A 109,118-nucleotide genomic window follows, 5' to 3' on the forward strand; every position below is an offset into this window, starting at 1 on the left:
GGCTTCAGCGACTTGTTCGGCGGTGCCCACCAGTGAGGTGGAGTTGCCTTGGGCGCCGAGCAGCCCGGCAACTGCGGTCCACAACCGCTTATCCAGCCGCGAGCCTTGCGCCGCGGCTGCCAGCAACCGGCGTGAGCCTTCGTTCGGCGGTTCCCGTCGCACGAATCCGTTCTTCTCAGCCAGCGCCGTGGCCTGTTGCAAGATCGTCTCGGCGCGCGCCCACGCCAGTTCCTCGGTCTCGGCGAGGATCGGGCGCAACGACAAACTGAAGCGGATCGTGCGCCCATGCTTGGCCGCTTCGGCACGCACCTGAGTCACTACTTCTCGCACTTGCTCATAGGTTTCACCCCACAGCGCATACACGTCGGCATGTTTGCCCGCCACCGCAATCGCTGCCGCGGAGGAGCCACCGAAATACAGCGGAATATGCGGCTGCTGCGGTGACTTCACCGTCGAGTGCGCGCCTTCCACCTGGTAGTACGTACCCGCGAAATCGAAGGGCTGCTCGCTTGTCCATTCCTGGCGCACCACGCTGAGGTACTCGTCGGTGCGTGCGTAGCGTTCGTCCTTGCCGATGTGGCTGCCATCGGCGCGCAGTTCGCGGTCATCGCCACCGGTGATGATGTGCACGGCGGTGCGCCCGCCGTTGAAAACATCCAGGGTGCTGAACTGGCGCGCAGCCAGCGTCGGCTGGGCAAAGCCTGGGCGGTGGGCGATTAGAAACTGCAGTTTTTTGGTCACGCTGGCGGCATGCGCGGCGATCAACGTGCTGTCCGGGCTGCTGGAATGGAAGGCCACCAGGGCGCGGTCGAAGCCTGCCTCTTCGTGGGCGCGGGCCACGGTTTCGACGTAGTCCGGTTGCAGGGTGGGGCCGCTGCGCGGGTGGATCTCAGAGGCGTGATGGCCGCCGATATAGCCGATGAATTCAATGCTCATGGTTAGTCCTTGTCAGGTACGGGATCAACACCTCCTCCGGGCGTGGGGTCGGTCACTCGGCTCAAAAGTAAGGGCAGGCGCCGGGTCTGTAAAATGCCTGTTGGTTCTAACCTAAGTATTAAAATATGGAATTATCATTCGATTTATTTATTAGCAACACGCATTAAAAGGCGAGCTACAAGCTCAGCCGAATCTGCGCGCACAGCCCACCGCCCGCGCGATTGCTCAAGGTCAGTGAGCCACCGATCGCCACCGCCAGTTGCTGCGCAATCGCCAGGCCCAGACCGGTGCCGCCGGTGCCGCGATTGCGTGAGCTTTCTACCCGATAAAATGGCTGCATGACGCGCACCAGTTCGTCCTCGGCAATCCCGGGTCCGCGGTCCAATACGCTGATCGACAGCTGCCCGGTTGGCGTCGAGCCGACTGCCAGTTCTGCGCTGCCGGCGAATTTCAGCGCGTTGTCCAGCAGGTTCACCAACACCCGCCGCAAGGCGTGAGGGCGGGTGTCGAGCACCAGCGCACTTTTACCGGTGATGCTGACCTGCTTGTGCATGTCCTGATAATCAAACACCAGGCTGTCCAGAAACGCGTCGAGGTTGATGCGATGGCTGGCTTCGGTAGCACCGTGCACGCTGCGCGCGTAGGCCACGCCTTCACGCACCAGGTGTTCCATTTCCCCCAGGTCACTCCAGAGTTTGTCGCGGTCGGCAGACTCTTCCATGAACTCGGCGCGCAGTTTCATGCGGGTAATCGGCGTTTGAAGGTCGTGGGAAATGGCCGCGAGGATCTGCATGCGTTCCTTGAGGTATTCAGCGATGCGTTGTTGCATCTGGTTGAACGCCGCCGCCGCATGCGCCACTTCGGTCGGGCCGTGTTCGTCCAGCGGCGTCGGATGGGCGTTGGGGTCGAGGGTTTCTACCGCGCGGGCCAGGCGCGTCAGCGGGCGAATCGCCAGGCGAACGGCCAACCAGGTGCAGCCGAGCAACAGCGCCAATTGCAGGATCAGCACCACCGGCAACCAATATGCCACGGGCAGGGCCGCCGGGCGCACGTCGAGGGTGATCGGGTTGCCGTCGGTCAGGGTCAGGTGCGCCTGGAAGTGCTTCTGCAAGCCGGGAATGGTGCGAAAGGTCAACGCGTACTGCTCGCCCAGCGCATCCGCAATCGAGGTGGCGGCCATCGGCACGTCGTCACTGCTCATCGGCTCACCGGTCTCGCCGGCATTGAGCAGGTAATGGTAGTTCTGGCGGTCGATACGCGGCAGCCAACTGGCGCGCTCGTTGGCGGGCAGGCGGTCGAGGATTGCCACCGAGGTCGACACATCGTTCTCCAGGTTGCCGAGCATCGCGGTGCGCGCGCTGATATAGCGCTCGTAGAATTGCGCGCTGAACGACAACCCATGGGCGCACACCAGGCTGATCAGGAAGATCAGTGACAACTGCGACGCCAGCGTGCGCGGCCAACCCAACCGCCATTTCATTGCGTGGCTCCAAGGATTTCCACCGCCAGGGAAAACACATAACCCTCGCTGCGCACGGTCTTGATATACGCCGGTTCACGTGCGTCATCCAACAAGCGTTGGCGCAGGCGGCTGACCAGCAGGTCGATGGAGCGGTCGAACAGATCCGCGTCACGACCCTGGGTCAGGTTGAGCAGTTGGTCGCGGTTGAGCACGCGCTGCGGGTGATCGAGGAACACCCGCAGCAGGCGGTATTCGGCGCCGCTCAAGGCCACCAGTGTGTCGTCTTCGTCGAGCAAATGGCGGGCGGTGGTGTCCAGGCGCCAGCGCCCGAAGCGGATCAGCCGTCCGGTTTCACTCACCACCAGGTTCGGCGGCAGCATGCGTGTGCGGCGCAACACGGCGTTGATCCGTGCCAGCAGTTCGCGGGCGGAAAAGGGTTTGACCAGGTAATCGTCGGCGCCCATTTCCAGCCCGATGATGCGGTCGGTTTCATCGTTGCGCGCGGTGAGCATCAGCACCGGCGTGGCTTTGTGCTTGCCCACCCGCAGCTCGCGGCACAGCTGCAAACCGTCGTCGCCGGGCATCATGATGTCCAGCACGATCAGGTCAACCGGGGTGGTGTCGAGGAAGCTGCGCATCTGACGGCCATCGGCGACCACCGTGGTGCGCATGCCGTTTTTCTTCAGGTAATTGCCCACCAGTTCGCGGATCTCGCGGTCGTCATCGACGATCAGGATATGGTCGACATGGTCCATGCTGCGTTCCTCGTTAAATGCTCATGGGCCGCAGTCTAGCCATCGCCGCAGGCTTTGCCTTGTGCCCTTTGTATTGCAGTGTATCTGGCGATAACGAGATACACAGCGAGGCAAAAAAACCGATAGGCTAGCCTCCGGCGTCGTTCACCCGCTCGCCTAAGCTAATGCTAAAAAGGTATTTATTAAGGTTTTTTAAGATCGTTTAGCTTGGTTGCTCCAACCCAAGACGCTTATGGAGTGAGCCGCCGATGCTGCAATCAATCACCACCTTGCCGCTGCTGGATCTGTCGCAGCTTGACGGCACGCCTGAGCAACGCGGCGACTTTCTCGATGCATTGCGCTCTGCTGCACGGCAGGTCGGTTTTTTCTACCTGACCGGTCACGGCATCGACCCGGCGCTGCTGGCTCAGGTGCAGCAGCAGGCGCGCGCATTTTTTGCCTTGCCCGAGGCCGACAAACTGGCGGTCGGCATGCTCAACTCCGCGCACTTTCGCGGCTACAACCGCGCCGCGTCGGAGATCACTCGCGGCCAGCCAGACCTGCGCGAACAGTTTGACGTCGGCGCCGAACGCGAGCCGTTGAGTGAGGCTGAGCACCCGGCCGCGTGGGCCCGTCTGCAAGGCCCGAACCAATGGCCTGTGGCCTTACCCGAACTCAAACCCTTGGTGCTGGCCTGGCAGCAGGCAATGACGCACATGTCGTTGCGCTTGCTACGCGCCTTCGCCCAGGCCCTGTCGCTGCCCGAGCACGCGTTTGACGCACTGTACTGCGACCAACCCAACGAACACATCAAGCTGATTCGCTACCCCGGCCGCCACGCGCAACAAAGCCGCCAGGGCGTGGGCGCACACAAGGACTCCGGCTTTTTGAGCTTCCTGCTGCAGGACGAGCAGGCCGGTTTGCAGGTGGAAGTGGAGGAGGGCCGTTGGATTGATGCGTCGCCACGCCCCGCAACCTTGGTGGTGAATATCGGCGAACTGCTTGAGCTGGCCAGCAACGGTTACTTGCGCGCCACCGTACACCGCGTGGTGTCGCCGCCGCTGGGTAGCGAGCGCCTGTCCCTGGCGTTCTTCCTCGGCGCGCAGCTGGATGCGGTGGTGCCGGTGTATGACCTGGCCCCCGAACTGCTGCGTGATGCCCACGGCCCCACCAGTGACCCGCGCAACCCGTTGCTGCGCGATGTCGGCTGGAATTACCTCAAGGGCCGCCTGCGCTCGCACCCGGATGTCGCCCAACGTTTTTACGCCGACGCCACACTTCCCCACGCACTGTCCGCCTGATCAGGAGATCACCATGTTGAAGAAAACCGCACTGACGTTGGCGGCGTTGCTGGCCTCATTGAGTGTGTCGGCCGCCGATGCGTTGCGTGTCGCCGCCGACCCGATTCCCCACGCGCAGATCCTCGAGTATGTGCAGAAAATCGACCCGAGCCTGAACCTGAAAATCATCGAGATCCCCAGCGGCGTGAACTCCAACGAGCTGCTGGCGCACGGTGATGTCGACGCCAATTACTTCCAGCACCTGCCATTCCTTAACGCCCAGGAACAGGCCCTCGGCCAGAAGTTTGCCGTGGCCGCCACCGTGCATATCGAGCCGTTGGGCATCTATTCGCATCGCCACACACGTTTCGCTCAGGTGCCGGACAAAGGCACGGTGGCGGTGCCGAATAACGTCACCAACCTCAGCCGCGCCTTGTACCTGTTGCAAGCGAACGGCCTGATCACGCTCAAGCCGGGCTTCAATGACGCGTCCAAGGAGCAGGCCACGCCCAAGGACATCGCCGAGAACCCCAAGCACTTGAAGATTCTGGAGATTGAATCGCCGCAAATTCCGCGGGCGCTGGACGATGTGGACCTGGCGGTGATCAATGGCAACTTCGCTCTGGAAGCCGGGTTGGTGCCGGCCAAAGACGCCTTGGGCCTGGAGAAAGCCGAGGGCAACCCGTACGCGAATATCCTGGTGACCACACCAAAACTGGTCGATGACCCGCGCATCAAGCAGCTCGCCAAGGACCTGCGCTCGCCGGAGGTGGCCACGTTCATCAGCGAAAAATACGCGGGCTCCGTGATTCCGGTGGCGGCCAAATGATCGTCGTCGAGGGCGTCAGCAAAACCTACGCCGACGGCCAGCCGGCGGCGCTGGATAACGTGTCGTTGCAGATAAACGACGGCTCGATTTTTGGCATCGTCGGCCGCAGCGGGGCGGGTAAAAGTACCTTGTTGCGCTGCCTTAACCTGCTGGAGCGGCCCACCTGCGGGCGCATCCTTTTGGATGGCCAGGACCTGACCCAACTGAGCGACAAGCAACTGCGCGAGCAACGCCAGCGCATCGGCATGATCTTCCAGGGCTTCAACCTGCTGCATTCACGCACGGTGGCGGGCAACGTCGCGGTGCCGCTGGAAATCGCCCAGGTGCCCAAGGTCGAGCGCGCGGCGCGGGTGGCCGAGTTGCTGGCGTTGGTGGGTTTGAGTGACAAGGCTGGGGCGTTTCCTTCGCAGCTTTCCGGTGGGCAGAAACAACGTGTGGGCATTGCCCGGGCATTGGCGGCGCGTCCGGCCTATTTGTTATCGGATGAGGCCACCAGCGCGCTGGACCCGCAAACCACCGCGTCGATTCTTGAGTTGTTGCGCGACATCAATCGGCAGTTGGGCGTGACCATCGTGTTGATCACCCATGAACTCGACGTGGTCAAGACCATCTGTGACAGCGCAGTGTCGCTGGCCGATGGCCGCGTGGTGGAAAGCGGCACGCTGCTGCAGTTGCAAGCCGACCCGACATCGCGCCTGGGCCGTTCGCTGGCGCCAACCCTGCCCGTGGTGAGGGCCGTATGAAAACCGACTGGAACGAGATTGTTCAACTGCTGCTCAACGCCACCGGCGAAACCCTGTACATGGTGCTGCTGGCGGGCCTGTTCACGCTGTTGATCGGCTTGCCGCTGGGCGTGGTGCTGTTTGTCAGCCGACGCGGCGGTTTACTGCCTTTGCCACGGCTCAACCGGGTGTTGGGCGCCGTGATCAACCTGGGGCGATCATTGCCGTTTGTGGTGATGCTGATCGCGTTGATCCCGCTGACGCGCCTGATCGTCGGCACCACATTGGGCAGTACGGCGGCCGTGGTGCCGATTACGATTGGCGCTTTTCCTTTTTTTGCGCGCATTGTCGAGACCGCCCTGGATGAAGTGGACAAGGGGCGCATAGAAGCCATCGTCGCCATGGGCGGTGACGTGCGCCATGTGATCCTCAAAGTGCTGCTGCCGGAAGCCTTGCCCGCGCTGGTGGCCGGGGTCACGCTGACGCTGGTGATGCTGATCGGCTTTTCCTCCATGGCTGGCGTGATCGGTGGCGGCGGGCTGGGCGACCTGGCGATTCGTTATGGTTATCAGCGGTTCAACAACCAGATCATGGTGGTCACGGTCATCGTGCTGGTGGTGCTGGTGCAGGGCGTGCAAAGCCTGGGGGATCGCTGTGTGAGGTCGCTGGCGCACCGCCGATAAACGGTTATGTACTAATGAATTTTTAATATTTCTAGTTATATGCGCGGCTGGGTAAAGTCACCTTCACTTCTTTATCTCGCCGCCGGGAAATTGTTCATGAACCGTCCCCACGGGCAGCCCACGCCGATCCTGACCTTGCCCCAGGGCGAAAAAGACCCGCTGTCGATCCGTGCCAAGGCGCTGGTGTTTTCCGACCCGCGCTCGTTGCAACTGCTCGATTATTTGAAACGCGTCGGCCCCAGCGAAGCGCCGGTGTTGATCAATGGCGAAACCGGCACCGGCAAGGAGCTGGTGGCGCGCTACATCCACAGCGCCAGCGGCCGCACTGGCGCGTTTGTGCCGGTGAACTGCGGCGCGATCAGCGAGAACCTGGCCGAAAGCGAGTTTTTCGGGCATGAAGCCGGCTCGTTTTCCGGTGCTTCCGGGCGGCGGATCGGTTGGTTTGAAGAGGCCGATGGCGGCACCCTGTTCCTGGATGAAATCGGCGACCTGCCACTGCCTCTGCAGGTCAAGTTGCTGCGTGTGCTGCAGGAACAGGAGGTGGTGCGGGTCGGCTCGCGCAAGCCGGTCAAGATCAATATCCGCCTGGTGACCGCCACCAACATCGACCTGGAACAGGCGGTGGAGGCCGGCAATTTTCGTCTGGACCTGTTTTACCGCATCAACGTTGCGCAGGTGCAGGTGCTGCCGCTGCGCGAGCGGCCGCTGGACATCTTGCCGCTGGTGGAGCACTTTCGCCGGTTGTACAGCGCCAAGCTCAAGATCGCCGAGCCGATGCTCTCCGAATCCGCCACCCAGGCGCTGCTGGAGTACCCGTGGCCGGGCAATATCCGCGAGCTGGAAAACGTCGTGCACCTGGCGCTGCTGGTGGCCGGCGACAAGCCGATCATGCCCAGCCACCTGAAGTTCTCCGCCGGGCTCAGCGCGCTCCACGCGAGCGCCAATAGTGGTGCGCCGCGGATCCCGCAGGAGGTGATGCGCGAGCAGCTGTTGAGGTTGTTCGAGGTGCCGGGAGACACCTTGCTGCACGATATCGAGGACCTGATCGTGCGCGAGGCGTTTGCGTTTTGTGGCTTCAACCAACTGCGCACCGCGGACTTGCTGGGGATCACCCGCAACGCGATGCGCACCTTGCTGGTCAACCACGGCATGCTCAAGGGGCGCGCACGGCCTTGAGCAGCAGTGTCTCGAATAGCTGCTGCGCGCGCGGTTCATCACTGTGGGCGACATTAAAACGCATCGCATTGAGGTGCGCCGGGTCATAACCGAACAAGGCGCCCGGCGCCAGAACCATGCTGTGTTTCAACGCGTGCTGGGCCAGCAGTTCGCCGTCCACCGCCTGCGGCAGCCGCGCCCAGATAAACATCCCGCCCTCATACGCCATCGGCAGCTCGCACCCGCAACGCTTAAGCCATTGCTCGACGCGTCCGCCGGACTCCATCAACCGTTGCACCATGCGCTTGCGATGCCTGGCGTAGCTGCCTTCGCTGAGCATGCGATAGACCAGTTGCTCGAACAGCTCTGAGGTCACGCCACCGCTCATCAACTTCATGTTGGTCAGGTTCGCCGCCAGTTGCGGCGCGGCCACCACATAGCTGACGCGGGTGTTGGCGCTCAGAATCTTGGAGAAACCAGACAGGTACGTGACCTGGTCCAGCCCGGCGAGAGCCGCCAGGCGCGGGGGCGGGCTGGGGTGCAGGTCGCCGTAGAGGTCATCCTCGACGATATGGCAATGGTATTGCTGAGTCAGTTGCAGCAGGCGAAACGCCTGGCTGGGGCTGAAGGAATGGCCGGTGGGGTTATGCAGCACGCTGGTGGTCAGGTACAGACTGGGGCGGTGTTCGGCCAGCAGTGCTTCAAGGGCGGCGAAGTCAAAGCCGTCGGGGCGGCGCTCGATGGTCACTACGTTGACGCCGTGCAAGGCCAGGTTGGCGTGGAAGTTGAAGTAGCACGGCGCGTCCAGCAGCACGGTGTCGCCGGGGCGGGCGAGCAGGCGCATGAGCATGTCCAGGCCTTGCACGGTGTTGGGCGTGGTGATGATTTGTTCCACCGGCACTGACAGGCCTTCAGCGTGCAGCTTTTGTTGCAGCGCCTGGCGCAGCGGCAACAGCCCGGCCGGCGCGCCCAGCCCGGCGATGCGCAACGACGGCGCGCGCACCACACTGCGCAGGGCGTGGCGGATGGCGTCGTTGTTCAGCCAGCTCTCCGGCAAGTGCCCGCTGCCGGGACGCAGCTCGCCGCCGGCGGTGACCAAAGGGCGGCGCAACACGCTGAGCAGGTCTTGGGGCAACAGGTCGACCCAGGTCATCGAGGCGGGGCGGGCGCTGTCCATCGCCACGAAGTAGCCGCGGCCCTGGCTGGAGGTCAGCAGGTTACGTCCGCGCAGGCGGTCCAGCGCTTCATTGAGGGTGAATTTGCCCACGCCCAGGGTCTGGGTCAATTCACGCACCGACGGCAATTTGCTGCCCGGCGCCCAGTCACCGTGCTCGATGGCCTGGCTGAACGCGTCGACAATCTGCTGAACCTTGGGTGTGCCGTCAACAAAGGCGATGGCGGGTACAAACATAAACCTTCCTGGTATTTGCCGGTTATTTTACCGGTGATTGTTACCGGTAAAGTTCGGCCGGATTAGGCATTACTTTACCTGCCCTGTGCAAGGCTGCCGCTCTAGACTGCGGGCCATCAATGACAGGGATTACGTGATGGACAGCCAACTGATCAACCCCGGCGCGCCGTTCTGCCTGGGGGTGGCCCAGCATAAATACCTGGGGGCCGAAAAGGGCCTGCAAAGCGCCATGGAAGGGGGCTACAGCCACTGGTACATCGACGCCAGCCTGTTAGGCGAAAGGGTCGAGGACTGGACTGATGCGCGCATCGCCAGCCTGCAGGAGAAGATCGCCGCCAGCGGTGTTCAGCCAATATTCCACAGTAACTTCAAGGCGCCGCTGGGCAGCGATGTCGGCGCTTTTCGTGCGGCGGCGGTGGAGTACGTGGAAAGAGAGGTCGATGTTGCCAGCCGTCTGGGCGCGCCGTTGATCATCCACGGCGGCTGCATCGTGGGTCCGCAAAGGGTGCTGGAGGCCAAGGACATCGCCCTTGAGCATTACCTCAAATCGGTCAAGGAGCTGGCGCAGTACGCCGAGGCCAAGGGCACGGATATCTACCTGGAGAGTCTGTCCAACTACGTCAACTACCGGATTTTCACCCACCCAGCGCAATTCGCCTTTGTGTTCGAGCACCTGCAAGCGCACAGCAATGTGTACTGCTTGCTCGACGCCGGCCACACACACATCGACAGCCGCTTGCCCGCGCAAGTGATGCGCAAGTACCCCGCGCTGATCAAGGGTATTTCCTTCAGCAACCACAAGGAGGGGCACGACGTCGACAACTGCGCGTACGCCGAGGTGCTGCGAGCTATCGTCGAGACGAACTGGAAAGGCCTGGTGGCCTTTGAAACCTGTCACCACAGTGCGCAGGCCGCCCTGGCCGACCTGGCGCGCACCTTCGCCGTTGTTTCTGCCAACCCGGGTCTGGGCTCATGACCAGTACGTTGACGCTTTCTTCGTTTCTCTATTTTCTGCTGTTTTGCGCCACCATGACCTTCAGCCCCGGCCCGATGACCCTGCTGCTGTTAAGCCTGGGGTTGAAGGACGGCCTGCGCAGCTCGATCCCGGCGCAGATCGGCGCCAGTGTGTCGTACCTGATTTCGATCCTGATCTTTGCCGTAGGCTTCTCGCAATTGATCAAAGGCAACCTTGCCATCACCCAGACCCTCCAGTGTGTGGGTGTGGCCTACATCCTCTACCTGGCCTACCGGCAGTGGACCAGCAGCGGCGTATCGATCAACCGGGACGGTGCCGCGCAGGGCGCGCGCAGCCTGTTCGGCAAGGGCTTGCTGACCGGGTTTTCCAACCCCAAGACGCTCATCATGTTCAGCGCTGTGTTCCCACAGTTTGCCGGGGCGGGAGGGCACAGCCGCGCGGCAGATATCGCCATCCTCGGGCTGACGTTCCTGTTGCTGCAGTTTGCCAGCGGCTGCCTGTATTGCTATTTCGGCCAACGCATCAAACACGTGCTGGAAACCCCCAGGCGGCGGGTGTTGCTGCAACGGGTCACGGCGGTGCTGTTGCTGGGTGTGGCGCTGATGCTGGCGCGCGGTTTTTCGCACTGAGGGCGCGATTAGCAGGTTTATGAGCGGTAGTGGCGATTTGACGTTGCCCTGATAGACTCCAGGCATTCATCCAGGATCACACCAAGCCATGTCAACCGCCGGAGGAAATGGACTTCCGCTCGCTTCACGGTTGTATAAGTCGCGCACGCTGGGGCTGACGCTCGGTTTTGTGTGCGTGGTGTTTGGCATGTACCCCCTGCATCCCCCGCTGTGGGTGTGGGCGTGGATGCTGATCAACGCCTTTGTCTGGCCGCACATTGCCTATCAATGGTCGCGCCGCGCCAGCAACTCACTGCGCAGCGAACGCCGTAACCTGTTGTTTGATTCCTTTTGCGGCGGGTTCTGGGTCGGCGCCATGCACTTCAACCCGTTGCCCAGTGTCACCACGCTGTCGATGATGACCATGAACAACGTCGCCATTGGCGGGCCGCGCTTCATGCTGGCGGGCTGGGTGGCGCAGGCCTTGGGTGTCGGCGCGTCGTTGCTGGTGTTCGCCCCGTCGTTCATTGCCGTTACCACTGAAACCCAGCTTTACGCCTGCTTGCCGATTCTGATGGTGTACCCGCTGGTTCTGGGCTGGATCTGCTATCGCCAGGCCGTGACCCTCGCCCGGCACAAACGCGAGTTGCTGGCGCTGAGCCGCACCGACAGCCTGTCCGGCCTGCTTAACCACGGTGCCTGGAAGGACCACCTGGAGATCGAATTCCAACGCTGTCGCAGAGAGCAGGTGGGCGCGGCCATTGCGCTGATCGACATCGACCATTTCAAGACTATCAACGACACCTACGGCCACGTTACCGGCGATATCGTGCTGCGCCAACTGAGCAAAGTGCTGCGACAGAACCTGCGCACCACCGACCTTGCCGGGCGCTATGGCGGCGATGAGTTCTGCGTGATCCTGCCGGACATGCCCCTGCACCGCGCCACCGAAGTGATGGACGCCTTGCGCGACCGCTTCAACGCATTGGCGTACACCCAAGACCCGACACTGCGCGCCAGCCTGAGCATTGGCCTGGCGCCGTATCAACCTGCGCACGCGGATTCGACCAGTTGGCTCAACGACGCCGACCAGGCGTTGTATGAGGCCAAGAGCAGCGGGCGCAACCGTGTGAGTTCAGTGCAAGGGAGTTGGTTGCGATCGGTCTAGTGGGGTAGGGTGTTGGCGCACCCCCCAACAAAAAAACAAGGATCGGTCCATGCTCTTCACCTTCTCCCGTACCCTCCTGGCCGCGACCCTGGCCATGTCCTTCGCCGTGCCGGCCTACAGCGCCGAACCTTACAAGCAGATCCAGGCCGGCGCCGAACAATACAAGGCCCCAGCGCTGAAGCTGCTTGAGCGTCTGGTGAATATCGATTCGGGCTCCGGCTACGAGCCCGGCCTGACCCAAGTGCGCGACATCGCCGTAGAAGAATTGAAGCAGCTCGGTTTCAGCATCGAGCTGGTGCCGGACAAAGCGGCCAACAACAGTCACGTGATCGCCACCCTCAAAGGCACCGGCAAAGCCAAGATTTTGCTGATGGCCCACATGGACACGGTGTTCAAGGAAGGTTCGGCCGCCGAACGCCCGTTCCACATCAAGGACGGCCGCGCCTATGGCCCCGGTGTGATGGACGACAAAGGCGGCATCGTCGCTGGCATCTATGCGCTGAAGGTGCTGAAAGATCAGGGTTTCAAGGACTACGCACAGATCACCTTCCTGCTCGATGCCAGCGAAGAAACCGGCTCCGACGCTGCCTCCGAACTGATTCGCACCACCGCCAAGGGCCACGACGTCACCCTCAACCTCGAGCCCGGCCGCCCAGCCGACGGCCTGGTGGTATGGCGCAAAGGCAGCGCCACCGCCGTGGTTGAAGTCAAAGGCAAAGCTGCCCACGCCGGCGTCGCCCCGGAACTGGGGCGCAACGCCGCGATGGAAGCGGCGCACCAGATCCTGCAACTGGGCAAACTGGGCGACGAAGAGAAGAAAACCACCATCAACTTCACCGTGCTCAAGGCCGGCGACCGCGTCAACGTCATCCCCGACCAGGCGACGGCCAAGGCGGACGTACGCGCGGCATTGCCGGAAGAGTTCGACCGGATCGAGAAGGACCTGGCCCGTGTTTCGGCGAATAAGTTGATTGCGGACACCGAAGTGAAAACCAGTTTGCTGCGCGGTTTACCGCCAATGCCGCAGACGCCGGAGTCGGACAAGCTGGTCGCAATCGCCCAGGGGATTTACGGGGAGTTGGGGCGTAAGTTGACCATCGAAGGCAGCGGCGGGGCAGCGGATGCCAGTTTGTCTGCCGGGGTCGGGACACCGACGCTGGATGGGTTCGGGATTGTCGGTGGCAACATACATACCCCAGAGGAATATGCGGAAGTGGAGAGTGTAGCGCCGCGAATTTACTTGCTTAGCCGGATGATTATGGAGCTTTCGAAGCGTTGATTGGGGCGCTGGGTTCACTCATTTTTTGAGGGTGAACCTCGCTATCCGGTGAGTAGGCCTGTTGTGACTAGCGGTTTTATTGTGGCGAGCAGGCTTGCCCTGCGTTGGGCTGCGCAGCAGGCCCGAAACTGGCGACGCGGTTTTGGCTTTAGAAGCGCGTCGCCCTTGTTGGGGCTTGAGTCCCACGCAGGGCAAGCCTGCTCGCCACAGTATTTCAAGGCGCATCAGTGATGCCGGTGGCATTCACCATGTGGATTGGTCTTCGAGGCTGGCTTTTTGGAGGTCGTCTTTCCAGGCCTCGTTGACTAATTGGTAGATGTCGGTGAATTACTCACGAGGATCTATTATTTCGACTTGCTGGGAGGTGCATCAGCCGACACGAACATTTACCCATTAGTTTCTATTCACAAATAGTTGCGAAGTCAATATAGCCTTCAAATGAAAGGCATGCGATCCACGTCATCGGTTCCGGCACGATGTAGGTGTGCTGAGGAAATTCAGAGAGGATTTTCACCACCTGACTCAGGTCTCTATGATCGACTAAATAACCGTCCGAGCATACGTCGCCGACGAAGTACAGGTTTTCGTTGGTTACTTTGTTGAACTCTTCGATCAGTAGCGATATAGCCAGATCTGAGGCTTGAAGTCCAAAGTTAATGCTATTTGTTAACTTGCTCCAGGCAATTTGGCTTCCGGAGAAAGGCATTGTCATCATTGATGCTATCGACTATTGCTTCATGCTTAGCTTCAGAGAGAACGGTAAAATTTATATTGAAGCTTTTAAACTCTTTAATGAGTTCTTCATCAAAATAGTTTATTTGTTTCAAACCTTTTGGCCAGCTTTATTACCATTTTTTGGTTTGCATCGAAAAGATAATGCGGCCCTTTTTTCTTGGCAGACCAGACGTTTATATGAGCGCCACTTCTATCGTCGTGTTCAATGCGGAAGCCAGTTTTACGTGATGAGCGGGCTTGCCCACCGTTGGGCTGCGTAGCAGCCCCAAAACTGGACGCTTATCGGCCGGTTAAATCGCGTCGCCCCTCTTTTGGCTGCCGGACGACCCAGCGCGGTCAAGCTCGCCAAAGGGGCCAAAGATTGATTGGTTTATAAGTTTGTTTTCTTTATTTTTTATTTGAGGCTTTACTACTTTCCAATGCTGAAGCAACGTGCCTCAACCACGTTCGGGCGCTCTCCCATTCGTTAAGGTAATAGTAGTAGCATCCAATATCAGCGAATAAATAATCTTGGAGCTCTTGTTCGGTTTTTTGGGTTGTTATCAATCTATGTAATTCTGATTGCACTTTGAATAATGTGTCTGCAGAGACGTCAGAGATAAAGAAGTCAATTACATCGCTCGCGCTCTTGTGGTCTTCCATCCAATCCTGATTGAAATACCCTGCAAGGAATTGCTGTAGCTCGGGATAGTCTTGGTTCATGGGTTTGGAAATCCAGTATGAATTCGGTAACCATTATGCATGTTTTCATCTCTGCGAATGATAAGGTGGATTTCTGTTCCCGGAACGGCTGCTGTCGTGTTCTTTTTAAAGCTAGTACCTATAGGTTCTTCAGTTTTTTGAATAATGACGATCTGATTGTTTTGCCCTGCAAGGAAGTTATTTATTTGGGTTTTGTTGTCATCTAGTACATTTGATACTGCGAACTCTGCTGTGGCGCGATCATGAAAAGTAGAAGCCGCTGGGATATTTGGTTCCTGCTGTAATCGATCCAGCAATTGTCTATCAGTTCGACCGATATGCTTTTGCATTAGATGCCCTCCTGCCCGCTCGTGCGCGGCTAAACCTCCTCCTGGAACTATTTTGCTGTACGGACCTTCAGGACAGTTCGTGTTCTTACAACTCAGTCCCAACGGATCTACCCACCCCGTCGGGTTAGGTACGTACTGGTACGCATTGATCCCACCCGCCAGCTTCACCGGGTCCGGTGTCAGGTAACGACCAATGTCTGGATTGTAGTAGCGATGGCGGTTGTAGTGCAGGCCGCTTTCTTCGTCGAGGTATTGGCCTTGGAAGCGCAGCGGGTTGTCGACTTTGTTTATGTCGAGGCGACTGATCTGGCCATAGGCACGGTAGTGCGCGGACCAGACGATTTCGCCGTCGGGGGCGGTGAGTTCTTGCGGTGTGCCGAGGTGGTCCAGTTGATAGTGGAAGGGCTGGGTGTCTTTCGGGCCGAAACCTTCCAGCAGTGCTAAGGGCCGAAAGCTGTCCGGTTCGTAGATATAACTGCGATGCCTGTCCGCGTGATGCTCCGCAACCAGCTTGTCGCCTTGCCAGAAAAACTCCGTGGTTAGGTCGTCGACGGTTTTGCTGATACGCCGACCAAACGGGTCATAGTGATAACTGGCGGTTTGCCCGTTGGGCTGGGTGATACCAATCAGCCGATGCTGGCAGTCGTAGCGATACTCGGTGACGAGTTGGTGGTCTTTACCGCGTCTTTGGCGGGTCAGGTTGCCAAACGCGTCATAGTCATAATGATGATCGCCCTGAATCATCAACCGATTCCCCGCCACGATGTCCGGCCCGGGGCGGTATTGCATCAGCAGGTTGCCGGCCGGGTCGTGGCCGAAGCGCTCTTGCTGGTCTTGCGAGTGATCCGCTCGAGTCAGGCGGGCGAGGGGATCGTAGTGGTAGTGGTGTTCGCCTTTGCGGGTGTCGAGCAGGCGGGTGAGGTTGCCGGTTTTGTCGTAGTCGTAGTGGCGGCGGTAGAGCTTGTGTTCCTCTTGCCTCACCGCGTGGGCGTGGAGACGGTTTTGGTCGTCATAGTCGTAGTGGCTGAGGAGCTGGCCTTGTTGGCGTTGGCGTTCTTTTCCGGTTTTAAACAGGTGAGAGGTGAGGGTTTTGCCGTTCAGCTCGACGGTGGCGAGGTGGCCGCTTTTGTCGTGGTTGAAGGTGAGGCGGTTGTTATCCGGCAGGCGCAGGTTTTTCAGCTGGCCGCAGGCGCCGCTGCATCTCCCTGCGGGTTCTTCGCAGCGGCCGGCACATCATCCACATGTTCCTGGCGCACCAACGCCGTCCGCTGCGTCTTGCTGCGAACCGCAGGCACCGGGTTGGATACCAACTGATCCCCAGCCTTTAACGGCGCAACCGGCACCGTCTTGATCGGCGTCGCCGCACTACTCAGCAGCAACGGCTTAACCACCTCGGCATGTGACTCCAACCGGGGCATCACCAGCTTTTTAGCCAGCAACTCCAGCAGATCCCGCCCGCGTCCAGACTTCATGTGCCCCAGCACCTGCGTACCCAGACGCACCGCCACGCCCATACCCGCCGTCGCCCAGATCAGCAGCAGGTTGATCAACACCTCGCCAGTGATTTGCCCCATCAGCTCATTCATTTCTTGCGGTGGCAGCATGCGCATCCAGCTGACCATCGCCGACACATAAATGAACAACAGCGGCTCATCGCTGAGCACCAGCAGGCCGATGGCGATCGCGTCGTTGCCGAGCTTCAGCAGCTCATCGAGTTCGGTTTGGGAGATGTAGTGCAGCAACTTTTCGCTGTTAGGCTTGATGTCCGCCAACATGTCGTACAGCTGCGTTATGTTGTCCCACAGGCTGTAAAGCGCTTTGCCCATGCCATTGAGAAAGGCTGCCTCCAGCAGCCGACGCCGGTCCAGCGGAGTAGCGTCCGTATAGGTTTTCCACTGCGCCTGAAACGTGCCGTTCCACTCGTCGCGCAGACGCACGTCCAGATCTCCGATCACCGACTGATAAGACGCATACAGCGCCTTGACGTGATCCTTGGAAACGTTGGGATAGAAATTGATTCGGTACTGCTGGTTGCGATCACACTCGGTGATTTCGAGAATGCCGCTGGGGCCGATGGTCTTGTGGATCGGCTCGCCCAGGGGGCCACCGTTGGGGTCGATGCGTTGCAACACCACGGGCGTGTTGCCAATGGGCACGAACTGAGTACTCTGGAACATGTGCACCAGGGTCAACGTGCCGTTGGCCTGGCAGGTGGCGACGGTGCTGCTGGGAATGATCGAGCGGTTGATGGGGGCGACCAGCGCCACTTCCTCCCCGACTTTAAACACCTGCTCGACATCCAGCGCCGAAAAGCTCCAGAAGCTGGACGCCCATTCATCAAAGGTGTTCAGGCATTCCCGAAAGTCACGCAAGACGGTTTCAACATCGACCGTCTTTGCATCCATTGGGGCCAGGGCCAGCCTGCCGATGGCCGTGTTCAAGCGACAGCCCCATGAACCGAGGCTTTAACCAAAGAAACCATCTGCAATCCCTCGCACTGTGTGATCAGGCGAAGGACTTTGCAGAGGTTTTCAGGCGATATCTGTAGAGCTTATCCGGCGGTTACGTGGGATGTTCGGTAGTCTTCGTCCTCTCCCGCCCAAGCACCAAGCTGCACAGCGCCGGCAGGAACAACAGCGTCAACACCGTGCCCACCAGTACCCCGCCAATCAGCACGTAAGCCAGGGACGACCAGAACACCGACAGAGTGAGCGGGATAAATGCCAGGGCCGCCGCCAGTGCCGTCAAAATCACCGGCCGTGCGCGGCGCACGGTGGCTTCGATAATCGCCTCGCGAATCGCCATGCCGTGCTCCTGGTTCTGGCGGATCTGATCGGTAAAGATCAGCGTGTTGCGCATCAGGATGCCGCCAATCCCGATCAGGCCCAGAATCGCGTTAAACCCGAACGGCTGGTTGAACAGCAATAAGGTCGGCACCGCGCCGATCAGGCCCAGGGGCGCGGTGGCGAAGACCATGAACATCACGCCGAACGAGCGCACCTGGAACATGATCACGGTGAGCGTCAGCAAAATCATGATCGGGAACAGTGCGGCCAGCGCGACGTTGGCCTTGGCGCTTTCTTCCACCGGGCCGCCGATGTCGATCTGGTAACCGGCAGGCAGCTTTGCGATCAGCGGTTGCAGGTCTTTGTACACGGCCATTTCCACGTCGGGCGGTTGTACGCCGTCGATGATGTCGGCGCGCACTTCCACCGTGCTCGCGCGGTTGCGGCGCTTGAGGATCGGTTCTTCCATGACCGCTTGGAAGTGCCCGACCTGGGCCAGCGGCACTGAAGTGCCGGCGTTGTTGGTCAGGGTCATGTTGTTGAGGTTGCCGAGGTCTTCGCGCTGGTCGCCCTGGGCGCGGGCGACCACGGAGACGGTGCGATTGCCTTCGCGCACCTCGGTGATCGGGTTGCCGCTGAGCAAGGCATTGAGCTGCGATTTGACCTCATTGGGCGTGAAGCCCAGCAGGCGCAGGCGGTCCTGATCAAGCACCAGGCGATAGCCGCTGGTGCGCTCGCCCCAATCGAGAAAGGCGTCTTTGGTCAGCTTGTTGGCGGCGACAATGCGACGCACCTCTTCGGACACGCCGCGCAGTACATCCACGTTTGGCCCGGACACACGAAACACCACCGGAAACGGCACGGGCGGGCCGAACAGCAATTGCGTTACACGCACACGCGCAGCCGGGAATTCACCGGCCGCTATGCGCTCACGCATGCGCAGTTTCAGCGCATCGCGGGCATGCGAGTCCGGGGTTTGCACAATCAGCTTGGCAAACGCCGGGTCGGGCAACTCGGGGTTCAGCGACAGGAAGAAGCGCGGCGCGCCGCCGCCCACATAGGTATCGACCAGGCGGGTCTGTGGCTCTTGCAGCAGGGCTTTCTCCAACTGCGCCGCCACCGCCTCGGTGCTTTTGAACGCGCTGCCGGGCGGCATGTACACCTCAAGGATCAGTTCGGAACGGTCAGAGTTGGGGAAGAACTGCTTCTTCACCACGCCCATCCCCAAGCCGCACAGCACAAAGGCCGCCACCACCAAGCCCGTCACCCACCAGCGCCCGCGCACACAGGCTTGGACCACATCACGCAGTTTCTGGTAGTAACGGCCGGCGTAGATGGCGTCGTGGCCGCCCGGCACCGGTTTGATCTGCGGCAGCAATTTCACGCCCAGGTACGGCGTGAACACCACCGCCACCAGCCACGACGAAATCAACGCAAAGCCGACGATCCAGAAGATATTGCCGGCATATTCCCCGGCGCCCGAGCGCGCAAAACCCACCGGCAGAAAGCCGATGATCGTCACCAGCGTGCCGGTCAGCATCGGCGCGGCGGTGGAGCTCCAGGCAAACGTGGCGGCGTGAATCCGGTCAACGCCTTCCTCCAGTTTCACTACCATCATCTCGATGGCGATAATCGCGTCGTCCACCAGCAAACCCAGGGAAATAATCAGCGCGCCCAGGGTAATACGGTCGAATTCACGCCCGGTCAGCAGCATGATCACAAACACCACGGACAAGGTCAGCGGGACTGCGGCGGCCACCACCAGGCCCACGCGAAAGCCCAGCGCCAGCAGGCTGATGACCATCACCACGGCCAGGGCGACGAAGAATTTGAGCATGAATTCATTCACCGCCAGACTGATGTTTTTCGCCTGGTCGGAGACCTTGGCGAAGTTCACGCCCAGCGGCAGATCGGCCTGGATTTTGGCTTCCTGGGCCTTGAGGCTTTTGTCCAGCTCCAGGCCGTTCCAGTGCTTTTCCATGATCACGCCGAGCATCAGCGCCGGGTCGCCCTGATGGCGAATCCGGTAGCTGGGCGGGTCTTCATAGCCACGGCTGACGGTGGCCACATCGGCAATGCGCAGCACACGGCCGTTGACTTCCAGCGGCACGTTTTCGATCAGCGCGAGGCTGTCGAAGGCGCCGTCGATACGGATATAGGCGCGGGCGCCGGCGGTTTCGACGAAACCCGATGGCGCTACGGCGTTCTGCGCGGCGAGGGCGGCGAAGATCTGATCGGGCTTGATGCCCAGGGTTGCCAGGCGCTCGTAGGAAAACTCCACAAAGATCCGCTGGGCCTGCTCGCCGAGGATGTTGACCTTTTTCACGCCCGGCAGGTTGAGCAAACCCTGGCGCAGTTCTTCGGCCATTTGCACTTGCTGGCGATGCGGCAAGTGCTCGGCTTCCAGTGCGTAAAGGGCGAAATACACGTCGGAATATTCATCGTTGAAGAACGGCCCGATCACGCCTTTGGGCAGTTTCGACGCTTCATCGCTGAGTTTTTTGCGGGTCTGGTAGAACAGATCCTGGATTTCACTGGGGCGCGTGGACTCTTTGTAGGTCATGCGCATCGACACAAAACCCGGCTGGGCGATGGTCTCGACGCGGTCGTAGTAGTCCAGTTCCTGCAGGCGTTTTTCCAGGCGGTCGGCGACTTGCTCCTGCATTTCCTGGGCGGTTGCGCCGGGCCAGGCGGCGGTGATGGTCATGACCTTGACGGTAAATGATGGGTCTTCGGCGCGCCCCAGTTGGCCGAACGAGAAGATGCCGGCGGCGAGGATCGCGATGATCAGAAACAGCGTGACTGCGCGGTGTTTCACCGCCAGTTCGGAGAGGTTGATGCCGCGCATGCTCAGTGGTCCTGTTTACGGTTGAGGGCCAGTGCTTGTGCGGGCAGCAGGCGCACCGCGTCGCCGCTGTGCAGCAGGTGCGCGCCGAGGGCGACGATGGTCTGGCCGGGTGTGAGGCCGCTGTCGAGCAGGGCATCCTCCTGGCCGAGACTGGCGACCTTGACGGGGGCGAAGCTGACGGTGTCGTCTGCGCCAATCAGCCACACGCCGGTGCCTTGCCCGGCGTCTTGCAACGCGCCGATGGGCACGCGGGTTTGCTGGGCCTGGCCGTTGCCTTGCAGGCGGACGGTGATGGTCGAGCCAAGGGCGAAACGGTCAACGGCGCCGTGCAATACGTAGCGCGCGCGGTAGGTGCGGGTGGTCGGGTCGGCGCTGGCGGACAGCTCGCGCAGGGTGGCAGTCACGGCCTGGTCCGGCGCGCCGAAGGGGAACGCCAAGGCTTTTTGTGAGGCGTGGTCGCGTTGGTTTTCGGGCAGGTTGACGATGGCTTCGCGAGCGCCGTCATGGGCCAGGCGCGCGACGATCTGCCCTTCGGCGACGACTTGGCCGCGGTCCACGCGCACATCGGTGATGATGCCGTCGCCGTCGGCCTTGAGCACCGAGTAGGTGCGGCGGTTTTCGATCTGGCTGGCGTCCGATTGCGCCGAAGCCAGCTCAGCCTCGGCGACGCGCAGGTTGGTCGCCGACTGGTCGAAAATCTGCCGCGACACGGCGCCGGTGCTGGCCAGGCGTTGGTAGCGGTTTTCATCATCGCGGCGCTGGCGCACTTGCGCCTGGGCCGCGTTCACGCGGTTCTTGGCCGAGCGCAGTGCCAGCTCGAAGTCGCCGATGTCCAGCACCAGCAGGGTGTCGCCACGGGAGACATGTTGGCCGGGGTCGACCTTGCGGCCTATGACCTTGCCACTGACCCTGAAGCCCAGGTCGCTTTCTGTGCGCGCAGCCACTACGCCGGTGTACGCGCTTTGCTGGGTGCCGGCGGCTTCGACTTTGGCCGCGAGCACGGGGCGGGGCAGCGGCACTTCGGCGGCGGTGTCGGCCTTGCTGTTGCAGCCGCCGAGGAGGATCAACAGGGCTAAAGGCGTGAGAAGACGCAGGGGAAGAGGGATCATGACGGGCTCCGGGCTAACCAGTGAATAAAAAATTATGGACATAATTTTTTACGCATATTATGGTCGAAATATAAATTAATCCAGCCCCCGGATATTCCCCATGGCAAACGCCCCGGCCCCCTCGCAAAGCATGTTGTTTTTCCTGGTGGCCCTTACGGCGCTGGGTGAAGTGTCGACTCAATTGATCATCCCAGGCCTTGGCGCTATCGAGCAGGCGCTGGCGGCGCCAGCCGGTTCGGCGCTGATGGCGTTGTCGGCGTTTGTTGCTGCATTCGGCCTCGGGCAGTTGCTGTTCGGGCCGTTGTCGGACCGTATCGGCCGTCGTCCGGTGCTGATCGGCGGCCTGGTGCTGTATGTGCTGGCGACTTTCTCGATGCTGCTGGTCAACGACATTGGCCAATTCATTGCCGCCCGCGTGTTGCAAGGCCTCGGCGCCTGCGCCGCGCTGGTGTTGGCGCGTACCGTGGTGCGTGACGTGTGGCAAGCCGAAGCCGGGCCGGCCCTGGCGCTGACCATGATCGGCATGCTTTACGCCATTGTCGTCGCGCCGATGATTGGCGGGCTGCTGATCAAGCTGCTGGGCTGGCACGCGCCGGTTGTTGTGGCCCTGATCATTGGCAGTGTGGTGCTGGTGTTGGCTGTGCTGTTCTTTCGCGAGAGCAATCACTGCCTCGATCCCACGGCCGGCCATTGGCGTACCCTCGGCGGGCACTACCTGGATTTGCTCAAGGGCCGTCAATACCGGGCGTACGCCGTGGCATTGGCCTGTACCTATGGCGCGATGTTCTCGGTGATTGCGGGTTCGTCGGCGGTGTTTATCAACCTGCTGGGTTTCAGCAGCCTTGAATACGGCATTAATTTTGGCGTGATTGTGTCGATGCTGATCGTCGGTTCCACCTACACCCGGCGCAACATCATGCGCCTGGGACCGCAGCGGATTGTGGCGATGGGCGTGACACTGGTGGCCATCGGCGGCCTATCGGCGGTGCTGATTTACGAGCTGTTCGGCCTGTCGGTGCTGGGCCTGGACATTCCGGTGGCGCTGGTGACCCTGGGCGGTGGCCTGGTGCTCCCCGGCTCGGTCACGGGCGCGGTGATGCCCAACGCTCACCGCGCGGGCCTGGCCGCTGGCCTGATGGGGTTTTCGCAGATGTTTGGTGCGACCTGCAGCGGCCTGTTCCTGAGCCATTTGCGCGATGGCAGTGCCACGCCGATGATCCTCATTGAGGCCAGCTTTGCAGTGTCGGCGTTTGTCGCGTTCCACTTGTTGCGCCAACGTCCGGTCAAGGGACTGTCCTATACGTAGGACGATCAGGGCTGCTTTTGCCGGCTAGTGTTCAGAGGCCGACGGACTTAGGGTGTAGGCACTTTGGAGGAACACCATGAAAAAAATCATCGGCATCTACACCAGCCCCCGCGCCCATTGGGTCGGTGACGGCTTTCCGGTGCGCACGCTGTTTTCCTACGACGCGATGGGCAAGCACATCAGCCCATTCCTGTTGCTGGACCACGCCGGCCCGGCCGATTTCACCCCCACCGAACAACGTCGCGGTGTAGGCCAGCACCCGCATCGCGGCTTTGAAACCGTGACCATCGTGTATGACGGCGAAGTCGAGCACCGTGATTCCACCGGCGCCGGTGGCACGATCGGACCCGGCGATGTGCAGTGGATGACCGCCGCGCGAGGCATCATTCATGAAGAATTCCATTCCGAAGCCTTTGCCCGTAGCGGCGGGGCGCTGGAAATGGTGCAGCTGTGGGTCAACTTGCCGGCCAAGGACAAAATGGCCGACGCCGGTTACCAGACCCTCGTCGACGGCGATATTCCGGTGCTGCCGTTGGCCAACGACGCCGGGCAATTGCGCCTGATCGCCGGTGAATTTTCCGGTACTCAAGGGCCGGCGCGTACGTTCACGCCGATAGACGTGTGGGACTTGCGGCTGAACGCCGGTAAAGCGGTCACGCTGGACCTGCACGCCGGGCGCAATACTGCGCTGGTGATCCTGCGTGGCACCGTGCTGGTCAATGGCGAGGAAGTGGCACGCCAGGGGCAACTGGCGTTGTTCGAGCGCGACGGTGATCAACTCACCCTGGAGTCCAATGACGACGCCAAGGTGCTGCTGCTCAGCGGTGAACCGATTGATGAACCCATCGTCGGCCACGGCCCGTTCGTGATGAACACCGAGCAGGAAATCCACCAGGCATTTGCCGACTACCAGTCCGGTCGTTTCGGACAGATGCAGGCTTGACGGTCGAGCGCAAACCCCTGTGGGAGCTGGCTTGTCGGCGATAACAACTCGGAGCAACTGATAAACCGAGGTGTCTGCATCGCAGGCAAGCCAGCTCCCACATTTTGTTTTCCAGCGTTCCCGATTCATGCGATCTTCTGAGCATTCGCCCTGGAGTCGCCTGGATGCCCTCATTTATTGCTGATCACCCGATGTTGTGCGCCGTGGCGCTGATCTTTATCGACATTGCCGTGTGGCGGCTTATTTCCGTCAACCTCGCCAACTGGAAGCTGGCGGCGCGGTTGGCGATCTTTGCCGTGTACAGCGCCGTGCTGTTCAACGACGGCATGAACCCCATGCAGCTCGCACCGTACACCGACAACACCGCCTTGCACCTGTCGGCTACTGCCTTGCAGATCGGCTGGTGGCTGTTCGCCGCACGAACCCTGACGGTATTGCTCGGTGCGGTAATGATGCAACGGGTCGGCCATGGCGGGCGCTTGCTGCAGGATTTGATGGGCGCGGTGATTTTCCTGATCGCGATCATCGCCGCCATGGCCTACGTGCTCGACCTGCCGGTCAAGGGCGTGCTCGCCACCTCCGGCGCGGTGGCGATCATTGTCGGCCTGGCGTTGCAAAGCACTTTGAGCGACGTGTTTTCCGGGATCGTGCTCAACACCACCAAGCCGTATCAGCTGGATGACTGGATCTCCATCGACGGCACCGAAGGCCGCGTCACCGATATCGACTGGCGTGCCACGCGCCTGCAGACCTCCCAGGGCAGCATGGCGGTGATCCCCAATTCTCTGGCGGCCAAGGCCAAGATCATCAACTTCTCACGCCCCGCCGACATGTTCGGCCTGGCCGTCAGCCTGCAAGTCAGCCCGCATGCGCGTCCGCAAATCGTGATCGAGGCGCTCGAGCGCGCCATGCAAGGGTGCCGACCGCTGCTGGCCAACCCCGCGCCGAGCGTGGCGTTCAAGACCTCTGGCAGTGGCGGCGTCGAGTATGAAATCAGCGGCTTTGTGCCGGCCATGACCCTCAAGCGCGAAGTGCGCAACCAGCTTTACGATTTGGCTTTCAGGCACCTGCAGGCGGCGGGTGTGGGGTTGCTGTCTGCCACCGAAAGCGGCGCGCCGCCGGCGCTGTCCGGCGCACGCGCATTGCTGGAGCGCTCGTCGATTTTCTCCACGCTGCGCCAGGAGGAGAAAGACACCTTCAGCCAGAACATGACGCTGCACACTTACCGTGCTGGCGAAATGATCCTGCCGGCGGGGGAGGTCAGCGATCATTTGTTTATCGTCGAGTCCGGTGTGGTCTCGGTGATGCTGATCAAGGGCGGTCACAAATTCGAAGCCGGTCGCATGGGGCCGGGTGAAGTGATTGGCGAGGCGGGGATTCTGTCCGACCAGGCGGCGCTGGCGGACTTTTCCGCCAAGACCTTCTGCACCCTGTACCGCATCGAGAAGGAATACCTCAAACCCTGCCTGGACGCGCGGCATGACATCAGCGAAGCGATGAAGGCGCTGCTGGATTTTCGCGTGCACGCAGCGCAGGCCATGACCCAGGAAGCGCCGGTAGTACCGGTCAAAAAAGGCTTTTTGCAGTGGTTGCGCAGTCGCGGATTGTAAGCGCTCAGGGCGCCATCGCGACGCGGTAGCGCTGGTCAAAATCATCCGCCAACTGCGCCAGCGTTACATCGCCCAAGCGCGCCATCAATAGCGCCTGCGCCTGGTCGAATGCGTCCGTGAGGGCCGCGTTTACGGCCTGTTCCACCAGGCATTGCGGGTGGTCGGTGGACAGGCCAATGGCGAAAATCGACGGCGTGCCCAGCGCGTTGTGAATATCCAGCAAGGTGATGTCGCTCAAGGGTTTGCCCAGCGTCCAGCCGCCCTGATGGCCTTTTTCCGAGCGCACATAGCCCTTTTCCTTGAGCAACCCCAGGGTGCGTCGCACCACCACCGGGTTGGTGCCTAGCATCTGCGCGATGGTTTCCGAGGTGGCGCGCTCCTCATGGCGGCCCATATGGATCAGCACATGCAGCATGCGCGAGAGGCGGGTGTCGTTTCTCATCAAATAATCCCCAGTCGAGTCGGCGCAAAGTATCGTTCGTAACCTGAAAAGTTGCGAGACGCTTGACGCGGTATTTTTACGTAACTTATGGTGTGTCGTGAAAGCGCACGGATAACCGTGCGCGCAACACACGAGGTCACGTTCATGGTGCACGACGTCATTGTTGTGGGCGGCAGCTATGCCGGCCTGTCTGCGGGCCTGCAATTGGCGCGGGCGCGGCGCAAGGTGTTGATGATCGATGCCGGTCAGCTGCGCAATCGCTTTGCCGCCACCTCCCATGGTTTTCTCGGTCAGGACGGCCAATCACCCAATGTCATCGCCGCCGAGGGCCGCAGCCAACTGATGGAGTATCCGACGGTAACCTGGGTGCAGGACAGCGTGATCACAGCCGTCGTGCAGCAGGGCGGTTTCAGTGTGCGCACCCAGTGCAATGGCGAGTTCAAGGCCAGACGCCTGATCCTCGCCACCGGTGTGGTCGACGAATTACCCGCCATCGAAGGCCTGCAGGAACGCTGGGGCACACGCGTGTTTCATTGCCCTTACTGCCACGGCTATGAACTCGATCAAGGCCGCATCGGCGTATTGGCCACCTCAGCGCTGGCGATGCACCACGCGCTGATGCTGCCCGACTGGGGCACCACCACCTTGTTCACCAATGGCGTGTTCACGCCGGATGCCGAACAGCAGGCGCAGTTGGATCGACGGGGAGTTTCAGTGGAAAGCACAACCGTCACGCGCATCAGCGGCGAACGCGCCGACCTGGAATTGGCAGATGGCCGCGTCATTGCGCTGGACGGTGTCTTCACCCTGTCGCGCACCCGCATCAGCCCGTTGGCTGCGCAATTGGGGTGTGAATTGGCCGACGGCCCCACGGGCGCCTATGTGCACACCCATGAAACGCGCCAGACCTCCGTGACCGGTGTGTTTGCCTGTGGCGATACCTCACTTGCCGCCGGCTCCGTGGCGCTGGCGGTTGGCGAGGGCGTGCGCGCCGGGGTGGGCGCGCACTTTTCGTTGATCAACGGGTGAGGTAGACCGGGCTGGCGGTGGACAACGAAGCTTTCACCGCGTGGGTCATGTCAGTGATCAATGCTTCTTCACGGTCTTCGCTCAGGGCTTGCAAGGTGATCGCGACCACTTCCTGGGGCGTGCTTTTCGGTGCCTGGACATCGGCCACCATGTCGGTGTCGATATAGGCCGGGTGCACGCCGATCACCAGGGTATTTTGCTCGCGCAGTTCACCGCGCAGGCCGTTGGTCAGGCCCCACTGGGCGGATTTCGACGTGCTGTAGCCGCCGGAGCCGGGCGGGCTCAGCCAGCTCAATACCGAGAGGATATTGATCAGCGCGCCGCCGCCTTGCTTGGCCAGGATTGGCGCAAATGCGCGGCTCAGGCGCAGGGTGCCGAAGGTGTTCACGTCAAAGTGCTGCTGCAGGTTCTCGACACTGTCGTCGGCGAGCAACGAGCCGTACTTCAGAAAGCCCGCGTTGTTGATCAACACGCTGACGTCGGTGCACTGCTCGGCGGCGCGCTGCACGCTGGCCGGGTCGGTGATGTCCAGAGCAATCGGCGTGCTGCCGGGAATGTTCACGCTGGCCGGGTCGCGCGCCGCTGCATACACCTTGGCCGCGCCCGCTGCCAACAGCGCGGTCACAAAGGCTTTGCCCAGGCCACGGTTGGCGCCGGTGACCAACACCACTTTTCCACGAATATCCATGATCAGCTCCCGCGATAAATTAGGTTTAATAATGAAACCGTTTTTATCCTGAGCCTGTTGGTCCTATAATGCAACCGAATATTTCTGATTGCTGGAGGCCCGACGATGAAACGCAAATGCCTGGAAGGCGACGGCTGCCCGGTCGCCCGTGCGTTGGATGTGGTGGGGGATTGGTGGACGCTGTTGATCATCCGCGACGCGTTTGCCGGGGTGACACGCTTCGGCGATTTTCAGAAACACCTGGGCGTAGCGAAAAACATCCTCGCCACCCGCCTCAAGGACATGGTCGAGCAAGGTCTGCTGCACACCAGTGAGGTCGGCGCGCGCAATGAATACCAACTGACCGACAAAGGCCGCGCGCTGATGCCGGTGCTGGTCACGCTGGCTCAATGGGGCGAGGCGCACACCGAGCCTGAGCATGTCAGTGCGCGCGTGCTGGATGCGCGTTCGCTCAAGCCGCTGCGCAAGGTCGAGATCGTGTCTGAGGATGGCCGGGTGCTGGGCCTGGAAGACATCGTTACGCAAGCGCCGGTGGCTTGATGCGGCGTAGCCGCTGAACTGTACAGGACCGCCTCCCAGTGGTGAGCGAGCTAACGCCCCGTCCGGTGTACGGAGGTCTTCCAGGAGAGGAGACACGCCATGATCACCGACTTTGAAAGCAAGACCAGCTCCCAGGGGCTGACCTTCAAGCTGTACCGCGGCGAGGGCGCTGCGCTGCTGGCGTTCGACCTCGCGCAAGACCTGGCGACGCCCGCCTTCGCGGGCTTCAGCATCGAAGTGCGCTGCCCCGGCGCCAACCACTGGGGCGCAGGTCACGCGCCTGCATTTTTCCAGCCAGCAGCACAACAAAGTGCTGATTGTGCGGCGCGCGGGCAAGGCCATACGTGTGCTCAGCGGCTCCACCAGTCTCGCCCTGCGCGGCCTGTATATTCAGGCCAACAACGTGCTGCTGTTCGACGATGAAAACGTGGCCGGCAAGTGTACCGAGGTATTCGACGCCTACTGGACCGCGCCCGCGACCTTGCGCAAGCATCCGCTTTCACCGCAGTGCTGGGAGGTGCGCGATCAGCCCGGCTCAAAAGTCTCACTGTGCTTTACGCCCCACGCCGACGGCGCGCTGTCCCTGAACCCTATCGCCACCAGCATCGGGCAAACAGCAGTTCGGTGTTGTATTCCATCGTGTTCCTCAGCCAGATCAACGGCAAAGTGCGTGACGCCCAAGATCGCCGTGGCGCACGCCTTGCGCCTGGCCAAACCGCCGGCTGCGGGGAGAAACCCTGGTTCGATGCCTGCCATCGCCCCGGCCATGTGAAGGCGCGGGACCGGAATTGTTCGTGAAGTAGCCAGGTTCAGCCGTCCACCAGTTGCTGAAACAGCGGCGTCAGCAAGTCGATCAACACCTGCGGGTCGGCCTTGGCCAGCGCCGACAGTTCGAGCATCTGGCGCATCACTTGAAAGCCTGACGCCAGCGCCATCACCAGCGCTGCGCGCTCTTCGCGATGCGCGCCCTGGAGCGCGGCGGCCATGGTCGCCTGGTGGCCTTTTTCGACGTGCTCGCGGCCAATCGCCGTCGCGCGCTTGCTCGACGCCGAGTGCAGCATGATCAGGAAGCCATCCAGCGGCGTACTGCCCGCTTCGGTAATGCTGACCAACGCGGTGGCGAGGGTGCGGCCGAGGGTTGCCGCGCTGAGGTTGCCTTGCGTCAGGGCGCGCGGGCTGGCCAGCGCCTCGGCGATCACCTCGGCAAACAGCTGCTCCTTGGAGACGAAGTAGCGGTTGACCAGCATTACGGTCACCCCCGCGCCTGCGGCGATTTCTCCTAGCCCAGTGTCATCGTAGCCTGATCGGGAAAACGCCTTGCGCGCAGACGACACGATGGCTTCGCGGGTGACGGCGGCATCGCGCCGGCGAGGAATGGGGTTGGGCATTGGCGTCCTGACGTGGCTGGAAACTGTGGGCGCGCAACCGGTGCGCGCCGACAGGGTACAGGGTCTATTTACTGTCGAGGAAGTCCAACAGCGCGGCATTGAACAACGCCGGGTCTTGCAGGAAGGCGAAGTGGCTGGTGTTCGGCAGAATCAGCAGGCCGGCACCCGGAATGGTCGCGGCGATGTACTCGGTGTGTTCGCGCTTGATCGCTTCGTCATGGTCGCCATCCACCACCAGAATCGGGGTCTTGATGCTCGCCAGTTGCGCGTCGGTCCAGTTCGGTTGGCTGGCCCACATATGGCTGATCTGCTCGACAAACGCGTCGTACTCTTTGGGCGTCGGCGACAGCTTGGCGTACTCCTTGCCAGCGCGTTCGATGAAGGCGGCGAAGGTCGGGTTTTTCTCGACCGCGTCTTTGACGCCGGACGTCTGGGTGTTGGCGGCGAAGGCGAATACTTTGCCGATGCGGTCCGGGTGGCGCAGCGCCAGGTCAATGCCGATGATCGCGCCGTCGCTCCAGCCGACGATATCGGCACGCGGGATTTTCAGGCTGTCGAGCACAGCCACTACATCATCCGCCATCAAGTCGTAGCCGTAGGGTTTGTCATCCCGCGAACTGCGCCCGTGGCCACGGCTGTCGATACTGATCACCGTGTGCTTGGCCGCCAGGGCCTTGACCTGGTTGCCCCAGTAATCCGAATTGGACAAGCCACCGTGCAGCAACACCACCGGCGAGCCGTGGCCGGTGCGTGTGTAATAGACCTTGATGCCATTGACGGCGGCGTAACCGGTTTTGGCACCGGCCACCGGTGCTGGGGTGGGCGGCAGGGTTTCCCAGCGTTCGGCAGCGTGGACCGCAGAGAAAGACAGCATCAGGCAGGCAACTGCCAGCAGGCGACGTGACATGGCGAATCCTTTTTTGCAGTGAGAAGGCGCTGAACTCTAGCATCGGCGTCGGTGTTGAAAATATGCATTTTTGCCTATCGAAACTCACCGAATGAGAGAAAAAATGCAGTTATATCAATGGAATAAAACCGTCTAAGTGCTCAGGGTGATTTTCTTCAATACCACGCACGTTCAGCGCTTTACCGTGGTGCCATCGTCGCTTGGCACAACAAAAAGGAATCGCAATGAGCTTGATCCTCTCCATGGCCGCCTTCGCCCTGGCCACTTCCATCACACCGGGCCCCGTCAACGTGGTCGCGCTCAGCGCCGGCGCGCGCTTCGGCTTTGCCGCCAGCCAGAAACACGTGTTTGGCGCCGCCGTCGGCTTCACCTTGCTGCTGGTGCTGATCGGCCTGGGCCTGCATGAAGTGTTGGTGCGCTGGCCGATCCTGACCCAGTTGATCCAGTGGGGCGGTGTCGCGTTTTTGCTGTACATGGCCTGGAAGCTGGCGGTGGACGATGGCCGGCTCGACGCTGATGGCACCGCCACCGCGCCGTCGATGCTTTACGGCGCGATCATGCAATGGCTCAACCCCAAAGCCTGGCTGGCCTGTGTGGCAGGGATGGGGTTGTTTGTGGCGGACGGCGATGCGGGCCAAGTGTGGCTGTTTGCGGCGCTCTACCTGGTGATCTGCTACCTGTCGGTGGCGTGCTGGGCATACGCCGGGACGTTCTTGCGACGCTACCTGAGCAACCCGCAAGGCGTACGCCTGTTCAACCGCTCAATGGCCGCGTTGCTGGTGGCCAGTGTGGGTTATTTGCTGATGGCTTGAGCAAGTCGCGGTATTGCCCCGGCGTAGCGGCGAAATGCTGTTTGAACGCGCGCTGAAAATGCGCCTGGTCGGCAAACCCTGCCGCCAGCGCCACGTCAGCGATCAACTCGCCGTTGCGCAATTGCGTTCGGGCAAACTGGATACGCCGGTTGACCAGAAAGGCATGCGGCGTCAGCCCGTAATACTGTTTGAACGCACGGATCAGATACGACGGCGACAGCTCGGCCGCCAGGCAAATCTCCTCGAGCTTCAACGCCTCGGTGCAGTGCGCGCGGATGTACTCGGCGGCGCGCTCCAGCTTGTGGTTGACCTCCCGCACTGGCGTCAACGAAGGGTTCAAACGCTGTTGCACCTCGGTGAAAAAACTCACCAGCGCGCTCTGTTTTTGCAGCAGTTCGGCGTGCTCATCCAGCAGCATTGCGTACAGCTCGATCAAACCGTTGAACAGCACCGGATCGCGGGTGTAAGGCGTGTTGAACGGCCGATAACCCTGATCGGTACTGAATCCCAGCTGGTATTGCAGGTCGGTCAGCCAAGGCGTGTCGAGGTAAATCATGTGATACGACCAAGACTGGTCGTAGATCGGATTGCACGCATGCACATCGCCGGGGTTCATCAACACCACCGTGCCGGCGCTGATCTCAAACGTCTGCGCGCCGTAGTGGTAATAACTGCGCCCGGTGGTGATTGCACCGATGGAAAAATGCTCGTGGGCGTGACGGGTATAAGTGACCTTGCGCCCATCGGCAATGGTCCGCGCTTCGATGAACGGCATGCGCGCATCACGCCAGAAGCGCGGCGCTTGTGCGGGGTCAGCGGTGTTCAGCGACATGGCGGTGGCTCCATCCCTTGAGGAACGAAGGGCGATCATTACACAGACCGCCAGGGCCGTCAGCAACACTGAGCTATACACACAGCCGTCGGCATCGCGAGTGTGTTGGTAGGTGTAGCCGGCTGGCAGGTGCCAGCCGTCGAGTACTCCACCCGACAGTTCAGCCTCAGAACCCTTGTGCGCAAAATGGGAGTGGCTTGCGGGTGGAATACGCCGGCCAAGGTCCATTTATGCTAAAAACCCTGCTCACGCCGTTTTCAGCCCTAGAGCCGCACATGACATCGTCTTCGTCCATCCAGATTCGCGCCGCCAGCCCCCAGGATGCCTTATGCATCGGCGTGCTGGGCATGCAGGTATTTCTCGACACCTACGCTACCGAAGGCATTCGCAGCGCCATCGCCACCGAAGCGCTGCAAGCCTTTGCGCCGGCTACCATCTCGCAGCTGATGACCGAACCCGGCAGCGCTCTGGTGGTGGCAGAAACCAACGGCCACCTCGTCGGTTTTGCTCAAATCAAACTGCGCGCCGGGCACGCGATGCTTCCATCCTCCAACGTTGCCGAGCTACAACGCCTGTACATCCAGGAGCGCTTTACCGGCCGGGGTATCGGCTACCAACTGCTGCAAGCGGCCGAGCAACACGCAGCGCTGGCCGGGGCTTCACTGTTGTGGGCCACGGTGTGGGTCGGCAATGAACGGGCACTGGGTTTTTACCCGCGCCGCGGCTACGAACTGCTGGGCTCGCCGACCTATACGTTCCAGGGCGAAACCCACGAGAACCGGTTGTTTGGTAAAACCCTGAGCGCCGGCGGGTGAATGATGAGCGAGGATGGCGCAGCCTTTGGTGTAACCGTCGCCTACCTCAGGGGCGCCTTGGACGTCGGCGTTATCGATGTGGCCGCGGTCATTCAATGGGCGGATACGACACTGGCGACACTGCAGCATCCTCCCTATGCGCTGATAGAACTCGCGCTCATGAGCAGGTCGAGTCGCGAGGAGGTCATGTGGCAGCTACTGCAAGTCGCCGCGCCGGCCATGGCCGAAGACGAAATGCTGCCTTATGTGCTGTCGGTTGCGCACAGCCGACTTCTTGGTGACCCCGCCTTCGGGCGACGCCTGGCCGAGGGCATCTACCGTCTATGGACCCGGTCAGGCTACGACTTACCCGGCACCCTGCAGGCGTGCGGGTATTTTGATGATGCGTACAGCCTGGCGGATAGCGGGGTGCATGGGCATGCCGAAGTCATCGACCGCGAGCTATTCGAATTCACGCAACACTTTGCCGGCCTCGACTGGCAAACCCTCAAAGCGCCTTAGACAAAAACACCCGGCTGCTGCCCGCAGGCAAGCACGGCACCTCACCAAACCGCACCCACCCCTGCTTCTGGTAAAACTCCGGTGCCTGAAAACTGAGGGTGTACAGCACCGCGCTCAAGCAACCCCGGCGCCGGGCTTCGTCTTCGAAGGCTTGCAGCAATTGGCTGCCCAGGCCCGAGCCGCGCAGGGCATCGGGCAAGTGGAACAGGTCGAGGAAGGCCATGCCCAAAGAGGTTTTGCCGGTGATGCCGCCGAGGATCTGCCGAGTGCCCGGATCTCTGACTAGCACCGTCAGTGGCTGGCGGTCGTTGGCACCGGTAATGGCTTCATTGAACGCGGCGAGACCGTTGCCGAGCAGGCGCTCGGCGTCGGGGTTGGGTTGGTCGCTGATTTCAATGCGCAAAGCAGTCATCACCGCAAACTCCCTTGGTTAGAGCGCCATCACCATCTCATGCCACGCCATCCCGCCATGGTCAGAAGGCGAAGGCTGCACATAGCTGTAACCCATGCGCGTGTACAACGGCACATGCTGCTCCTTGCACATCAAGTGAATCGTCTGCTTGCCCATGGCCTGCATGCGTTGCACAAACTCGGTCATCAACCGCTTGGAATAGCCCTTGCCCTGCTGCGCCGGGTCAACCACCACCGACATGATCACCACATTCGGCGCCTCGGCCGAATGCCCCACCAACTCCTTGAACGCCTCGTCCGACATCACCACCTGATGGGCGCAGCCAGAGTTGATAAAACCCACCATCTCGCCATCCGCCTCCAGAATCAAAAAGCCTTCGGGGTACTGCGCAATGCGCGTAGCGATTTTCTCCAGGGTCGCGGCCTCATCGCCTTCGTAAGCGCTGATTTCGATTTCAAAGCAGCGCGCGGCATCGGCGGGGAGGGCGTTACGGAAGGTGAGGGCGGGCATGGGTATTTCCTGGGACGTTTAGCGAAAGGCCACATCATAAAGAAACATCAAGGGCCTGACACGGATTGTGGCGAGCGGGCTTGCCCCGCGATGGGCTGCGAAGCAGCCCCAGTCAAAACAAACGCGGTACGCCAGGCAAATTGAGGGACTGGTTTCGGGGCTGCTGCGCAACCCAACGCGGGGCAAGCCCGCTCACCACAAAAAAGGTGGGCTTGAACCGACCGCCGAAAACCAGAAAACCCGCCGAAGCGGGTTTTCTCACAACTCACCTTTCATCAAGCCACAGCAGGCACATCAAACCCGCGCTTCTCAATCACCGAAAACACATCTGCCACATCCTGCACCATGATCCTGGCGGTATTGGCGACGGTATTGATGTCGTGCTCGGCATAGTCGGACACATTGGAGCAGGCCATCAGGTGCAGGTAGGCGAGGGCGGCGTTGAGTCGTTCGCTGGCGCAAGCGTGGAGCTCGCTGAGCGGGGCGTCGCTGTCGATGAGGAGGACAGGGTATTCGGTTGCGGTTTGGGACATGGGGGTGAAGCGGCGGGGCGGGTGTTGAGTCGTCATAAGGTTCGATTCTATTTGGGTAAAAAGAACTGCCACCTTGCTGCTGCGAAACAGTCTGGGTGGCAACTGTGCGCGGGTTCGCAGACCAGGAAGAATCACCCCCGGCAGACCCGAAGGTCTCCCACGCACAGCCGCCATAAACAAGACGCAGGCGGGCTCCGCCTGAGGGTCTGATGACTGTGCAGGTTGATTCTATTTAGGTAGGGCTGCGAAACCCGATCGCTGACCGAGGTCGGCGACGGGGCGAACTATAAGGTGCTGTTGGCCAGGGTGCAACCGAGAGGATGTAACACACCTCGAGCCATCAATTTCACCCATCCATCATTTAGGAGATCTTGGCTGGATCACGAACGTGATCATCCATTTGCGTTCTATTTGGTCTGTCGTTTTCTTCGACGTTTGTCAGCAAGATTGCGCACATTATTGGCGGAATGTGGCTGGTTGATTCCTGGCACAATCGGGCGCAAATAGCCGAGGGTTCGTCAACGTTAACGGCCGCAAACGGCCATTAGCGGACGTTGTCACTGCAGCGAGCGTCTAGTAAAACGTCAATCCAAACTCCAATGCTGAGCGAATTTATGATTAATGGCTATGGTCAAAGGGCTTGCAGCAACTGCTTTCCTCTCATAGATTCAGTTCTTTCGAAGGTACGAAGTAGTTGAGGGAAGCGTGAAAAAAATTATATTTCAATCCTATATACTCATATTTAATATAAGTATATAGGATAAGCTAAAAACCGACTTATGCAGCGAGATGATTCTGAAGATAGATGACGATTTTGCTTAGTTCTTGATCCTGCGTATTCGCAAGATGCTCAACAACCATTTCGATTATATCAGCCCTTGATTTTCCTCGATTCTTTAATTCACTCTCAATTAGTTTGTACAGCTTCTTTCCGTTGCTATCTTTTGAGGTATCTATCTCATTCCGGTATTTTTCAATTAATTCTGAAAGACTTACTTTTTGAAAAATGAAATCGTTCAATGCTCGAAACAGCTTATGATCTATACTGTCATGAAGTTTGCTTTTTAGATATTTTTCGAGACTTTCAATAGGTAGAAAATTCATTGGTATATTATTGTTTATGTTCCGAGAAGCAATATATTTTTGAGCATCTAATTTTATGTCACCGTCTAGAATCATAGAGATGCTTGATGCTCTTCCCAATAAATTGCTGTTGACCACCTCTCTCGCGAGCTCAATGACATTTGTGTATCCGCCGCAAGGAAGAACATGCACTAGCTTACTAGATAAGAGACCATTCACCTTTAGTAGTCTCGTAATAATTTCTTTAGCAAGGTCATCTTCAACCAAGAAAACATAGCGAGAATAGGGGTCAGACCACGTTTTCAATAATGGTAGTCTGACCCCTATTTCCGCTCTAGTGCTATGAGACGAATTGTTCTCATCAATTTAATATGCATGGGAAAAATTTACGGGTGTTCTGGTTGCCCTGAGAGCCTAACGCCGCCATAAGTTGCGAAAAAGGCTTGGCTAAAATTAGCGGCGAAGGAGCGTAAGCCAAGCTTTTGCGTCCGCTCTTGATGGCTTTGTTATATTCAAAATCTCGAAATTATCTATTAGAAAAATTCTGAATTATTACTGCATCAGACTTGTGATCATTAGTGTCGATTGAGTAGCAAAAGCTTATTGATTGATCTGCACTGAACTCTTGGTATAAAGTAGGTCTTAGAAGTCTAGTTTTATTGTCATTGAACGGTGTTCTTGCTCGCCCATCTTGATTTCTCCTAACACCATAACAGTAGCGCTTTTTAGGATCTTGGCTATCACTCTTTGATAGAGATGCAATCATTGCTTCCTCAATCCGTGGTGGTTTACCTAAAGTTATTTGAGTTGGAATAAATTGAGCAAAGTATTCATTAAACTGACTCAATATATCTCCAAGGTTTTCACCGTACTCTATATTAAAAAACTCTCTCAATAGTTTCGGTTCAATAAGAAAACCATTTGCGTTAACAGCTGAAATCAGTCGTTCATTAATATTTTGACTCTTCAATATCTCTATTTTTAGCAGGGCGTATTTCGGCTTTATTTCTCCTTTCTCGTACAATTTTGCTAAGACGATGTAGTCAAGGCCTTTGTAATTGAAAGGGAAACCTTCTATAGCCCAACCGTTTGCAATCATGTCCGCTTTTAACAACTTGAAGCTTTCAAATACACTCATCTTTTTACTCTTATTGATCAGTCATGCCTATTCTATTGAATAGAATGCAACTATTGGGAGGCACGATTCCTATGGAATATAACGGTTGAGTTGGTCGACGGCTTTATGATTGCATATTAGTGACTTCTTCATAACAATACCTCGCCCCGTCGATTCAGTACTTAAATTCTCTCTATAAAACAATTGGTTATCTGTTGCTGCTGCATACAACCTGTATTCGTTTAACTTTTTCTTTTTGTGCAATCAAAAATACAGCATGAATGCGATATAGACAAGACACGCCTGCGAGAGCAGTTTCGTAACGTTATTGGGGTGAATCACTACAGCATTCCCACCGAGAAGACCTACTGGTACTGGATACGCTATTTCCCGCGCTACCACCGGATGCGCCACCCTCTGAAGATGGGACCAGCGGAGTTAGCGAGTTTCTTACATGGCTGGCCCTCAGTCTTCACCCGTTTCATCTTGGAGCTGGGAGCAAGGAGCTATTGAATAGTACCTTGCTTCCAAACGGCTTCAAGTCATCCGTAAACGTCCACTCTCGGCCAACAGCGGACAAAAGCAGCCGGGTTCAAGTGAGCTCAAAACCGGAGCGATCCACTTGGTCTAAAGTTTGAGTTCAACCCCATATAGCTATTCACGGTAGGACTATGGCAGAAGAAACGGCGGAGACGAATAAAACGGGGTCAGACCCCCTTTAATATTATTCCTTTCATCATAGTGGTCTGACCCAATTCTTCTCTTTCGGCAGCACCGAATGCCTGTCCGAAATGTGCCTCAAACATGTTTTTTTTCGACTGCTGCCCCGAAGTGTCGATGGAGAAACTCGACCTGCGTGCGTAACACGTCGGCGAAACCTGCCCCGCCTTCGTAGACGTCATAGTGACCACCAGCGCTGCGGAACAATTCAGCCCGTGGCGCCTTGCGTGCAACCTTGAGCGCAGCCGGCACTGGCGCGATCGAGTCTGACTCCGGAACGACGAGCAGGAAGGGAACGCGCACTGACGCGGCGCGGCGCACGGGGCGGCGCCACAAGAAACTCATCAATGACCGCGCGGAAACCCGGTTATGCCATGGCGTCCCATCCTTCGGCGTCATGAGCCTTTCCCCGAACACGCCGTCAGGTGTGGCACCGATGGACAGTTCCCCGGGTTTGCCGTGACCGGGAATGTAGATCGGCTGGTGGCCCACCAGGGCGCCGAGTACATCGAGCAGCGCCAACCCGAACAGCCGAACGCCAAGTCTGGGCGGGGCCATGATTGCTGCCGCCAAGCCGTCCGTGAGTGGCGCCTGAGTGATTGCACCTGCCAGGCGAGTGTCCGAAGCAGCCAGTTCGACGACATGCATACCGGCAAACGATGTGCCCCAGATAATGACCTTGCGCGGATCGATGTAGGGCTGGTCGGCGGCCCAGCCGATGACCGTTGCATAATCCTCGCGCTGGCGCGGAACAGAGAGTACTTCCCGCGGCTGCCCATCGGAGCCACCGAAGTTGCGGTAGTCGAAGGCGATGGCGACGAATCCCTCCTCGCGAAAACGCTCGGCGAACGGGGCCAGCCCGCATGCCTTGATCGCGCCGATGCCGTGGGCCATTACCACCACGGGATGAGGGCCAGTGCCTCCTGGCAGGTAGACCCACGCCTCGATCTCGTCACCCGACGCGGTCGGAATTCGGACAGTGATGCGCTCGGGGGCGTTGTGGGTGAGGCTTGTCATGATCGTTACCTTCCAGTCATTACGATTGGCGCCAACTGTGCTGCAACAGCACGCGACGCTGCGCCTGCTTCGATATGGCTACTCTCTCGTCATCCTGGTGACGCCGGGAGGTCTTTACACACCGTTTCGCGATACTTGCCGCCACTACGGCGTGCCAATTGCAAGAGCAGCACCACGAGGCCCAGGGCCGAAACCAATGCGCCCGCGAGGCCGGTGTACGAAATACCCAGCGTGGCGAGCGTCGCGCCGCCTACCCACGAGCCCAGCGCGATACCGCAGTTGAACCCCGCGATGTTCAGCCCGGCGGCTACACCGTGGGCGTGCGGCGCATGCAACTCGGCAACGCCGATCAGGCGGGCTTGCAGGGCCGGCACTGCGGCGAAGGTAAACATGCCTAGCAGCCCGACAAGGATGCCCATCGCAATCGTCGAGGACGCGAAACCCCACATCCCCAAAGTGATCAACGCAATGCCGGCGATCAAGGCTACGCTTGTGCGGTTTACCCCGAACCGATCGCTCAGTGCGCCACCAATCACGTTGCCGGTTGCGGCGAGCACGCCATAGACGAGCATGAAAACGCCGACGGTGTGGCTGCTGACCTGTGTCACTTGGGTGAGTAACGGGGCGATGTAGGTATAGGCAGTGAACGAGCCAGCATAGCCGAGTACGGTCACAAGGGCCGCGAACAGCAGAACTGGGTTAAAGATCGCTTTAAAGGCTTGACCCACGTCGCCGGCTCCTTCCCGACCCTGAGCCTCCGTTGGCTCTTTCATGCCCAGCAGCAGCCCAAGGAAGCCCAATGCACCGAATGCCCCGATTGCGCCCAGCACCGGGCGCCAGGAGATCACACCACCCAGGTACGTGCTGACGGGTACACCTATCGCCATGGCAAGGGTGAAGCCGCCAAACACCACCGCCACCGCGCTGCCTGCCTTCTTCGGACCGGCAAGGCGCGCCGCCGTGCTGGAAGCCACCGCCAGGAACAGGCCGTGCCCCATGCCTGCCACAAAGCGCGCAATCAGCAGAGTAGAAAGGTTCGTCGCAAAGGCAGCAGCCACGCTACCGACGGTGAAGACCAGCGCAGTCATCAGCATGACCCGCTTTCGCGACCACCCTGCCGTCAGGGCCGTCAGGAACGGGGCGGCGAAAGTTGCACCCAGTGCATAGGCGGTCACAGCGCTACCGACCTGATTGACATCGATATTCAGGTTGTGGGCCATGACGTCAGTCAGGCCGATGGGGACGAATTCGGCAAGGCCCAGTGCGAATGCGCTGAGTGAAAAGATGTAAACAACAAATGGCATGACGTATCTCTCGAACGGCAGGTGGTCGGAGCAGGTCCGACGGATACGAAATCCTAGAGAATTGCCTGAAATTGAAAAAATTATTATTCTTTGGCCTTCGGATAAATATTTTTATGGCTAGAGTCGACGCTATTCTCTGTCGTGAGAGCGTGACAGCCAGGACGCGATGACCTCATGAGCCATCTGGATCACCTTCGTACGTTCATTGAGGCCTATCGGCTGCAGTCGTTTACCCGCGCCGCAGAGGCGCTGGGTATTACTCAGCCGGCGGCATCCCAGCACATCCAGGCACTGGAGGCGTTTGTCGGCAAGCCCCTGTTCGTGCGGCGCGCCCGAGGCGTTACAGCGACAGAGGCGGCCGATGAATTGGCGCGCGCGATCGGGCCGATGCTCGACGGCCTGCAAATGCGGTTGGCCTCCTACCGCCTGGGGAGCGAGGGAGGCGGCACCGTGCATATCGCCGGGCCCTCCGACTTCATCAACGCGAAGGTCGCTGCGGGGCTAGCGCCATTGATGGCTCAAGGTTTCCGGATCCGCCTGCACACCGGCAACCGGGAGCGTATCTACAGCCTGCTTCATGCCTCGACGGCCGACCTGGCGATCACCGCTTCCATGCCAGATGAGCATTCGCACGGATTCGCCAGGCTGCTCACCGAGCGGTTTCTGCTGGTGCTCGCGCCGCAGATTGCCAGCGTGCTTGGCAAACGCCCGACCGCGGAACAGTTGGCGAGTGTTCCGCTCATCGCTTATGACGAGGACCTGCCGTTGATCCGGCCGGTGTGGACAGCCATGTTCCAGTTTGCGCCCACGCTGCAGGCGGCGCTGACCGTCCCGGATCTTCGCATCATCCAGGACCTGGTCATCAAGGGACATGGCTGGAGCGTGCTGCCTGACTACCAATGCAACGAGGCGCGGGAGTCGGGACGACTGGTTTCGATCACCCCGGTGAAGACCGCGCCCACCAACAATCTGTACCTGGTGTGGAACAAGGCCTCGATGCGCAATCCGCGCATCGTGCATATACGCGATTTCATCCTTGGGCTTTTCAACGAGAGCGCCAGTGCGCAGGCTTCTGACGGGGCGTTTTCAGGCTAGCTATTCGACCCTGGCAGCAGAAGTCGCGAGGCTCCTGCCTGATTAACTCAAGCCGGCTACCCATAGGCATTCCTGAACAGGATTACGTCATCGTGCAGGGCTCGCGAGAACCCATGTTCACGCGTTATATCGCTTGGCAAATAATTGAAATCTGGCTGTGTAGCAATGTCTGCCTCTAGCCGGTAGCTACCAGCCGCAAACGGCAGCTATAGCCAAAACCCAACCTGTCAGGTGAGTCGCAAAAAGGAAGGTTTACATCGCCATGGACATTCAACTGATCAAGCAACGCCTGGCCCGCCCTGCAGTGAAGTTCGTTGCTGGCGGCTTTCGTCCCTCTGGCACCGATGAAGAAAGCTGGCTGGGGAATGTCTTTGTGTTCCGACCTGATGAAGGCGTGCCGACTAATCAGGCGGGGCAGCCATTGCTTCCCTATGCGCAATTTTTTCTGCCCGCCATGCCCTTCAGCAGCCCGCTGCTGGAAGGGGTTCGTGTGCTGACGGTGTTTATTTCAAATCCGCTTCCCGAGCCCTTTGAGCCGATGGGGAACAACTGGGTTGTCCGCGAATATGCGGCGGATGATGTATTGGTTCGCAAGGCGCTGCCGGTGGACGGTTCGTTTCTCAAACCCTTCCCGCTCAAAGCGCAAGCGGTGCCGGAGGACTTTCCACTGTGGGATGGCGGCGGTGTGCCGGCCGACCTTGAGCAAGCCATACTTACGCTGGAGCGCGCGGGCGAGATACCCAGCTATTACGACCTGGTTACTCACACCTACGAACACAAGATCGGCGGTTACCCCTCGTTCTGCCAGTCGGGTGTTGATCCGGGTGAAGGCTTCGAGTTTGTGTTCCAGATTTCGTCCGACGCAAAGATCAATCTGAACGTGGTCCACAGCGGGAGCCTGATGTTCTGGAAGCACATCGAAACCGGTGAATGGGCACTTTATTATGATTTTTACTAAGGTTTTGCGAGCGCTCAATGACTGACTACCGTGGATTGATGCTCGACGACACCCGCGAAGGCGCCTCCGAGCAGGCCATCTCGCAACTGGAGGCGCTGCTCGGTGCCCGCCTGCCGGACGATTACCGGCAGTTCCTCAAGGTGTGCAACGGCGGCACCGTGGATTACGACGTGCTGGCCACTATGAGTAATGGCGATAATGAGTTGCTGAGCTTTTCGCTGTATGGGCTGCAGCCCGGCGAAGGCTATGAATCCAACCCTTATGAACTGGAGCAACTGCGCAAGCAACCTGACTTCCCCACTACGGGGGTGTTGCCGATCGGCCGCGATGGCGGTGCGAGCCTGTTGCTGCTTGACCTGCGCGAGGGCCGTCAGGACGTGGGCGCGATGGTCGCAGGTTTACCCGCATGGACGGGGCGTCGCCAGCAAGGCGATGAGTATGTGGTGTTGGCGGACAGCTTCAATGCCTACCTGGACATGCTGCACCTGTCGCAGGAGCGGATTGCCGAGCATATCAATCACTTTGTCATCAGCGCGGATACGATCGAGGCGACAGTGGCGTGGCTGGATCAAGGCAGCCCGGGTTGGCGCGAGCGCTATCGGGCCCTCTGGAATGCACGGGTTGTGGACAGGCCGATCTGATACAAGCGTGCGGGCGCTTTGAATCCTCTATCAAAGCGCTGCGCATGGAGCTTATTGAAGAAAGTCTCTCAGCGCGGCCTGATGATTGCCGGTATCGATCAGGGAAAATGGAAGTACTGTGATGGGTGAAAATGTCGTCGAGCTAATTGAACAGGTTTGTTACCTGCAGATGCCCTGATGATCGATGAGTGTGAAGTCAAACTTGAACAGTGCGGGCGCGGTTCACACCCTGAACGCACGGGGTTGCTATCGAGCGCCAACATTATCGGACGGGCCAGCTATTTTTCTGGCCATCACGGACATCTATAACAGTGGGACGGTATGAATAATCAACTCGCCATTTTGATCAGCGACTACCAGGCAAGTGTCGGCGTCGCGGTGGCCATGATGCAGCGGTCTGGCATCCCGCTGCCCGCGACGAATGTGGATTGGGTGGTAAATGACATTCCTCAGCACGGCGAGCTTGAAGGCGGCGTTCGTTACTTCAAGCACGGCTACGGCTGCGCGGTCAGACTCCCCACAGGCACGGTGGACTTCGACTTTGGGGCCCACGGTGAGATCGATGGTTTCGACGTGTGGCGACTTGCTGATTTTGCCGGTGACAAGTTGTCGGCGTACGGTTTTGCTGATGAGGATGCACTCAAAAAGTGTTTTGAGGCAGAGGTAGCAGCCGGTGCTCTTACGTATTGCGGGTACATCCTTTACTACTTGGCGGATGCCACCTGACAACTCATGTCGACACAGTCCGTTCGAAGTTCTCAGACCAAGCGCCGGTCGACGCAAGGCAGGCTTCACCTGGCCCGCCGCGGGTGGTTCTACGCCGCTCATAACCTTGCAGTGCGAGGGGTCAGCTTCAGTTAAAGGCCACGGGGCGGGCAAATACGTTCAATTACCCACCCGCCTCATGCCTCAGAGGACAACAGCTTCCTGACCTCGGCAATGATCAAATCGATATTGAAGGGCTTTGGCAGCACAACATCAAACAAGTCCGATCGCTGCATGCCAATGTGCGCCTGAGCGCCGCTCATCAAAATGATCGGTAAATGATTGCCTGCGGGAAGGGCGCGGACAGCGGTGGCGAACTCCTGGCCGTCCATGATCGGCATCATGAAGTCGGTGATGATCAGGGCAGGGCGTTCTCTGTCCAGCACCTCGAGTGCTTTTCGACCATTGCTGGCCGTTACCACCATGAACCCCTCATCCTCCAGCGCGAAGCTGAGAATATCAGCGATCAAATACTCGTCGTCGACGACCAGAATGGTGGTCATGTTAGTTCAACCCACTCGAAAGCTTAAGAAATTGAACCAGGTGATGACTCAGTGACGACTGAAGGTTCATGACTTGAAGCCTTTCTCAGAAAAACATTTTGATCTTGGATGACGACCTCGAATCGAGAGGGGTCATAAGCGCTATCTCGTACCTTAAGAATGGATAACGTCCTGCTTAGTTCATCGCGATTCTCAGAGAACCGCATCAGCATCAGGTTATCGACGATGCTGGACAGGTCGGAACTGGGTGCGCTGACCTCGGAGCCAAACAAATCGCGCATTTCCCAGGATGCAAAAACCGTAACGCCCCTGGACCGCAACTCGTTCATCAGCGCACTGAAGAAGTCGGTAATGCGCGCCGGGTTGGTCGAGACTCGCGTCATGCCACTGAGGCTGTCGATGAACAGGCGCTTGATGCCCTTTTCCTCAACGATGCTCAGCAGTCGTGCTCCCAGCCCATCCAGCAGGCCTTCGGTGGTTGGCTGCCAGGCAATGCTCAGCGCGCCGCTGTCTTCCATGGCTTTGATATCGATACCCAGTGACTGACCTTTGAGCCGCAACCGTTGTGGGCTCTCGTAGAAGCCAAAATGCAGCCCTGGCATATCCACCGTCGACTCGGACAGAAATTTCAGACCCAGGGTCGTTTTACCAATCCCGGAGGGCCCTATGACCAGAGACACACTGGAACTGTAAAGGCCTCCGCCCAATATGCCGTCCAGTGATCCGACGCCACTGGCAATGCGCGTCATGTCGGCGCTGTCCGGGGCGGACGGGTGGCTGTAAAGACTTTCGAGGCGAGGGTAAACCACCAAGCCATGGTCGGTGATTTCGCACTCATGAAGACCGGTCATCGCTCCGCTGCCGCGGGTTTTACGCAGTTGGATGCGACGTGCCGAGCGAGTGCCATACAGCTCTTCGCCCATCTCGATGACGCCATCTACCATGGTGTGCTCAGGGCTTCCGTCATCAAGTCGGGAGCTGGTAAGAAACAGCACCGTGCAACCGGCGAAAGCGGCGTGCCCTTGCAATTCTGAAATGAATTTTTTCGTGTCTATGGGCGAATCGGCTTTAGAACGCGCGTTGAGCAGCCCGTCTACTACCATCACGGTGGCTTTTTGGCGGCTTATCTCACGCCGAAGCAGCTTGACTACTTCATCCAGCCCGTCGTTTTCCAGCGTGTCAAAGGCGCTGACAAATTGAATTTCGGCACCGACTTTGGATGAATCAAAAAAGCTCAACGTAGAAAGAAATTGAAAAAGACGGTCATGTGACTCTGCCAGCAGCGTGGCGACCAGAACCCGGCCCCCATTATTCGCATGATGGAACCCCAGCTGGTTGGCAAGGATCGTTTTTCCAGACCCTGGGCGTCCTTGAATAATATATGAAGCACCCTCGACCAATCCGCCCTTGAGCAGAGCATCGAGCCCTTCTATTCCGCTTTGAAGGCGTTTTAGCTTTTCCACAATGCGACCCTGATCCGAAAAACAATCTGTTTAAACCAAGCTACTGGGTGGAATGCTACTCCATTTCGGCTCGGGAGCCATTAGGGTTAAATGGAAAGTTGTCGCGCAAGTCGCCGTTGTTATGTCGCAAGAACCCCTCACGAGTGGCAACTTATGGCCCAAAGCAGACTAAGCAGCGCGCTACGTTTCAGCGGCTTTGTCAGACTAAGCCAGCCCTCGAATCGAACTTGGGTCATTATTGGCCACAACACGTCAACGGGCTGATCAAACGCCACGCACGTGCGCGCGTGCACAGCCTTCACGCGCGTAACCGCAGCCCAAACGAAAAAAACCACCCATACCGCAGCTGCAAAGCCACGATAGGGATGGTTCCACCCATTACTCTAAGAACACTTCAGCCTTTTACCTCAAAGGCCACCCACCAACTTGCCCCCGTCCATGCGTCGCTTATACGCACTGTCGCGACTTGCCAACCAGAAATACAACGGCGACGTCACCACCAACCCCACCACCCAGGACAAATCCGCGCCATTGATGTGTTCGGAAATCGGCCCTACATACAGCGGCGTATTCATAAACGGAATCTGCACTGCAATCCCGATGGCATACGCCAGCAGCGCCTGTGGGTTGTACTTGCCGTAAATCCCGCCATCCACGCGGAAGATCGAGGCAATGTCGTATTTGCCTTTGTGAATCGCATAGAAGTCGATCAGGTTGATCGCCGTCCACGGCACCAGCACCACCAGCAACACCAGCACCATGTCGACAAAGTGGCCAATAAAGTCTTTGGAGGCGAACACCGCCGCAATCGCGCAGGCGGCGAGGACGAGAATCGAGATCACCGCACGACTTTTGGCGGTAGGAATCCAGCGATACGCAAAGGTCTGCACCAAGGTGATGATCGACAGCACCGCGCCGTAGAGGTTAAGGGCGTTGTGGCTGATCACGCTGAGCAAAAACAGCACCAGCATCAGTGGGCCGATGGCGCCGGTGGCGAGTTTGACGGCGTCCATGGTGTCCATGCCGACCGGGGTGGCGAGCACGGCGACGGCGCCGAAGATGAAGGCCAGGCTGGAGCCAAGGACAGAGCCCAGGTAGGTGGTCCAGAACGTCGACGCCACGCGGACGTCGGCTGGCAGGTAGCGCGAATAATCCGACACGTAAGGTGCGAAGGCGATTTGCCACAGCGCCGCGAGGGACACGGTGGCCAGCCAGCCGGAAATGTTGAAGCTGCCGCGGGTCAGAAAATCCGTGGTCTGCACATGGGTGAAGATATAGCCGAAGCCCAGCACGATGCCGGCGCCGAGCACCCAGGTGCCGATGCGGTTGAGCACGTGGATGAAGCGGTAGCCGATGATGCCGATGATTCCGGAACCGATGGCGCCGATGACGATGCCGACCGGCACGGGCACGCTGTCGACCACGCCGTGCAGGGATTTGCCGGCCAGCACGATGTTGGAGGCGAAGAAACCGATGTACATGACGCCGGCGATGACCACCACCAGCAGGGCGCCGAGCGAGCCGAACTGGGCGCGGCTCTGGATCATTTGCGGGATGCCCATTTGCGGGCCTTGGGCTGAGTGCAACGCCATCAGCACGCCGCCGACCAGGTGGCCGACGAGGATGGCGACGATGCCCCACACCAGGTTCAAGTGGAACAGTTGCACACCCAACGCGCCGGTGACGATGGGCAGCGGTGCGATGTTGCCGCCGAACCACAGGGTGAACAGGTCTCTTACCTTTCCGTGGCGATCTTCCGGGGGCACGTATCCAATCGTGTGTTTTTCGATAAGCGGGGCGGAGGATGTTGCAGTGGTAACCATGACGAGCTCCAAGGCAAGGTGAGTACGTTTACGTACTTCGCTGTGCGACGCGTGGGCGACGCTTTGTTGTTGGAGTGATCATCTGCAATGGGCGCAGGGAGGTAAATTAGTAAGTTTGTTGCTATAGACCTTAAAAAAAGTATCTCGCCGGATTTTTTGCTCCGGTATGTTGCAGGGGCTTGAATCAGTGTGAAAAAGCCGATTTTCGCGCACTTGTTTGGGGCGAAGTCCCACGTTTCCGGAGGTCCCGATGGCTGCCTATAACCTGCGCCAGCTCAGATATTTTGTTACCACGGCCGAGTGCGGCAGCGTCGCCGAGGCCTCGCGCAAGCTGTATATCGCGCAGCCGTCGGTCTCCACCGCGATCAAGCAACTGGAAGACAGCTTTGGCGTGCAGTTGTTTATCCGCCATCACGCTCAGGGCGTTTCACTCACGCCCAGCGGCGCACGGTTTTATCGCAAGGCGCTGGAGCTGTTGCGGGTGGCCCATGAGTTCGAGCAGAACGCCTTGGCCGACAATGATGTGGTGGCGGGGCAGATCGATATTGGCTGCTTTGAAACGGTGGCGCCGTTGTACCTGCCGCGTTTGATCGCGGGCTTCAAGGCGCTGTGGCCGGGAGTGGAAATCCGTATTCGTGATGGCGAGCAGCAAGAACTGGTGCAGGCGCTGACGGCGGGCAGTATCGATGTGGCGATGCTGTTCGAGCATGACCTGGGCGGCACGATTGAAACCACGCCGCTGATGCCGCCGCAACAGCCGTATGCCTTGCTGCCGGCGGATCACCGTTTTGCGCAGCAGGCCAGGGTATCGCTGGCGGACTTGGTGCTGGAGCCCATGATCTTGCTGGATGTGCTGCCGAGCCGCACCTACTTCGTGAGCATCTTTGAAGAGCGCGGGCTGACACCCAATATCGTGTTCAGCTCGCCGTCGATCGAGATGGTGCGGGGCATGGTGGGCAGGGGGTTCGGGTTTTCGATCCTGGTGACCAAGCCGTTTACCGAATACACCTACGATGGCCAGAAGGTGGTGTGTGTACCGTTGGCAGAGACGGTGACCGGCTCAGGGCTATCGGCAGTCTGGCTGCGTCGCGCGCCGCTGACCAAGCCGGTGCAACTGTTCGTCGACTACTGCCGCGAAGAGCTCGCGCGGCTGCTGGGTTAGCACGGCGACATTTCTGCGCCCAGGCGCGCGACCAATTGTGCCAGGGTCGGCGCGCCCCGGTGGCCGCCAAACACTTCGCATTTGATCGCGGCGGCAACGCTCGCGGCGCGCACGCGCTCGGCCAGCGTCCAGCCATGCGCCAGGCCGTACGCATAGGTGCCATGCCAGACATCCCCGGCGTTGAGCGTGTCGATTGCGCGAATGTGGGGTGTCGTGAAGTGTTGCACCGCAGTGCTCGCCGCTTCGCGCTGCCAGATCAGCGAGCCGCGTTCGCCCAGGGTGACGCCGATCACCTTGGCTTCGCAGCGCGACGCCAGGGCCAACAACGCCTCTTCGGGCGGGACGTTGCCAGCCAGCAACTGCAAGGCCGGTTCGGAAAACAGCACATGATCTGCCAGGGGGATCAGTGCGTTAAGGTCTTGCACGGCGGCCACGTCGGCATCCAGCAGCGTCGGCACGCCCAGCCGCCGGGCGGCGCTGAAAGCTGCGTGAGCCCCCTGCAGCCAGCGCATGTCGGCCATTACCGCCGCCGCGCCAGCGATGTCGTCGAGGGGCAGCCAGGCGGCGTCGGCTTCCAGTGTGGGGTCGATGAACGGCACGACGAGCCGCTCGCCGTCACGGTCCACCAGGATGGTCGAGAACGGCGTGCGCCCGCCAGGCACCTGGCGAATCCATGCGGTGCAGACGCCGGACTGGCTCAGGTCATCGAGGAGCATTGTGCCGGTGGCGTCGTCGCCGATACGCGCCCACAGGGCAACCGGGCCACCCAGGCGCGCAATGCTTACCGCTGCGGCGGTGGCCATGCCTGACGCGGCCTGGACCGCCTGGCGGGGGAGAATCTTGGTGCCGCGCGACGGGATGTGATCCACGCTGAAGATGGTGTCCCACAGCGCGCAACCCACGCAGATGACACGGTTATCCGCCATGGCGCGGTTCTCCCGCCAGTGTCGCCTGCAGGGTATCGAGCGCGCGGATTCTGGCGCGAAAGTGTTCGGTACCCGCGACGATTTTATCGAGCACGGCGTCCAGGGCCCAATGGCGTTCGCGCACGTCGTAGTCGATCACCCGGCAACGTATGGACGCGAAGGTGCCGATTCGCTGGTGGTAGATTTTTGCCAGGGCCGGGTAGCCCATGCCTTCTGTGGTGGCCGCCAGCACCAGAAAGGTCGCGAGCTCTTGCGCCAGTGGCGGGTGTTGTGCGCCATGCAGGCGCAGCCACTGATACAGGTCGGGGTGGAAGTTGGTAAACACACCATTGAAGCCTGCGGCCCCGGCTTGCAGGGCGTCCCAGGCGATCGCCGCATTGGCGTTGAGAATGCGCAGCGACGAGCCCTGCGCCAAGGCAACGCGCCGCTTGACCACTTGCAGGTCGCAGCTCACGTCCTTGAGCATGATAAAGCGCTGGCTGTCGATGCAGGCCTGCAGCTCCTCGTCACTGAGCAAACGCCGATAGGGCGCCGGGCACTCGTAGAGGCCCAAGGGCACGTCAACGGGCAGGCGTTCGAGCAGGGTGTGCAGGTTATCGAGAAACACCTTGCTGCCCTGGCGTTGCGGGTCAAGGTGGTTGGTCACCAGCACCACGGCGTCGGCGCCACTGGCGGCCATCGCATTAAGCTCGTGCATTTGGATCTCGAGGCAGTCGCTGATATGGCCGGACACCGCCACCGGCACCCGCCCGGCCACTCGCTCAACCACATGCCGGGCAAGTTGCGTGCGCTCGTCGAGGCTCAGCCATTGCATCTCACTGGACTGCGCCACTGCGAACAACGCGTCGCAGCCAAGGCCCAGGTACCACTCGATCAAGCGGTCGACGCCGGGGAAGTCGATGTGGCCAGTCTCGTCAAAGGGCGTGAGCATCACCGGCACAATGCCTTCGATGACAGGTTGGGCAGGGCGGGGCATAGCGGCGTCCTCTGGATGAATGTTCATGGGTGAGCCGCCACGGCGGTGACCGCGCAGGCGGGCGGGGTGTCGGGGATGGGGTGGCGTACCAGGAACAGGTACGACAGGGCGCCGATCATGGCGATGGCGGCGCCGGTCAGCAGTGCGGGCACGAACGACCAGGTCTGGGCGATGTAGCCGGTCATGATCGGCGCGAGTGCGCCGCCCAGGAAGCCGCCGAAGTTCTGGATCGCCCCTAGTGAGGCCACGCGATTGGCCGGCGCGACGGCGGTGGCCAAAGACCAGGCGCACGCCGAGGACGCGTTGGCCAAAAAGATCACCACGCAAATGCAGGCCACGGCGATGACATTGCTCTCTACCAGCGCGGCCGGGATGGTGAAAATCACCATGCCCACCATCGCGACGACCATCGCGTTGCGGCGTCCCAGCACCGCGGTTTCGCTGCGCCTGGTAATGCGGTCGGACACCCAGCCGGCGACCAGCGCGCCGATAAACCCACAGAGGAACGGAATCGCAGCAGCCACGCCGCTCATCTCCAGGCTCATGTGCCGGGCGCTGCGCAGGTAGCCGGGCAGCCAGGTCAGGTAAACCCAGTTCAAGTACACCGAACCCATGAAGCCGAGCATCATGCCCCAGGTTGTCGCGTGGCAGAACAGTGCGCGCCAGTCAGCGAACGTGACCTTGGGAGTGGTGACGTGGGGTTCATCGCTGTACAGGTAGCGACGTTCTTCCTCGGTGAGCGTGTCCTTGACCGGGTCGCGATAGACCACCAGCCAGACCACCGCGACCAACAGCCCGGCGGCACCGGTGAGGTAGAACGCCCAACGCCAGTCGAGTGCCGCGATCAGCGCCGAGAGGCACAGCGGGGCCAGCGCGATACCCAGCGGCGAGGCTGAATTGAAGATGCCGGTGGGCGTGCCGCGTGAGCGCAGTGGAAACCAGTTGCTCACCACCCGCGCGGCAGACGGGAATTGCGGCGACTCGCCGATCCCCAGTAGCACGCGGGCGAGCAAGAACCAGCCAAAGCTCGACATCAGGCCGCCAGCCGCCTGGGCCAGGGACCACAGCACCAGGCCGCCGCCCAGCAACCAGCGTGGCCCGATGCGGTCGACCAGGGCGCCGACGGGCAGTTGGCAAAGCGCATAGCTCCAGGAAAAAGCCGAGAGCAGGATGCCCATTTCGCCCAGCGACAGATCAAGGTCGGCGCGCACGAATTCATTGGCAACGGCCAGCGTGCCGCGGTCCAGGTAGTTGATGATGCCGCTGAGCACCAGCAGGCTGAGGGCAAGGGTTTGCTGGCGCCGAATGCGCGGTGGCGCAATCGGGTGTGCAGGTGTCTGACTCATGATGGATGTCTCTTTTTATTGTTTTTGACAGCGTGCGCTGACCCGGCACGTTGGCCCGGCTTCCCGGCTGACGTGGCAGCACATGGCATTATGTAATCGTTTGTCATCCAGACAAAAATCGTCCCTGGTTGCACGAACCTTTAACGCAGAGTGCCCAATATAAACAGCATATGTTGAAAATGTTTATTTTTGTCTAGCGCTTACATCCTAGATTTTCAGTTTGCTGGCTGTCAACGATTCATTGACTGCACCGAGGTGCCCGCTTAGGTTGTGCGTAACGCTTACTTTTTGACATGAAGCCACCTATGCCCGCTGCAATCACCACGCCCCGCGACACGCCTCATGCGCCCATTACCCAGGAACCGGTGCTCGCCGATGTCGCCCGGATCGCCAATGTGTCGACCGCAACGGTTTCGCGCTATTTGAATGAGCCGCAACGCGTCAGTGAGAAAACCCGCGCCAAGGTACGCGCGGCCATCGACCAACTGGACTGGGTGCCCAACGCGGCGGCGCGTTCGTTGGTTTCCAGGCGCTCGTACACCATCGGCGTGATCGTGCCGACCCTGGAACACGAGAAATTTCACCAGCAGTTGCAGGCGTTCCAGAACCGTTTGGGCGCCCAGGGGCTGGCGGTGTTTGTCGCCTGTTCGGCGTATGACCCGGGCGAAGGTTATCGTCAGGCCAGAGGTATGCTGGCGCGTGGCGTCGATGCGCTGGCACTGCTTGGGGATGATTACCCCGATGCGTTATTTGATCAGCTGGATGCAAAAGGCACGCCGTATGTGGTCACCTTTGGCAAGCGCGCCGGTGCGCGGCACCCCTGCGCCGGGTTTGACCATGGGCAGGCCTACGCAATGATTACCCGGCGCCTGCTGGCGCTGGGGCATCAGCGTTTTGGCATCATTTTCCAGTCGGTCACCGACAACGGCCGCATCCAGGCCCGACTGCAGGCCGTGCACGCCACCCTGGCCGAGCAAGGGCTGGCCCTGCGGCCTCAGCATCAGGCCATTCGCGCCCAGAGTCTGAACGAGGGGCGCGTCGCTTTTGCCCGCGCCAGCCTCCAACACATCATGAGCCAACAACCGGCGCCCACTGCGATCATTTGCGGTAACGACATGCTTGCCATCGGCGCATTGCTGGAAGCCCAGGCGCTGGGCATTGCGGTGCCCGACCAATTGTCCATTTGCGGGTTCGACGACATCGAGATCGCGGCCCACAGTCGGCCTGCCTTGACCACCGTTCAGGTGCCCGACCGGCAGATCGGCGAACTGGCCGCGCAGTACCTGATTGATCGTCTCGCCGGGCTTGCCTGTGAGGCGCCGCCGATGCTGGAGGTGCAACTCATTGAGCGCGAGTCGACGGGCGCGGCGCCACGCCAGGATTGAACACACCCTTGACGGTGAGAGGGGATTTGTTCCCCCTCACCGTTGCTGTGCGGGTTTGACAGCCTGGCGGCTCAGGCGCGAATCGAGTCCAGCATCCGTTGCAACATGGCATCGCAGCCTTGCAACTGCGCCACACTGACAAACTCATCCGGCTTGTGCCCCTGGTCCATGCTCCCGGGCCCGCACACCACCGTGGGAATACCCACCGCATCAAACAACCCGCCCTCGGTGCCGAACGCCACGGTGCCGAAATCCCGCGAACCGCTGAACGCTGCGATCAGCTGCGCTGCCTGGCTGCGCTCATCGGTCACCAGCCCCGGATACGCCGACAACTCGGTAAACCGAATCGCACTCTGCGCGCTCACCGCCTGCATGCGCGGCAGCACCTGCTGTTCGGCGTAGGCCCGCAGCGCTGACGCCACGTCGCCTGGGTCCTGCGACGGCAAGGCGCGAATCTCAAAATCAAACCGACAGTCTGCCGGTACGATATTCAGCGCCTTGCCGCCCGAGATCATTCCGGTCTGCACCGTGCTGAATGGCGGATCAAAGCGCGGGTCCTGTTGCTCGCGCAGTCGCTGGCCGATCCGCCCCAGCTCACCGATCAACTCGGCGGCATGCTCAATCGCATTCACGCCAGACGGCGCATACGCCGAATGGCAGGCCTCGCCATGTACATCGCAGCGCATCGCCAATTTGCCCTTGTGGCCGAGCACCGGTTTGAGTTCGGTCGGCTCGCCGATGATGCACAGCATCGGCTTCACTGGCCTCTGCTCCAGCACCGCCAGCAAGGAGCGCACGCCCAGGCAGCCGACTTCCTCGTCGTAAGACAGGGCGATATGCACCGGCAGGCGCAAGTCGGCTTCCACCAACGCCGGCACCAGCGCCAGCACACAGGCGATGTACCCCTTCATATCCGCCGTGCCGCGACCAAACAGCTTGCCGTCGCGCTCGGTCAACTCAAACGCCGGCACGGTCCACGGCTGGCCATCCACCGGCACGACATCGGTGTGCCCCGACAGCACAATGCCCGGCACCTGCGTCGGGCCGACACTGGCAAATAGGTTGGCCTTGCTGCGCTGCGCGTTGTAGACCAGCTCGCTGGTCACGCCGAATTCGGCCAGGTAGTCGCGCACGAACGCGATCAACTGCAAGTTGGATTCGCGGCTCGTGGTGTCGAAACCCACCAGCGTCTGTAGCAATTGGCGGCTGGTGGTCATCGCTCGTCCCCGGCCACGCCGTAGCCGGGCGAGCGGTCGGGGGCGAGCGCGCGGTCGATGTAGTCCTGTACTTGTGGGCGGTAGGCGTCCCACAGTTTTTGCAGTTCGCCGATCGGCTGTTCATCGGCCCAGTCCACCCGCAAGTTGATGATCGGCCACGTCAGTTCGCCCACCACCACCAAGGCGGCAGAGTGCACCGGGCCGGCTTCGCCACCGGCGGCGATGGCCGCGTGCATGGCGGCCAGCAGGCGGTCTGCGAGTTGGCCTTCGCCTTGCTCGAAGGCCGTGACCATCGCCTCGATCACCGCGCGGTCAGCGAGCATATTGCCCGCCGCCACGCATTGTTCGCCCGACACCGCGTGGTGCGTACCGAGGGTTTCGCTGCCGCTGAAATGCACGCTGCGGCCCAGGTGATCAATCGCCGTGAGTTGCCGGTACTGGCTGTAGCCGTTGCGGGTCAGGGCCTTGTCGACGGCCTCGGCCGGCGCGAGGCCGTGTTCGAGCAAGTCGAGCACGTCCGGGCCCAGGGCCGGCAGCGTGATGTTCTGGGTCGAGACCGCGCCCACACCGGGCCGCAGCCACGGGCAGCGCGCACCCACGGCGATACTCGATGAGCTGATGGCGATGCCCAGCTGGCCGGTGTCCGCGCAGCGCGCGACGATTGAAAAGGTCATGTGCGGCTCCTTATTCGGGGATGACGGCGATCACGTCAATTTCCATCAGCCACTGCGGCTGGCCCAGGGCCGACACCACCAACCCGGTGGAAATCGGGAACACGCCTTTGAGCCACTTGCCGACTTCCTGGTACACCGGCTCGCGGTAGCGCGGGTCGATCAGGTAGGTGGTGGTTTTGACGATGTGGCTCAGGTCGGAACCGGCTTCTTCAAGCAGTTGCTTGACGTTGCGCATGGCTTGCTCCGCTTGCGCGCGCGGGTCGCCGAGGCCAACCAGGTTGCCGTCAAAATCAGTGCCCACCTGGCCGCGCACATACACTGTATTGCCGGCGCGCACGGCCTGGCACAGGTCGTTGTCCAGGCTCTGGTTGGGGTAGGTTTCCTTGGTGTTGAACATGCGGATACGCGTGTGAGTAGGCATCAAAAAACTCCAGAAAAAAGTGATCAGGCGCTGACAGGTGAGGGTTGAACAATCGGTGCGGGTTCACGGTACTCAAGGTATTGGCGCTGGATGGCAATGTGGTCGGCCACGTACTTGGCGTCATGCCAAACGCCCCAGATAAAGGACGAGCCACGGCGCGATTGCCAAGGCAAACCGAGGAAGTAAATCCCCGACTCGGGGGCCACGCCGCGCTGGTGCTGCGGCTTGCCGGCGGCGTCAAAGGCATCGACCTTCAGCCAGCTGTAATCCACGGCAAAGCCGGTGGCCCAGATGATTGAAGTGACACCGGCCTCTGCCAGGTCCAGTTCCAGGATCGGGTGTTTGATGCATTCGGCGTCGGGGAACACGCGGCGTGCTTCGGGTTCCATCGGCAGGTCGAGGCCATTGCGCTCGATGTAGGCATCTGCCGCGTCCAGCAGGGCCAGGTAGTTCTCATCGCCTCGTTTCAGGTTGTCCACCAAATTTGCCTGGAAGGTGGCGGTGCTGCCGTTGAAGGATTGAGTCAGGCCGACGAGGGTCATGCCTTGCTGGGCAAGCTCGCGAAAATCGATGGTCTTGCCGCCGTGGGCGCCGCTCACTGCAATGGTCACGTGCTCGCGGCCAGGCTTCATCGCGGCTTGATCCCACTCGCCCAACACGCCCAGCCACCAGCAGAAATCGCGGTTGCGGTAGGCACGCGGCGGGCGGTCGTGGGCGCCGACCGACAGGTACACCTGGCGGCCGCAGCGCTGCAATTCATCGGCGATCTGCACGCCGGACGAGCCGGCACCCACGACCAGCACGGCGCCGGCGGGCAGTTGCGCAGGGTTGCGATAGTCGGCGGAATGGATCTGGTGCAGCGCGGTGTCTTTAGGCGCAATTGCTGGAATCACCGGTTTCTGGAACGGCCCGGTGGCCGCGACGACGCGGTTGGCTTCGATGACGCCTTCGCTGGTGTGCACGGTAAAGCCCGGGCGGCCGACATTGCGCACCACAGAGGTCACCTCCACGCCGGTGTGGATCGGCGCGTTGAATTTGCGCGCATAGGCTTCAAAGTAATCGGCCACGCGCTCTTTAGGCGCGAAACCATCGGCGGCGACGTCATCGAATTCAAGGCCTGGAAAACGGTCATGCCAGGCCGGCCCATTGGCCACCAACGAATCCCACCGCCCGGTGCGCCAGCGCTCGGCGATGCGGCTGCGCTCCAGCACCAGGTGCGGCACACCGTGCTTGCTCAGGTGTTCGCTCATGGCCACGCCAGCCTGACCGGCTCCCACAACCAGGGTGTCTGTTTTTGTTATTGCTTGCGTCATGTGTCTGTCCTTGCGTAATGCAGTTGGATTCAGCTTGGGCATGGCGTCAAGGCTAGGGGGAGGGCGATTTTTAATAAAATATTATTAAGCTGGGAACAGAGCATAAATATCGGATGCAGAGCGGCTGACACGATCGCGCTGAATGGCGCAGAACCGATGTGGCAGCGAGCTTGCCCGCGCATGGGGGATTTCAGTCAATATAGCTTTCACTGAGCCATCGCCTTCGCGAGCAAGCCCGCTCCACATTGGACAGACGCCATGCCTACGATCCGTGTAATGACCCCCGCCGACTACGACGCGGTCCTCGCCCTGATGCAAAACACCCCGGGCATTTCCCTGCGCGACGCCGATTCACGCGAGGCCACCGAGCGCTACCTGGCGCGCAACCCCGAGATGAGTTTTGTCGCCCACGCCGCCGGCCGGGTGATCGCCTGCGTGATGTGCGGCCATGATGGCCGGCGTGGCTATCTGCAACACCTGCTGGTGCTGCCGGACTATCGCCGCCAAGGCATCGCCCAGGCACTGGTCGAGCGCTGCCTCAGTGCGCTGGAGCAACTGGGCATCGGCAAATGCCACCTCGATGTATTCAAGACCAACACCCATGCCGCCGCGTATTGGCAAGGGCAGGGCTGGACGCTGCGAACGGATATCGACCGTTATTCCTTCACGCGCCCCGGCAACGAAAACGCCTAGCGCTCGGCGCAGTACTTGACGGCCGCTGCCGCGCGCGAGGGCACCTTCAAACTGCGCAGCAGCGACGACACGTGAATGCGCACGGTGAATGGCGAGATCGCCAGGGCTTTGGCGATTTCCTTGTTGGTTTTGCCTTGGGCGATCAGGCGCAGCACCTCTTGCTGGCGCGCGGTGAGGGTGGGGGTGCCCAGGGGCAGCAGGCCGGAGGGCGCGAACTTGACCAGCACTTCGCCGTCGCGAATCGCCAGAAGCGCCTGGCCGATTTCGTCCGGGGTGATGTTCTTGCCGATAAACCCGTCGGCACCCAGCGCCATGACCTGCTCGATCAGCGCCGGGTCATCCACCATCGACACTACGATCAAGGTGCTGCGCCGCAAGTGCTGGCGCAGCTCGGCCAGCTGGCTCATGCAGGTCAGGCCGGGAAAGCGCAGGTCGAGGATCAGTGTGTCGATATCGCTGCCGTCGCGGGTCAATGCGTGCACCGCGTCCAGGTCGCCGGCCTCTTGCACCACGGCCTCGGGCAGCAGGCGCTGCACGGTGCGCAGCATGCCTTCGCGAAACATCGGGTGGTCGTCGGCTATGATGATCCGGCCGGTCATGGTGTGCTCCTTCCTGGGGCAAGCGAGTGCTGTGCCATGCTACTTTAGCACCGCGCCACAGGGACGCTTCTGGCGCGTTCCGGACAGATCGATTGCCGCACAAGGACGTCATCCATGAGTCATGAGACCAACTCCGAACTCGATCAGGCCAACCTGCGCATCGTGGTGGCCGCCATCGCGATTATCTACATCGGCGCGCTGGGGTTCTTTCCCGGTCAGTCGGTGGACACCTACGTGCCGGTGATCCTGTACATCGTTGCGTTCCTGCTGGCCTCCATCGCGCTGCGCCAGGTCATCGCGCGCTGGCCCGGGCATTACCCGACGCGGCGGGTGCTGGGCATGATCCACGACTACACCGGCACCTCGTTCGGGCTGGTGGTGGGCGGTGAAGCGGCATTGCCGCTGTATGCCGTGATGGTGTGGGTCAACCTGGGCAACGGCATGCGCTACGGCTCGCGCTACCTGGCGATTGCCACGGGGCTGGCGTTGCTCGCGCTGCTGATCGTGTACCGGCTGACGCCCCTGTGGCAGGCGCAACCGTTCATGGTGCTGATGCTGATGATCACCAGCACGGTGATCCCGGTGTACGCGCATATTTTGCTCGAGCGCACGCGCAAGGCGTCCGAAGAAGCCATCGCGGCCAACCTGGAAAAATCGCGGTTTCTGGCCCAGGCCAGTCACGACCTGCGCCAGCCGATCCACTCCATCGGGCTGTTTACGGCGTGTTTGCGTGAGGCAAAGCTTGGGCATGACGAGCAGCGGTTGGTGGACAATATCGACCGCTCGCTGCTCAACGTGTCGCAGCTGTTCCGTTCGATTCTCGACCTCTACACCCTCGACAACGGCAGGCTGTTGCCCAAATACCAAGTGATTCACCTGGGCGAATTCCTCGCCGACCTGGTGCACCAGCACGCCGAGGCGGCGCATTGGGCCGGGGTGCAACTGCGCCTGCGGCCGTGTGCGTATTGGGTGCAGGTCGACCCCGCGATGTTGGCGACGATGGTGCAAAACCTGCTCTCCAATTGCTTCAAATATGGCGCGCAGCGGCCAGTACTTATCGGCGCGCGCCTTCGCAACGGCGGCGTGTCGCTTCAGGTGCACGACCAGGGGCGGGGCATTGCCGAGGAGCATCAGGCGAAGGTCTTCGAAGAGTTCTATCGGGTACGCCAACTGCGTGACAAGGACGTCGAAGGCGTGGGCCTGGGGCTGTCCATCGTCAAGCGGCTGGGGCAGTTGATGGGCGTGCACGTGAGCCTGCGTTCTCGGCTGGGCCATGGCACCTCCGTGAGCCTGTACGGCCTGGCACTGGCGACGGCGCCGCGCCAACCGGCGGCGCGAGACGACCCGCGCCAGGCCGGCTTGCTGACGGGTCTGAAAGTTTGCCTGGTGGAAGATGACCACAACGTGCTGTTGGCCACCCAGGCCTTGCTGGAGCGCTGGGGCTGCGAGGTGCAGGCCGAATCCAGCGGGCAGGGCCTGGTCAGCGACTGCGACATCATCGTCGCCGACTATGACCTGGGCAACCACGCCACCGGCATCGAGTGCATCGATGCCCTGCGCCAGCAACGCGGCTGGGCGGTGCCGGCGCTGATCCTGACCGGGCACGACGTGGAAAAAATCCAGGCTGCCCTGCATGACCGCAAGATCGCGATTCTGTCCAAACCGGTGCGGCCTGCAGAGCTACGCGGCACGCTGCGTGACCTCAGCCAGCCAACCGTCACTGCATGAACGGTGCGGCCTGACCGCCTTTGGCGCCTTTGGGCATGCACCAGGCGCTGGGTTTCATCAGGCCAAAGCTGGCCACGGTGAACAAGCCGCCGCTGGCACCGCTGGGCACGGTGCAGTTGTAATCACCAGACGCGGTGCTGGCGATGTAGTAGGTGGTCATGGAGTCATTGCGCACGTTGGAGATACGCTTGACCGGCTCACCGAGGTTGGTTTCCGACAGCGTCTTGAGATGGTCTTCATTGGGCTTGACGTTGCTGCAACCGGCGACACTGATGATCAGGGCGCCAAGCAGGGTGAGACGGGTAACGCAGGCGTGCAGGTTCATGAGGGTTCTTCCTTGGGATTGTCAGGGTTTTTCCAGCGCGCAAGGCACCCTCGCGCAACAGGCGTGCGGTGCCGGGGGGAGCGTTGGAAGTGCTGTGGAATATAGCGCCGCCGGGCAAAAGGGTCGATTAGCACAAGTGTACTAATGGCACGTTGAGGTCATGGACGGAGAGAAGCATGCTGCAGATTAAACGCGCCACCCAAGCGGACGCCCGAGCGGCGTTCGACATTCGCCTGTTGGCCATCCGTAGCCAATGCATCGGCGCCTACAGCCGCGAACAGATGCTGCTGTGGACCCGCGGCCGCGCCGAAGACGGCTACAGCGCGCTGATGGACAAGCCGTTTTACCTGGGCTGGGTGAATGGCGAGCCCGTGGTCACCGGGATGCTCGACCCGGATAACCACGAAGTGGGCGCGCTGTTTGTGCTCCCTGAATTTGCCGGACGCGGGTATGGCAAGGCAATGCTTGATCACTTGGAAAACCTCGCACGGGCACTGGCCATTGAGCACGTCGTGCTGGATTCGACGCTCAACGCGGCGAGCTTCTACAGAGCGTGCGGTTATGCGGGCGACAAACAAGCGGTGTATCACTCGCCGTCGGGGCTGACACTGGCGTGTATACCGATGACCAAGCGACTGGTTGCCGAGGACGCGAACTAGCTCCGGCTAACACCAATGATCGCTGTGGGAGCTGTCGAGCCCCGGCGAGGCTGCGAAAGCGGTGGTTCAAGCGACAATTATTTCGGCAGTGCCGCCGCCTTCGCAGCCTCGCTAAAGCTCGACAGCGCCCACAGGGGATCGCGGGCGGGCTTGAAGGGGCGTGCGCAGGGGATCAACCGAAGCCTCGGCGGCGTCTGGGCATAGACGCGGTCCTTGTGGGAGCTGTCGAGCCCCGGCGAGGCTGCGAAAACGGTGGTTCAGGCAGCAATTATTTCAGCAATGCCGCCGCCTTCGCAGCCTCGCTAAAGCTCGACAGCTCCCACAGGGGATCGGGGGCGGGCTTGAAGGGGGCGTGCGCAGGGGATCAACCGAAGCCTCGGCGGCGTCTGGTCATGGGCGCGATCCCTGTGGGAGCTGTCGAGCCCCGGCGAGGCTGCGAAAGCGGTGGTTCAGGCGACCGTTGTTCCGGCAGTGCCGCCGCCTTCGCAGCCTCGCTAAAGCTCGACAGCTCCCACAGGGGATCGCGGGCGGGGCTTGAAGGGGCGTGCGCAGGGGATCAACCGAAGGCTCGCCGGCGTCTGGGCATGGGCGCGGTCCCTGTGGGAGCTGTCGAGCCCCGGCGAGGCTGCGAAAGCGGTGGTTCAGGCAACAATTATTTCGGCAGTGCCGCCGCCTTCGCAGCCTCGCTAAAACTCGACAGCTCCCACAGGGGATCGCGGGCGGGGCTTGAAGGGCCGTGCGCCGCTGATCAACCGAAAGCTCGGAAACGTCTGGGCATGGACGCGGTCCGTGTGGGAGCTGTCGAGCCCCGGCGAGGCTGCGAAAGCGGTGGTTCAGGCAACAATTATTTCGGCAGTGCCGCCGCCTTCGCAGCCTCGCTAAAGCTCGACAGCTCCCACAGGGGATCGGGGGAGGGCTTGAAGGGCCGTGCGCAGGGGATCAACCGAAGCCTCGGCTACGTCTGGGCATAGACGCGATCCCTGTGGGAGCTGTCGAGCCGCGGCGAGGCTGCGAAAGCGGTGGTTCAGGCAACAATTATTTCGGCAGTGCCGCCGCCTTCGCAGCCTCGCTAAAGCTCGACAGCTCCCACAGGGGATTGGGGGCGGGCTTGAAGGGCCGTGCGCAGTCGCTCGATAACCTGTTTGACCGAGTCCCCCTGAACCGCCGGCGGCGTTGGGCTTTCGCCGAACTCGCGCCACACAAACAGCGTCAACTCGGCCCCGTCGGTCAGCGTCTGCGCTGGCTCCTGGGTGCCAAAACGTTGCAGCACGCGGTATCGCGGGTCCTGCCAAAACGCCTGCTCGACCCAGTCGTACACCGGGATGAAGTGAAAGTGCAGCGGGAAGCCGGGCATGTGCCCATAACGGCTGATGTACAGCCATTTGGGCTGCAGTTGCGCCTCGATCACCCGTTGGGTTTTAGCCAGCAAGCCCCCCAGCTCAGCCAGCGCGGCTTCCGGCATGTCGGCGAGCGAGTCGACTGGCGACTTGGCACCCAGCATCAGGTAGCCCGGCAGCTTTGACGCCAGGTGATGATTGAGCCGCCAGTGCTCGGTTTCGTGAAGGATGAAAGCGGGGTCGATCGGCATAAGCACGCGTCCATGAGAGCCGGGCGGGCAGGATAACAAGCGCGAGCTCCTGTATCCCACAAAAGCCGGTGATCTGTGTCTACCGCTGCGCGTGGCGGGCGGATAGGGTCGAGCCACGTTAAATAATGACCGAGCCCACCATGGAACTGACCGCCGTCCCGTTTGCCTGCTGGTGTGCCTGATCACCTCGTTAAGTTCGACCAGCGTGGCAGGTTCGGCGCTGTTCACCTTGATCGCCACCTTGAACATCCTGCAATGGGTGCCGCTGGAAGCGGTGGGATTATTGCTGGGAGTGGAGCGGTTGATGAAATGCCGCTCGCTGACCAATGTGCTGGGCAACTGTGTGGCATGCCTGGCGATATGCCGGTGGCAGAAGTCGATAGATCCTGAGACGTTGCGCCGGCAAATGGCGATTTCAGACTGAACCCGGCGCAAAAAGGTGGAAGCGAGCAAGCCCGCTCTCACCTTTGGAATGCGCTTCAACCGTTGGTGTTGGCCAGTTTGTCGAACGCCGTGTCGAGGTTTTCTTCGGCGCCTTTGAGCTTCTCACGTCGCTCCTTGAGCCACTGCTGATCCCCCTCCAACGTCTTGCGCGCCTCCACCAGCATGCGCTTGACCTCCTGCGGTTGCGGGCCGCCGGTGCCTTTGCGCGTCTGCACCATGGCGGTCGGCGACAGCGCGGCTCGCAAGCCCGCTTCATCCAGCGGCAAGGTGTTGGGTGTCCACTTGTACGTGTCCGCCGCCTGCCTATACAGCTTCTGCGCATCGGCGTACGCGAAGGTCTTCGGCGTGGTGCCGTTGCTGCGCGCTTGGGTGACGATCAACGAGGCAAAGCTGTGACCGATGCGGAACGGCACCTTGTATTGGCGCTCCAGGGTGTCGGCCAGCTCCATCGAGGTGGTCCATTCCGATTCGAGCTCTTCCAGCGCGCGCTGCGGGTTGATCTGCAGGGCGTCGAGTACCGCGTCCATGGCCTCGAACATTTCGGTGGTCGAGCGGAACACGCCGAGCGAGTCGAAGGCAAACTTGTAATCGGTCATGCCCGTGGTGACGTTGTGCGCGCGCAGCGTCACGGCCTGGGCCAGGCCGACCACGTCCGAGGCGCTTTCACGTGCACGCATCAGCAAGCCCGGGTTGCGTTTTTGCGGCATGGCGCTGCTGGTGTAGGTGGCTTCTTCATCGAGCAACAACCACGGGCGGATCTGGTGGTACTGGGTGTGAATGTCGCCAATCATCGCGCCCACGCGAATTGCCGAGGATGACGCCAGGTTGGCCGCCTCGATGGGGATGTCGTAGGTCGAGACCTGGCTCGAATCCAGCGAGTTCTCGCGCACCCCATCAAAGCCCAGCAGTTCAGCCAGGCGCTCGCGGTTCAGCGGGTAAGCCGAGTTTGCCAGCACCGCAGTGCCCATCGGGCTCTGGTTCAAGCGGGCGTACAGCTCGCGGATGCGCTGGCCATCGCGGTCGAAGGCGGCTTCAAACGCCAGCAGGTAATGCGCGTAACTGATGGGCATGGCCTGCACGCCGTTGGTGTAGGCGGGCACCAGGGTGTCGACGTTCTTGTCGGCAATGTCGAGCAGGCGCAGGCGGGTGGCGTTCAGTGCCTCGCTGTAGGCCAGCACCTGGCTGCGCAGGGCGGCCAGGCGGTAGGTGGCGAGCATGTCCTGGCGGCTACGGCCGGAGTGAATCAATGAGGCTTCAGGGCCGATCTTGTCGGTCATGATTTTTTCCAACTGCAGCACATCGCTGGGGCGCTTGCCGCCGGGCTGGTCGGCCTGGGCAATGGCGTAACGCACGCCACCGGCGATCTTCTGGCCCATGGCCGGCGCCACGATGCCTTCTTCGGTGAGCATTACGACCGAGGCTTTGTTGATGCGGTTCAGCCAGGCGAATTGAGTCTGGGTCGGGTCGCCCTTGGCGTTGTGCCCGGTTTGCGCGCTGTCGGGCGTGGCACCGACTTTGGCCGCCTGGGCCGCGCATTGTTCGGTGGTGGCGCAGGGCAGTTCGCCGGTGTTGGCCGCCTGGGCGCCGACGCTGTGGAACAGGGCGAAGGCCACAGCCAGGTGAAGCAGACTTTTGAGGGCGCGGGGAGATGTGTTCACAGAGGTACCCGATTATTGTTGGAATGATGAGCCGTCGAACGCGGTAAGGCGCGCGCGTCAACATCAGGCTATCGGGTCTGTTTGTAGATTGAAAATATATAGAAAGTGTTGAGGGCAGAGCTTTTGGATATGGCGTTGGCGTGGGCTGGGAAGGGCTTGTTGTGTTGGGCTAGCTTATCGTGGCGAGCGGCTTTGGGGTGGCGAACGGGCCTGTTGTGGCGAGCGGGCTTGCCCCGCGTTGGGGCGCGAAGCGGCCCTGAAACCAGGCGCCGCGTTATTGCTGATGGATTGCGGTGGATTGACTGGGGCCGCTGCGCAGCCCAACGCGGGGCAAGCCCGCTCGCCACGCTAAGTCCGCCATCCACCACAAGCCGCTTGCCACGCCAAGCCGGCTCGTTGCAAGAGGCGCGGCTCGCCACGAGGTGGCTTAGTGCATCGTGCTGTGGTCCATACCGTCCAGCCCACGGGCTGGCGCTTTGACTTCAATCGACTGTTTCTCGCCTTTGGCGTTCTCCACCGTCAGCGTCAGCGGCACTTGGTCGCCTTCCTTGATTTGCCCGGTCAGGCCCATCAGCATCACGTGGTAACCATTGGGGTCGAGCTTGACCGCTTTGCCCGCAGGCAGGGCGACCGAGTCCACCGGGCCCATGCGCATCACGTCGTCCTTCATGCTCATCTCATGGATCTGCACGTCCTTGGCCACCGGCGACGCCACGCTGAGCAGTTTGCTGTCGCTGTCGGCGGTGACGGTCATGAACGCGCCGCTGGACGGCTGGCCCGGCACAGAGGCGCGAACCCACGCGTCGGTCACCAGCACCTGGGCACTGGCGTGCGCCGCAAGGCCCAGCAGGGACAGGCCGATCAGGGTGCGCTTGAGGTGTTGAACAGCAGTCATTAGCAGACCTCCATGACGGTGAGCAGGTCTTCTGCGCACTCTTTAGCGGTAAGGGATGCCGACAGGCCCAGGCGCAGGTTGCCGCGGGTGTCGAAGACGAAACTGGTGGCCGTGTGCGACAGGGTGTAGGTGTCGCCGGCGGGGATCTTTTCATAAAAGATCCCGAACTCCTTGGCGGCCACGGCGATTTCTTCCGGGGTGCCGTAGAGCGCTTCAAAGCTTGGGTCGAAGGCCTTGACGTACTTGTCGAGAATCGCCTGGGTGTCGCGCTCGGGGTCGAGGGTGATGAACACCACTTGCATGATCTCGCCGTCGCGGCCCATCAGCTTTTTGGCCTGGGCGGCGCGGGCCAGAGTGGTCGGGCACACGGCGGGGCACTGGGTAAAGCCGAAGAACACCACCGGCATCAGGCCACGGAACGAGCTCAGGGTGACGGTTTCACCGTCGGTGTTCTTGAGCTTGAAGGTGCGGCCCATGATCTTGTCACTGAGGTCCTTGCCGTACTTGAAGTTCAGCTTGGGGCTGTAATCACAGCCGCCCAGCAAGCTGCCCAGGCCCAACAGGCCCATACCGGTCAGCACTTTGCGGCGGGTGAATAACGTACTCATCAACTGTGCATCCTGTGAAGCGCCTGGATGACTCTGCAACGGCATAGCAGGCTTTGAAAAGGAGTAATGATGCGGGCGCACAGTCTACCAACCCAGGCCAGCCCACGTAATCTGCGACGTTCTGCCACAGGGCGCGCCGTGCTTCATCCCTTTGGCGCTTCAGTGGTAGAGTCGCCGCCATGAAATTGAGCCACCCCGACCGTTCGCTGATCGCCTGGGCCCTGTACTTCTGCGTGCTGATGAACCTGTTCGTCTGCGGTTTGGGCCATGGGCAGATGCTTGGCGAGCAGCTCAACGGCATTGGCGGTGCGTTCTGCTCGGTGGACGGCAGCCAGGCGCCACTTTCCGACAAAGGGTTGGGTAACCCGTCTTCTGGCAACATCTCGAACTACTTTGCCTGCCCGGTATGCGCTGCCGTGACCGTGGCCATCGTGTTCCTCATCGGGCTGGCCTGGCTGTTGGGGCTCGGACACGCCCCACGTCCTGCCCATGAGCGGCGCAACAAGGCGCCGCCGCGTTATTCCTGGCCCTCGGCCAACCCTCGCGCTTCCCCCGCATTCTGACGTGTGCCTTGGGTCTCCTGTGTTCAGGAGGCGTTCTATCGTCACGACTGTGAGTGTATTTGATGATTTCTGTATTGCCTGCAGGCGCCAGTCGCCTGGTCAGCAAGGCATCTCGGCGTATGCGCGCCGAACCGACGCTGCCTGATTACCCGAGCAATTCGCGCTGCTTCGTGCACCTGGATGCGCGTTTATTGCCGTATTGGCACACCTTGTTCGACATCTGCCCGGCCTTGCTCAAGCTGGATCCTCCGGAAGGGTTGAACCTGTTTCGCAGTTTCATGACCTGGGCCTATCACAACCAGCCACCGCTGGATTGGACGTACCACCTCAACGTCTGCCGCTGGCTGCTCGCCTCGGGGTATCGATCACAGATTGACGAGGAGCCCATCGAGGCTTTCATGGCGGCCGCGGCGGCGCGCTGGATCACTACCGATCAAAGCCAGGCGCAGGGCGTGGTTCTGGGGTGGCGAGGGGCGAGGATTTTCGATTGGAAGGGCAGTGGGTTGGAAGGCGTCGAACATCAGCCATTGCCAGCGCCGCTGGATGACTTTGGCTGGTGCCCGTTGAACCGTCAGGGTGATTTCAGCGGTTGGTTGCCGGTGCCCTGAGTCCCTGGGAGGTCGCGGCGGGTCCCAGGCCACGCCGTGGCCTCGGCAGCAAGGTAGGTGGCGAGGCGTTTCACCTGGCCCTTGTGAGTGGCTAGTTGCTGCTGCCGCTGCGCGGCGTCTTTTTCTGGGTTTTTTTCGCGTCGGGTTGCTTGTGTGAAGTCCCGCTCGTCGAGGCCTTCTCTTTGGGTGGCGTTTCAGTTTTTTTGTCGCTGTCGGAAGGGCTGCTCGGATAGGTGCCTGGCGGCAGAGCAGAACCTGCTGCGCTGTTACCGCTCAGTGAATTCGCGGCGGGGGCGACGGCATCGCCAAAGGCGGCGAAAGCAGGGCTTGCCAGCAGCGCTGAGACGCCGACGACGACCAACATCCTGTGGGAAATACTGGTCTTCATGACTCAATCCCCTTGCGTGGGCCGAAGCCCGGGAAACCCGGGCCCCGGTGGTGCTTCAATCAAGACTTCTTGGCGCCGCCGCCGGAGCTGTGGGCTCCGCCTTTCTTGCCGGCTTCAGAAGCTTTTTCACGGTCGTTGGCAAAATTGCCGCCGGAGCCTTGACCGCCACTTTTCTTGGCCGTGTCTGGCTTGGCTTTACCGCCTGCACCTGTCGTGGTTTTTCCGCTGGTAGCCATTTCAAAATCCCTCTTCAATGAATGAATCAACGGTGTCGCCTAATTGGGAATGCGTAATCGAAATCAAAGTTTGAAATAGTTCGTGGTCATGCGACGAACGGGCATCAGGCGGCGATCGGCTTGGCGCCCTGGGCTTTCTTGTGCGCAGCTTTCATCGCTTCCATTTCTGCGCCAAGGGCTTCGAGCACGGTCTTGCCCAACAGCTTCTTGGCCTGCGGGAACATCTCGGATTCCTCTTCTTCGATGTGGTGCTCCAACAGTTCCTTGACCACTTTGACGCGCCCGGAAAACTCAGTGGTGGACGGCTCGGTCTGTTTCAGGTCGGGCAGCACCAGGGCATCGACGGTGCGGTGCTCTTCCTTGGCTTCGTGGTACATGATGTCCTGCTCTTTACCGCCAGCCTTGCGGAAGGCCGGGTAAAGGATCTCTTCCTCGAGTCGGGTGTGCAGGCTGATTTCCATCTCGAGTTTGGCCAGCAATTCAGTGCGTTTCTTGACGCCACGCTCGGTGGACTCGCTCAGCTGGGTCAGCAGCGCTTTGACGCGTTCGTGGTCAGCCTTGAGAAGGTCGATTGCATTCATGGTGAAACCTCACGGATAGCATTCGGGCATGTCGAAGTGCACGCCTCGTGCCCTGGAGGTTGCATCAGTTGTACCAACTTGAATAAATTTAATAAATCTATATTAATCAATGAGATAAGAAGATATGCAAGGCAACGAATTCGTGCAGCTTGCATGGTTGGGCAGGCGGCAGATTGCAATACGCCGCCTCTATGCGCCGCTGACCTTCCAATGCTTGATGTCTTCGGCGAACACCACCTGTTGCACCTCGTGGGCGATGCCATAGGCCAGCGATTCATGCGCAGCGATGACTTTTTCCTCAGCCGACAGGCACTTAAAAATGTCCAGCTGGGTCTCGGCTCGAGTGGTCTCCAACTCATAGATTTTCACATAGCGCGCCAGGTCGTTATCCAGGCTCGACAGGTATTCCCGCAGACGCTGGTGATCGACTGAACTCTGGCTGAAATACCAGTTCATCGGATGGATCAAGAATCGAGAGTGTGGCGTGGTGATGCGTCGGTTCGCCGCCAGGAACATGATGATGCCCATGGACTCTATGTTGCCCGCGTTGATCGCGCACAAGGGCACCGGCAACGCCTTGAGGAAGGTGTAGAGGGTAAAGCCGAAATTGGTGCTGCCACCGGTGGTCGACAGGTTCAGCAGCAGGGAACTGGCGCCTTCGCCGATAGCGTCCAGGCAACAGTCGCGAAAGCGCTCGGTGGTGCTCTGGTCGATCTGGCAATGAAAGTGGATAACGTGCTCGGTCATCCTGAACCTCCTTAAATCAGTGCAGGCGAGGTGATTCAGTCTTGAGTCTAGAAGGTCACGCAGGATTAGCTGCAACCGTTGGGCGTGAGCCCTTGCTGAAAATCGAATGGAACCCTCAGGCCATCTGCTTGACCTAATGCATAGACCTCAGGAGGTGAGCTATGCAATTGGAAACTATCTGGATCATTCTGGCCGTGATTCTGCTGATCTTGGAACTATGGGCGATCAACGTCGTACTACGCAGCACCGGTGGCTGGGAGACCAAGGGGCTGTGGTTGATCATTCTGATTTTCGTACCGCTGTTCGGGCTGATTGTCTGGGCCTTGTTCGGGCCAAAACGTGAAATGGCCGAGCAGCGTAAAAGCTGAGTCCATTGAAGACCGCAAACAGGCGCCCATTGGGCGCCTGTTTACGTTCAAGCGGGTGGTTTAGCCCGCAACAGCTTTAGCAATCGCTTCGTTGAACGCCGGCAAGTCATCCGGGGTACGCGAGGTGATCAGGGTCCAGCCATTGGCCTTGCATTCCTTGACCTGGGCATCCACCCAACCGGCGGCTCCAGCGTTTTCAAGGTCGATCCGCACGCTTTTGTACGAGGTCAGGGTTTTGCCCTTGATCACGCCAGCATCGATCAGCGTCCATGGCCCGTGGCAGATCGCCGCGATGGTTTTGCCGGCCTTGACGAAGTCATTGATCAGGCGCAGCGCGGCGGCATCCTGGCGCAAGGTGTCAGCGTTGACGGTGCCGCCCGGGATAACCAGGGCGTCAAAGTCGCTGCTTGTAACCTGCGACAATTGCACGTCGGATTCCACGGTCTTGTCCTTCTCGGTGTCACCGACGAAGGTCTGAGTGGTGCCGCCTTTGCTGGACGCGTGAGTCACCGTGGCGCCATAGCCGCGCAGCGCTTCCAGTGGCTTGACCAGCTCATCGCGTTCGATACCGGTATTGGAGGTGATGATGAGGATTTTCTTGCCGTTGAGTTGCGAACTCATGGTCGAGTGTCTCCTGGGTCAGGGATGGTTTTAGTGGTCGTGTTTGGCTTGCAGCTCCTTGGCCATTTTCAGGTGGGCTTCAAGGGTCGGCAGGGTCTTGGCGGCGAAGGCCTTCAGCTCGGCGTTGTCCGAGGAGGCGGCTTCTTTCTGGAACAATTCGACGGTTTTTTCGTGAGCGGCGACCTGGTTGTTGGCGTAGGCCTTGTCGAACGACTCGTCGCGCATTTCGAGAATGGCTTTTTTGGCCTTGTCGGTCAGGGCGGCGTCATCGGGGACTTCGATATCCAGCTTTTTCGCCAATGCCGTCAGTTCCTGATTGGCTTTGGTGTGGTCGGTGACCATGTGCTGAGCAAAAGTCTTGACGTCGGCCGAGCTGCTTTTTTCCAGGGCCAGCTTGCCGGCTTCCACCTCGGTGATACCGCCCTGGGCGGCGTCGTCGACAAAGCTGTTGGACGTTGCGGCCATGGCCGTGGAAATCGAGCCTGCAACCAGCACAAAGGTCAGGCCCATTTGTTTCATCAGCAGAGTAGTCATGGTGGATCTCCTTGAAATCGACAGTGGCGTGATGCCGTACCTGACTGTTGAGGGGGCGCCTCGGCAAAAGGTTTAAATTAATTCGCGGTTTTTTCTCCGGTGGTCATGCACGCCAATTTCCTTGAACTATCGAAATTCGACAGGCTCTGCTGCATAAGCGCCTGCTATTTTTTGTGGGCCTTCAACTGCTTGGAGACAGACTGTGACTGCCGATAAAACCCCAACCCCGATCAGTTCCGAAGACGCCCAAAAAGGCACCGAAAAAGCCGACAAGGGCCACACGCTGGAACGCCCGAACCCAAAAACTGAAAGTGTCGACAAGGTGCTGACGCCCACGTCGATCAAAGACATCGAACGTCAAACGGACGCCATCAACGAGCAAGCCGCCAAGGCTGAGCGCAAGTTGGGCCACTGAACATGGCCAGGTCGATTACGGCTGCGCAGTTGGGCATCGAATTAAGGCCTGAAGACGACGCCAGCCTGTTCAAGTGGTTTATCGCCAGCTTCCTGATGGGCAAGCGCATTCAGGCGCCGATCGCTGCCCAGGCATACAAGGTGATTGTTGAAGAGCAAGGTCGCGATACCGCGCGCAAGTTGCAGCACTGCACCTCCAGGGAGTTGGTGTCGATGCTTGGGCGCGCGCATTACGTGCGCTATGACGAAACCACGGCGCAGCGTTTGCTCGACCTGAGTGCCAAATTGAATGCCGAGTATGGCGGCAAGATCAGCCATATTCGCAGCGCCAGCGAAGACCGTGAGGCCTTCGAAAAACGCTTGGGTGAATTTGCGGGAGTCGGGCCCAAGACCATCGAGATTTTCATGCGCGATGCCGCCAAGGTGCTGTTTTGACGGCAGCGCTGTATGTGGGCTGCGCGGGGTGGAGTTTGCCGCGTGAACAGTGGGCGGCGTTTGCGAGCGAGGGTACACACCTGCAGCGTTACGCGTCGCGTTTCAACGCCGTGGAAATCAACAGTTCGTTTTATCGCCCGCACCTGCCCAAGACCTATGAGCGCTGGGCCCAATCGGTGCCGCCGGCGTTTCGTTTTTCGGTCAAGGTGCCCAAGCGCATCACCCATGAATTGCGCTTGCAGCGCTGCGAAACCGCGCTGGATGAATTCCTTGAGCAGTGCTTGAGACTGGGTGAAAAGCTGGGCTGCCTGCTGATTCAATTACCACCGTCTTTGGGCTATGACGCGGCGATTGCTGCGCCGTTTTTCACGGCGCTACGCCAACGTTTTGCCGGTGCCGTGGTTCTGGAACCGCGCCATGCCAGCTGGCTTGAGGCCGAGGCGTTATTGCAGGATTTACATATAGGTCGTGTGGTCGCCGACCCGCCGGTCATCGACGCGGGCATCGGCTGGCAGGGCGTGCAGTATTGGCGATTGCACGGCTCGCCGCGTATTTATCACAGCGCGTATGGGCCGGAACGCGTGCAGGCATTCTCGCAGCAACTGAGCCACTACGTTGCCGCAGGTATTCCCACCTGGTGCATCTTCGACAACACCGCCAGTGGTCATGCCACCGCCGATGCCTTGTACCTACTCGACCTCCACGCGCAGCACTTCCAGCCCTAACTGCTCATAGGCTTCGACACTCGGTACGTGCCACTCGGTAATCAGCGTATGGATGCGGCTGCACGGGCCCACCACAAAGGGTTCCACCGCGCCGAGCTTGTCTGCCATGGTCACCGCCACCACATGGGAGGCACTGTCGAGCAACGCTTGCTTGACCGCCACTTCGTCGAAATGCAACGAGCTGATGCCCACCTGCGGATGCAACGCGCACACCCCGGTAAACAGCAGGTCGGCCTTGATGCTTTGGATCAGGCGCACGGTTTCGTGGCCGCTGGTGGACAAGGTGGCAGGGTTGAGTTGGCCGCCCGCCACAATCACTTTCACATCCGGGTGGTCGGCCAGGGCGATGGCAATCATCGGCGACGGCGTAACCACCGTCAGGCGGATCGCGCGTGGCAGGGATTGCGCAATTTGCAGCGTGGTCGAGCCGGAGTCGAACAGCACGATCTGGCCGTCTTCCACGCGATCGGCGGCCAGGCGCGCAAGGTGGCGTTTGACCTCATTGGTCTCGCCCACACGGGTGAAGAAGTCTTTGCCGGTGTCTTTGGGCCGGGGCAGGGCACCGCCGTGCACGCGTTGCAACAGGCCGGCGGCGGCCAGTTCACCGAGGTCGCGGCGGATGGTGTCCTGGGACACGGCAAAGTGATCCACCAATTCGGATGCGGTCACTTTGCCGTCGCGCTCCAGCAGCAACAAGATCTTCTGTTTGCGCAACGAAGGCAGGTCAATGGCTTGATGAGTGTTTTGCATGTTTATGCGTCTTTATGCGGGTTTGTGCGAGATTAGGCGTCTGCCGATATAAACGCAATGACTGGTTGCGCGGCTGATCGGCGGTTACTCTCTGGGCTCAGTTCAGGGAGAGGTGACCTAGATGTCGTTGATTACAACCATCGAAGACTTACGCAAGCTGGCGCAAAACGTGTCCCACGGATGTTCTACGACTACGCCGATTCCGGCTCCTGGACTGAAAGCACCTATCGGGCGAATGAAAGCGATTTTGCCCGCATCAAATTTCGTCAGCGCGTGGCGCGCAACATCGATCAACGTTCGATCCGCGCCAGCATGATCGGCCAGGACATGGCCATGCCGGTCGCGCTGGCGCCCACGGGGCTTGCGGGCATGCAGCACGCCGATGGCGAAATCCTGACTGCCCGCGCCGCCGCCGCTTTTGGCCTGCGCTACACGCTGTCGACCATGAGCATCTGTTCTCTTGAGGACATCGCCGAACAGGTCGGCCAGCCATTCTGGTTCCAGCTGTATGTGATGCGTGACCGCGGGTTTATCGAGCAATTGATCGAGCGCGCCAAAGCTGCGGGTGTGGATGCGCTGGTGCTGACCCTGGATCTGCAGATTCTTGGGCAACGCCACAAGGACTTGATCAACGGCTTGTCGGCGCCTCCCAAACTGACCCTGCCCAATATCCTCAACATGGCAACCAAGCCGCGCTGGGTGATGGGCATGCTGGGCACCAAACGCCGTGGTTTCGGCAATATTGTCGGCCACGTTAAAGGCGTGGCGGACATGAGTTCGCTGTCGTCGTGGACCGCCCAGCAGTTCGACCCGCGCCTGAGCTGGGACGACGTGGAATGGATCAAGAAATGCTGGGGTGGCAAGCTGATTATCAAGGGCATTCTCGATGTCGAGGATGCACGGCTGGCGGCTGACTCCGGCGCTGATGCATTGGTGGTGAGTAACCACGGTGGCCGCCAGCTGGACGGTGCACCGTCGAGCATCAGCCAACTGCCGGCAATTGTCGAGGCGGTGGGCAATCAGATTGAAGTGTGGCTCGACGGCGGCATTCGTTCCGGCCAGGACGTGCTCAAGGCGATGGCACTGGGCGCCAAAGGCACCATGATTGGTCGACCGCACCTGTATGGTTTGGGCGCCATGGGCCAAGCGGGCGTGACCAAGGCCCTTGACATCATTGCCCGTGAGTTGGATGTGTCGATGGCGCTGTGCGGCTATAACGATATACGCGATGTGAATCGCGATATTTTGCTGCCCGGCACCTTTCCCGAAGGGGTTTGCTGAGCAAAAAGATCGTAAAAAAGTAAAAAGAGTTGTCCACGAAAACCGTGGGTATCTCTGTGGATAACTTTGCGAAGGCCCGGCAGGGTTGGCGATTTAACCCTCGGTTAATATTTGATCAACTTGCGGCGCGGGCCAGTATGGGCAGGGTTTACGCTTGACAGCCAAGCGCGGACCCAGTGCCGAAAAGTACTTTCAAGAGTCGCCGTTGCGACCTGTGGAGTGCGTCACCACCTGTGCGGGCATCTGCGCTTGCATCAGTTTTTCCAGCGCTTGCCCATAGTTGCGCCCGGCCAGGCTCATGCTGTTGTTATGCGTGGCGCCAGGCACCAGCAGCAACCGTTTGGGCTCTTGAGCGGCGTCGAACAGTTGTTGGCTGAAACGCGGTGGCACGTAGGGATCGGCCAGGCCGTGCACCACCAGCAGCGGCATGTGCACGCCGGCAATCTTGTCGATGGAGTCGAACTTCTGCGACAGCAGCCAGCGCACCGGCAGCGAGGTATTGGCCACGGCCGCGGCCGCGTCCCCCAGCGAGGTGAAAGTGGATTCGATCACCAGGCCGCGCACGGGCACCGGCGTCTGTTGACTCAACTGCGCTGCCAGGTCGATGGCCACCGCGCCACCCAGCGAGTGCCCGTAGATCAGGCGTTTGCTCGGGTCTGGCTGCAGCACCTGAAAGCGCTCCCAGGCGATGCGGGCGTCTTCATACACACTGGTTTCCGAAGGCAAGTCGCCGTGACTCTGGCCGAAACCGCGGTAGTCGATGGCCAGCACCGAAAAGCCCAGTGCGTGCAGTTGTTCAATGCGAAACAGCTGGCCGGTGAGGTTCCAGCGCACGCCGTGCAGGTACAGAATCGCCGGAGCATCCTGCTTGTCGGCCGGGTACCACCAGCCATGCAGGTTCTGGCCTGATTTGAAACTGGCGGGTTTTATATCGAATTCCTGCACGGCCTTGGGCAAGCCGGTGTACCAGCCGGCGGTACCTGGCTCAATGCGAAACACCAGCTCGCGCTCCTTGTGTTGAAGCACCGCGCAACCTACCGGCAGGCCGATGATCAGGATGGCCATGCACAGCAAGGGAAACCAGCGCAGGCCCAGGCGAGACAAAAAACGATATGACATGAAGGTTCCAGGACAAAAGCGAAGCTGGGGTTTTACCAGATGGCTTTAAGGGGCAGGAATTAATTCGACAGCCGTGAATGGGGATTGCTTGCAAAGTGTTACAGCATTGAACAACGCCTGCCTGGGTTGTTAGGGTGGCGGGCTTAACAGGAGAGTATGCACATGGATTTCACAGGCAAAACCGCCATTGTCACCGGTGGCGCACGCGGGTTGGGTCTGAGCTATGCACGGGCGTTGGCGACCCGTGGCGCGCGGGTAGTGATCAGCGATATCGGTGCCGACAGTGACGGCGCCGGCAGCGATGGCTCAGTGGTGCTCAATGCGGCGCAGCAGTTGCAGGCGCAAGGTCTCAAGGTGCTGGGGCATAGCGGCGACTTGTCTACGCCCGAGGGGTGCCGGCAACTGATCGGGTTCGCTATCGAGGCGTTCGGTCAACTCGATATCCTGATCCACAACGCCGGATGGGTGGGTTATCAGAACATCGAAGACCTGGATGCCGCGTTCCTCCAGCGCGCCATGGACATCAACCTCTATGCGCCGCTGTGGTTGTGCAAGCATGCGTGGCCACACCTGCTGCGCTCATCGGCGCCGCGCATCATCCTGACCACCTCCGACCGCGCCCTGTACGCGCAATACGAGCAGACCGGCCTGGTAGCCTATAGCGCCGGCAAGATGGCGCAACTGGGCATCATGAATGCCCTGAGCCATGAAGGCGCCGAAGCCGGCATCAAGGTCAATGCGATTTCGCCGGTGGCCAAGACGCGCATGTGGGGCGTGACCGGGGAACCGGACGAACTCAAGCCAGAATGGGTGACGCCGGGTGTGCTGTTTCTTGCCTCGCAGCACTGCCAGGACACGGGATACATCCTGCGGGCCAGCAATGGCCAATTCACGGCGACGCGGTTCACTGAGAACCCTGGGGTGGATTACCCGCGCGATCTGGCAAGGATCAAGGCCGCCAGCGCTGAAGAAGTTGCAGCCGCGTGGCCGCGCATCAAGCAACCGCTCGCTCAGGCCGTGACTGCTTCCTGAACCCGATACCCCGCGCGCCTGTTTGCACAAGCGATTCGCTTGACGCTGACATTGGCGCCGCGACATGCTCGCGCTCCTTTGAGCAGAGGCCAGACCATGGACAACAGCCCCGTTCGCATCACCGCCGAAGAAACCCTGTCGAACAATTGGTATCTTCTGAAAAAATACACCTTCGACCTGCGCCGCCAGGATGGCAGTTGGCAAGCCCAGACCCGTGAGGTGTACGACCGCGGCAACGGTGCAACGATTCTGCTGTACAACCGCGCACAGCGCACCGTGCTGCTGATCCGCCAGTTCCGCATGCCCACGTTCGTCAACGATTACCCCGGCTACTTGATCGAAGCGGCCGCCGGCCTGTTGGACAACGCCACCCCCGAAGAGCGCATTCGCCTCGAAGCCGAAGAGGAAACCGGCTACCGCGTCGGCTCCGTGGAGAAAATCTACGCGGCGTTCATGAGCCCCGGTTCGGTGACCGAGCGCATTCACTTCTTTATTGGCGAGTACCAGGCAGCAGACCGGGTCGGCGAGGGCGGCGGGCTGATCGACGAGGGTGAAGACATCGAAGTGCTGGAGCTGAGCTTTGAACAGGCGCTGGCGATGGTGCAGAGCGGTGAGATTGTCGATGGCAAAACCATCATGCTGTTGCAGCACCTGGAATTGCGCATGTTGAAAGAAGGGTGGTGATGCGCGATGCGCGCGTGGGCGTTGCTATGGGTACTGGCGGCCGGCAGTAGCAGCGCCGCTGACGCGTTCTACACCTGGGCTGACCCTGTGCCGCCAATGCCCGGCAAACTGCTGCGCAGTGAAGCATTGACGCCGCAGCAGAGCCTGGCGTCGGCCGGGCTGAACCTGCGGATCCTGTATTCCTCCACCGATGGGCTCGACAACCTCACGCCTGTCGCGGTCTCCGGTGCGTTGTTCGTGCCCAAGGGCCCAGCGCCTGCGGGTGGCTGGCCACTGATGGCATGGGCTCACGGCACGGTCGGCAGTGCTGATCGTTGCGCGCCTTCGCTGAATCAGCGCAGTCCACGGGATACGCGCTATCTCAATGACTGGCTCGAGCAGGGCTATGCGATTGTTGCCACTGATTACCAGGGGCTGGGCACGCCCGGGTTGCACCCTTATGGGCTGACGCGTCCCTTGGCGTATGGCGTGCTGGACAGCATCCGTGCGGTCGGCGCTGCGCCTGTCAACGTGTCCAAGCGGGCAGTGGTGTTCGGGCAATCCCAGGGTGGCCGCGCGGCGTTCGCCACGGCGGTAATGGCCAAGGACTACGCGCCGGATGTGGAGGTTGTCGGGGTGGTGGCGACCGGTACGCCTTATGCCTCTGCGCGCGCCCAGGGCCACAGCCCAGAACTTGAAAACGCACGCCGTTCGGTGGTGCCGACGTTTGCCTATAACCTGTTGCGCCTCAGTACGGTGGCGTTGCTGGACCCTTCGTTCGTGCCCGCCGACTACCTGGCTGAGCGGGCGCTGCCGGCCTTCAGGGCGAGTCAGGATGAGTGCTTGCATGCCATCGAGCAGCGGGTGGTGGCTGACGGGTTGACCTTCAATAACAGCTTCAAGCGATCGCCCAAGGCAGCGTTGGATCGGGTGGGGCGTGAAGCGGCTTATCCCACGTTGAAAACCGATATTCCGGTGTTTCTCGGCACCGGCGGTAAAGACCAAGATGTGTTTGTGCCGGGGCAACAAGCCTTGGTCCGGGACGCCTGTCAGGCAGGGGATCGGGTGGAATGGCATTTCTATCCAGCGCTGGATCACTCCGGGGCGGTGAATGGGTCTTTGGATGATTCGATAGGGTTTGTTCGGCGGGCGTTTGCGGGCGAGGCAATCAAGGGCAATTGTGGGCGATGAGTGGTGGGGATGGTGGTCACGGCTGTTTGCCGCTCCCGCAAACAACAAATCCCGCCATGTGGCGGGATTTGTCGGGGTAAAGCGCGCTACTCAATCAGCGTGATCAAGCCGGGAACAGCTCGCTCAGCTTCATTGCCAGCATCATGTCGCCTTCGGTGCGCAGTTTGCCGCTCATGAAGGCCTGCATGCCATCGGTGTCGCCGCTGACGATGCCTTCCATGGTTTCGCCGTCGGTGACCAGCGTGACCTGGGCGTCAGGGTTTTCGCCTTCGAGCAGTTCGCAGGTGTTGTTCTTGACCACCAGCGAGAAGTTCTGGGTGTCGTCGATACGGAAACCGAACACCAGGTCCAGGCCGTCGGCAGCGGCTGGGTTGAATTTGGCTTTCATTGCTTCTACAGCTTTGGCTACGTCAGTCATGGTTTCGATCCTTAAGGGTAGAGTCCAGTGACCTTGGGGTCACGGTTGGCCGCAGTTCATCGGAAAGTGATGAGCTGCGGCGCCTTCAACAGTTGCAAGTGGGTATGACTGTTGAAGGAAGCCAGCGCCACCTCGCGTCCACGGAATTTCAGTTGGTTGAGCGAGGTGTTAACAATTTGCCAATTGAGCTCGAACGCCTGGGCGGCAGGCATGCGGGTAATCAAGTGAAGCAGGGCGGTGATCGTGCCGCCGGAGGTGAACACGGCGATCTTGTCAGTGTTCTGGGCGGTTTCGAGAATCCGTTGCAGGCCGCCTTGTACGCGTTCGACAAACCCCAGCCAGCTTTCCAGCCCCGGTGGGTCATAGGTGCCGGCCAGCCAACGCTCGATGATCAACGCAAAGATGCGCTGGAATTCGCTGCGGTTGTGCGCCGCATTGCGCAGGATCTCCAGGGCTTCGGGCTCGGTGGTCAGCAGGTCGGGGAGCAGGGCGCGGATGATCGCGTCGGCGTCGAATTCGTTGAAGGCGCTGTCGATGTCCAGCGAAGGTACCGGCAGGCCACGGGATGCATATTGATCGAGTACGGACGTGGCGGTGTGCTGCTGGCGGCGCAGGTCGCCCGCTATACAGCGATCGAACGTGAGGCCCAGGTCTGCCAGATGGCGTCCGAGCACTTGCGCTTGTTCCACGCCGACGGGCGACAGGACGTCATAGTCGTCTGCACCGAAAGAGGCCTGGCCATGTCGAATCAGATAAATGCTGCCCACGTCCGTTTTCCCGGTACGTTGAAAGTCTGGCGAGGTTATGAGGATGCCGGAGAGCTGTCAATGAAAAAACATACGCTTGTTTTAAAAGCCCGTTAGAGCCCGCTTGCTGGCGGTTTGATCACTGGCTCGAACGCGGTGCCGTCGGTATGCTGGGCCCATCCGCGCCTGGCGCAGTGCATTTTTAAGGAGACATATGGATTTTCTGGCCGAATACGCGAGCTTTCTGGCGAAGACCGTCACCCTGGTGGTCGCTATTCTGGTGGTACTGATCAGTTTCGCGGCGCTGCGCAGCAAAGGCCGTCGCAAGTCCGCCGGCCAATTGCAGGTCAGCAAGCTCAATGATTTCTACAAGGGCCTGCGTGAGCGCCTGGAGTCGAGCCTGCTCGACAAGGACCAGCTCAAGGCCCTGCGCAAAGCCGAAAGCAAAACCGAAAAAAAGAAAGGCAAGAAGAAATCCGAGGCCAAGCCACGGGTGTTTGTGCTGGATTTCGACGGCGATATCAAGGCCTCGGCCACCGAGAGCCTGCGCCATGAAATCACCGCACTGCTGAGCCTGGCCACGCCGAAAGACGAAGTGGTGCTGCGCCTGGAAAGCGGCGGCGGCATGGTCCACAGCTACGGCCTGGCCTCATCCCAGCTGGCGCGTATCCGCCAGGCGGGCGTGCCATTGACTGTGTGCATCGACAAGGTCGCGGCCAGCGGCGGCTACATGATGGCGTGCATCGGCGAGAAGATCATCAGCGCACCGTTCGCCATCCTTGGTTCGATTGGCGTGGTAGCGCAGTTGCCCAACGTCAACCGCCTGCTGAAAAAACATGACATCGATTTCGAGGTGCTGACGGCCGGTGAATACAAACGCACCCTCACCGTGTTTGGCGAAAACACCGAGAAGGGCCGCGAGAAGTTCCAGGAAGACCTGGACATCACCCATCAGCTGTTCAAGAACTTCGTGTCGCGCTATCGCCCTCAGCTGGCAATCGATGATGTCGCGACCGGGGAAGTGTGGCTGGGTGTTGCAGCCCTCGACAAGCAACTGGTCGACGAGCTGCAAACCAGCGACGAATACCTGGCCACCAAGGCCAAGACCGCCGAGGTGTTCCACCTGCACTATGCCGAGCGTAAAAGCCTGCAAGAGCGGGTCGGCCTGGCGGCCAGCGGTTCGGTGGACCGAGTGCTGCTGACCTGGTGGAGCCGGTTGACCCAGCAGCGGTTCTGGTAATTCCAGACTGCAGGTCAACCCCTTGTGGGAGCGGGCTTGCTCGCGAATGCGGTGGTTCAGTTCAGATGTGTTGACTGACACAGCGCATTCGCGAGCAAGCCCGCTCCCACATTCAGTTCTGCGCTAGCACAACGGGAATCGGCTTTCGCATCAGCACTCCCACCACCAACGCCCCCAGCAATCCCAACACCCCCGCCACCCACAACACCGCGCTGAACCCACCCACAAACGCTTGCCGTGCCAACGGTTGCACCACCGCCCGTGCCGTCTGCGGCAACACACCCATCGCTGCCTGCATATCACCGGCTACCACGCGCGAGGCAATCGCCGCTGCCTGCGCCTGCCGCTGCGGCTCGATACTTGCGCGCAGCAATTGCTCGCTGTGGCTGCTCAGCAATGCCCCGTACACGCCGATAGCCAACATGATCGCGCTGAAGCGCATCGTCGTACTCATGCCTGATGCCATGCCCGCACGGTCCCGAGGCACGCAAGCCATGATGTTTTTCTGCGTATCGCCATTGAGCAGACCCGCGCCGGCGCCGGTCACGGCAATTGCCAGGGCGAAGGGCACGTAGCCGCCCACATTCACCGCCCAGGCGCTCAACAGGTTGCCGCAACCGACCAACGCCAAACCGCTCGCCATCATGGTCGCCGGTGCAAAGCGCCCGGCCAGGCGAGCGCCGATCCGTGGGCAAATCAGCATGGTCAGCGCAAACGGCAGCATCCCCAGGCCCGAGGCAATCGCACAGAAGCCCAAACCGCTTTGCAGGTAAAACGGCAGCAGCGTCATCATCACCTGGGCGCAGCCGGCATAGGCAAACATCCCCAGCAATGCGCCGATAAAGCGTGGGTGGCGAAACAGCTGCAGGTCCACCATGGGCCGTCGCTGCACGCGCTCGACGAGCACAAACACACCCAGCAGCACGGCACCGCCAATAAGCCGCGCATAGGTCAGCGGGTTGTCCCAACCGATGCGATTGGCCTCGATCAATCCCCAGATCAGGCACAACAGGCTGGCACTGAAGGCCAGGCTGCCCCACGGATCAAGCCGCGCCGATTGGGTATCGCGGGATTCTGCAATCGCACGCAGCACCAGCGCCATCAGCCCCAAGCCCACGGGCAGGTTGAGGTAGAAAATCCAGCGCCAGCCCAGGTACTGAGTGATCAAGCCCCCCAAGGTCGGCGCGGCGGTCATCGCCCCGCCCATGCACGCGCCCCAGAACGCCCAGGCTTTGGCGCGCTCCACTTCATCGTGAAACGTATGGCCGATGGAGGCCAGGGCGGAGGTCAGCAGTAACGCCGCGCCGACGCCTTTGACGGCGCGGGCGATGTCCAGAAACAGCGCATTCGGTGCGGCGCCACAGCCCAGGGAGGCCAGGATGAAAATGCTCAAGCCCCAGACCAGGGTCTTCTTGCGCCCAAAGCGGTCGGCGAGGCTGCCGGCCGGCAATAACAACGCGGCAAACGCGAGCATATAGGCGCTGACCACCCACTCGATGTCAGCAAAATTGGCGCCCAGGTCACGCGCGATGCTCGGCAGGGTCACGGCGACGATATTGGTGTCGAGCACGATCAGCGCACAAACCCCGGACGCCGTGAGCAGCGTCAAGCGCGGACTGACCCGGCTCATGGCTGAATTACCCTGCAGGCAATAAGGAAAAGGCAGTTGACGATCATCGCGTAGGCTCTCTAGTGTTGAGGTGCTGTGAGCTTATCGCCGGCGAAGACCGGTCTTGTTAGCTGGCCTGAAGCACTTCATTACCTTTGAGCTAATCCTGCAATGGACATCCGCCATTTCCGCTACTTCCTCGCCGTCGCCCGTCAGCGCAACTTCAGCCGCGCCGCCGAGCAGTTAGGCATCGCCCCGCCGACCTTGAGCCGGCAAATCCAGGACATGGAAGCCAGCCTGGGCACGCGCTTGTTTGTCCGCCAGCAGCGCGAAGTTAGCCTCACCGAAGCCGGTGCGGCGTTGCTGGTTGAAGCCGAAGCCACGGTGCGCCAATTCGAATTCGCCCAGCGCAGTGCCCAGCGCGCCGGGCGCGGCGAGATCGGTCATATCGAGTTGGGCTACGTGGCCTCAGCGGTGTACTCCGGCGTGTTGCAGCGCCAGATGCGCGCGTTCAGCCAGGCATTTCCCGATGTGAGCGTGAACGTGCGCGAATGGGCGATGGCGACATTGCCGAGCGCGGTGGCGGACGGGCGCTATGACATCGGCTATATCCGCTCGCCCATGACCCTGCCCGATGGCGTGGACGCCGTGCGCCTGGCCAGCGAAGGCTTTGTGTTGGCGCTGCCGCAGGATTCCTGGCTGCTGGGGCTCAAAGCCATTGGCTGTGAACACCTGCAAAACGAGACCTTTATTCTGCCGGAACAAATCAGCGGCACCTTGCACGTCGCCGCACAGGGCGGTTTTGCCCCGCGCCTGGGGCCACAGCCGGGTGGCTTGGTGGCGGTGATGGCGTTGGTGTCGTTAGGGCAGGGCGTGGCGGTGGTGCCGGCGTCGATGGTCGGGCATGTGAGTTTGCCGGGCGTGGTCTACCGCAGCATCCAGGGCAGTGAGGCCTCGTCGTGGCTGTCGCTGATTCATCGGCGCTTTGAGAAAGCCCCGGCGGTGGTGCGTTATATCGAGCAGGTCAAGCAGATGACTAAGCTGGATGCTTGATCGCGGCGGGTTGGAGGCTGTGCGGGCCAACCGTGTGTCCGGTACGGTGGGCGACATGATGGGTTATGACTTTATCGACATACACGGGCAGCCGGCGGTCAACGCCATCCAGGGGCGGGTGATCGGCCTGACGGTGCAGGCGCTGTTTCGCATCCCGGACGTGGTGGCGATTGCCAGTGAGAACACCAAGGCGGCGGCGACGCTTGGCGCGTTGCGCTCGGGAGTGATTAATACCCTTGCAACCACGGTGACGAATACGCATACGATTTTGGCCTGGATGACACGACGCGTAAAAGCTGACACGACGCAGAGCAACCTGTGGGAGCGGGCTTGTGTGGGAGCTGGCTTGCCTGCGATAGCGCCACCTCGGTTTTACTGACGCATCGAGTTGCCTATATCGCAGGCAAGCCGGCTCCCACATGGGTTTTGTGTTGGTTTGTGTACAGATTTTGTAATAGTTTTGCGTTGTAGGAAATTTAGGTTTCGATTGTACGATTCAGGTCCTTTTCCACTGCAGGACTTGCATGAACACCCTCTCGGAGCCTCCCAGTCGTCTTTCCCCAAGACATCCGCTGTTGCTGTTCCCGCTGAAGCACCCCGTATTCCGATGGCTGCCCTTGTCCCGGTCCACTGACCGCGCTTTGTCGTGTCCGGCATTCAGACATCTATAACGAGGCTCTATAAATGGAATGGTTAGCGGATCCAACGGCCTGGCTCGGCCTGTTGACCTTGATTGTGCTGGAACTGGTACTGGGCATCGACAATCTGGTGTTTATCGCGATCCTGGCGGACAAGCTGCCGCCGGAGCAGCGCGACCGGGCGCGGTTGATCGGGTTGTCCCTGGCGTTGCTGATGCGCCTGGGCCTGCTGGCGAGTATTTCCTGGATGGTCACCCTTACTCAGCCGCTGTTCGAGGTTTTCGGCAAGGGGTTTTCCGGCCGTGACCTGATCATGTTGTTTGGCGGTGTGTTCCTGTTGTTCAAGGCCACTATGGAATTGCACGAGCGCCTCGAAGGTCATGTGGCCCAGCGGGCGGGCAATGCCACCTATGCGATGTTCTGGCCGATCGTCGCGCAGATTGTGGTGCTCGACGCGGTGTTCTCCCTCGACGCGGTGGTGACCGCCGTGGGCATGGTCGATGAGCTGGCGGTGATGATGATCGCAGTGATCGTGTCCATCGGCCTGATGATTGTCGCGAGCAAGCCGCTGACGCGTTTCGTCAACGCGCACCCGACGGTGATCATGCTGTGCCTGAGTTTCCTGATGATGATCGGCCTGGTGCTGACTGCCGAAGGCTTGGGTTTCCACGTGCCCAAAGGCTACTTGTACGCGGCGATGGGCTTCTCGATTGTAGTGGAGCTGTTTAACCAGCTTGCCCGCGCCCGTCGCAAAAAGTCGGTACAGGGTACGTTGCCGGTGCGCCAGCGCACTGCGCATGCGGTGATGCGTTTACTGGGGGGTCGCAGTCTGGCCGTGGAGGGCATGGATGACGACGTTGCCGACTTGATGGACGAGCCGGATGCGACCCAGGGCCCGCTGTTTGATCGACGCGAGCGCGTGATGATCAGTGGCGTGTTGCAGTTGGCCGAACGCCCGATCCGCAGCTTGATGACGCCGCGGGCCAAGGTCGACTGTATCGATCTGGCGGACGATGCCGACACTATCCGCCGTAAATTGATGCATTCGTCCTACTCCCGGCTGCCGTTGATCCGCAACGGTGCTGTCGATGAGCCATTGGGCTTTGTGCACAAGAAGGAGTTGCTCAAGGAATACCTGGCCGGCCACGAGCCGAACCTGGAGCACCTGGCGCGCCGCGCGGTCAACCTGCTGGAGAGCTTTTCGATTCTCAACGCCCTGGAGCAGATGCGCCAGGCATCCACCCATATTGCGTTTGTGATCAACGAATTCGGCGATTTCATCGGCGTGTTGAGCATGACCGACATCCTTGAATCCATCGCTGGTGAGTTGCCGGATGCGAGCGAAATCGAAGGGCCGGATATCGTCGAGGAGGGCGCAGGCTTTCGCGCCAATGGCGCCTTGACCCTTAACCAGGTTCGCCAGCGCACCGGCTTCAAGGCCGTGGCCACCGACGATTACCAGACGCTCGCAGGTTTGGTGATGAGTCTGCTGGACCGCTTGCCGCGAGTGGGCGACAGCGTGGAGCACGAAGGCTGGCACCTGACGGTGGCGGCAGTGGAGGAGCGGCGGGTGACGCAGGTGCTGCTGATACCTACGGCGCGTAGTCTTTGAACACCTGATCCAGAAGTGCTTCCTGTTCATCCGGCGCGCCAATGCCCTTGAGGTTTTCGACCTCAAGAGCATTTTTGTAGACCACCAGAGTGGGGGTGCCGTCCACGCCTTCGATTCTCGGCGTCCGGGCGGTGTCCAGGATCATGCTCTTCACTCGGCCGACGTATTTTTCGGCGATGCTATTAAAGCGTGGGTGAACTCCCAGGCACGCCTGGCAGGACTGGGAAGTAAACAGCACGATGACCAGCGGGTGCTGATTCAGAACCTGCTGGTAGTCGCTGAGGGTATCAATCACCGCATTGGCAGCACCCATGATGATCTCCTTGTGCACCTGGCCGAGGGGGCCTGCCGGGTACGCTAGATCGCGAGATCACCACCGTCTACTGTCAACCTTCACAGGTAGACAGGCTCATGCATCGTCGGCACGCTCGGTTCGTTCACGCGCCTTGCGCGCCTGGCTCGCGCATTTCTTGTATTCCTCATTGTCCCTGGACGCCTTCGCCCGACGATAGCCATGGTGGTTCTGGCTGGTGTAATCGGTGCTGAAGGCTTCCTTGAGCTTCTGCAGTTCTTCCTTGCATTCACGGCGATCATTACTGGCCGAAGCCGTACCGGCCGCCAGACAGCCCAGCAACACCACTATAAGGCTTACCTTCATCACGCCACGCTCCCGTACACAGACCTCCCACCAGCCTAGCCCAGCACAAAAAAACAACCAGAGCCTCGCCAAGAAACCCTGGTGACGAGCAGACCTGCCATGGCAGACGGGCGACTTGTGGCAGATGGGCCATGTGACAAACGGGCCAGTCGTGGCAAACAGGCTAGCTGTAGTGAGCAAGCTTCCTGTGGCGAGCGGGCTTGCCCCGCGTTGGAGTGCGAAGCGCTCCCAAGCCAGCCGCCGCGTTATACCTGAAAAACCGCGTCGCCAGGTTTTGGGGCCGCTTCGCAGCCCAACGCGGGGCAAGCCCGCTCGCCACAAGAAGCCCGCTTGCCACAGAAAACACCCACGCCCTAGCACCGCCTCGGTGCACGGTAACGCTACCGTGGTGCACCGCATCCAACTGTCACCGCCGTGTGTGGCCTTGCGTAGCAACACATGCCCGGCTGCTGGCATAGCGCCTTATCCCAGCTCAATATCTATCCACTTGATTTAAAACAGCTTTACTCGCGTCATGTTTTTCTGCGACTGCGTGTGGCACACTTTCTGCTGTCTATTCCGTTGTTACATACTAAGTTCCGGTATAGCGGAATACACAACTCCTGGAGTGCTTGTCATGCATCACCGACCTTCCGTGTTTAAAGCGTGTGTTTTTCTCTTCGCCGCATCGGCTTCCCTCGCAAGCGTTGTGCACGCGGCGGACAGCAAGCTCGATGATGTGCTCAAGCGTGGGCATCTCATCGTGGGTACAGGCAGTACCAATGCGCCGTGGCACTTCCAGGGAGCGGATGGCAAGTTGCAGGGTTTTGATATCGACATCGGCCGCATTGTGGCCAAAGGCTTGTTCAACGACCCGAGCAAGGTCGAGTTTGTGGTGCAGTCTTCCGACGCACGTATTCCCAACCTGCTGACCGACAAGGTCGACATGAGTTGCCAGTTCATTACCGTCACCGCCAGCCGTGCGCAGCAGGTTGCCTTTACCTTGCCGTATTACCGCGAAGGCGTGGGCCTGCTGTTGCCGAACAACAGCAAGTACAAGGAAATCGAAGACCTGCAAGCCGCCGGCGACGGCGTCACTGTGGCTGTGCTGCAAAACGTCTACGCCGAAGAGCTGGTGCACCAGGCGCTGCCCAAGGCCAAGGTTGACCAGTACGACAGCGTCGACCTGATGTACCAGGCCGTGAACTCCGGCCGCGCCGATGCTGCCGCCACCGACCAGTCGTCGGTCAAGTACCTGATGGTGCAAAACCCAGGCCGCTATCGCAGCCCCACTTACGCCTGGAGCCCGCAAACCTACGCGTGCGCGGTCAAGCGTGGCGACCAGGACTGGCTGAATTTCGTCAATACCGCGCTGCATGAAGCCATGACCGGCGTGGAATTCCCGACCTACAAGGCCTCGTTCAAGCAGTGGTTCGGCGTGGATTTGCCAGAGCCGGCGATCGGTTTTCCGGTTGAGTTCAAGTAAATCGTAAATCCTGGGGCGTCGCTGACGGCGCCCCAATCAGGTACTGCCGACCATGAACTATCAGTTGAACTTTGCCGCCGTGTGGCGTGATTTCCCCAGCTTGCTGGCGGGGCTCGGCCTGGGCCTTGAGCTGGCGCTGCTGTCGATCGCGATTGGCTGCGTGATCGGCCTGATGATGGCGTTCGCCATGCTGTCCAGACACCGCGCGTTGCGCATCATCGCCTCGGTGTACGTGACGGTGATCCGCAATACGCCGATTCTGGTGCTGATCCTGTTGATCTACTTTGCACTGCCGTCACTGGGGATTCGTCTCGACAAAATCCCGTCCTTCATCATCACGCTGTCGTTGTACGCCGGTGCCTACCTCACCGAAGTGTTTCGCGCCGGGCTGCTGAATATTCCCAAGGGTTTGCGGGAAGCCGGCTTGGCCATCGGCCTGGGTGAGTGGCGTATCCGCGCCTACATCACCGTGCCGGTGATGCTGCGCAACGTCTTGCCGGCGTTGTCGAACAACTTCATTTCGCTGTTCAAGGACACCTCGCTGGCCGCGGCGATTGCCGTGCCGGAGCTGACCTATTACGCCCGCAAGATCAACGTCGAAAGCTACCGGGTGATTGAAACCTGGATGGTCACGACCGCGCTCTACGTGGCTGCCTGTTACCTCATTGCCATGCTGCTCCGTTACCTGGAACAGCGTCTGGCGATCCGTCGTTAAGGAGGGTTTCCATGTACGAGTCCCCCAGCTGGCTGCATGAGTTGTGGATCGCCCGGGACACCCTGTGGGCGGGCTTTCAGGCCAGCGTGTATGTGTCTGCGCTGGCGATTATTTTCGGTACGCTGATCGGCATCGTCGCCGGGTTGATCCTGACCTACGGCAAATTCTGGATGCGCGCGCCGTTTCGTCTGTATGTCGACCTGATCCGTGGCACGCCGGTGTTTGTGCTGGTGCTGGCGTGTTTCTACATGCTGCCGGCGCTCGGTTGGCAGATCACCGCATTCCAGGCCGGCGCCGTCGGGCTGACGCTGTTCTGCGGCTCTCACGTGTCGGAAATCGTGCGCGGTGCGCTGCAAGCCATTCCCCGTGGGCAATTGGAAGCGGGCAAGGCGATTGGCCTGACGTTTTACCAATCCCTGGGCTACGTGCTGTTGCCTCAAGCGCTGCGCCAGATCCTGCCGACCTGGGTCAATTCCTCCACGGAAATCGTCAAGGCCTCGACCTTGCTCTCGGTGATCGGCGTGGCCGAGCTGCTGCTGAGCACCCAGCAAGTGATCGCGCGCACCTTCATGACCCTGGAGTTCTACCTGTTCGCCGGGTTTCTGTTCTTTGTCATCAACTACGCCATCGAGTTATTCGGGCGCTACATTGAAAAGCGGGTGGCCTTGCCATGAACCAACCTCAAACCAACCAACCGCTTTTGAACATTCGCGGCCTGCGTAAACAGTACGGCCAGGTCGAAGTGCTCAAGGGTGTCGACCTGTCCATGCAGCGCGGCAACGTGGTGACGTTGATCGGCTCCAGCGGCTCGGGCAAAACCACGCTGCTGCGCTGCGTCAACCTGCTGGAAGAATTCCAGGGCGGGCAGATCACCCTGGACGGCGAGTCCATCGGCTACAGCGAAATCGCCAGCAAGCGTGTGCGCCACCCTGAGCGGGTGATTGCCCAGCACCGCGCGATGACCGGCATGGCGTTCCAGCAGTTCAACCTGTTTCCGCACCTCACCGCGTTGCAAAACGTCACCCTCGGCCTGCTCAAGGTCAAGAAGATGGGCAAGGACGAAGCCGTGGCCCTGGCCGAAAAATGGCTGGACCGCGTCGGCCTGCTGGAACGGCGCAATCACTTCCCCGGCCAGTTGTCCGGCGGTCAGCAACAGCGCGTGGCGATTGCCCGGGCGATTGCGATGAACCCCAGCTTGATGCTCTTCGACGAAGTCACCTCGGCCCTTGACCCGGAGTTGGTGGGCGAGGTGCTCAGCGTGATCAAGGGCCTGGCGGAAGAGGGCATGACCATGTTGCTGGTCACCCACGAAATGCGCTTTGCCTATGAAGTGTCGGACAAGATCGTATTCATGAACCAGGGCCGCATTGAAGAGCAGGGCAGCGCGAAGGACATCTTCGAACGCCCGCAATCGCCGCGCCTGGCGGAATTTTTGAAGAACATTCGTTTTTAAATCAGGAGCAACTTTATGAGCATTACTCGTTACGGCACCGGCAGCACCGCCGGCGGTGGCCAACCGCGTCCTTTCGCACGTGCAGTGGAAGCGGACGGCTGGCTCTACGTCTCGGGCCAGGTGCCGGCGGTGGACGGTGAAATCATCAACGGCGGCATCATCGAACAAACCCGCCAGACCCTGCGCAACGTGGTGGCCATTCTGGAAGAGGCCGGTTACGAGTTGAAAGACGTGGTGCGCGTTGGCGTATGGCTGGAAGACCCGCGCGATTTCTGGAGTTTCAACAAGGTGTTCGGCGAGTACTTCACCCCCGAACACGCCCCGGCACGCGCCTGTGTGCAGGCCAACATGATGGTCGACTGCAAGGTTGAGATTGATTGCGTGGCCTACAAGAAAAAAGGCTAAATGCCCCTCTCTTGAAATCCACTGAAGATCAAATGTGGGAGGGGGCTTGTCCCCGATAGCGGTGTATCAGCAACACCTGTATCAACTGACACACTGCAATCGGGGGCAAGCCCCCTCCCACAGGGGATCTCTGCCAGACCCTAGAATTTCGACCGGACCGAACTGCCATGACCGAAGACACCATCAAACGCCGCGCCAAAGGACTGGACCGTGCATTCGATATCCTCGATTTTCTCAAGGAAATCGGCCAGCCCCTGCGCCCGAATGATATTGCCAGCGGCATCGGCAGCCCAAAATCCACGGTCTACGAATTGGTCGCCTCGTTGCTTGAGCGGCGCATCCTCGAAACCGTGGGCAAGGACGGCCACGTCTACCTCGGCCGCCAACTGTACTTCCTCGGCCAGGCGCACCTGCGCCACTTCGACCTGACCCGCGAGGCCGATCACGCCCTGCAGGAAATCGTCAGCCAGACCCACGAAACCGCGCAGATGTGCCTGCTCAACGGGCGCAAATACACGGTGGCGCTGATGCGCGAGGGCGAGCGGCATTTCCGCATCTCGTCGGACATCGGCGAAAACGCACCGATCCCCTGGACTGCTTCCGGGCGCTTGTTGCTGGGGCACCTGAGCGACCAGCAGATTATCGACCTGATCGACTACGACGATTTCATCCTGCCGGACGGCCAACGCCTGCCGCTGGAGACGTTTCTGGCGCAGATCCGCCAGGCTACGCTCGATGGGTTCTTCTCCTTCGACAGCGTGGCCGACACCTTCACCCATTGCTTCGCCGCCCCGGTGCGGGACGCGCAGGGCATCAGCATTGCGACCTTGTGCATCGTTGCCCCACGGGCCGACGCGATCAAAAACTACAACGACTATCGCCGGGTGTTGATCGACAGCGCCAACAACCTGGCCCGACGCATCAACGAATAGGAGTTTTTATGACTGCCCTCAACGCCGTTGAAAAAGGCGCCGCCGCCGTTGGCGCCCACTTGGTCCGCGACGTCAGCCTGCCGGCCCTGGTGCTGCACCGTGACGCCCTGGAACACAACATTCGCTGGATGCAGGACTTCGTCAGCAACAGCGGCGCAGAACTGGCGCCCCATGGCAAAACCAGCATGATGCCGGCGTTGTTTCAGCGCCAGATCGAGGCGGGCGCCTGGGGCATCACCCTGGCCAATGCGGTGCAGACCCGCGCCGCCTATGCCGGGGGCGTGCGTCGCGTGTTGATGGCCAACCAATTGGTCGGCGCGCCGAACATGGCGTTGATTGCTGATTTGCTGGCCGACAAAGACTTCGACTTCCATTGCATGGTCGATCACCCGGACAACGTCGCCGACCTGGGGCTGTTTTTCGCCGCCCGTGGCCTGCGCTTGAACGTGATGATCGAGTACGGCGTGGTCGGCGGCCGTTGCGGCTGCCGCAGCGAGCAGGAAGTGCGCGAGCTGGCCAAGGCGATCAAGGCCCAACCGGCGCTGGCCCTCACCGGCATTGAAGGCTACGAAGGCGTGATTCATGGCGAGCACGCCATCAGCGGCATCCGCGACTTCGCCGCCAGCCTGGTGCGCCTGGCGGTCGACCTGCAAAACAACGGCTCTTTCGACCTGCCCAAACCGATCATTACCGCCTCGGGTTCGGCCTGGTACGACCTGATCGCCGAGTCCTTCGAAACCCAAAACGCCGCGGGGCGTTTCTTAAGCGTGTTGCGACCTGGCAGCTATGTGGCCCACGACCACGGCATCTACAAAGAAGCGCAATGCTGCGTGCTCGACCGTCGCAGCGACCTCAACGAAGGCCTGCGCCCGGCGCTGGAAGTCTGGGCGCACGTGCAATCGATGCCCGAGCCAGGCTTTGCGGTAATCGCCCTGGGCAAGCGCGACGTGGCCTACGACGCCGGTTTGCCGGTGCCGCTCAAGCGCTACCGGGCTGGAATTGTGCCGGCCGAAGGCGATGACGTCACCGCCTGCATCGTGACGGCGGTGATGGACCAGCATGCGTTCATGACGGTGGCACCGGGGGTTGAGTTGCGCATCGGCGACGTCATCTCGTTCGGCACCTCGCACCCTTGTCTGACCTTCGACAAGTGGCAAGTGGGCTGCCTGGTGGATGAGCAGTTGCAGGTGATCGAGTCGCTGCATACCTGCTTCTAGACCACGTCGCGCCTATCGCGGGCTTGCCCGCGAAGAGGCCCTCCAGAACACCGAGAGACCCAAGGCATGAACCCACAACCGCGCATCGCCCTGATCGGCGAATGCATGATCGAACTCCAACACCGCGCCGACGGCAGCCTCCAGCAAAGCTTTGGCGGCGACACCCTGAACGCAGCGGTGTACCTGCGCCGCGAGCTGGGCGACATCGGCACGGTCGACTACGTCACCGCCCTGGGCGATGACAGTTTCAGCGACGCCATGTGCAAGCACTGGGCCGAAGAGGGCCTGGGCCTGGGCAGGGTTCAACGCCTGCCCGGGCGGTTGCCGGGGTTGTACTGCATCCAGACGGACGCCAACGGCGAACGCAAATTCCTCTACTGGCGCAACGAAGCTGCCGTGCGCGACTGCTTCACCACCCCGGCCGCCGAGCCGATCCTGGCGGCTTTGCCGGGTTATGACGTGGTGTATTTCAGCGGTATTACCCTGGCAGTGCTGGGAGAAATCGGGCGTACGCGGTTACTGCAAACCTTGATCGAGACGCGCAAGCGCGGTGGCAAGGTAGTCTTCGACAACAACTACCGGCCGCGTTTATGGGCCAGCGTCGAGGCGGCGCGCGCGGCGTACCACGCCGTGTTGGCCGAGGTGGATATTGCCTTGCTGACCGAGGACGACGAGCGTGCGTTGTTTGGGTACGCCGACAGCGAGCAGGTGTTTGCGGCGTACCCGGCGATTGCAGAGGTGGTGCTCAAGCGCGGCGCGGATGAATGTTTGATCCGTTGTGCTGGCGAGCGCTTTGCCGTGCCGGCGTTGAAGGTCGAGAAGGTGGTGGACACGACGGCGGCGGGGGATTCGTTCAGTGCAGCGTATCTGGCCAGTCGGCTGAAGGGTGAGTCGCCGCAAGAGGCAGCGTTGGCTGGGCATCGGTTGGCGAGCCGGGTCATCCAGGTGCCGGGGGCACTGATTCCGAGGTAGCGGGTACATGGCCGCCTGCGGCGGTTCGCGGGCAAGCCCGGCTCCCACAGTTGACCGCATTCCTTCAGCAGGCTGCATTCCTTCAGTGGAAATGCAGTCAAGTATGGGAGCTGGCTTGCCTGCGATTGGCCAGTCGGCTGAAGGGTGAGTCGCCGCTAGAGGCAGCGTTGGCTGGGCATCGGTTGGCGAGCCGGGTCATCCAGGTGCCGGGGGCACTGATTCCGAAGTAGCGGGTACATGGCCGCCTGCGGCGGTTCGCGGGCAAGCCCGGCTCCCACAGTTGACTGCACTCCTTCAACAGGCTGCATTCCTTCAGTGGAAATGCAGTCAAGTGTGGGAGCTGGCTTGCCTGCGATAGCGGTCTCAAGCCAAACACTTAATCCCGGTAAAACACCTGCACCAGGTGATAGCCAAACTTGCTCTTGATCGGCCCATGCACCACCTTCACTGGCTTCTTGAAGATCACTGCATCAATCGCCCCGACCATCTGCCCTGGCCGCACTTCACCCAAATCACCGCCGCGCTTGCCGGACGGGCAGGTCGAGTATTTCTTGGCCAGCACATCAAACGCTTCGCCCTTGGCTATACGCTGCTTGAGCTGTTCGGCTTCTTCACTGGTTTTCACCAGGATGTGACGGGCTTGGGCTTTCATGTTGTTACCTGGCAACGGTCAAACGTAAGGGCGCGCGATTATGCCTGAACTCATTCATCGACGCTGATCATGCTGCGGATTTTGGTCGCCAGTAGCTCAACCGAGAATGGCTTGGCCACCATGTCCATGCCGTCCTCCAGGAAGCCCTGGCGCTCGGCGGCTTTTTCGGCGTAACCGGTCATGAACAACACGCGCAGGCCGGGCCGGTGCTGGCGGGCGATTTCTGCCAATTGGCGGCCGTTCATGCCCGGCAGGCCGACGTCGGTCACCAGCAGGTCCACGCGCAAATCCGACTCCAGCAGCGGCAGTGCCGTGCGTGAATCCGCCGCCTGGTGGGCGGTGTAGCCCAGTTCAGCCAGCACATTGACCACCAGCATGCGCACCGCGGGGTCATCCTCGACGACGACCACCGCTTCACCGGCCAGTGCCAGCGGCGCTTCACTCAGGTGCTGCGGCAGGTTGCTTTCCAGCGCGGTGCCATGCAGGCGCGGCAGGTACAGGCGCACGCAGGTGCCCTGGCCGGGTTCACTTTGAATGGTTACGTGGCCACCCGATTGCTGGGCAAACCCGTAGATCATCGACAGCCCCAGGCCGGTGCCCTGGCCGATAGGCTTGGTGGTGAAGAACGGGTCGAAGGCCTTGGCCAGAATCTTCGGCGCCATGCCGCTGCCGTTGTCACTCACGCCGAGCATCACGTAGTCGCCGGCCTTGACCGGTTCGAGGGTGGTGATGTCGGTGCCGTCCAGGTAGCTGTTGGCGGTTTCAATCACCAATTCGCCGCCGTCGGGCATTGCGTCGCGCGCGTTGATCACCAGGTTCAGCAGGGCGTTTTCCAACTGGCTGGCATCGGTATTCACCGGCCAGATGTCCTTGCCCAGCTGCACCTTGAGTGAGATATGCGCGCCTTTGGTGCGGCGGAACAAGTCTTCCAGCGACGCCACCAGCGTGTTCGGGTCCAGCGGGCGGCGGTCGAGCGACTGGCGCCGGGAGAACGCCAGCAGCCGGTGGGTGAGGGCGGCCGCACGGTGAGCGGAGGAGACCGCCGCGTCAGTAAACCGGCCGATTTCATCACTGCGCCCGGCGGCGATGTAGCGCTGCATCAGGTCCAGGCTGCCGATAATCCCGGTGAGCATATTGTTGAAATCATGGGCGATGCCGCCAGTGAGCTGACCCACCGCTTCCATCTTCTGCGCATGGCGCAGCGCATCCTCGGCGCGCTCGCGTTCGAACATCTCGTTTTGCAGGCGCTGGTTGGCCTCGGCCAGCGCCTGGGTACGCTGGGCCACGCGTTCTTCGAGGTTCTCGTTGAGGTGGCGCAGGGCTTCTTCGGTGAGTTTGCGTTCGGTCTCGTCGATCACGAAGATGTAAAAGCCATTCACCGAGCCGTCATTGCTAAAGCGCGGCAAGTACTTCATCAGTGCATGGCGCGGCCGGCCGTCGTGGTGGGGCGTCACGGTCATGAAGCTGCACGCCTTGCCCTTGAGCGCCGCCGCGATCTTGTCTTCGCGCCCGGCATACACCTCATCGCCGAGCACTTCGCGGATGCTCTTGCCGTACAACTCCTGGGGCGTCATGCCGTACCAGTCGAGGTAGGCGCTGTTGTTCAGGCGAAAACGTTGTTCGTGGTCGACGTAACCGATCAGCACCGGCATGGCGTTGATGATCAACTGCAGTTCGGTCTGGCTTTGGCGCAAGGCCTGCTCGGTGTGTTTGCGTTCGGTCAGGTCCAGCGCTGCGCCTAAAAAGCGTGCCGGGCGGCCTTGATGATCCTTGTAACAGCGCCCGCGCGCGAACACCCAGCGCACCTGGCCGTCGGCTTGCAGCAGGCGGTATTCCTCGGCGTACTCGGTGCCGAAGGTGATGCAATGCTTGATGCTGCGCGCCACCATACCGCGGTCTTCGGGGTGTACGCCTTGCAGGTAGTCGCTGATGGGCAGCAGGCCGGCGTCACTCGGGTCGACGCCGTGCAGGTGGGCGAAGTGTGCATCGGCAATAAAGCGGTCTTCGCCGATGTCCCAGTCCCAGGTGCCGACCGCATCCGTTGCCGCCAGCGCCAGTTGCAGGCGTTGCTCGGTGCTGTGCTGGGCCTTGAGGCTGTCTTCGGAGCGCTGCTGCAGCTCGAGGGCTTTGCTGCGCCGTTCGTTGGTTTCGATGGCGGTGACCAGGATACCGGCCACCGTCCCGCTTTCATCGCGGACCGGGCTGTAGGTCAGGTCGAGCCAGATCTCGGTATCGCGGTGGTTGCGTTGCAGCACAAAGCGTTGCTCGCTGAACGTGCGCACCTGGCCGCTCAGCACGGCGTCGTAGACTGGCGCGGTGAAGCTGGCCAATTCCGGCCAGGTCTCATGCGCCGGCTGGCCCAACGCGCCAGGGTGCTTGCTGCCCGCAAGCCGCGCAAAGCCGTCGTTGTAAAGCTGCGTGAGCAGGGGGCCCCACAGCAGCAGCATTGGCATCGGTGAGTGGACCACGATGTCGACCGCTGTGCGTAGACTTTGCGGCCAGTCGTTGGCCTCACCGAGGGGGCTTTGCGCCCAGTCCAGCCGCGCAATCAATGCAGCGGCTTCGCTACCGGTGGATGTTCCATTCATGAAAAAGCCCTACACCTGACACTTTGAAGTACAACAAAAGCCGATTATCCCGCGAGATGGGAGCGGCTGACTACCCCTCGAAAAATAGCATGCATTGGGACTTTGTCTTCAATTGAGTGCTTTTGCGCTGAAACCTTTCATCATTCGGCCAGCTCAGGGCGCTGGCGAAACTGCTCCAGCGCTTGCGGATTCGCCAGGGCGTCGGTGTTCTTCACCGGCTCTCCGTGCACCACATTGCGCACCGCCAACTCGACAATCTTGCCGCTGATGGTGCGTGGAATATCGGTGACGGCGAGGATCTTCGCCGGCACGTGGCGCGGCGTGGTGTTGGCGCGAATCACCTGGCGAATCTGCTGCTCCAGGGCCTGATCCAGCTCGATACCGTCTGTAAGGCGCACGAACAGCACCACGCGCACGTCATCCTGCCAGCGTTGGCCGATGGCCAGGCTTTCCAGCACCTGCGGGACTTTTTCCACCTGGCGATAAATCTCCGCCGTGCCGATGCGCACGCCACCGGGGTTGAGCACCGCGTCGGAGCGGCCGTGAATCAGCCAGCTGCCAGTCGGGCATTGCTCGGCGTAGTCGCCCTGGGCCCACACGCCGGGAAACTGGCTGAAGTACGAGGCGCGCAGTTTGTGCTGCTGCGGGTCGTTCCACAGGCCAATCGGCATGGCCGGAAAGTGCCGGGTGCACACCAGTTCGCCTTTTTCGCCGATCACCGCTTTGCCCTGCTCGTTCCATACTTCGATGGCCATCGCCAGGCTCTTGCACTGCATCTGCCCGCGACGTACCGGCAGCACCGGGTTGCCGATCACAAAGCAGGAGACGATATCGGTGCCGCCGGACATCGACGACAGGCACAGCTCCCGCTTGATCTGGCGGTACACGTAGTCGTAGCTCTGCGGCGAGAGCGGCGAGCCCGTCGAGATCAGGCCTTTGAGGCTGTTCAGCGAATGGCTCAAGCGCGGCTGCACGCCGGCTTTTTCCAGGGTGGCGAGGAATTTGGGGCTGGTGCCGAACACGCTGATTTTCTCGGCGTCGATCAGGTCGATCAAGCGTTCCGGTCCGGGGTGAAACGGTGAGCCGTCGTACAGCACCGCCGTGGCACCGAGGGCCAGCACCGACACCAGCCAATTCCACATCATCCAGCCGCAGGTGGTGTAGTAGAACAGGCAATCTTCGCGCGACAGGTCGGCGTGCAGGCCGTGTTCCTTGAGGTGGGTGAGCAGCACACCGCCGGTGCCGTGGATGATGCATTTGGGCACGCCGGTGGTGCCGCTGGAATAAAGGATGTACAGCGGGTGATCGAACGGCACCGCGACAAAATCAGGCTCGCCGCCGGGGGTGTAGAAGTCATCCCACAGCGCCACCCTGGCCTGGGTCTGATAGTCCGCGACGCGCGCTTGAGGCCGCGCGTAAGGCACGATAATCAATTGTTCGAGAGACGGCAGGCGCGCGAGGATTTCATTCAGTTTGGCCGTTTGGTCGATGCCCTTGCCGGCGTAGCGATACCCCGCGCAGGTGATCAACACCTTGGGTTCGATCTGACCAAAACGGTCGATCACGCCTTGGGTGCCGAAGTCCGGCGATGAGCATGACCAGATCGCGCCTAGGCTGGTGGTGGCGAGCATGCCCACCAGGGTTTGCCAGGTGTTGGGCATGCACGCGGCGACGCGGTCGCCCACGCCGACACCGGCCGCGCGCAGGCTGTGTTGCAGGCCGGCGACGTGTTCGGCCACTTCGGCGTAGGTCAGTTGTTCGCGCTGGCCATCCTCGCTGATCGCGACCACCGCCGGGTGATCGTCGCGGCGGCGCAGCAGGTGTTCGGCAAAGTTCAGGGTGGCGCCGGGAAACCACTGGGCGCTGGGCATCTGAGTGCTTTCGATCAGCGTCGCGGTGGGCGGGCTGCGAAACTGCACGTCGAAGAACGCGACGATGGCCTGCCAGAAGTCGGGACGCTGGTCGATGCTCCACTGGTGCAGGGCGGAGTAGTCGGCCAGCTGCAGGCTGTGGCGTTGGTTGATGAAGCGCCGGAACTGGTCCATCCGCGTGTTGCGGATGCGCTCGGGGGAGGGTTGCCAGAGGATGTCGGACATGAAGAAGTCTCTTGTTCTTGTACAAATCTTGCAGCCAACACAGGTCGAAACTGTGGGGGCAGGCTTGCCTGCGCCCAAATTCGATCTCAGTGTCTGTTTTTATTGGGCCAGCCAGCCGCCGTCGATGTTCCACGCGGCACCGCGCACCTGCGCACCCGCCTCACTGCACAAAAACAGCACCAACTCACCCAGCTGCGGCGGCGTCACAAACGCCAGCGATGGCTGTTTTTCCGCGAGCAAGTCGTGCTGCGCCTGCTGCGGGTCCACGCCTTTGGCTGCGCGGTCATCAATCTGCTGTTGCACCAACGGCGTCAGCACCCAGCCTGGGCAGATGGCGTTGCAGGTGACGTTGCTGGTGGCGGTCTCCAGGCCCACCACCTTGGTCAGGCCGATCACGCCGTGCTTGGCCGCCACATAGGCCGCCTTGCCCACCGAGCCGACCAGGCCATGCACCGAGGCAATGTTGACGATGCGCCCCCAACCCTTGGCTTTCATGCCCGGCAAGCTCAAGCGGGTGCTGTGGAACACCGACGACAGGTTGATCGCGATAATCGAGTCCCAACGCTCGGCCGGGAAGTCCTCCACCGCCGACACATGCTGAATGCCGGCGTTGTTGACCAGAATGTCGACGCCGCCGAACTCGCGCTCGGCGTAGGCGATCATGTCGGCGATCTGCGCCGGGTCGCTGACGTCCGCCGGGTGATGGCCGACCTTGCCGCCCAATGCCTGTACCTGGGCGATCACCGCGCTGGCGTCGCCGAAGCCGTTGAGGATCAGGTTGGCGCCGGCCTCTGCCAGGCTCAGCGCGATGCCCAAACCGATGCCGCTGGTGGAGCCGGTAACCAGGGCGGTCTTGCCGTTCAATGTCGTCATGAAAACCTCACACAATGCCGGTGGCGTAGAAAGTACCGATCACCACGAACACCGCAAGGGTCTTGATAATCGTGATGCCGAAAATGTCTTTGTAGGCTTCGCGGTGCGTCAGCCCGGTCACCGCCAGCAGCGTGATCACCGCGCCGTTGTGGGGCAGGGTGTCCATGCCGCCGCTGGCCATGGCCGCGACCCGGTGCAGCACTTCAAGGGGGATATTGGCCGCATGGGCCGCCGAAATAAAGCTCTCGGACATCGCTGCCAGGGCGATGCTCATGCCGCCCGACGCAGAACCGGTGATGCCGGCCAGCAGGGTTACGGTGATCGCCTCGTTGACCAGCGGGTTGGGGATGCCCTTGAGCCAGTCCGCCAGCACCAGAAAGCCCGGCAGCGAGGCGATCACCGCGCCAAAACCGTATTCCGACGCGGTGTTCATCGCCGCCAGCAGCGCGCCGCTGACCGCGCTTTTGCTGCCTTCGGCGAGCTTGCTTTTGATCGCCGACCAGCCGAACACCAGCACCATGACGATGCCCACCAGCAACGCCGCCTGCACGGCCCAGATCGCGGTGAGCTTGGCGATCTCGGTGGTCACCGGCGCGCTCATGCCCGGCAGGCTGAGGCTGTGGGTCTTGCCGTACCACTGCGGAATCCAGTGGGTGAACAGCAAGTTCATCACGCCCACCAGCAGCAGCGGCGACAGCGCGATCCATGGGTTGGGCAGCGCCAGGTTGTCCGCGGTTTCCGGCTCGTTGCGCAGCTCGGTGCCATAGCCTTCGCCGGCACGCTGTGCCTTGTTGCGCTGGCGCGCCAGGTAGAGCATGCCGGTGCAGAACACGAACACCGTGCCGATCAGGCCCAGCCACGGCGCGGCCCAGGCGGTGGTGTTGAAGAAGGTGCTGGGGATGATGTTCTGGATTTGCGGCGTACCCGGCAGGGCGTCCATGGTGAACGAAAACGCGCCGAGGGCGATGGTCGCCGGAATCAGGCGCTTGGGAATATTGCTCTGGCGAAACATCTCTGCCGCAAACGGGTACACCGCAAACACCACCACAAACAGCGACACGCCACCGTAGGTGAGCAGGGCGCAGACCAGCACAATCACCAGCATCGCCTGGCGCGTGCCGAGCAAACCGATGGCGGCGGCCACAATCGAACGCGAAAAGCCCGACAGCTCGATCAGCTTGCCGAACACCGCGCCGAGCAGGAACACCGGGAAATACAGTTTGATGAAACCGACCATTTTCTCCATGAACACCCCGGTAAACGCAGGGGCGACGGCGGACGGGTCGGTGAGCAGTACGGCGCCGAGGGCGGCGATGGGGGCAAACAGGATCACGCTGTAGCCACGGTAGGCAGCCAGCATCAGCAGCGCAAGGGCTGCCAGGGCAATGATCACACTCATGGTGTGTCTCCAGATCGAATTGTTATTTTTGTGGGGTGAGGCGTTGGAGAGGGGCTATAGCTAGATGTGTGCCAGTTTATTAACTCGTTGAAATATAAGTATATTTTTTGATTTGTGATCGGTAATTCTGAAATTAATCTCTATTTAGAGACAAGTGAACACCCAATGTGGGAGCGGGCTTGCTCGCGAAAGCGGCGTATCAGTCGGCGCATGAGTTGCAGAACCACCGCCTTCGCGAGCAAGCCCGCTCCCACATCCGATTGTCTTTATAGTGAGAATCGAGTCTCTTTATTGAGACTGGGCAATGCCGAGCGCCACCATCTTTTTGTACAGCGTCGACCTGCCCAGGCCCAACCGCTGGGCTGCCTCCACGACGTTGCCTTCACACGCCGCCAACGCTGCCTCAATCACCTGCCGATCAAACCGCTCGCGCGCCGCCGCAAACGTCTCGCCCTCGACGGTTGCTACGGCGCCACGCGCCACCGGGCTGAACGTGCCAATCGCGGCGCGAATCTCGTTGGCATCCAGCACCAAGTCATCACTCAACAACGCTGCGCGCTCCAGCACATTGCGCAGCTCGCGGATATTCCCCGGCCACGCATGCTGCGCCAGCAACGCCAGGGCCTCGCGGTTCAGTTCATGCTGGCTGCGCAGCTCCTCCAGAATCGCCTCGCTCAACGCCGGAATGTCATCCAGGCGTTCGCGCAACGGCGGCACCTGGATCGGCAGCACATTCAGCCGGTAATACAAATCCGCGCGAAACTCGCCACGCTTGATTGCCGCTTCCAGGTCCATGGACGTGGCCGCAATCACCCGCACATCGCTGTGCAGCATTTCGTTGGAACCTACCGGCTCGTATTCCTTTTCCTGCAACACCCGCAGCAGTTTGCTTTGCAGCGGCAGGGGCATGTCGCCGATCTCGTCGAGAAACAGCGTGCCGCCCTGGGCAATCTGCAGTTTGCCGGGACGGCCTTTGCGGTCGGCGCCGGTAAAGGCCCCCGGCGCAGTGCCGAAGAATTCGGCTTCAAGCAGATCCGCGGGAATCGCCGCGCTGTTGATGCTGACAAAAGCTTTGTGTGCACGCGGCGAGGCGCCGTGAATCGCCTGGGCCAGCAATTCTTTGCCGGTACCGGTTTCACCCAGCAGCAACACCGGCGACTGCGCATTCGCACTGCGCCGCGCCCGGCGTTTGACGTCCAGGCTGGCCGCGCTGGTGCCGATAAAATGCGCGAAGTTGTATTTGCTCTGCCGCGAGCGCAGCAGCGAGCGGGTGGACGCCAGCTCCTGCTGCATGCTCAGGTAGCGCTCGATCAGTGGCGAAAGGTTGCGCAACTCGTCGAACAGCGCAAAGCCAATCGCGCCGATCACCGCGCCAGCGTCATCGTGGATGGGCAGGCGCATCACCACCAGCGGGCCTTTGGGCGTGTCCTGGATATCCAGCAAAATCGGCTGGTCGTTGCGCACCACCTGGCGGAGCAGGCTATTGGAGATCACCTGCTCGCACGGTTGGCCGATGGCTTCGTCGGCGCTTTTGAGGCCGAAGCGCTTGGCGTAACGCTCGTTCATCCACACGATATTGGCGTCGCGATCGACAATCACCGTGCCTTCGCTGGACTGCTCGATGATTTCGAACAGCGACTGGATGGCCAGGCCGCGAACCTGTTGGTAGTCCTTGAGGCTGTCGCTGATGTTCATATTTATGCCGTCAACACAAATGGAGGGTGGAGTCGCAATGCTGTGGGAGCGGGCTTGCTCGCAAAAAAGCGCTGTAGCAGTGCCGCAGGTATTGCCTGACACGCCGCCTTCGCGAGCAAGCCCGCTCCCACAGGGGAGAGCGTGCTCCTACAAGGGGATGTGCGCCGCCGCCAGCAGTTCTTTGGTGTACGGATGCTGCGGCGATTCGAACACGCTATGGCTCGCGCCACGTTCCACCACCTTGCCGTCCTTGACCACAATCATGTCATGGGCCATGGCGCGCACCACGGCCAGGTCATGGCTGATAAACAGGTAGGTCAGACCGTATTTCTCCTGCAACTCACGCAGCAACGCCACCACCTGCTTTTGCACTGTGCGGTCCAGCGCCGAGGTCGGTTCGTCCAGCAGCATCAGTGCCGGCTTGAGCACCAGCGCACGGGCGATGGCGATGCGTTGGCGCTGGCCACCGGAAAATTCGTGGGGGTAGCGGTGGCGGCTGGCGGGGTCGAGGCCCACGTCCTTGAGCACCTGCACCACTTGCGCATCGCGCTCGGCCAAGCTGCACGGCGCGTGCACTTCCAGGCCTTCGCTGATGATCTGCTCCACCGACATACGTGGGCTGAGGCTGCCGTAAGGGTCCTGGAACACCACCTGCATCTGCTTGCGCCACGGGCGCATTTGCTGATTATTCAGCGGGTCGAGCGCTTCACCCTGGAAGCGGATGCTGCCGGTGGAGTCGAGCAGACGCAGGATCGCCTGGCCCAGGGTCGATTTACCCGAACCCGACTCGCCGACAATTCCCAGGGTCTTGCCGCGCTGCACGCTGAGGCTGATGCCGTCCACTGCGCGCAGGTAGGTCTTGCGCCGAAACAGCCCGCCGCTGAGGGGGAACTGCACCGTCAGGTCATCGACCTGCAGCACCGTTTCACGCTCATCACTGCACAGCGCATCGCCGGCAGGTTCGGCATCCAGCAACAGGCGGCTGTAAGGGTGTTGCGGTGCGTTGAACAGCGTCTGGCAGTCGGCCTGCTCGACAATCTCACCGGCGCGCATCACGCACACGCGCTGGGCAATGCTGCGCACCAGGTTAAGGTCATGGCTGATCAGCAGCAGCGACATGCCCAGGCGTTGTTGCAAGGATTTGAGCAGCAGCAGGATCTTGCGCTGCACGGTCACGTCCAGCGCGGTGGTCGGTTCATCGGCGATCAACAGTTCCGGCTCACACGCCAGGGCCATGGCGATCATGACGCGCTGGCGCTGGCCGCCGGAGAGCTGATGCGGATAGGCCTTGAGGCGCTCCTTGGGCTTTTGGATACCCACCAGCTCAAGCAATTCAAGGATGCGCGCCTGCGCCGCCTTGCCCCCCAGGCCCTTGTGCAGCAGCAGGGTTTCGCCGATCTGTTTTTCAATGCTGTGCAGCGGGTTGAGCGAGGTCATCGGCTCCTGGAAGATCATCGCAATGCGGTTGCCGCGCAGCTTTTGCAGGGTCGCCGCCGACGCGCCGATCAGCTCCTGGCCGCGATACTTCACCGAGCCCGTGGTGTGCGTACCGGCTTCGGGCAGCAGTTGCAGGATCGAATGGGCCGTCACCGACTTGCCCGAGCCCGACTCGCCGACCAGCGCCAGGCATTCGCCCTGGCGCACGTCCAGGCACAGGTTGCGCACCACGGTCTGGCCGCTGAAGGCGACACTGAGGTCGCGGATTTCAATGAGGTTCATAGGCAGTCACTCATGAGCGGGGGTCGAAGGCATCACGCAATGCCTCGCCGATAAAGACCAGCAACGACAGGATCAGCGCCAAGGTGAAGAACGCCGTCAGGCCCAGCCAGGGCGCCTGCAGGTTCTGCTTGCCCTGGGCGATCAGTTCGCCCAGCGACGCGCTGCCTGCCGGCATGCCGAACCCGAGGAAATCCAGGGCGCTCAAGGTGGAAATCGCCCCGGTCAAAATAAACGGCAGGTAGCTCAAGGTGGCGGTCATGGCATTGGGCAGGATATGCCGGCGAATGATTTTGCCATCGCCCAGGCCCAGGGCGCGTGCGGCCTTGACGTATTCCAGATTGCGCCCGCGCAGGAACTCGGCGCGCACGACGTCCACCAGTGCCAGCCAGGAAAACAGCGCCATGATCCCCAGCAGCCACCAGAAATTCGGCTCCACGAACCCTGACAGGATGATCAGCAGGTACAGCACCGGCAGCCCGGACCAGACTTCCAGGACGCGCTGGCCCAGCAAGTCCACCCAGCCGCCGTAATAACCCTGCAAAGCGCCGGCGGCAATGCCGATGGCGGCGCTGATGGCGGTGAGCGCCAACGCGAACAGGATCGACACGCGCGCGCCAAAGATCACCCGCGCCAGCACATCGCGCGACTGATCATCGGTGCCCAGCCAGTTCACCGCCGAGGGCGGGCTGGGGGCAGGGCGGCTCAGTTCGTAATTGGGCGTGTCATCGCTGAACGGGATCGGCGGGAACAGCATCCAGCCGCCGTTCTGCTTGATCAGCTTTTGCACGTAGTCACTGCGGTAGTCGGCCTGGAACGGCAGTTGCCCGCCGAACTGCTGCTCGGTGTAACGCTTGAACACCGGGAAATACAGCTCGTTTTTGAAACTGAGCACCAAGGGCTTGTCGTTGGCGATCAGCTCGCCGCCCAGGGTCAGGATAAACAGGCCGATAAACAGCCACAGCGACCACCAGCCACGACGGTTTTTCTTGAAGCGCTCGAAACGCCGACGCGCCACCGGAGACAAATCAAGCATCAGGCGTTCCTCGCGGCGAAGTCGATACGCGGGTCCACCAGGGTGTAGCAGAGGTCACCGATGAGTTTTATCAAGAGGCCAAACAGGGTGAAGATAAACAGCGAGCCGAACACCACCGGGTAGTCACGGGACACGGCGGCTTCATAGCTCATGCGGCCCAGGCCGTCGAGGGAGAAAATCACCTCGATGAGCAGGGAGCCGGCGAAGAACACGCTGATGAACGCCTGGGGAATCCCCGAGATCACCAGCAGCATGGCGTTGCGAAATACGTGGCCATACAGCACGCGCCGTTCGCTTAAACCCTTGGCGCGCGCAGTGACCACGTATTGGCGGGTAATTTCATTCAGGAAAGAGTTTTTGGTCAGGATGGTCAGCGTGGCGAACCCGCCGATCACCAGCGCGGTGACCGGCAGCACCAGGTGCCAGAAGTAGTCGGCAATCTTGCCCACGGTGCTCAGCTCTTCGAAATTCTCCGAGACCAGCCCGCGCACCGGGAACCAGTTCAGCGACGTACCGCCGGCGAACACCACAATCAGGAACATCGCAAACAGGAACGCCGGCATTGCGTAACCGATGACGATGGCGGTGCTGCTCCACACGTCAAAACTGCTGCCGTGGCGCACCGCCTTGCGAATTCCCAAGGGGATCGACACCAGGTAGGTGATCAACGTGGCCCACAGGCCGAGGGAAATTGTCACCGGCATCTTTTCCAGGATCAGGTCGATCACCGTCGAGCCGCGAAAGAAGCTGTTGCCGAAGTCCAGCTGCGCATAATTCTTGAGCATCAGCCACAGGCGTTCCGGGGCGGGCTTGTCGAAGCCGTATTGTTTTTCGATATCCTTGATCAGTTTCGGGTCCAGGCCGCGGCTGGCGCGGGAGCCGCTGATACTTTCGCCGGAACCGCCGCCGATGCCGCCGCCGCCAATCCCTTGCAAGTGCGCGATGGCCTGTTCAACCGGGCCGCCGGGTGCGGCCTGCACGATGACGAAGTTGACCAGCAGGATGATCACCAGCGTCGGAATGATCAGCAGCAGGCGCCGCACGATATAGGCAAACATCAGCGGGCCCCTCCACGTTTTTTCAACTCGGCGTTCATTTGTTCATTGGTCAGTGGCGTGGGGCTGATTTCCCACCAGGTTTCCAGGGCTTCGTCGTTCTTGGCCTCGATCGCCGGCCGGCCGAAGCGGTTCCACCACGCGGCCGAGGTGCCGGGCGGGTAATAGTTGGGAATCCACAGGTAATTCCATTGCAGCACACGGTCCAGGGCATGGGCGTAGGTGAGCATCTGCGCCTGGGTGGTGGCCTTGACCAGGCCGCTGATCAGCGTGTCGACGGCCGGGTCTTTGAGCACCATGTAGTTATTGGCGCCGGGGTCGTAGGCCGCCTGCGAGCCGAAGTAGTTGTACAGCTCCAGGCCCGGCGAGGTGGTGACCGGGAAGCCCACGACGATCATGTCGTAATCACGGGCCATCATGCGGTTCACATACTGCGAGGAGTCAATGCGGCGGATATTCAGGGTGATGCCGATCTGTGCCAGGTTGCGCTTGTACGGCAACAGCAGGCGTTCCAGGCCGGGCTGGGCATTGAGGAAAGTGAACTCCAGCGGCTCGCCGTCGGCGTTGACCAGCTTGTCACCCTTGGGTTTCCAGCCCGCCGCTTCCAGCAGTGCCAGGGCTTGCAACTGTTTGTCGCGAATCATGCCGCTGCCGTCGGTGACCGGCGCCTTGAACACCTGGGTGAACACCTCAGCGGGCACTTGGTCGCGCAGCGGTTCAAGAATGGCCAGTTCTTCCTGGGTTGGCAGCTGGCTGGCGGCCAGCGGGCTGTTGGAAAAATAGCTCTGCTGGCGAATGTACAGGTTGCGCATCATCTGCCGGTTGGCCCATTCAAAATCCCACAGCATCGCCAGGGCCTGGCGCACGCGGCGGTCCTTGAACATCGGCTTTTGCACGTTGAACACATAGCCCTGGGCCGGTTGCGGCATCTCTTTGGCCAGGTGCGCACGTTGCAGGCGGCCGTCGTCCAGCGCCGGGCCGTTGTAGCCGATGGAATAGCCGGTGGCGGAGAACTCACGGTTGAAATCGTAGGCACCGCCGCGCAGCACCTGACGGGCCACTTCGGTATCGCCGAAGTACTCCAGGCTCAGGTGATCGAAGTTGTACAGGCCACGGCTGACGGGCAAGTCCTTGCCCCACCAGTCCGGGTCGCGGGTGAAGGTGATGGTGCTGCCGGAGTCGATCTTGCTGACTTTATACGGGCCGCTGCCGAGCGGGGCTTCGTAGCCGCCGCCGTTGGCGAAGTCGCGGGTTTTCCACCAGTGCTCGGGAAACACCGGCAGGGTGGCGATATCCAGCGGCAGGGTGCGGTTTTCATTGCTGGAAAAATCGAAGCGCACCTGGCGCTCGTTTTCGACTTCGACGTGCTTGACGTCGGCGAACAGGGTGCGAAAGCGCAGGCTGCCCTGGGTCATCAGCAGGTCGAAGCTGTAGCGCACGTCTTCGGCGGTGATCGGCTTGCCGTCGGCGAAGCGCGCCTTGGGGTTCAGGTAGAAGCGCAGGGACAGGCCGTCGTCGGCGCGCTCCATCTTCTCGGCGACCAGGCCGTAGACGGTGTAGGGCTCATCCAGGGAGCGCTGGGCCAACGGGGCGTAGAGCCAGCCGTCGACCTGAGAGACGCCGATGCCTTTGTCGATGTACGGCAGCACATGGTCAAAACGCCCGATCTCGATGGCCGAGCGCCGCAGGCTGCCGCCTTTGGGGGCGTTGGGGTTGGCGTAGTCGAAATGGGTGAAGCCGGCGGGGTACTTGGCCGGTTCGCCGTAGACCGTGAGGTAGGTCTGCGGGGCCGCGATCACAGCGGTGCTGGCCAGCAGCAGGGCCAGGGCGGAGCTGCAGAATTTTATGGAAAAAGCCAATCGCATTGTCAGCCTTGAGCGCCGGGTGAAGAAGAATAGAGATGTGTACGTTATCGGCTTAAGCCTTGCCAGTCATCACATGCACAACGGCCCACCAAAAGGCGGGCCGTTGTTTATAGCATCAGCACAGACTGGATCAGTCCTGGCGGCTGGTGACTTCCAGCAGGTGGTAGCCGAACTGGGTCTTGACCGGGCCTTGCACGGTGTTGACCGGGGCGCTGAAGACGACGGTGTCGAATTCTTTGACCATCTGGCCTGGGCCGAACGAACCGAGGTTGCCGCCGTCGCGGCTGGACGGGCAGCTGGAGTTGGCTTTGGCGATTTCTGCGAAATCGGCGCCGCCTTCGATCTGGGCTTTGAGTTCGTTGCACTTGTCTTCAGTGGACACGAGGATGTGACGGGCGGTGGCTTTGGCCATGGGGAATAACTCCTTGAATAAAAAGGGTGAGCGTACCGGATTCAGGCGGTTATTTGTTGGCAAAGTTCCGTTGGGTTTGGGTGGGGGGTATATCCGTTGCTGCGGTAACGGCCACTTAGGGTTCCGCTCTTACAGCGGGTCACTTTTGGCAAACGCCCCAAAAGTAACCAAAAGGTCTTTGCCCCACCACTCGGCACCTCGCTTAGGCTCGGTGTG

The 109,118-nt window shown here is 60.8% G+C and carries 107 protein-coding genes and 8 pseudogenes; 54 read left to right on the top strand and 61 right to left on the bottom strand.

Annotation, left to right across the window (positions count from 1 at the left end):
* The 3 genes from AC19YS_RS28840 to AC19YS_RS28850 all read right to left on the bottom strand — a co-directional run.
* Nucleotides 1-936: LLM class flavin-dependent oxidoreductase (locus AC19YS_RS28840; protein ID WP_500603215.1), on the bottom strand; the 936-nt coding region annotated here is incomplete at its 3' end.
* A gap of 175 nt (nucleotides 937-1,111) precedes the next feature.
* Nucleotides 1,112-2,416 (bottom strand): ATP-binding protein, encoded by a 1,305-nt coding sequence (locus AC19YS_RS28845; protein ID WP_500603216.1) that lies wholly within the window; start codon nucleotides 2,414-2,416, stop codon nucleotides 1,112-1,114.
* The gene (locus AC19YS_RS28850; RefSeq protein WP_106580205.1) at nucleotides 2,413-3,153 is read right to left on the bottom strand and encodes a response regulator; all 741 of its coding nucleotides are present in this window, start codon (nucleotides 3,151-3,153) and stop codon (nucleotides 2,413-2,415) included. The genes AC19YS_RS28845 and AC19YS_RS28850 overlap by 4 nt, the downstream gene beginning before the upstream one ends.
* A gap of 248 nt (nucleotides 3,154-3,401) precedes the next feature.
* Between AC19YS_RS28850 and AC19YS_RS28855 the strand changes: the two genes are divergently transcribed.
* The 5 genes from AC19YS_RS28855 to AC19YS_RS28875 all read left to right on the top strand — a co-directional run bounded on the left by AC19YS_RS28855 (nucleotide 3,402) and on the right by AC19YS_RS28875 (nucleotide 7,822).
* On the top strand, nucleotides 3,402-4,433 hold the full coding sequence (locus AC19YS_RS28855) for an isopenicillin N synthase family dioxygenase (RefSeq protein ID WP_500603217.1): 1,032 nt from the start codon (nucleotides 3,402-3,404) through the stop codon (nucleotides 4,431-4,433).
* 13 nt (nucleotides 4,434-4,446) lie between these two features.
* Nucleotides 4,447-5,241, top strand: coding sequence for a MetQ/NlpA family ABC transporter substrate-binding protein (locus AC19YS_RS28860; RefSeq protein ID WP_500603218.1), 795 nt, complete (start codon nucleotides 4,447-4,449; stop codon nucleotides 5,239-5,241).
* Nucleotides 5,238-5,984, top strand: a complete 747-nt coding sequence (locus AC19YS_RS28865; RefSeq protein WP_500603219.1) for a methionine ABC transporter ATP-binding protein — start codon at nucleotides 5,238-5,240, stop codon at nucleotides 5,982-5,984. The genes AC19YS_RS28860 and AC19YS_RS28865 overlap by 4 nt, the downstream gene beginning before the upstream one ends.
* Nucleotides 5,981-6,646 (top strand): methionine ABC transporter permease, encoded by a 666-nt coding sequence (locus AC19YS_RS28870; RefSeq protein WP_500603220.1) that lies wholly within the window; start codon nucleotides 5,981-5,983, stop codon nucleotides 6,644-6,646. Before AC19YS_RS28865 ends, AC19YS_RS28870 begins: the two co-directional genes overlap by 4 nt.
* 96 nt (nucleotides 6,647-6,742) lie before the next feature.
* The gene (locus AC19YS_RS28875) at nucleotides 6,743-7,822 is read left to right on the top strand and encodes a sigma-54 interaction domain-containing protein (protein ID WP_106580200.1); all 1,080 of its coding nucleotides are present in this window, start codon (nucleotides 6,743-6,745) and stop codon (nucleotides 7,820-7,822) included.
* Here AC19YS_RS28875 and AC19YS_RS28880 read toward each other — a convergent pair.
* The gene (locus AC19YS_RS28880; RefSeq protein ID WP_500603221.1) at nucleotides 7,800-9,212 is read right to left on the bottom strand and encodes an aminotransferase-like domain-containing protein; all 1,413 of its coding nucleotides are present in this window, start codon (nucleotides 9,210-9,212) and stop codon (nucleotides 7,800-7,802) included. The two genes, AC19YS_RS28875 and AC19YS_RS28880, sit on opposite strands and share 23 nt — an antisense overlap.
* A gap of 136 nt (nucleotides 9,213-9,348) precedes the next feature.
* On the opposite strand from AC19YS_RS28880, the gene AC19YS_RS28885 reads away from it, so the two are divergent.
* The 5 genes from AC19YS_RS28885 (at nucleotide 9,349) to AC19YS_RS28905 (ending at nucleotide 14,238) form a co-directional block, all read left to right on the top strand.
* Complete coding sequence (locus tag AC19YS_RS28885; protein WP_500603222.1) at nucleotides 9,349-10,188, top strand: sugar phosphate isomerase/epimerase family protein; 840 nt, start codon at nucleotides 9,349-9,351, stop codon at nucleotides 10,186-10,188.
* Entirely contained in the window at nucleotides 10,185-10,817 is a 633-nt protein-coding gene (locus tag AC19YS_RS28890; protein WP_106580197.1) for a LysE family translocator, read from the top strand. The genes AC19YS_RS28885 and AC19YS_RS28890 overlap by 4 nt, the downstream gene beginning before the upstream one ends.
* A gap of 88 nt (nucleotides 10,818-10,905) precedes the next feature.
* Nucleotides 10,906-11,964 carry a diguanylate cyclase gene (locus tag AC19YS_RS28895; protein WP_500603223.1) on the top strand — a complete coding sequence of 353 codons (1,059 nt, stop codon included), beginning with the start codon at nucleotides 10,906-10,908 and terminating at the stop codon, nucleotides 11,962-11,964.
* 49 nt (nucleotides 11,965-12,013) lie between these two features.
* Entirely contained in the window at nucleotides 12,014-13,243 is a 1,230-nt protein-coding gene (locus AC19YS_RS28900; RefSeq protein ID WP_169366417.1) for a M20/M25/M40 family metallo-hydrolase, read from the top strand.
* 656 nt (nucleotides 13,244-13,899) lie between these two features.
* Nucleotides 13,900-14,238, top strand: a complete 339-nt coding sequence (locus AC19YS_RS28905) for a hypothetical protein (protein ID WP_500603224.1) — start codon at nucleotides 13,900-13,902, stop codon at nucleotides 14,236-14,238.
* 127 nt (nucleotides 14,239-14,365) lie between these two features.
* Here the strand turns inward: AC19YS_RS28905 and AC19YS_RS28910 are convergent, their stop codons facing one another.
* The 5 genes and pseudogenes from AC19YS_RS28910 to AC19YS_RS28930 form a co-directional block, all read right to left on the bottom strand.
* Nucleotides 14,366-14,680, bottom strand: coding sequence for a contact-dependent growth inhibition system immunity protein (locus AC19YS_RS28910; RefSeq protein WP_200625738.1), 315 nt, complete (start codon nucleotides 14,678-14,680; stop codon nucleotides 14,366-14,368).
* Nucleotides 14,677-16,200: pseudogene (locus AC19YS_RS28915) on the bottom strand (RNase A-like domain-containing protein); the annotation flags it as partial. The gene AC19YS_RS28910 and the pseudogene AC19YS_RS28915, both read right to left, overlap by 4 nt.
* Nucleotides 16,194-17,414 (bottom strand): annotated as a pseudogene (locus tag AC19YS_RS28920) (type IV secretion protein Rhs); the annotation flags it as partial. The pseudogenes AC19YS_RS28920 and AC19YS_RS28915, both read right to left, overlap by 7 nt.
* A gap of 146 nt (nucleotides 17,415-17,560) precedes the next feature.
* A pseudogene (locus AC19YS_RS28925) lies at nucleotides 17,561-20,643 on the bottom strand (efflux RND transporter permease subunit).
* Between the two features lie 2 nt (nucleotides 20,644-20,645).
* Complete coding sequence (locus AC19YS_RS28930; RefSeq protein WP_500603225.1) at nucleotides 20,646-21,752, bottom strand: efflux RND transporter periplasmic adaptor subunit; 1,107 nt, start codon at nucleotides 21,750-21,752, stop codon at nucleotides 20,646-20,648.
* 100 nt (nucleotides 21,753-21,852) lie between these two features.
* Between AC19YS_RS28930 and AC19YS_RS28935 the strand changes: the two genes are divergently transcribed.
* From AC19YS_RS28935 to AC19YS_RS28945, 3 genes are all read left to right on the top strand, one after another.
* A complete protein-coding gene (locus tag AC19YS_RS28935) occupies nucleotides 21,853-23,058 on the top strand; it encodes a multidrug effflux MFS transporter (protein ID WP_500603226.1) in 1,206 nt (401 codons plus the stop codon).
* 76 nt (nucleotides 23,059-23,134) lie between these two features.
* Entirely contained in the window at nucleotides 23,135-24,001 is an 867-nt protein-coding gene (locus AC19YS_RS28940) for a pirin family protein (protein WP_500603227.1), read from the top strand.
* Between the two features lie 164 nt (nucleotides 24,002-24,165).
* Entirely contained in the window at nucleotides 24,166-25,611 is a 1,446-nt protein-coding gene (locus AC19YS_RS28945) for a mechanosensitive ion channel domain-containing protein (RefSeq protein WP_500603228.1), read from the top strand.
* Nucleotides 25,612-25,615: 4 nt separating this feature from the next.
* On the opposite strand, the gene AC19YS_RS28950 is transcribed toward AC19YS_RS28945, so the two are convergent.
* On the bottom strand, nucleotides 25,616-26,053 hold the full coding sequence (locus AC19YS_RS28950; RefSeq protein WP_119735419.1) for an Rrf2 family transcriptional regulator: 438 nt from the start codon (nucleotides 26,051-26,053) through the stop codon (nucleotides 25,616-25,618).
* 144 nt (nucleotides 26,054-26,197) lie between these two features.
* On the opposite strand from AC19YS_RS28950, the gene AC19YS_RS28955 reads away from it, so the two are divergent.
* Nucleotides 26,198-27,082 (top strand): NAD(P)/FAD-dependent oxidoreductase, encoded by an 885-nt coding sequence (locus AC19YS_RS28955; protein ID WP_500603270.1) that lies wholly within the window; start codon nucleotides 26,198-26,200, stop codon nucleotides 27,080-27,082.
* On the opposite strand, the gene AC19YS_RS28960 is transcribed toward AC19YS_RS28955, so the two are convergent.
* Nucleotides 27,072-27,770, bottom strand: a complete 699-nt coding sequence (locus AC19YS_RS28960; RefSeq protein WP_500603229.1) for an SDR family oxidoreductase — start codon at nucleotides 27,768-27,770, stop codon at nucleotides 27,072-27,074. The two genes, AC19YS_RS28955 and AC19YS_RS28960, sit on opposite strands and share 11 nt — an antisense overlap.
* Nucleotides 27,771-27,875: 105 nt before the next feature.
* Between AC19YS_RS28960 and AC19YS_RS28965 the strand changes: the two genes are divergently transcribed.
* From AC19YS_RS28965 to AC19YS_RS28975, 3 genes are all read left to right on the top strand, one after another.
* The gene (locus AC19YS_RS28965) at nucleotides 27,876-28,310 is read left to right on the top strand and encodes a winged helix-turn-helix transcriptional regulator (RefSeq protein WP_106580186.1); all 435 of its coding nucleotides are present in this window, start codon (nucleotides 27,876-27,878) and stop codon (nucleotides 28,308-28,310) included.
* Between the two features lie 99 nt (nucleotides 28,311-28,409).
* Nucleotides 28,410-28,733, top strand: a complete 324-nt coding sequence (locus AC19YS_RS28970; protein WP_200625135.1) for a hypothetical protein — start codon at nucleotides 28,410-28,412, stop codon at nucleotides 28,731-28,733.
* Nucleotides 28,714-29,082 (top strand): hypothetical protein, encoded by a 369-nt coding sequence (locus tag AC19YS_RS28975; protein WP_500603230.1) that lies wholly within the window; start codon nucleotides 28,714-28,716, stop codon nucleotides 29,080-29,082. Before AC19YS_RS28970 ends, AC19YS_RS28975 begins: the two co-directional genes overlap by 20 nt.
* Before the next feature lie 37 nt (nucleotides 29,083-29,119).
* Here AC19YS_RS28975 and AC19YS_RS28980 read toward each other — a convergent pair whose 3' ends face one another.
* Complete coding sequence (locus AC19YS_RS28980; protein WP_500603231.1) at nucleotides 29,120-29,698, bottom strand: TetR/AcrR family transcriptional regulator; 579 nt, start codon at nucleotides 29,696-29,698, stop codon at nucleotides 29,120-29,122.
* Between the two features lie 64 nt (nucleotides 29,699-29,762).
* Nucleotides 29,763-30,605 (bottom strand): alpha/beta fold hydrolase, encoded by an 843-nt coding sequence (locus tag AC19YS_RS28985; RefSeq protein ID WP_119735414.1) that lies wholly within the window; start codon nucleotides 30,603-30,605, stop codon nucleotides 29,763-29,765.
* A gap of 224 nt (nucleotides 30,606-30,829) precedes the next feature.
* Here AC19YS_RS28985 and AC19YS_RS28990 point away from each other — a divergent pair, with 224 nt between their 5' ends.
* The gene (locus AC19YS_RS28990; protein WP_106580182.1) at nucleotides 30,830-31,417 is read left to right on the top strand and encodes a LysE family translocator; all 588 of its coding nucleotides are present in this window, start codon (nucleotides 30,830-30,832) and stop codon (nucleotides 31,415-31,417) included.
* Here the strand turns inward: AC19YS_RS28990 and AC19YS_RS28995 are convergent.
* Nucleotides 31,359-32,249, bottom strand: a complete 891-nt coding sequence (locus tag AC19YS_RS28995) for a helix-turn-helix domain-containing protein (protein WP_500603232.1) — start codon at nucleotides 32,247-32,249, stop codon at nucleotides 31,359-31,361. The genes AC19YS_RS28990 and AC19YS_RS28995 overlap by 59 nt on opposite strands.
* 275 nt (nucleotides 32,250-32,524) lie before the next feature.
* Between AC19YS_RS28995 and AC19YS_RS29000 the strand changes: the two genes are divergently transcribed.
* Together AC19YS_RS29000 and AC19YS_RS29005 are read left to right on the top strand one after the other, a co-directional pair.
* Complete coding sequence (locus AC19YS_RS29000) at nucleotides 32,525-33,064, top strand: GNAT family N-acetyltransferase (protein WP_500603233.1); 540 nt, start codon at nucleotides 32,525-32,527, stop codon at nucleotides 33,062-33,064.
* Between the two features lie 3 nt (nucleotides 33,065-33,067).
* Nucleotides 33,068-33,565 carry a hypothetical protein gene (locus tag AC19YS_RS29005; RefSeq protein ID WP_500603234.1) on the top strand — a complete coding sequence of 166 codons (498 nt, stop codon included), beginning with the start codon at nucleotides 33,068-33,070 and terminating at the stop codon, nucleotides 33,563-33,565.
* On the opposite strand, the gene AC19YS_RS29010 is transcribed toward AC19YS_RS29005, so the two are convergent.
* From AC19YS_RS29010 to AC19YS_RS29030, 5 genes are all read right to left on the bottom strand, one after another.
* Nucleotides 33,552-33,977, bottom strand: a complete 426-nt coding sequence (locus tag AC19YS_RS29010; RefSeq protein ID WP_500603235.1) for a GNAT family N-acetyltransferase — start codon at nucleotides 33,975-33,977, stop codon at nucleotides 33,552-33,554. The genes AC19YS_RS29005 and AC19YS_RS29010 overlap by 14 nt on opposite strands.
* Nucleotides 33,978-33,995: 18 nt before the next feature.
* Entirely contained in the window at nucleotides 33,996-34,487 is a 492-nt protein-coding gene (locus tag AC19YS_RS29015; RefSeq protein WP_106580178.1) for a GNAT family N-acetyltransferase, read from the bottom strand.
* Nucleotides 34,488-34,762: 275 nt separating this feature from the next.
* The gene (locus tag AC19YS_RS29020) at nucleotides 34,763-35,056 is read right to left on the bottom strand and encodes a fructose-bisphosphate aldolase (protein WP_200625150.1); all 294 of its coding nucleotides are present in this window, start codon (nucleotides 35,054-35,056) and stop codon (nucleotides 34,763-34,765) included.
* Nucleotides 35,057-35,797: 741 nt separating this feature from the next.
* Nucleotides 35,798-36,370, bottom strand: coding sequence for a hypothetical protein (locus AC19YS_RS29025; RefSeq protein ID WP_500603236.1), 573 nt, complete (start codon nucleotides 36,368-36,370; stop codon nucleotides 35,798-35,800).
* A 259-nt stretch (nucleotides 36,371-36,629) separates the two neighbouring features.
* Entirely contained in the window at nucleotides 36,630-37,241 is a 612-nt protein-coding gene (locus AC19YS_RS29030; RefSeq protein WP_124417106.1) for a DUF6037 family protein, read from the bottom strand.
* Between the two features lie 312 nt (nucleotides 37,242-37,553).
* Here AC19YS_RS29030 and AC19YS_RS29035 point away from each other — a divergent pair, with 312 nt between their 5' ends.
* Nucleotides 37,554-37,733, top strand: coding sequence for a phage integrase N-terminal SAM-like domain-containing protein (locus AC19YS_RS29035; protein ID WP_500603237.1), 180 nt, complete (start codon nucleotides 37,554-37,556; stop codon nucleotides 37,731-37,733).
* A 285-nt stretch (nucleotides 37,734-38,018) separates the two neighbouring features.
* On the opposite strand, the gene AC19YS_RS29040 is transcribed toward AC19YS_RS29035, so the two are convergent.
* Together AC19YS_RS29040 and AC19YS_RS29045 are read right to left on the bottom strand one after the other, a co-directional pair.
* On the bottom strand, nucleotides 38,019-38,957 hold the full coding sequence (locus tag AC19YS_RS29040) for an alpha/beta hydrolase (RefSeq protein WP_500603238.1): 939 nt from the start codon (nucleotides 38,955-38,957) through the stop codon (nucleotides 38,019-38,021).
* Between the two features lie 89 nt (nucleotides 38,958-39,046).
* On the bottom strand, nucleotides 39,047-40,261 hold the full coding sequence (locus AC19YS_RS29045; RefSeq protein WP_500603239.1) for an MFS transporter: 1,215 nt from the start codon (nucleotides 40,259-40,261) through the stop codon (nucleotides 39,047-39,049).
* A 174-nt stretch (nucleotides 40,262-40,435) separates the two neighbouring features.
* Here AC19YS_RS29045 and AC19YS_RS29050 point away from each other — a divergent pair, with 174 nt between their 5' ends.
* The 4 genes from AC19YS_RS29050 (at nucleotide 40,436) to AC19YS_RS29065 (ending at nucleotide 43,681) form a co-directional block, all read left to right on the top strand.
* Complete coding sequence (locus tag AC19YS_RS29050) at nucleotides 40,436-41,356, top strand: LysR family transcriptional regulator (RefSeq protein ID WP_500603240.1); 921 nt, start codon at nucleotides 40,436-40,438, stop codon at nucleotides 41,354-41,356.
* A 262-nt stretch (nucleotides 41,357-41,618) separates the two neighbouring features.
* The gene (locus tag AC19YS_RS29055; RefSeq protein WP_500603241.1) at nucleotides 41,619-42,314 is read left to right on the top strand and encodes a YwqG family protein; all 696 of its coding nucleotides are present in this window, start codon (nucleotides 41,619-41,621) and stop codon (nucleotides 42,312-42,314) included.
* Nucleotides 42,315-42,331: 17 nt separating this feature from the next.
* Nucleotides 42,332-42,955 (top strand): SMI1/KNR4 family protein, encoded by a 624-nt coding sequence (locus tag AC19YS_RS29060; protein ID WP_119735406.1) that lies wholly within the window; start codon nucleotides 42,332-42,334, stop codon nucleotides 42,953-42,955.
* Nucleotides 42,956-43,276: 321 nt separating this feature from the next.
* Entirely contained in the window at nucleotides 43,277-43,681 is a 405-nt protein-coding gene (locus AC19YS_RS29065) for a DUF6896 domain-containing protein (RefSeq protein ID WP_500603242.1), read from the top strand.
* Between the two features lie 176 nt (nucleotides 43,682-43,857).
* Here AC19YS_RS29065 and AC19YS_RS29070 read toward each other — a convergent pair whose 3' ends face one another.
* The 3 genes from AC19YS_RS29070 to AC19YS_RS29080 form a co-directional block, all read right to left on the bottom strand.
* On the bottom strand, nucleotides 43,858-44,223 hold the full coding sequence (locus AC19YS_RS29070; protein WP_200625159.1) for a response regulator: 366 nt from the start codon (nucleotides 44,221-44,223) through the stop codon (nucleotides 43,858-43,860).
* A gap of 23 nt (nucleotides 44,224-44,246) precedes the next feature.
* The gene (locus AC19YS_RS29075) at nucleotides 44,247-45,686 is read right to left on the bottom strand and encodes an ATPase domain-containing protein (protein WP_106580175.1); all 1,440 of its coding nucleotides are present in this window, start codon (nucleotides 45,684-45,686) and stop codon (nucleotides 44,247-44,249) included.
* 407 nt (nucleotides 45,687-46,093) lie between these two features.
* Nucleotides 46,094-47,509, bottom strand: coding sequence for a cytosine permease (locus AC19YS_RS29080; protein WP_179607411.1), 1,416 nt, complete (start codon nucleotides 47,507-47,509; stop codon nucleotides 46,094-46,096).
* 250 nt (nucleotides 47,510-47,759) lie between these two features.
* Here AC19YS_RS29080 and AC19YS_RS29085 point away from each other — a divergent pair, with 250 nt between their 5' ends.
* The gene (locus AC19YS_RS29085; protein WP_124417115.1) at nucleotides 47,760-48,671 is read left to right on the top strand and encodes a LysR substrate-binding domain-containing protein; all 912 of its coding nucleotides are present in this window, start codon (nucleotides 47,760-47,762) and stop codon (nucleotides 48,669-48,671) included.
* Here the strand turns inward: AC19YS_RS29085 and AC19YS_RS29090 are convergent.
* Genes AC19YS_RS29090 through AC19YS_RS29100 form a run of 3 tightly spaced genes read right to left on the bottom strand, consistent with a single transcriptional unit; the run spans nucleotide 48,668 to nucleotide 51,919 of the window.
* Nucleotides 48,668-49,597, bottom strand: a complete 930-nt coding sequence (locus AC19YS_RS29090; RefSeq protein WP_500603244.1) for a PfkB family carbohydrate kinase — start codon at nucleotides 49,595-49,597, stop codon at nucleotides 48,668-48,670. The genes AC19YS_RS29085 and AC19YS_RS29090 overlap by 4 nt on opposite strands.
* Nucleotides 49,587-50,573, bottom strand: a complete 987-nt coding sequence (locus AC19YS_RS29095; protein WP_500603245.1) for a dihydrodipicolinate synthase family protein — start codon at nucleotides 50,571-50,573, stop codon at nucleotides 49,587-49,589. The genes AC19YS_RS29090 and AC19YS_RS29095 overlap by 11 nt, the downstream gene beginning before the upstream one ends.
* A gap of 23 nt (nucleotides 50,574-50,596) precedes the next feature.
* On the bottom strand, nucleotides 50,597-51,919 hold the full coding sequence (locus tag AC19YS_RS29100; protein WP_119735398.1) for an MFS transporter: 1,323 nt from the start codon (nucleotides 51,917-51,919) through the stop codon (nucleotides 50,597-50,599).
* 305 nt (nucleotides 51,920-52,224) lie between these two features.
* Between AC19YS_RS29100 and AC19YS_RS29105 the strand changes: the two genes are divergently transcribed.
* Entirely contained in the window at nucleotides 52,225-53,304 is a 1,080-nt protein-coding gene (locus AC19YS_RS29105; protein WP_500603246.1) for a LacI family DNA-binding transcriptional regulator, read from the top strand.
* Nucleotides 53,305-53,375: 71 nt separating this feature from the next.
* Here the strand turns inward: AC19YS_RS29105 and argE are convergent, their stop codons facing one another.
* The 4 genes from argE to AC19YS_RS29125 are packed head-to-tail and all read right to left on the bottom strand — an operon-like array spanning nucleotide 53,376 to nucleotide 56,971.
* Entirely contained in the window at nucleotides 53,376-54,521 is a 1,146-nt protein-coding gene (argE, locus tag AC19YS_RS29110; RefSeq protein ID WP_448199391.1) for an acetylornithine deacetylase, read from the bottom strand.
* Nucleotides 54,518-55,195, bottom strand: coding sequence for a DUF1028 domain-containing protein (locus tag AC19YS_RS29115; RefSeq protein WP_106580167.1), 678 nt, complete (start codon nucleotides 55,193-55,195; stop codon nucleotides 54,518-54,520). The genes argE and AC19YS_RS29115 overlap by 4 nt, the downstream gene beginning before the upstream one ends.
* Before the next feature lie 10 nt (nucleotides 55,196-55,205).
* Entirely contained in the window at nucleotides 55,206-55,616 is a 411-nt protein-coding gene (locus AC19YS_RS29120) for a RidA family protein (RefSeq protein ID WP_010171793.1), read from the bottom strand.
* 23 nt (nucleotides 55,617-55,639) lie between these two features.
* A complete protein-coding gene (locus tag AC19YS_RS29125; protein WP_500603247.1) occupies nucleotides 55,640-56,971 on the bottom strand; it encodes a flavin-containing monooxygenase in 1,332 nt (443 codons plus the stop codon).
* Between the two features lie 216 nt (nucleotides 56,972-57,187).
* Here AC19YS_RS29125 and AC19YS_RS29130 point away from each other — a divergent pair, with 216 nt between their 5' ends.
* Nucleotides 57,188-57,622, top strand: a complete 435-nt coding sequence (locus AC19YS_RS29130; protein ID WP_500603248.1) for a GNAT family N-acetyltransferase — start codon at nucleotides 57,188-57,190, stop codon at nucleotides 57,620-57,622.
* Here the strand turns inward: AC19YS_RS29130 and AC19YS_RS29135 are convergent.
* Nucleotides 57,619-58,221: a LuxR C-terminal-related transcriptional regulator gene (locus tag AC19YS_RS29135; protein ID WP_106580164.1), complete on the bottom strand. Its 603-nt coding sequence runs from the start codon at nucleotides 58,219-58,221 to the stop codon at nucleotides 57,619-57,621. The two genes, AC19YS_RS29130 and AC19YS_RS29135, sit on opposite strands and share 4 nt — an antisense overlap.
* 114 nt (nucleotides 58,222-58,335) lie before the next feature.
* Between AC19YS_RS29135 and AC19YS_RS29140 the strand changes: the two genes are divergently transcribed.
* Nucleotides 58,336-59,949 (top strand): ATP-binding response regulator, encoded by a 1,614-nt coding sequence (locus tag AC19YS_RS29140; RefSeq protein ID WP_500603249.1) that lies wholly within the window; start codon nucleotides 58,336-58,338, stop codon nucleotides 59,947-59,949.
* Here the strand turns inward: AC19YS_RS29140 and AC19YS_RS29145 are convergent.
* Nucleotides 59,939-60,274, bottom strand: coding sequence for a hypothetical protein (locus tag AC19YS_RS29145; protein WP_124417123.1), 336 nt, complete (start codon nucleotides 60,272-60,274; stop codon nucleotides 59,939-59,941). The genes AC19YS_RS29140 and AC19YS_RS29145 overlap by 11 nt on opposite strands.
* A gap of 176 nt (nucleotides 60,275-60,450) precedes the next feature.
* On the opposite strand from AC19YS_RS29145, the gene AC19YS_RS29150 reads away from it, so the two are divergent.
* Nucleotides 60,451-60,933: a GNAT family N-acetyltransferase gene (locus AC19YS_RS29150; protein ID WP_119735390.1), complete on the top strand. Its 483-nt coding sequence runs from the start codon at nucleotides 60,451-60,453 to the stop codon at nucleotides 60,931-60,933.
* Nucleotides 60,934-62,002: 1,069 nt separating this feature from the next.
* On the opposite strand, the gene AC19YS_RS29155 is transcribed toward AC19YS_RS29150, so the two are convergent.
* Nucleotides 62,003-62,521: an HIT family protein gene (locus tag AC19YS_RS29155; protein WP_500603250.1), complete on the bottom strand. Its 519-nt coding sequence runs from the start codon at nucleotides 62,519-62,521 to the stop codon at nucleotides 62,003-62,005.
* 166 nt (nucleotides 62,522-62,687) lie between these two features.
* On the opposite strand from AC19YS_RS29155, the pseudogene AC19YS_RS29160 reads away from it, so the two are divergent.
* A pseudogene (locus AC19YS_RS29160) lies at nucleotides 62,688-62,945 on the top strand (cation:dicarboxylate symporter family transporter); the annotation flags it as partial.
* A 55-nt stretch (nucleotides 62,946-63,000) separates the two neighbouring features.
* Here AC19YS_RS29160 and AC19YS_RS29165 read toward each other — a convergent pair.
* The 3 genes from AC19YS_RS29165 to AC19YS_RS29175 all read right to left on the bottom strand — a co-directional run bounded on the left by AC19YS_RS29165 (nucleotide 63,001) and on the right by AC19YS_RS29175 (nucleotide 66,126).
* On the bottom strand, nucleotides 63,001-64,623 hold the full coding sequence (locus AC19YS_RS29165; protein ID WP_500603251.1) for an argininosuccinate lyase: 1,623 nt from the start codon (nucleotides 64,621-64,623) through the stop codon (nucleotides 63,001-63,003).
* Between the two features lie 427 nt (nucleotides 64,624-65,050).
* On the bottom strand, nucleotides 65,051-65,518 hold the full coding sequence (locus tag AC19YS_RS29170; RefSeq protein ID WP_106580154.1) for a copper chaperone PCu(A)C: 468 nt from the start codon (nucleotides 65,516-65,518) through the stop codon (nucleotides 65,051-65,053).
* Complete coding sequence (locus tag AC19YS_RS29175; protein WP_500603252.1) at nucleotides 65,518-66,126, bottom strand: SCO family protein; 609 nt, start codon at nucleotides 66,124-66,126, stop codon at nucleotides 65,518-65,520. Before AC19YS_RS29175 ends, AC19YS_RS29170 begins: the two co-directional genes overlap by 1 nt.
* Nucleotides 66,127-66,305: 179 nt before the next feature.
* On the opposite strand from AC19YS_RS29175, the gene AC19YS_RS29180 reads away from it, so the two are divergent.
* Complete coding sequence (locus tag AC19YS_RS29180) at nucleotides 66,306-66,689, top strand: DUF2946 domain-containing protein (RefSeq protein WP_119735384.1); 384 nt, start codon at nucleotides 66,306-66,308, stop codon at nucleotides 66,687-66,689.
* 62 nt (nucleotides 66,690-66,751) lie between these two features.
* Complete coding sequence (locus tag AC19YS_RS29185) at nucleotides 66,752-67,297, top strand: putative natural product biosynthesis protein (RefSeq protein ID WP_124417128.1); 546 nt, start codon at nucleotides 66,752-66,754, stop codon at nucleotides 67,295-67,297.
* Between the two features lie 91 nt (nucleotides 67,298-67,388).
* On the opposite strand, the gene AC19YS_RS29190 is transcribed toward AC19YS_RS29185, so the two are convergent.
* The 4 genes and pseudogenes from AC19YS_RS29190 to AC19YS_RS29205 form a co-directional block, all read right to left on the bottom strand.
* Nucleotides 67,389-67,685 carry a hypothetical protein gene (locus AC19YS_RS29190; RefSeq protein ID WP_200625181.1) on the bottom strand — a complete coding sequence of 99 codons (297 nt, stop codon included), beginning with the start codon at nucleotides 67,683-67,685 and terminating at the stop codon, nucleotides 67,389-67,391.
* A gap of 59 nt (nucleotides 67,686-67,744) precedes the next feature.
* Nucleotides 67,745-67,855 (bottom strand): annotated as a pseudogene (locus AC19YS_RS29195) (KGG domain-containing protein); the annotation flags it as partial.
* Between the two features lie 170 nt (nucleotides 67,856-68,025).
* Nucleotides 68,026-68,502, bottom strand: coding sequence for a PA2171 family ribosome-binding persister protein (locus tag AC19YS_RS29200; protein ID WP_106580148.1), 477 nt, complete (start codon nucleotides 68,500-68,502; stop codon nucleotides 68,026-68,028).
* Between the two features lie 189 nt (nucleotides 68,503-68,691).
* Complete coding sequence (locus AC19YS_RS29205; protein WP_119735380.1) at nucleotides 68,692-69,249, bottom strand: ATP-dependent Clp protease proteolytic subunit; 558 nt, start codon at nucleotides 69,247-69,249, stop codon at nucleotides 68,692-68,694.
* Nucleotides 69,250-69,410: 161 nt separating this feature from the next.
* Here AC19YS_RS29205 and AC19YS_RS29210 point away from each other — a divergent pair, with 161 nt between their 5' ends.
* Nucleotides 69,411-69,617 (top strand): PLD nuclease N-terminal domain-containing protein, encoded by a 207-nt coding sequence (locus tag AC19YS_RS29210; protein WP_106580146.1) that lies wholly within the window; start codon nucleotides 69,411-69,413, stop codon nucleotides 69,615-69,617.
* 60 nt (nucleotides 69,618-69,677) lie between these two features.
* On the opposite strand, the gene AC19YS_RS29215 is transcribed toward AC19YS_RS29210, so the two are convergent.
* Together AC19YS_RS29215 and AC19YS_RS29220 are read right to left on the bottom strand one after the other, a co-directional pair.
* Entirely contained in the window at nucleotides 69,678-70,238 is a 561-nt protein-coding gene (locus tag AC19YS_RS29215) for a type 1 glutamine amidotransferase domain-containing protein (RefSeq protein ID WP_106580145.1), read from the bottom strand.
* A 30-nt stretch (nucleotides 70,239-70,268) separates the two neighbouring features.
* Nucleotides 70,269-70,772, bottom strand: coding sequence for a DUF4142 domain-containing protein (locus AC19YS_RS29220; RefSeq protein ID WP_106580144.1), 504 nt, complete (start codon nucleotides 70,770-70,772; stop codon nucleotides 70,269-70,271).
* Nucleotides 70,773-70,974: 202 nt separating this feature from the next.
* Between AC19YS_RS29220 and AC19YS_RS29225 the strand changes: the two genes are divergently transcribed.
* The 3 genes from AC19YS_RS29225 to AC19YS_RS29235 are packed head-to-tail and all read left to right on the top strand — an operon-like array spanning nucleotide 70,975 to nucleotide 72,346.
* Nucleotides 70,975-71,187, top strand: coding sequence for a hypothetical protein (locus tag AC19YS_RS29225; protein WP_200625182.1), 213 nt, complete (start codon nucleotides 70,975-70,977; stop codon nucleotides 71,185-71,187).
* A 2-nt stretch (nucleotides 71,188-71,189) separates the two neighbouring features.
* Nucleotides 71,190-71,621 (top strand): DNA methylase, encoded by a 432-nt coding sequence (locus AC19YS_RS29230; RefSeq protein ID WP_106580142.1) that lies wholly within the window; start codon nucleotides 71,190-71,192, stop codon nucleotides 71,619-71,621.
* The gene (locus AC19YS_RS29235; protein WP_234452706.1) at nucleotides 71,618-72,346 is read left to right on the top strand and encodes a DUF72 domain-containing protein; all 729 of its coding nucleotides are present in this window, start codon (nucleotides 71,618-71,620) and stop codon (nucleotides 72,344-72,346) included. The genes AC19YS_RS29230 and AC19YS_RS29235 overlap by 4 nt, the downstream gene beginning before the upstream one ends.
* Here the strand turns inward: AC19YS_RS29235 and AC19YS_RS29240 are convergent.
* Nucleotides 72,311-73,096 (bottom strand): DeoR/GlpR family DNA-binding transcription regulator, encoded by a 786-nt coding sequence (locus AC19YS_RS29240; RefSeq protein ID WP_119735377.1) that lies wholly within the window; start codon nucleotides 73,094-73,096, stop codon nucleotides 72,311-72,313. The two genes, AC19YS_RS29235 and AC19YS_RS29240, sit on opposite strands and share 36 nt — an antisense overlap.
* A 121-nt stretch (nucleotides 73,097-73,217) precedes the next feature.
* On the opposite strand from AC19YS_RS29240, the pseudogene AC19YS_RS29245 reads away from it, so the two are divergent.
* Nucleotides 73,218-74,377: pseudogene (locus AC19YS_RS29245) on the top strand (alpha-hydroxy acid oxidase).
* Nucleotides 74,378-74,569: 192 nt separating this feature from the next.
* On the opposite strand, the gene AC19YS_RS29250 reads toward AC19YS_RS29245, so the two are convergent.
* Nucleotides 74,570-75,496, bottom strand: coding sequence for an alpha/beta hydrolase (locus AC19YS_RS29250; RefSeq protein WP_200625183.1), 927 nt, complete (start codon nucleotides 75,494-75,496; stop codon nucleotides 74,570-74,572).
* A gap of 162 nt (nucleotides 75,497-75,658) precedes the next feature.
* Between AC19YS_RS29250 and AC19YS_RS29255 the strand changes: the two genes are divergently transcribed.
* From AC19YS_RS29255 to AC19YS_RS29265, 3 genes are all read left to right on the top strand, one after another.
* Nucleotides 75,659-76,528 carry an SDR family NAD(P)-dependent oxidoreductase gene (locus AC19YS_RS29255; RefSeq protein ID WP_500603253.1) on the top strand — a complete coding sequence of 290 codons (870 nt, stop codon included), beginning with the start codon at nucleotides 75,659-75,661 and terminating at the stop codon, nucleotides 76,526-76,528.
* Between the two features lie 96 nt (nucleotides 76,529-76,624).
* Entirely contained in the window at nucleotides 76,625-77,212 is a 588-nt protein-coding gene (locus tag AC19YS_RS29260; protein WP_119735374.1) for an NUDIX domain-containing protein, read from the top strand.
* 6 nt (nucleotides 77,213-77,218) lie between these two features.
* Nucleotides 77,219-78,382 (top strand): alpha/beta hydrolase family protein, encoded by a 1,164-nt coding sequence (locus AC19YS_RS29265; RefSeq protein ID WP_500603255.1) that lies wholly within the window; start codon nucleotides 77,219-77,221, stop codon nucleotides 78,380-78,382.
* 103 nt (nucleotides 78,383-78,485) lie between these two features.
* Here the strand turns inward: AC19YS_RS29265 and AC19YS_RS29270 are convergent, their stop codons facing one another.
* The gene (locus AC19YS_RS29270; protein WP_016969749.1) at nucleotides 78,486-78,800 is read right to left on the bottom strand and encodes an SCP2 sterol-binding domain-containing protein; all 315 of its coding nucleotides are present in this window, start codon (nucleotides 78,798-78,800) and stop codon (nucleotides 78,486-78,488) included.
* A 56-nt stretch (nucleotides 78,801-78,856) separates the two neighbouring features.
* Nucleotides 78,857-79,567 carry a histidine phosphatase family protein gene (locus AC19YS_RS29275; protein WP_500603256.1) on the bottom strand — a complete coding sequence of 237 codons (711 nt, stop codon included), beginning with the start codon at nucleotides 79,565-79,567 and terminating at the stop codon, nucleotides 78,857-78,859.
* 193 nt (nucleotides 79,568-79,760) lie between these two features.
* Here AC19YS_RS29275 and sohB point away from each other — a divergent pair, with 193 nt between their 5' ends.
* Complete coding sequence (sohB, locus tag AC19YS_RS29280; RefSeq protein ID WP_106580134.1) at nucleotides 79,761-80,786, top strand: protease SohB; 1,026 nt, start codon at nucleotides 79,761-79,763, stop codon at nucleotides 80,784-80,786.
* 112 nt (nucleotides 80,787-80,898) lie between these two features.
* On the opposite strand, the gene AC19YS_RS29285 is transcribed toward sohB, so the two are convergent.
* Nucleotides 80,899-82,416 (bottom strand): MFS transporter, encoded by a 1,518-nt coding sequence (locus tag AC19YS_RS29285; protein ID WP_500603257.1) that lies wholly within the window; start codon nucleotides 82,414-82,416, stop codon nucleotides 80,899-80,901.
* 150 nt (nucleotides 82,417-82,566) lie between these two features.
* Between AC19YS_RS29285 and AC19YS_RS29290 the strand changes: the two genes are divergently transcribed.
* The 3 genes and pseudogenes from AC19YS_RS29290 (at nucleotide 82,567) to AC19YS_RS29300 (ending at nucleotide 85,698) form a co-directional block, all read left to right on the top strand.
* Entirely contained in the window at nucleotides 82,567-83,448 is an 882-nt protein-coding gene (locus AC19YS_RS29290) for a LysR family transcriptional regulator (RefSeq protein WP_448210216.1), read from the top strand.
* 31 nt (nucleotides 83,449-83,479) lie between these two features.
* A pseudogene (locus tag AC19YS_RS29295) lies at nucleotides 83,480-83,748 on the top strand (sugar-binding domain-containing protein); the annotation flags it as partial.
* Nucleotides 83,749-84,132: 384 nt separating this feature from the next.
* A complete protein-coding gene (locus tag AC19YS_RS29300) occupies nucleotides 84,133-85,698 on the top strand; it encodes a TerC family protein (RefSeq protein ID WP_500603258.1) in 1,566 nt (521 codons plus the stop codon).
* Here AC19YS_RS29300 and AC19YS_RS29305 read toward each other — a convergent pair.
* Together AC19YS_RS29305 and AC19YS_RS29310 are read right to left on the bottom strand one after the other, a co-directional pair.
* Nucleotides 85,679-86,011, bottom strand: a complete 333-nt coding sequence (locus AC19YS_RS29305; RefSeq protein ID WP_500603260.1) for a thioredoxin family protein — start codon at nucleotides 86,009-86,011, stop codon at nucleotides 85,679-85,681. The genes AC19YS_RS29300 and AC19YS_RS29305 overlap by 20 nt on opposite strands.
* A gap of 96 nt (nucleotides 86,012-86,107) precedes the next feature.
* Nucleotides 86,108-86,356, bottom strand: a complete 249-nt coding sequence (locus AC19YS_RS29310; RefSeq protein WP_500603261.1) for a hypothetical protein — start codon at nucleotides 86,354-86,356, stop codon at nucleotides 86,108-86,110.
* Between the two features lie 616 nt (nucleotides 86,357-86,972).
* Here AC19YS_RS29310 and AC19YS_RS29315 point away from each other — a divergent pair.
* The 9 genes and pseudogenes from AC19YS_RS29315 to AC19YS_RS29355 all read left to right on the top strand — a co-directional run.
* Entirely contained in the window at nucleotides 86,973-87,821 is an 849-nt protein-coding gene (locus AC19YS_RS29315) for a transporter substrate-binding protein (RefSeq protein WP_065929539.1), read from the top strand.
* A gap of 52 nt (nucleotides 87,822-87,873) precedes the next feature.
* Complete coding sequence (locus tag AC19YS_RS29320; RefSeq protein WP_106580127.1) at nucleotides 87,874-88,536, top strand: amino acid ABC transporter permease; 663 nt, start codon at nucleotides 87,874-87,876, stop codon at nucleotides 88,534-88,536.
* A gap of 11 nt (nucleotides 88,537-88,547) precedes the next feature.
* Nucleotides 88,548-89,210 carry an amino acid ABC transporter permease gene (locus AC19YS_RS29325; RefSeq protein ID WP_025857548.1) on the top strand — a complete coding sequence of 221 codons (663 nt, stop codon included), beginning with the start codon at nucleotides 88,548-88,550 and terminating at the stop codon, nucleotides 89,208-89,210.
* On the top strand, nucleotides 89,207-89,989 hold the full coding sequence (locus tag AC19YS_RS29330) for an amino acid ABC transporter ATP-binding protein (RefSeq protein WP_500603263.1): 783 nt from the start codon (nucleotides 89,207-89,209) through the stop codon (nucleotides 89,987-89,989). The genes AC19YS_RS29325 and AC19YS_RS29330 overlap by 4 nt, the downstream gene beginning before the upstream one ends.
* Nucleotides 89,990-90,004: 15 nt before the next feature.
* Complete coding sequence (locus AC19YS_RS29335) at nucleotides 90,005-90,394, top strand: RidA family protein (protein WP_106580125.1); 390 nt, start codon at nucleotides 90,005-90,007, stop codon at nucleotides 90,392-90,394.
* A gap of 167 nt (nucleotides 90,395-90,561) precedes the next feature.
* Nucleotides 90,562-91,326, top strand: coding sequence for an IclR family transcriptional regulator (locus AC19YS_RS29340; protein ID WP_106580124.1), 765 nt, complete (start codon nucleotides 90,562-90,564; stop codon nucleotides 91,324-91,326).
* 8 nt (nucleotides 91,327-91,334) lie between these two features.
* Nucleotides 91,335-92,543 carry an amino acid deaminase gene (locus AC19YS_RS29345; protein WP_500603264.1) on the top strand — a complete coding sequence of 403 codons (1,209 nt, stop codon included), beginning with the start codon at nucleotides 91,335-91,337 and terminating at the stop codon, nucleotides 92,541-92,543.
* Between the two features lie 66 nt (nucleotides 92,544-92,609).
* Nucleotides 92,610-93,515: a sugar kinase gene (locus tag AC19YS_RS29350; protein ID WP_500603265.1), complete on the top strand. Its 906-nt coding sequence runs from the start codon at nucleotides 92,610-92,612 to the stop codon at nucleotides 93,513-93,515.
* A 125-nt stretch (nucleotides 93,516-93,640) separates the two neighbouring features.
* Nucleotides 93,641-93,745 (top strand): annotated as a pseudogene (locus AC19YS_RS29355) (sugar kinase); the annotation flags it as partial.
* Between the two features lie 146 nt (nucleotides 93,746-93,891).
* Here the strand turns inward: AC19YS_RS29355 and AC19YS_RS29360 are convergent.
* The 11 genes from AC19YS_RS29360 to AC19YS_RS29410 form a co-directional block, all read right to left on the bottom strand.
* The gene (locus AC19YS_RS29360; protein ID WP_003174397.1) at nucleotides 93,892-94,167 is read right to left on the bottom strand and encodes a peptidylprolyl isomerase; all 276 of its coding nucleotides are present in this window, start codon (nucleotides 94,165-94,167) and stop codon (nucleotides 93,892-93,894) included.
* A gap of 50 nt (nucleotides 94,168-94,217) precedes the next feature.
* A complete protein-coding gene (locus AC19YS_RS29365; protein WP_200625203.1) occupies nucleotides 94,218-96,755 on the bottom strand; it encodes a PAS domain-containing hybrid sensor histidine kinase/response regulator family protein in 2,538 nt (845 codons plus the stop codon).
* Between the two features lie 140 nt (nucleotides 96,756-96,895).
* Nucleotides 96,896-98,851, bottom strand: coding sequence for an acetoacetate--CoA ligase (locus AC19YS_RS29370; RefSeq protein ID WP_500603266.1), 1,956 nt, complete (start codon nucleotides 98,849-98,851; stop codon nucleotides 96,896-96,898).
* 99 nt (nucleotides 98,852-98,950) lie between these two features.
* Complete coding sequence (locus tag AC19YS_RS29375; protein WP_106580118.1) at nucleotides 98,951-99,724, bottom strand: 3-hydroxybutyrate dehydrogenase; 774 nt, start codon at nucleotides 99,722-99,724, stop codon at nucleotides 98,951-98,953.
* A 7-nt stretch (nucleotides 99,725-99,731) separates the two neighbouring features.
* Nucleotides 99,732-101,123 carry a GntP family permease gene (locus AC19YS_RS29380; protein ID WP_124417141.1) on the bottom strand — a complete coding sequence of 464 codons (1,392 nt, stop codon included), beginning with the start codon at nucleotides 101,121-101,123 and terminating at the stop codon, nucleotides 99,732-99,734.
* Between the two features lie 288 nt (nucleotides 101,124-101,411).
* Nucleotides 101,412-102,818, bottom strand: a complete 1,407-nt coding sequence (locus AC19YS_RS29385; RefSeq protein WP_500603267.1) for a sigma-54 interaction domain-containing protein — start codon at nucleotides 102,816-102,818, stop codon at nucleotides 101,412-101,414.
* Between the two features lie 147 nt (nucleotides 102,819-102,965).
* Nucleotides 102,966-104,537: an ABC transporter ATP-binding protein gene (locus tag AC19YS_RS29390; protein WP_119735358.1), complete on the bottom strand. Its 1,572-nt coding sequence runs from the start codon at nucleotides 104,535-104,537 to the stop codon at nucleotides 102,966-102,968.
* A gap of 10 nt (nucleotides 104,538-104,547) precedes the next feature.
* The gene (locus tag AC19YS_RS29395; RefSeq protein WP_500603268.1) at nucleotides 104,548-105,570 is read right to left on the bottom strand and encodes an ABC transporter permease; all 1,023 of its coding nucleotides are present in this window, start codon (nucleotides 105,568-105,570) and stop codon (nucleotides 104,548-104,550) included.
* Complete coding sequence (locus AC19YS_RS29400) at nucleotides 105,570-106,628, bottom strand: microcin C ABC transporter permease YejB (RefSeq protein ID WP_106580113.1); 1,059 nt, start codon at nucleotides 106,626-106,628, stop codon at nucleotides 105,570-105,572. The genes AC19YS_RS29395 and AC19YS_RS29400 overlap by 1 nt, the downstream gene beginning before the upstream one ends.
* Nucleotides 106,628-108,490, bottom strand: coding sequence for an extracellular solute-binding protein (locus AC19YS_RS29405; protein ID WP_119735356.1), 1,863 nt, complete (start codon nucleotides 108,488-108,490; stop codon nucleotides 106,628-106,630). Before AC19YS_RS29405 ends, AC19YS_RS29400 begins: the two co-directional genes overlap by 1 nt.
* A gap of 130 nt (nucleotides 108,491-108,620) precedes the next feature.
* Nucleotides 108,621-108,902, bottom strand: a complete 282-nt coding sequence (locus AC19YS_RS29410) for a peptidylprolyl isomerase (RefSeq protein WP_010210937.1) — start codon at nucleotides 108,900-108,902, stop codon at nucleotides 108,621-108,623.
* Nucleotides 108,903-109,118 lie beyond the last annotated feature (216 nt).

The organism is Pseudomonas sp. MF08831 (assembly GCF_059862645.1).

Excerpts from the sequence above, each read along its gene's own strand:
- AC19YS_RS28845 (WP_500603216.1), bottom strand. The coding sequence starts at position 2,416 with ATGAAATGGCGGTTGGGTTGGCCGCGCACGCTGGCGTCGCAGTTGTCA.
- AC19YS_RS28850 (WP_106580205.1), bottom strand. The coding sequence starts at position 3,153 with ATGGACCATGTCGACCATATCCTGATCGTCGATGACGACCGCGAGATC.
- AC19YS_RS28855 (WP_500603217.1), top strand. The coding sequence starts at position 3,402 with ATGCTGCAATCAATCACCACCTTGCCGCTGCTGGATCTGTCGCAGCTT.
- AC19YS_RS28860 (WP_500603218.1), top strand. The coding sequence starts at position 4,447 with ATGTTGAAGAAAACCGCACTGACGTTGGCGGCGTTGCTGGCCTCATTG.
- AC19YS_RS28865 (WP_500603219.1), top strand. The coding sequence starts at position 5,238 with ATGATCGTCGTCGAGGGCGTCAGCAAAACCTACGCCGACGGCCAGCCG.
- AC19YS_RS28870 (WP_500603220.1), top strand. The coding sequence starts at position 5,981 with ATGAAAACCGACTGGAACGAGATTGTTCAACTGCTGCTCAACGCCACC.
- AC19YS_RS28875 (WP_106580200.1), top strand. The coding sequence starts at position 6,743 with ATGAACCGTCCCCACGGGCAGCCCACGCCGATCCTGACCTTGCCCCAG.
- AC19YS_RS28880 (WP_500603221.1), bottom strand. The coding sequence starts at position 9,212 with ATGTTTGTACCCGCCATCGCCTTTGTTGACGGCACACCCAAGGTTCAG.
- AC19YS_RS28885 (WP_500603222.1), top strand. The coding sequence starts at position 9,349 with ATGGACAGCCAACTGATCAACCCCGGCGCGCCGTTCTGCCTGGGGGTG.
- AC19YS_RS28890 (WP_106580197.1), top strand. The coding sequence starts at position 10,185 with ATGACCAGTACGTTGACGCTTTCTTCGTTTCTCTATTTTCTGCTGTTT.
- AC19YS_RS28895 (WP_500603223.1), top strand. The coding sequence starts at position 10,906 with ATGTCAACCGCCGGAGGAAATGGACTTCCGCTCGCTTCACGGTTGTAT.
- AC19YS_RS28900 (WP_169366417.1), top strand. The coding sequence starts at position 12,014 with ATGCTCTTCACCTTCTCCCGTACCCTCCTGGCCGCGACCCTGGCCATG.
- AC19YS_RS28905 (WP_500603224.1), top strand. The coding sequence starts at position 13,900 with ATGCTATTTGTTAACTTGCTCCAGGCAATTTGGCTTCCGGAGAAAGGC.
- AC19YS_RS28910 (WP_200625738.1), bottom strand. The coding sequence starts at position 14,680 with ATGAACCAAGACTATCCCGAGCTACAGCAATTCCTTGCAGGGTATTTC.
- AC19YS_RS28930 (WP_500603225.1), bottom strand. The coding sequence starts at position 21,752 with ATGATCCCTCTTCCCCTGCGTCTTCTCACGCCTTTAGCCCTGTTGATC.
- AC19YS_RS28935 (WP_500603226.1), top strand. The coding sequence starts at position 21,853 with ATGGCAAACGCCCCGGCCCCCTCGCAAAGCATGTTGTTTTTCCTGGTG.
- AC19YS_RS28940 (WP_500603227.1), top strand. The coding sequence starts at position 23,135 with ATGAAAAAAATCATCGGCATCTACACCAGCCCCCGCGCCCATTGGGTC.
- AC19YS_RS28945 (WP_500603228.1), top strand. The coding sequence starts at position 24,166 with ATGCCCTCATTTATTGCTGATCACCCGATGTTGTGCGCCGTGGCGCTG.
- AC19YS_RS28950 (WP_119735419.1), bottom strand. The coding sequence starts at position 26,053 with ATGAGAAACGACACCCGCCTCTCGCGCATGCTGCATGTGCTGATCCAT.
- AC19YS_RS28955 (WP_500603270.1), top strand. The coding sequence starts at position 26,198 with ATGGTGCACGACGTCATTGTTGTGGGCGGCAGCTATGCCGGCCTGTCT.
- AC19YS_RS28960 (WP_500603229.1), bottom strand. The coding sequence starts at position 27,770 with ATGGATATTCGTGGAAAAGTGGTGTTGGTCACCGGCGCCAACCGTGGC.
- AC19YS_RS28965 (WP_106580186.1), top strand. The coding sequence starts at position 27,876 with ATGAAACGCAAATGCCTGGAAGGCGACGGCTGCCCGGTCGCCCGTGCG.
- AC19YS_RS28970 (WP_200625135.1), top strand. The coding sequence starts at position 28,410 with ATGATCACCGACTTTGAAAGCAAGACCAGCTCCCAGGGGCTGACCTTC.
- AC19YS_RS28980 (WP_500603231.1), bottom strand. The coding sequence starts at position 29,698 with ATGCCCAACCCCATTCCTCGCCGGCGCGATGCCGCCGTCACCCGCGAA.
- AC19YS_RS28985 (WP_119735414.1), bottom strand. The coding sequence starts at position 30,605 with ATGTCACGTCGCCTGCTGGCAGTTGCCTGCCTGATGCTGTCTTTCTCT.
- AC19YS_RS28990 (WP_106580182.1), top strand. The coding sequence starts at position 30,830 with ATGAGCTTGATCCTCTCCATGGCCGCCTTCGCCCTGGCCACTTCCATC.
- AC19YS_RS28995 (WP_500603232.1), bottom strand. The coding sequence starts at position 32,249 with ATGTCGCTGAACACCGCTGACCCCGCACAAGCGCCGCGCTTCTGGCGT.
- AC19YS_RS29000 (WP_500603233.1), top strand. The coding sequence starts at position 32,525 with ATGACATCGTCTTCGTCCATCCAGATTCGCGCCGCCAGCCCCCAGGAT.
- AC19YS_RS29005 (WP_500603234.1), top strand. The coding sequence starts at position 33,068 with ATGAGCGAGGATGGCGCAGCCTTTGGTGTAACCGTCGCCTACCTCAGG.
- AC19YS_RS29010 (WP_500603235.1), bottom strand. The coding sequence starts at position 33,977 with ATGACTGCTTTGCGCATTGAAATCAGCGACCAACCCAACCCCGACGCC.
- AC19YS_RS29015 (WP_106580178.1), bottom strand. The coding sequence starts at position 34,487 with ATGCCCGCCCTCACCTTCCGTAACGCCCTCCCCGCCGATGCCGCGCGC.
- AC19YS_RS29020 (WP_200625150.1), bottom strand. The coding sequence starts at position 35,056 with ATGACGACTCAACACCCGCCCCGCCGCTTCACCCCCATGTCCCAAACC.
- AC19YS_RS29030 (WP_124417106.1), bottom strand. The coding sequence starts at position 37,241 with ATGAGTGTATTTGAAAGCTTCAAGTTGTTAAAAGCGGACATGATTGCA.
- AC19YS_RS29040 (WP_500603238.1), bottom strand. The coding sequence starts at position 38,957 with ATGACAAGCCTCACCCACAACGCCCCCGAGCGCATCACTGTCCGAATT.
- AC19YS_RS29045 (WP_500603239.1), bottom strand. The coding sequence starts at position 40,261 with ATGCCATTTGTTGTTTACATCTTTTCACTCAGCGCATTCGCACTGGGC.
- AC19YS_RS29050 (WP_500603240.1), top strand. The coding sequence starts at position 40,436 with ATGAGCCATCTGGATCACCTTCGTACGTTCATTGAGGCCTATCGGCTG.
- AC19YS_RS29055 (WP_500603241.1), top strand. The coding sequence starts at position 41,619 with ATGGACATTCAACTGATCAAGCAACGCCTGGCCCGCCCTGCAGTGAAG.
- AC19YS_RS29060 (WP_119735406.1), top strand. The coding sequence starts at position 42,332 with ATGACTGACTACCGTGGATTGATGCTCGACGACACCCGCGAAGGCGCC.
- AC19YS_RS29065 (WP_500603242.1), top strand. The coding sequence starts at position 43,277 with ATGAATAATCAACTCGCCATTTTGATCAGCGACTACCAGGCAAGTGTC.
- AC19YS_RS29070 (WP_200625159.1), bottom strand. The coding sequence starts at position 44,223 with ATGACCACCATTCTGGTCGTCGACGACGAGTATTTGATCGCTGATATT.
- AC19YS_RS29080 (WP_179607411.1), bottom strand. The coding sequence starts at position 47,509 with ATGGTTACCACTGCAACATCCTCCGCCCCGCTTATCGAAAAACACACG.
- AC19YS_RS29085 (WP_124417115.1), top strand. The coding sequence starts at position 47,760 with ATGGCTGCCTATAACCTGCGCCAGCTCAGATATTTTGTTACCACGGCC.
- AC19YS_RS29090 (WP_500603244.1), bottom strand. The coding sequence starts at position 49,597 with ATGGCGGATAACCGTGTCATCTGCGTGGGTTGCGCGCTGTGGGACACC.
- AC19YS_RS29095 (WP_500603245.1), bottom strand. The coding sequence starts at position 50,573 with ATGCCCCGCCCTGCCCAACCTGTCATCGAAGGCATTGTGCCGGTGATG.
- AC19YS_RS29100 (WP_119735398.1), bottom strand. The coding sequence starts at position 51,919 with ATGAGTCAGACACCTGCACACCCGATTGCGCCACCGCGCATTCGGCGC.
- AC19YS_RS29105 (WP_500603246.1), top strand. The coding sequence starts at position 52,225 with ATGCCCGCTGCAATCACCACGCCCCGCGACACGCCTCATGCGCCCATT.
- argE (WP_448199391.1), bottom strand. The coding sequence starts at position 54,521 with ATGACCACCAGCCGCCAATTGCTACAGACGCTGGTGGGTTTCGACACC.
- AC19YS_RS29115 (WP_106580167.1), bottom strand. The coding sequence starts at position 55,195 with ATGACCTTTTCAATCGTCGCGCGCTGCGCGGACACCGGCCAGCTGGGC.
- AC19YS_RS29120 (WP_010171793.1), bottom strand. The coding sequence starts at position 55,616 with ATGCCTACTCACACGCGTATCCGCATGTTCAACACCAAGGAAACCTAC.
- AC19YS_RS29125 (WP_500603247.1), bottom strand. The coding sequence starts at position 56,971 with ATGCCCAAGCTGAATCCAACTGCATTACGCAAGGACAGACACATGACG.
- AC19YS_RS29130 (WP_500603248.1), top strand. The coding sequence starts at position 57,188 with ATGCCTACGATCCGTGTAATGACCCCCGCCGACTACGACGCGGTCCTC.
- AC19YS_RS29135 (WP_106580164.1), bottom strand. The coding sequence starts at position 58,221 with ATGACCGGCCGGATCATCATAGCCGACGACCACCCGATGTTTCGCGAA.
- AC19YS_RS29140 (WP_500603249.1), top strand. The coding sequence starts at position 58,336 with ATGAGTCATGAGACCAACTCCGAACTCGATCAGGCCAACCTGCGCATC.
- AC19YS_RS29145 (WP_124417123.1), bottom strand. The coding sequence starts at position 60,274 with ATGAACCTGCACGCCTGCGTTACCCGTCTCACCCTGCTTGGCGCCCTG.
- AC19YS_RS29150 (WP_119735390.1), top strand. The coding sequence starts at position 60,451 with ATGCTGCAGATTAAACGCGCCACCCAAGCGGACGCCCGAGCGGCGTTC.
- AC19YS_RS29155 (WP_500603250.1), bottom strand. The coding sequence starts at position 62,521 with ATGCCGATCGACCCCGCTTTCATCCTTCACGAAACCGAGCACTGGCGG.
- AC19YS_RS29170 (WP_106580154.1), bottom strand. The coding sequence starts at position 65,518 with ATGACTGCTGTTCAACACCTCAAGCGCACCCTGATCGGCCTGTCCCTG.
- AC19YS_RS29175 (WP_500603252.1), bottom strand. The coding sequence starts at position 66,126 with ATGAGTACGTTATTCACCCGCCGCAAAGTGCTGACCGGTATGGGCCTG.
- AC19YS_RS29180 (WP_119735384.1), top strand. The coding sequence starts at position 66,306 with ATGAAATTGAGCCACCCCGACCGTTCGCTGATCGCCTGGGCCCTGTAC.
- AC19YS_RS29185 (WP_124417128.1), top strand. The coding sequence starts at position 66,752 with ATGATTTCTGTATTGCCTGCAGGCGCCAGTCGCCTGGTCAGCAAGGCA.
- AC19YS_RS29190 (WP_200625181.1), bottom strand. The coding sequence starts at position 67,685 with ATGAAGACCAGTATTTCCCACAGGATGTTGGTCGTCGTCGGCGTCTCA.
- AC19YS_RS29200 (WP_106580148.1), bottom strand. The coding sequence starts at position 68,502 with ATGAATGCAATCGACCTTCTCAAGGCTGACCACGAACGCGTCAAAGCG.
- AC19YS_RS29205 (WP_119735380.1), bottom strand. The coding sequence starts at position 69,249 with ATGACCGAGCACGTTATCCACTTTCATTGCCAGATCGACCAGAGCACC.
- AC19YS_RS29210 (WP_106580146.1), top strand. The coding sequence starts at position 69,411 with ATGCAATTGGAAACTATCTGGATCATTCTGGCCGTGATTCTGCTGATC.
- AC19YS_RS29215 (WP_106580145.1), bottom strand. The coding sequence starts at position 70,238 with ATGAGTTCGCAACTCAACGGCAAGAAAATCCTCATCATCACCTCCAAT.
- AC19YS_RS29220 (WP_106580144.1), bottom strand. The coding sequence starts at position 70,772 with ATGACTACTCTGCTGATGAAACAAATGGGCCTGACCTTTGTGCTGGTT.
- AC19YS_RS29230 (WP_106580142.1), top strand. The coding sequence starts at position 71,190 with ATGGCCAGGTCGATTACGGCTGCGCAGTTGGGCATCGAATTAAGGCCT.
- AC19YS_RS29240 (WP_119735377.1), bottom strand. The coding sequence starts at position 73,096 with ATGCAAAACACTCATCAAGCCATTGACCTGCCTTCGTTGCGCAAACAG.
- AC19YS_RS29250 (WP_200625183.1), bottom strand. The coding sequence starts at position 75,496 with ATGTCATATCGTTTTTTGTCTCGCCTGGGCCTGCGCTGGTTTCCCTTG.
- AC19YS_RS29255 (WP_500603253.1), top strand. The coding sequence starts at position 75,659 with ATGGATTTCACAGGCAAAACCGCCATTGTCACCGGTGGCGCACGCGGG.
- AC19YS_RS29260 (WP_119735374.1), top strand. The coding sequence starts at position 76,625 with ATGGACAACAGCCCCGTTCGCATCACCGCCGAAGAAACCCTGTCGAAC.
- AC19YS_RS29265 (WP_500603255.1), top strand. The coding sequence starts at position 77,219 with ATGCGCGCGTGGGCGTTGCTATGGGTACTGGCGGCCGGCAGTAGCAGC.
- AC19YS_RS29270 (WP_016969749.1), bottom strand. The coding sequence starts at position 78,800 with ATGACTGACGTAGCCAAAGCTGTAGAAGCAATGAAAGCCAAATTCAAC.
- sohB (WP_106580134.1), top strand. The coding sequence starts at position 79,761 with ATGGATTTTCTGGCCGAATACGCGAGCTTTCTGGCGAAGACCGTCACC.
- AC19YS_RS29285 (WP_500603257.1), bottom strand. The coding sequence starts at position 82,416 with ATGAGCCGGGTCAGTCCGCGCTTGACGCTGCTCACGGCGTCCGGGGTT.
- AC19YS_RS29290 (WP_448210216.1), top strand. The coding sequence starts at position 82,567 with ATGGACATCCGCCATTTCCGCTACTTCCTCGCCGTCGCCCGTCAGCGC.
- AC19YS_RS29300 (WP_500603258.1), top strand. The coding sequence starts at position 84,133 with ATGGAATGGTTAGCGGATCCAACGGCCTGGCTCGGCCTGTTGACCTTG.
- AC19YS_RS29305 (WP_500603260.1), bottom strand. The coding sequence starts at position 86,011 with ATGGGTGCTGCCAATGCGGTGATTGATACCCTCAGCGACTACCAGCAG.
- AC19YS_RS29310 (WP_500603261.1), bottom strand. The coding sequence starts at position 86,356 with ATGAAGGTAAGCCTTATAGTGGTGTTGCTGGGCTGTCTGGCGGCCGGT.
- AC19YS_RS29315 (WP_065929539.1), top strand. The coding sequence starts at position 86,973 with ATGCATCACCGACCTTCCGTGTTTAAAGCGTGTGTTTTTCTCTTCGCC.
- AC19YS_RS29320 (WP_106580127.1), top strand. The coding sequence starts at position 87,874 with ATGAACTATCAGTTGAACTTTGCCGCCGTGTGGCGTGATTTCCCCAGC.
- AC19YS_RS29325 (WP_025857548.1), top strand. The coding sequence starts at position 88,548 with ATGTACGAGTCCCCCAGCTGGCTGCATGAGTTGTGGATCGCCCGGGAC.
- AC19YS_RS29330 (WP_500603263.1), top strand. The coding sequence starts at position 89,207 with ATGAACCAACCTCAAACCAACCAACCGCTTTTGAACATTCGCGGCCTG.
- AC19YS_RS29335 (WP_106580125.1), top strand. The coding sequence starts at position 90,005 with ATGAGCATTACTCGTTACGGCACCGGCAGCACCGCCGGCGGTGGCCAA.
- AC19YS_RS29340 (WP_106580124.1), top strand. The coding sequence starts at position 90,562 with ATGACCGAAGACACCATCAAACGCCGCGCCAAAGGACTGGACCGTGCA.
- AC19YS_RS29345 (WP_500603264.1), top strand. The coding sequence starts at position 91,335 with ATGACTGCCCTCAACGCCGTTGAAAAAGGCGCCGCCGCCGTTGGCGCC.
- AC19YS_RS29350 (WP_500603265.1), top strand. The coding sequence starts at position 92,610 with ATGAACCCACAACCGCGCATCGCCCTGATCGGCGAATGCATGATCGAA.
- AC19YS_RS29360 (WP_003174397.1), bottom strand. The coding sequence starts at position 94,167 with ATGAAAGCCCAAGCCCGTCACATCCTGGTGAAAACCAGTGAAGAAGCC.
- AC19YS_RS29365 (WP_200625203.1), bottom strand. The coding sequence starts at position 96,755 with ATGAATGGAACATCCACCGGTAGCGAAGCCGCTGCATTGATTGCGCGG.
- AC19YS_RS29370 (WP_500603266.1), bottom strand. The coding sequence starts at position 98,851 with ATGTCCGACATCCTCTGGCAACCCTCCCCCGAGCGCATCCGCAACACG.
- AC19YS_RS29375 (WP_106580118.1), bottom strand. The coding sequence starts at position 99,724 with ATGACGACATTGAACGGCAAGACCGCCCTGGTTACCGGCTCCACCAGC.
- AC19YS_RS29380 (WP_124417141.1), bottom strand. The coding sequence starts at position 101,123 with ATGAGTGTGATCATTGCCCTGGCAGCCCTTGCGCTGCTGATGCTGGCT.
- AC19YS_RS29385 (WP_500603267.1), bottom strand. The coding sequence starts at position 102,818 with ATGAACATCAGCGACAGCCTCAAGGACTACCAACAGGTTCGCGGCCTG.
- AC19YS_RS29390 (WP_119735358.1), bottom strand. The coding sequence starts at position 104,537 with ATGAACCTCATTGAAATCCGCGACCTCAGTGTCGCCTTCAGCGGCCAG.
- AC19YS_RS29395 (WP_500603268.1), bottom strand. The coding sequence starts at position 105,570 with ATGCTTGATTTGTCTCCGGTGGCGCGTCGGCGTTTCGAGCGCTTCAAG.
- AC19YS_RS29400 (WP_106580113.1), bottom strand. The coding sequence starts at position 106,628 with ATGTTTGCCTATATCGTGCGGCGCCTGCTGCTGATCATTCCGACGCTG.
- AC19YS_RS29405 (WP_119735356.1), bottom strand. The coding sequence starts at position 108,490 with ATGCGATTGGCTTTTTCCATAAAATTCTGCAGCTCCGCCCTGGCCCTG.
- AC19YS_RS29410 (WP_010210937.1), bottom strand. The coding sequence starts at position 108,902 with ATGGCCAAAGCCACCGCCCGTCACATCCTCGTGTCCACTGAAGACAAG.